Here is a 111,109-nt window from a genome sequence, read left to right as displayed (position 1 = left end):
GCCGAGATCGAGGAGACGCCGGGCGTTGTGGAAGAAGTACAGCCCGAAGTCGACCAGGGCACCGGGCACCCGGGTGCCGTCCGGGACGGAGAGGTGCCGCTCGTCCAGGTGCCAGCCGCGCGGGCGCATGACGACCGTCGCCAGCTCCTCGGCCGGGCGCAGGGCATAGGACTTGCCGGACGCCGCGTCGGTGAAGTCGATGGTCCGGGTGTAGGCGTTGATCAGGTTGAGCTGGCCGAGGATCACGTTCTCCCAGGTGGGCGCCGAGGCGTCCTCGAAGTCCGCGAGCCAGACCTTCGCCCCCGAGTTGAGGGCGTTGATGGTCATCTTGCGGTCGGTGGGGCCGGTGATCTCGACGCGTCGGTCGTTCAGGGCCTCGGGGGCCGGTGCCACCCTCCAGGAGTCGTCCGCGCGGACGGCGGCCGTCTCCGGGAGGAAGTCGAGCGTGGAGGTGCGGGCGATCTCGGCACGGCGCTCCGCGCGGCGGGCGAGGAGTTCGTCACGCCGGGGCGTGAACCGCCGGTGCAGTTCGGCCACGAAGGCGAGTGCCGCCTCGGTGAGGACCTCGTCCTGCCCGGGCAGGGGTTCGGCGTCGACGATGGCCAGCGGGGACGGCGCTGGTGCAGACATCAGCTGTCACTTCCTTCAGGCGGGCGCTCTGGGCAGTGGATAGTAGTTTCCTCATTGTGGAAGTTCAATGGTCTGTTGATGTCGAGGTACTTCGGGGCGAGGTACTTCGGGTCGGGTCACGGCGGCGCCGGGTGCCCCCTTCACTCGAGGCGGGTCAGGTCCTCCTCCGTGTCGATGTCGTAGGGCTCGGCCACGTCCCCGCACTCGACGAGCGTGATCCGGTCCGCGTGTTCCTTCAGGTAGGCGCGCGCCCCCCGGTCGCCGGTCGCGGTCGCGGCGACCCCGGACCAGTGCGCGGACCCGAACAGGACCGGGTGACCGCGTACACCGGCGTAGGTGGCCGAGGCGAGCGAATCCCGCGGTTCTCGCGCCGCGCGTGCGCCGAGTACCCGCGCGACCGCCCTCGGCCCGATCCCGGGCTGGTCGACCAGCAGGACCAGCGCGGCCCGGGCGTCCGTACCGGTCAGCGAGGTGAGCCCGGCCCGCAGGGACGAGCCCATGCCCTGCTCCCATACGGGGTTGTCGACGAGCACGCAGTCCGGCAGTGAGGCACGCGCACGTACCTCGTCCGCCCCCGCGCCGAGCACCACGTGGACGCGCTCGCAGCCGCCCTCGCGCAGGCACCGTACGGCGTGCTCCACGAGCGGTCGTCCCCGGTACGTCAGCAGCGCCTTGGGGCGGCCGCCCAGCCGTCGCCCGCCGCCCGCCGCGAGCAGCAGTCCCACGACCCGCTCCGGGGCCGCCTGTCCGGCGTCCGGGCTCCTCCGGCGTTTCGTCGGTGTCGTCACGGACTCTGCATACCGCACCCGCCGCCGGGTGTCCGTACGGCGCGATGTCACGCTGTGGAGCAAGCCGATGACGCAGCGGACTGGCGCGGAGGGGGTGGGGTGGCGTTTACTGGCGCGCACCGGTGACGGGGGCGGCGGGGCCGGTGGGGAGAGGCGCACCGTGGTGCGTGAGGGGGAGGACTGCGTTGCGGAGCGTAGAGCAAAGGCGTACGGGCGGCAGCCATCAGGACGATCCACGGGTGACGGAGCTGCGTTCCGCCGTGTCCCGGCTGCGGCGCCAACTCGCGGCCCATCCTGCGGAGTTCCCTGATCGGAGCATCGCGGAGGAGGAACTGGCCGCACTGGACGCCTTGGTGGCGGACGGCAGTGCCGAGGTCCCCCGGCTGCGCCGTTCCCTGCTGCTGATCGCCGGCGCGATCGGCTCGGTGAGTGCACTGGGGCCGGGGCTGCGGGAGGTGCGGGACGCGGTGGAACTGTTCGGACCGGCACCCCGAGATTGACGAACGGGCTTGCGGAACACCCCCTGAAAGGGGGGCGTGCGCGGGCGCTGAGGTCGAGGAGCGGCGGATCCGCGGGATGGCCGACCGGGCCGGTCGGTCAGGCCGTCGGGCCGCCGCCCGGAGTGGTGAGCACTTCGGAGAGTTCCCTGGCCACCTGCTGGAGCACCGGCACGATCCGCTCCGTGGCCGACTCCGTGACCCGTCCCGCGGGACCGGAGATCGAGATGGCCGCGGCGGTGGGGGAGTCGGGCACCGGGACGGCGAGGCAGCGCACGCCGATCTCCTGCTCGTTGTCGTCGATGGCGTAGCCCTGGCGGCGCACCTCGTCGAGCGCCGCCAGGAACCCCTCCGGTGTGGTGATGGTCCTGTCCGTCGCGGCGGGCATCCCAGTGCGGGCGAGCAGGGCCCGTACGTCCTCCGGCGGGAAACCGGCCAGCAGGGCCTTGCCCACCCCGGTGGAGTGCGGCAGGACGCGTCGGCCGACCTCGGTGAACATCCGCATGGAGTGCTTGGACGGCACCTGCGCGACGTACACGACCTCGTCCCCGTCGAGCAGCGCCATGTTCGCCGTCTCGCCCGTCTCCTCCACCAGGCGGGCGAGACAGGGGCGCGCCCAGGTGCCCAGCAGCCTGGAGGAGGATTCGCCGAGCCTGATCAGGCGCGGGCCGAGCGCGTAACGGCGGTTGGGCTGCTGGCGCACATAACCGCATGCGACGAGGGTGCGCATCAGGCGGTGGATGGTAGGCAGGGGCAGTCCGCTGCTCGCCGACAGTTCGCTGAGACCGACCTCGCCGCCCGCGTCCGCCATCCTTTCGAGCAGGTCGAAGGCGCGCTCGAGGGATTGGACCCCGCCGGAGGTGGGCCGGAGGGGGCCGTTGGCGCTGGACGTCGGCACGGCGCGTTTCCTTTCAGGGCTGCGGGAAGGGAGAAGCCTACCCGGCGGTCGGTGGGCCGCCTGGTGACACGTTACTGAATTCTGTCTTACGGAAGTCTAATTCCGCTTCATGGAAACATCCAGGGAGCGGTCGTCGGTCGCCGTCCGGGCGGTGTGCCCCTTGACGGCGCAGGAGGGGGAGTGAAGACTCCTTCAACAGAAAGTTGAACCCCCGGGAAGTATGCCGGTGGAGGGGAGGGGCATGGGTGTCCGACACCGAACTGGTACTGCGCTCGACGCGCGTCGTCACTCCCGGGGGGATGCGGGCCGCGTCGGTCGCGGTCGCCGACGGCACCATCACGGCCGTCCTGCCGTACGAGGCGCCCGGCCCCGGGACGGCCCGCCTGGCGGACCTCGGCGACGACGTTCTGCTGCCCGGCCTGGTCGACACCCACGTGCACATCAACGATCCGGGCCGTACCGAGTGGGAGGGCTTCTGGACCGCCACCCGCGCGGCGGCGGCCGGCGGCATCACCACGCTCGTCGACATGCCGCTCAACTCCCTCCCGCCGACGACGACGGCCGGTCATCTGCGCACCAAGCAGCGGGCAGCCGCAGGCCGGGCCCATGTCGACGTCGGCTTCTGGGGCGGCGCCCTGCCCGGCAACGTCCCGGACCTGCGCCCGCTGCACGAGGCCGGGGTCTTCGGCTTCAAGGCGTTCCTGTCGCCGTCCGGCGTCGACGAGTTCCCGCACCTCGGGCCGGAGCAACTGGCCCGCGCCCTGGCGGAGATCGCCGCCTTCGACGGGCTGCTGATCGTGCACGCCGAGGACCCGGACCACCTCGCCGCCGCCCCGCGGCACGGCGGCCCGAAGTACGCCGACTTCCTCGCCTCCCGTCCGCGCGACGCCGAGGACACCGCCGTCGCCCTGCTCCTCGCGGAGGCGAAGCGCCTCGACGCGCGCGTGCACATCCTGCATCTGTCCTCGAGCGACGCGCTGCCGCTGATCGCCGAGGCGAAGTCGGACGGGGTACGCGTCACCGTCGAGACCTGCCCCCACTACCTGACCCTCACCGCCGAGGAAGTCCCGGACGGCGCGAGCGAGTTCAAGTGCTGCCCGCCCATCCGCGAAGCCGCCAACCAGGACCCGCTCTGGCGGGCTCTGGCGGACGGCGTCATCGACTGCGTGGTCACCGACCACTCCCCGTCCACCGCCGACCTCAAGACCGCCGACTTCGCCACCGCCTGGGGTGGCATCTCCGGCCTCCAGCTCAGTCTGTCCGCCGTCTGGACCGAGGCCCGCGGACGGGGCCATGGCCTGGAGGACGTCGCGCGCTGGATGTCGACGCGCACGGCGGAACTGGTCGGCCTCGGCACCCGCAAGGGCGCCATCGCGCCCGGCCGCGACGCCGACTTCGCCGTCCTCGCCCCCGACGAGACCTTCACCGTCGACCCCGAAGGGCTCCAGCACCGCAACCGGGTGACGGCGTACGCGGGCAAGACCCTGTACGGCGTCGTGAAATCCACCTGGCTGCGCGGCCGGCGCGTCATGACCGACGGCGAGTTCACCGAACCGAAGGGCCACCTGCTCACCCGCATCCCCTGACGCCGGGGCGAGAACGGCAAGAACGGCGAGAACGGCGAGAACACGGAAACGACAGGCACCGGCCACCACTCGACCTCGACCTCCGGCTTCCCCCGAAAGGCAGGATCGGATCACCGTGACGGCGCAGTACCCCTCCTCGTTGCCCCACTTCAGCGGCCATGCGGCCCCCTACGGCGGCGGTGACCCGTACGCGGACTACCGCACCGCCGACTTTCCCTTCGCCGACCTCACCGATCTCGCCGACCGCCGGCTCGGCGCCGGTGTGGTCGCCGCCAACGACGAGTTCTTCGCCCAGCGCGAGAACCTGCTGCTGCCCGAGCGCCCCCTGTTCGATCCGGAGCACTTCGGGCACAAGGGCAAGATCATGGACGGCTGGGAGACCCGGCGCCGCCGCGGCCCCTCCGCCGAGCAGCCCTGGCCGGCGGCCGAGGACCACGACTGGGCGCTGATCCGCCTCGGCGCGCCCGGAGTCGTCCGCGGCATCGTCGTCGACACCGCCCACTTCCGCGGCAACCACCCCCAGGCCGTATCGGTCGAGGGCACCTCGGTGCCCGGTTCCCCGGCACCGGAGGAACTCCTCTCGGACGGGGTGAAGTGGACGACGCTGCTCCCGCGCACCCCGGTGGGCGGCCACGCCGCCAACGGCTTCGCCGTCTCGGCCGAACGGCGCTTCACCCACCTGCGCCTGTCCCAGCACCCCGACGGCGGCATCGCGCGCCTGCGCGTGTACGGCGACGTCGTCCCGGACCCCGGGTGGCTGGACGCCCTGGGCACCTTCGACGTCGTCGCCCTGGAGAACGGAGGCCGGGTCGAGGACGCCTCCGACCGCTTCTACTCACCGGCTGCGAACACCATCCGGCCCGGCCGCTCCCGCAAGATGGATGACGGCTGGGAGACCCGGCGCCGCCGGGACCGGGGTCACGACTGGATCCGCTACCGGCTCACCGGCCAGGCACGGATCCGTGCCCTCGAGATCGACACGGCGTACCTGAAGGGCAACAGCGCCGGCTGGGCCTCGGTGTCGGTACGGGACGCCGAGGGCGGCGCGGCCGAGGGAGCGGGCGGGACAGGCGAGGGCGACGGCTGGCGGGAGCTCCTGCCCCGTACCCGTCTCCAACCCGACACCAACCACCGCTTCGTCCTCCCCGTCCCGGTAATCGGTACGCACGCGCGCGTGGACGTCTTCCCCGACGGCGGCATCTCCCGGCTGCGCCTGTTCGGCTCGCTGACCGAACAGGGCTCGACCGCCCTGGCCGCCCGCCACCGGGAACTGGACGGCTGACCCACCGGGCCCCAACGAGCCCCGGCGGGTCGGCACATCACGCCTGCGGGGCGGTGACCGGCCGTGTTCTGCGCTGGGCCGATCGAGTGGTGACCCCAGAGTCCCGGGCGTACCGTCGTACGGTGGACTCCCGAAAGGGCGACCCGGCATGACCAGCGGTCCGCGGCCGGGTTCCGTACCGCAGACCACCGGCCAGGATTCCCGCAGCAGGGGCAGTGCGATGGCCCTGCTGGTCATCGCCTCGTGCCAGTTGATGGTGGTGCTGGACATCACCATCGTGAACATCGCCCTGCCGCACATCCAGCGTTCCCTGGACTTCTCCACCACCAGTCTGTCGTGGGTGGTCAGCGCCTACACCCTCACCTTCGGCGGGCTGCTGCTGCTCGGCGGCCGGGCCGGCGACATCCTCGGCAGACGGCGCGTCTTCGTCTTCGGCGTCCTGCTCTTCGCGCTCGCCTCCCTGCTCGGCGGGCTGGCCCAGAACCCCGGCCAGCTCCTCGCCGCCCGCGCCCTGCAGGGCATGGGAGGCGCCATCGCCTCCCCGACCTCCCTCGCCCTGATCAGCACGACCTTCCGTGAGGGGCCGGACCGCAACCGTGCCTTCGGGGTCTTCGCCGCGGTCTCGGCGGGCGGCGGTGCGATCGGGCTGCTCGCCGGCGGAATCCTCGTCGAATGGCTGAACTGGCGGTGGGTGCTGTTCGTCAACGTCCCGATCGGGCTCCTCATCGCTCTCGCCGCCCCGCGCTGGATCAAGGAGTCCGAACGCCACCCGGGCCACTTCGACATCACCGGCGCGCTCACCTCGACCGTGGGCATGGTGCTCCTGGTCTACGGGTTCATCCGGGCCGCGCAGGACGGCTGGCGGGACGCCCTCACCCTGGCCTCGTTCGGCGCGGCCGTCCTCGCCCTCGGGACGTTCGTGCTGGTCGAGAGAAGGTCCCGGCAGCCGATCACCCCGCTGCACATGTTCGCCGACCGCAATCGCGCGGGCACGTACGGCATCATGCTGTGCCTGGCCGCGGCGATGTTCGGCATGTTCTTCTTCCTGACCCTCTTCGTGCAGGAGGTGCTGGGCTTCAGCCCCCTCCGGGCCGGCCTGGCCTTCCTGCCGGTCAGCGCGGTCATCGCGATCGGCGCCGGGCTGGCCTCCCGGCTCCTGCCCGTGTACGGGCCCAAGCCCTTCATGGTGGGGGGCGGCCTCCTGGCGGCGGCGGGCCTGGCCTGGCTGACCCTGACCGACGTCCACTCCACCTACGCGGGCAGCATCCTCGGCCCGATGCTGGTGTTCAGCCTCGGCATGGGCATGGAGTTCGTCTCGCTGACCCTGATGGCACTCTCCGGCGTCCGTCCCGCGGAGAGCGGCGCGGCCTCCGGCCTCCTCAACGCCACCCAGCAGGTCGGCGGCTCACTCGGCCTGTCCATCCTGGTCACGGTGTTCGGTACGGCGAGCACCAGCGAAGCGGAGAAACAGATCCCGCGCTTCCTGGAGCAGGCGACCGTGGCCGAACGCCTGCGTTTCCAGCGCACCGGGGAGCTCCCACCGCCCTGGGCCGACGAGATCCTCGCCCACGGGATCTCGGCCGCGTTCACCACCGCGGCGGTCTTCGCCGCGCTCGCCGCGCTGGTCGCCGTCGTGGCCATCCAGGTCCGCCCCTCCGACCTGCGACGCCTCCAGGGAGGCATGGGGCCCGGCCCGGTGTGAGACGGCGTTCCTCCTGCCCGCCCGGGACGGCCGGGAGCCCCGACGCGCCGTGCCTCACTCGCCGGGCAGCGCGAGCAGCCGCTCGATCGTGCGCAGGACGCCGTCCTCGTTGTTGGACGGGGCGACATGGCGGGCGCGGTTCAGGACGTCGGGATGCGCGTTGGCCATGGCGAAGGACCACTCGGCGGCGTCGAGCATCTCCAGGTCGTTGAGGTAGTCGCCGAACACCAGCGTCTGGGCGGGGGTGACGTCCAGCTCCCGCTGGACGCGGCGCAGGGCGGTGCCCTTGTTCGCGGTCCGGTTCATCACGTCGACCCAGTGCTCGCTGGAGACGACGACCTGGTGGGTGGAGGTGAACTCGGTCAGGGCCGGTGCGATGGTGCGGGCCGCGGGGGCGAAACCGAATATCGCGATCTTGTTGATCTCGTCGTCGACGACGGTGGCGTCCGCGACGTTCCGGTGGGCGACGTAGTACTGCTCGACCTTGGCGAGGAAGGCCGCGTCGGTGCGCTCGGTGTAGGCGTGGCGCTTGCCGCAGACGACGACGCCGACGTCCGTGCCGTTGTCCGCGAGCCGGCGCACCGTCCTGACCAGCCGGGCGGCGACGGCGGGGTCCAGCGGGTCGGAGGCCAGTTCGACGCCGTCGCGGACCACCTGGGTGCCGTTCTCCGCGATGAAGACCATGCCGTCGTCGAAGCCCTCGAACAGGCGGGCGAGGGTGGCGTACTGGCGGCCGCTCGCCGGGCTGAACAGCACCCCGCGCTCGCGCAGGAGCGACACCGTCCGGCGCAGCCGCCGCGGCGGATCTCCGGCGTCGTCCAGGAGGGTGCCGTCCATGTCGGTGACGACGAGCCTGATGTCGACCGGCGCACCGGGCAGGTGGGGGAGGTCGGCGGACGCGGTGGGCGCGGTCATGGACGGGTCCTGTTCTGCATCTTCGGGGACGGTTTCGGCGAGGCCGTGCGCCCATTCTAGTAAGGACCCTTGCCCAACCCTTCGAGGCGGCTGACGCCCTGGTGCGCACGCGACGGGCCGGCTTTCCGGACCGCGGCGGCACACCGAGGAGGGGCGTCAGCACACCCGGGGGCTCCCGGACCTCATCCGAAGGGCGATGCCGCCCCGCCCGCGATCTCCATCAGCCGCACCGCTCTGCGCTCCCGCCGGGACACCTCGCACGCCTCCGCGACGCGCAGCGCCTGCAGGGCCTCGCGCCCGTCGCAGGGGTTGGCCCGCTCACCCCGCACCACCTCGACGAACGCGATCAGCTCCGCCTCGTACGCGGGCCCGAAACGCTCCACGAACCCGGTCCACGGCTTGTCCGCGGCCGGCGGCCCGGTCGGCTCGGTGGACGCGATCGGTGTGCGGTCGTCGAGGCCGACCACGATCTGGTCCCGCTCCCCGGCGAGCTCCATGCGCACGTCATAGCCCGCGCCGTTCATCCGCGTCGCGGTGAGGGCGGCGAGTGTGCCGTCGTCGAGGGTGAGGAGCGCCGCGCCGGTGTCCACGTCGCCCGCCTCGCGGAACATGGCCGGACCGGCGTCGGAGCCGGCGGCGTAGACGTCCACGACCTCCCGGCCGGTCACCCAGCGCACGAGGTCGAAGTCGTGGATCAGGGTGTCCCGGTACAGCCCGCCGGACTGCGGCAGGTACCCGGCGGGCGGCGGCTCCGGGTCGCTGCTCATCGCCCGTACGGTGTGCAGCCGGCCCAGCCGCCCCGAGCGCACCGCCTCACGCGCGCCCAGGTAGCCCGGGTCGAACCGGCGCTGGAAACCCATCTGGAGGACGGTCCCGGCCGCCTCGACCTCCGTGACCGCTTGTAACGTCCCGGCCAGATCCAGGGCGATGGGCTTCTCACAGAACACCGGCAGCCCCGAACGGGCCGCCCGGCCGATGAGTTCGGCGTGGGCGGACGTGGCCGTCGTGATCACCAAGGCGTCCACCCCCCAGGTGTAGATCTCGTCCACCCCGGGCGCCGCCGTCTCGCCGAGCCGCTGGGCGAGTGCCTGGGCCCGAGCCGGTTCCGCGTCCGTGAGGATCAAGGAACCGACGTCGCGGTGCCTGCTGAGTGTGTGGGCGTGAATGGTGCCGATACGGCCCGTACCGATGACCCCGATGCGCATGGGAACAAACTGCGGCCCGCGCCCCTCCCTGTCAATCCGCATGTCCGGACAACCGAACTACACGACTTCCCGTCAACCACGCGTGGGACTACGCTCGGCCCGTGCCGAAACCAGGAGTGGACCCGACCGTGCAGCTGGAGCTGAGCGTGGACCGCGGCTCCCCCGTCCCGCTGTACTTCCAGCTCGCCCAGCAGCTGGAGGCCGCCATCGAGCACGGCAGACTGACCCCCGGGAGCCTGCTGGGCAACGAGATCGAGCTCGCCGGCCGGCTCGGCCTGTCCCGGCCGACGGTCCGTCAGGCCATCCAGTCCCTCGTCGACAAGGGACTGCTCGTACGGCGGCGGGGGGTGGGCACCCAGGTCGTGCACAGCCAGGTCAAGCGCCCCCTGGAGCTCAGCAGCCTCTACGACGACCTGGAGTCGGCGGGCCAGCGCCCGGCCACGAAGGTCCTGGTCAACACGGTCGTCCCCGCGTCCGCCGAGATCGCCGCGGCCCTCGGCGTGGCCGAGGCGGGCGAGGTGCACCGGATCGAGCGGCTGCGGTTCGCGCACGGCGAACCGATCGCGTACCTGTGCAACTACCTGCCGCCCGGGCTGCTCGACCTGGACACCGGACAGCTGGAGGCCACCGGCCTGTACCGGCTGATGCGGGCCGCCGGCATCACCCTGCACAGCGCCCGCCAGACCATCGGCGCCCGCGCCGCCGGTGCCGTCGAGGCCGAGCGGCTCGGTGAGGAGACGGGCGCCCCGCTGCTCACCATGCAGCGCGTGACCTTCGACGACACCGGGCGCGCCGTGGAATTCGGCACCCACACCTACCGGCCCGGCCGCTACTCGTTCGAGTTCCAGCTGCTGGTACGGCCGTGAAGCCGGTGCGAGCCGGCATGGACATCTCGGTGAACGCCAGGTGACGTGAGCCGATCTTCATCACATTGTCCGGACAATGTGACCGGCTCCGGGGTCGGGGTGCGGAGGGGGCGTTGTTCCGGGTACGGGGCCGCCGGTGTGCGACAGGAGGCCGCCGCGAGCGCCCCGGGAGCGGCAGGCGTCACGCGGTGCCTTCGCTCCCGAGTACGCCACCCAGGGTCACCGTGAGGCAGAATCGGCGGCAATGAGCACCTACCGCGACCTCACACTGCCCAGGGCGCTGAGTTCCGCTCGGGCGGCAGCCCCTGTCGGCTCCCGCCGTGCACCCGTGCTCCGCACGGTCGGCACCAGGGAACGCCGCTCCCACCTGTCGGCACCGCGCGTACCGACCGTCGGCATCGACATCGGCGGTACGAAAGTGATGGCGGGCGTCGTCGACGCCGACGGCAACATTCTGGAGCGGCTCCGCACCGAGACCCCGGACAAGTCGAAGAGCCCGAAAGTCGTCGAGGACACCATCGTCGAACTGGTGCTGGACCTGTCCGACCGGCACGACGTGCACGCGGTCGGCATCGGCGCGGCCGGCTGGGTCGACGCCGACCGCAACCGCGTGCTGTTCGCCCCGCACCTGTCGTGGCGCAACGAGCCGCTGCGCGACCGGCTCGCCGGACGCCTCGCCGTCCCCGTCCTGGTCGACAACGACGCCAATTCCGCCGCCTGGGCCGAATGGCGCTTCGGCGCCGGCCGCGACGAGGACCACCTCGTCATGATCACGTTGGGTACCGGCATCGGCGGCGCGATCCTCGAGGACGGTCAGGTCAAGCGCGGCAAGTACGGCGTCGCCGGCGAGTTCGGCCATATGCAGGTCGTCCCCGGCGGCCACCGCTGCCCCTGCGGCAACCGCGGCTGCTGGGAGCAGTACAGCTCCGGCAACGCACTGGTCCGGGAGGCGCGCGAACTGGCCGCCGCCGACTCGCCGGTCGCCTACGGGATCATCGAGCACGTCAAAGGGAACATCGCCGAGATCAGCGGCCCGATGATCACCGAGCTGGCCCGCGAGGGCGACGCCATGTGCATCGAGCTCCTCCAGGACATCGGCCAGTGGCTCGGCGTCGGCATCGCCAACCTCGCCGCCGCCCTCGACCCCTCCTGCTTCGTCATCGGCGGCGGGGTCTCGGCCGCCGACGACCTGCTGATCGGCCCCGCGCGGGACGCCTTCAAGCGCCACCTCACCGGCCGCGGCTACCGCCCCGAGGCCCGTATCGTCCGCGCCCAGCTCGGTCCCGAGGCCGGCATGGTGGGCGCCGCCGACCTCGCCCGCCTGGTCGCCCGCCGCTTCCGCCGCGCCAAGCGCCGCCGGGTCGAGCGGTACGAGCGCTACGAGCGGTACGCGGAGGCCCGCCGGACCCCCCAGGAGACGCTGTGACGGGCGACCTTCCCCCGCAGGCCCGCTTCCCCGGCAGGCCCCGGCCGCCCGAGGACCGCCGGCACATGATCCGCCGCAGGGCGCTCACCCTGCTGATCATCGTGCTGCTCATCGGCGTCCCGGCCGGGTACCTGGTGATCTCCGCGAACCAGAGCCGCGCGAGCGGCAAGGACAAGGAGGCGAAGTACTCGGCCGACGGCCTGACCCAGGGCTGGCCGTCGAAGCTGCAGCGCCGCCTCTACCAGGTGCCGGTCCCGCACCCGGCCTGGTGGGTGGCCTCCTACGAGACCAACAACTGGAAGACCAGCCGCCTCTACGTCGAGTTCGAGACCACCGACGCCGGCCTGAGCGCGTTCCTCACCAGCATGGGGGTGCAGCAGGACGAACTGAAGCGGGACGAGATCACCATCAGCGACCGCGACCAGGAGATCACCGGCTGGAAGTTCGACCGCCCCGGCCTGTGGTCCGGACTCGTCAACGAGCAGAAGGATCCCGCGCCGACCCACGACGTCGTCGTCAACCACGGCAAGCCGGGCTTTCCCAAGGTGTACGTCGTCTCCCGGACGGTTCCCTGACCCCGCGCCGCTCCCTCGCTCGTACTCTCCCCGGCCGTCCGGCCAGGGCGCCGGGACCGATTGTCAGTGCCCGTCCGTAGAGTCGAGGACGGCTGGGGTGACTACGCGGGCGGAGCGGGCAGGAGCGGGCGGGAGGTGACAGGACGGATGAGCGAGGGGGCGACCGTGACGGCCGAGCGGTGCACGGCCGGGGCGGAAGGCACAGAGATCGGCGAGACCGCCGAGAGGACTGAGGGCACAGAGCCGACGGAGATCTCCGTCGGACTCGCCGCGGTGTTCCTGCCCGCACCCCTTCCGCGCGACGGACGGATCGCCTTCTACGACCCCGAGGGCGATCCCGTCGAGCCCATCGACCCCGCCGATCCCACAGATCTCACGGATCCCACGGATCCCACGGGTTTGACCGCCCCCGCACCGGGGCCCGCCCCGCGTACCCGGCTCACCGTCACCCGCCCGCACGGCGCCGGGGTGCGGCGGCGGACGGTCCGCGCCCACTGCCTGCCCCTCGACGAGGCCCTGCCCCTGCTGGTCCGCGCCCGGCACGATCCCGCCGCCCACCCCGCCACCGCCTGCTGGGGCGCCGCCGCCCTGCACGCGCTGCGGCTCACCGTCCGCGGCCGGCTGCTGCCCGGCCTGACGACCACCGGTCACGACGCCTGGCGGGCCGGCCCGCTCGACCCCGACGACGTGGCGCACCTGCGTGCGGTGGCCGCGGCCCTGCCGTTCGAGGGGCACGCGGTCCCGCTTCCCGGCTCCGGCCCGCTGCGGCTGCCGGAGCCGGAGGCACTCGTCCGCGCCTTCCTCGACGCGGTCGCGGACACCCTGCCCCGCACCCCCGCCGCACCGTACGCCTCGGGACTGCCGTTCGCCGCGCGGAAGGCCCAGCGGCTGCCCGGCGCCCACGACTGGGCCGCCGAGGTCGCCGCCGGAATGGACGCCGGGGTGCGCGTCTCGCTCCGCCTCGACCTCTCGGCGTACGAAGTGTTCGACCTGTTCGACGGCGCCGACGAGAGCGCGGCCGGCGACGGCGCGCGCGGGGCCGGTGCGGCGATCGTCCAGGTGCACAGCCTCGCCGACCCCACCCTCGTCGCCGACGCGGCGGCCCTGTGGGCGGGCACGGCGGACAGTGCGTTCGGCCCCCGCGCGCGGGTGGACACAGCCCTCGCCGTCCGTCGGGCGGCCCGTGTCTGGGCCCCGCTGGACCGGCTCTCCGACCAGGACGTACCCGACGTGCTGGCCCTGTCGGAGGACGAGGTGAACGACCTGCTCGGCGTGGCCGCGACCCGGCTTGCCGCGGCCGGTGTCGCCGTGCACTGGCCCAGGGACCTCGCCCAGGACCTGACCGCGACGGCGGTGGTCCGGCCGGCACCCGGTTCGGCGACCGACGGGAGCGGCTTCTTCGAGAGCGAGGACCTGCTGAGGTTCGGCTGGCAGCTCGCGCTCGGCGGCGATCCGCTCACCGAGGCCGAGATGGACGCCCTGGCCGAGGCCCACCGCCCGGTCGTCCGGCTGCGCGACCAGTGGGTGCTGGTCGACCCGGCCCTCGTCCGCAAGGCCCGCAAACGGGAGCTGGGTCTGCTCGACCCCGTCGACGCGCTGTCCATCGCCCTCACCGGCACCGCGGAGGCCGACGGCGAGACCGTCGAGGCGGTCCCGGTCGGCGCCCTGGCGGTGCTCCGCGACCGCCTGACCACCGGTGTGCAGCCCGCCGACCCGCCCCCCGGACTCGACGCCACCCTGCGCGACTACCAACTGCGCGGCCTGGCCTGGCTCGACCTCATGACCTCGCTCGGCCTCGGCGGCTGCCTCGCCGACGACATGGGCCTGGGCAAGACGATCACCCTCATCGCGCTGCATCTCAAGCGGGCCCGTACCGAGCCGACACTGGTCGTCTGCCCGGCCTCACTGCTCGGCAACTGGCAGCGGGAGATCACCCGGTTCGCGCCCGGCGTCCCCGTGCGCCGCTTCCACGGCCCGGACCGCACCCTGGACGACCTGGCCGGAGGCTTCGTCCTCACCACCTACGGCACCATGCGCTCGGCCGCCCCGACGCTGGCCGCACAGCAATGGGGCATGGTCGTCGCCGACGAGGCGCAGCACGTCAAGAACCCGCACTCGGCCACGGCCAAGGCGCTGCGCACCATCCCGTCCCCGGCGCGCGTGGCGCTCACCGGCACCCCCGTCGAGAACAACCTCTCCGAGCTGTGGGCCCTCCTCGACTGGACGACCCCCGGGCTCCTCGGCCCGCTCACGTCCTTCCGCGCCCGGCACGCCCGCGCGGTGGAGAACGGCGAGGACGACCAGGCCGTCGAGCGCCTCTCCCGCCTGGTGCGGCCCTTCCTCCTGCGACGCAGGAAGTCCGACCCGGGCATCGTCCCCGAACTGCCGCCCAAGACCGAGACGGACCACCCGGTCCCGCTCACCCGGGAACAGGCCGCGCTCTACGAAGCGGTGGTGCGCGAGTCGATGCTCGCGATCGAGACCGCCCAGGGCATGGGCCGCCGCGGCCTGGTGCTGAAGCTGCTGACCGCGCTCAAACAGATCTGCGACCACCCGGCGCTCTACCTCAAGGACGAGCACGCACGGGCCGGCGGCGACCGCCTGGCGGCCCGCTCGGGCAAACTGGCCCTGCTGGACGAACTGCTGGACACCCTGCTCTCCGAGGACGGATCGGTCCTGGTCTTCACGCAGTACGTCGGCATGGCCCGGCTGATCACCACGCATCTGACCGGGCGCGCGGTCCCGGTCGAGCTCCTCCACGGAAGTACGCCGGTACCGGAGCGGGAGCGCATGGTGGACCGCTTCCAGAGCGGTACGACCCCCGTCCTGGTCCTCTCCCTGAAGGCGGCCGGCACCGGCCTGAACCTCACCCGCGCGGGCCATGTCGTCCACTTCGACCGCTGGTGGAACCCGGCGGTCGAGGAGCAAGCCACCGACCGCGCCTACCGCATCGGCCAGACCCAGCCGGTCCAGGTCCACCGCCTCATCACCGAGGGCACGATCGAGGACCGCATCGCCGAGATGCTGGAGGCCAAACGGGCCCTCGCCGATGCGATCCTCGGCTCCGGCGAGTCGGCGCTCACAGAACTGTCCGACCGCGAACTGTCCGACCTGGTCTCCCTGCGGAGGACGCCATGACGCCCCGCCCGTCCGACCGGGCGCGGGAGGCCCTGCGGGCGGCCCGCCGGCGCGCGAGCGCCGAACCGGCCGACACCGGCACCCCGGACCGGCACTCCGCGCCCGTCCCCGACCCGGGCCCTGACACCGGTGGGCACGGGCGGCCCGCGGACCGGGAGCAGCGCCCGGGTGACGTGGCCCGCGACGCCCTGCGCAGGGCGGTACTCGCCCGACGTACGGCGGGAACGGGACGCCCCGAGGCGATGGGGCCCGCGGAGGCGGCGGAGGAGGGGGGCACGGAAGCGGAGGCGGGCGACGGGGGTGCGGACACCACCGCACCGCCGGCAGCCGAAGCTCCCCGGAACCGGTCGATCACGTCGGACCAGCCGGCCCCACCGGACCGGCCGCTCACACCGGACCCGTCGGACCAGTCCGGCCGACGCCCCGGTGACATCGCGCGGGAGGCCCTGCGTTCGGCCCGGGAGGAAGCGCTGCGCGCACGCACGGAGACTGCCGACCGGGAGACCACCGACCGGGAGACCACCGACCGGGAGACCACCGACCGGGAAACCGGCGTGCGGGAAACCGCCGTGCGGCGCGCCGGGCGCACACCGTCGGGCACCACTTCCCGGGTCCCGCGCACCACCCGGGGCGACCGCGCCGAGAGCGCCCGGACGAGTGAGCGAGCAGCGGGCGAAGGAGCACACCGGGTAAGGGAGTTGCTCACCGGCGCCTTCCCCTCACCCCCTGACGTGGGCGAACCGACCCCGAAGCCCGACGGAACCCGCCACGAACCCCCGGCGCCCCCGGCACCTCGGGCGTCTTCCACCCCGCCCGCTTCCCCGTCGTCGCACACCCCCCACTCCATGGCCGCCCCCGCCCGCGACGGCGAACTCCGCCGCACCTTCCCCGCGTTCCCGCCCGGTGCCTCGGACGGCCCGGGGTTCGCCGAGACCTGGTGGGGCAACGCGTGGGTCACGGCGCTGGAGGAGGGCGCGCTGGACGCCGCGCGGCTGGCCCGCGGACGCCGGTACGCGCAGCGGGGGCACGTCGACGCCGTCACCGTCACCCCCGGGCTCGTCCTCGCCTACGTCCAGGGGAGCCGCCCCCGCCCGTACCGGGTGCAGGTACGGCTGCGCACGTTCGGGGACGCCGACTGGGAGCGCTTCCTGGACACCGCCGCCGACCGGCCCGGCGACATCGCGGCCCTGCTGGAAAAAGAGCTGCCCCAGTCCCTCGCCGACTGCGGGGCCCCGCTGCTCCCCGGCCCCGGGGACCTCGAACCGCGGTGCAGCTGCCCCGACTTCGGACACCCCTGCAAGCACGCCGCCGCCCTCTGCTACCAGACCGCCCGGCTGCTCGACGCCGACCCGTTCGTGCTGCTCCTGCTGCGCGGCCGGGGCGAGCGCCAGGTGATCGACGCCCTGTCCCGGCGCAGCGCCGCCCGCGCGGCCCGTGCCACCCGGGGCGGGGAACAGGAGAGCCTCCCCGGAGTGCGGGCCAGTGAGGCCGTCGCCCCCCGCGCTCTCCCGCCGCTGCCGGCACCGTTGCCCCCGCCCCCGCACCCCGAGCAGCCGCCCGTGTATCCCGCGTCCCCCGGCGGCCCGGACCCGTTCGCGCTCGACCAGCTCGCCACCGACGCCGCCGCCCGCGCCCACACCCTGCTCACCAGCGGCCGCGACCCCGTCGGCCGGCTCACGCTGTGGCAGGACGCGGTACGGCTGGCCGCCGCCCGCCCGGGCTCCGGGCTCACCGCGGCCACCCGCGCGCTGTACTCCTCGCTCGCCCGAGCGGCCGGCCGCACCCCGGCCGAGCTGGCGCGCGCGGTCGCCGCGTGGCGCCAGGGCGGTCCGACGGGACTCGAGGTCCTGGAGGACCCCTGGGACCCGCCGGCCGGCCGCTTCGACCGCGCCCGCCCCCTGCTCCTCGCCGCCGACCTGCCCGCCTTCCGCCCCTGGCGCAACCACCTCACCCATCCCCGCGGACACGTTCAGCTCCGCCTCGGCCGGGACCACCTCTGGTACGCGTACGAGTCCGAACCGGGCCACGACGACTGGTGGCCCCGCGGCACCCCCGACCCGGACCCCGTCGGCGCCCTCACCGGCCTGGATGCCCTGGACGCCTTGGACGCCCTGGACAGTCCGGACATCCGATGACCGGCCCCGCCTCCGACGCCGTCACCGGGTGCGGCCGGGCCGTCACCCGAACGGTATGCGCCAAAGTCTCCGGGGGAGGCGACGAGACCACTCCGCGGGCCCGTCGCCTCGGCCGCTCCACCGGACCGCCCGTGTCGTGCGGCGATGCCACCGATCGGCAAGTGTCACGATATGCGCACAGCTCCTTCACGGCGGGTGCGCTTTCGGTCGGTGGCCGGACGGGAGGTCCCCGACGGGGGAGACGGTCGCCGGGGCGCGTGCTTAGCCTCCCGGCTCATGAGATCACCACTGAGACGCCTCGGGCCCGCCGCCGTTCTCGCCTTCGTCCTCGCCCTGTTCGGCATGGCCCCCCAGGCCGCCGCGGCCGAACCCGCGCCCGCCGAGCTGACGTTCACCACCGACACCGCCACCACCACGCCCGGCGGCACGGTCCAGCTGTCGATGACCCTCACCAACAACAGGACGTACGACATCTGGTTCGTGTACCAGACGATCGACCCCACGTGGCTCACCACCCAGCGCCCCGACCTGAAGTACGACTTCACCGGGTGCGCCCTGGTCACCGCGGCCGGCAGCACCCCCTGCACGGGGACCGGGCCCGCCGACCTCGGCGCCAACTACGGCACCACCGTCCCGCCCGGGCAGAGCCGGACCGTCACACTGACCCTGCAGATCGCGCCCGACTCCGGCTGCAACGGCAACATCGGCTTCTACTCGTACTACTACGCCGAGTTCAGCGACACCGGGAACGCCGGCGGCGGTCCGGTGTACACACCCGAGACGCGGGTGCTCTGCGCCTGACGGACCCGGCAGGCCCCTGACGGTCAGCCGGTTCCCGGCGTCGTCGACCGCATCCGGTCCGGCGCCGCACCGGTCGGGGGCCCGGACCTCCGGCAGGCCCACCGGCGGGCCGCTTCGGCCCGCCGGTGCTCCGTTCGCGTCTTCGACCTGCTCAGGTCTTCCGCGCGCCCGCTCCGGCCTCCCGCGTCCCGAGGAACCGCGCCTGTCGCTTCCGGCCCGCCGACCCCCTGATGGTCACCCGCGCTTTTTCGCCAGTTTCCGCAACCAGCCCACAAGAAGCACACAAAGTCATCACTATGTGACGCGACGGATGCGTCGACGACTGGCTTCTGAGGGGGATGCCGGCGTCGCGCACGGGGGTGCGTCGGCTCCGGCGGAGCGGTGTCCACCCCTGTCCGTGGGAGGGGACTGCACCGCATGAAGCGGATCACACGCACCGCCGTGCTCACGGTGGGCGCACTCATCGCTGCCTTGGGCGTGCCGAGCGCGACCGCGCACGCCGCCGACGGCTTACCCCGCGTCGACCTGCGCGTCCTGGTCGTCAGCGACGGAAGCCCGGCCGTGGACGCGATCGCGGCCGAACTGAAGACCGCCGGCACGCCGTACACCGAAGTGGACCTCACCCGGTCCGACCGCCCCGTCATCGACTCCGGCTTCCTCGCCGACACCGTGGACGGGCGACCACGCGCCAAGTACCAGGCGGTGGTCCTGCCCAACGACAACCCGTTCCCGGCGAACTCGCCCGAGATGACGGCGCTCGCCGCCTACGAGCGGACCCACGACATCCCGCAGGTCGACGCCTACACCTACGCGCGTCCGGAGGCGGGCCTGGAGTACCCGGTCGACGGCGGCTACGCCGGCAGCATCGACGGGGTGCGGGCCGAGGTGACCGACGCGGGCCGGGCGGGCCCCTTCGGCTACCTGGACGGCCAGGTCCCCTTCGAGGACAACTCGCCCACTGTCAGCGAGAGTTACGCCTATCTGTCGACCCCCGTGGCCGGCGCGGACTTCACTCCGTACGTCGAGGCCGCGATCCCGGGCGGGACCGGGCGGGGTTCGCTGGTGGGGGAGTACCGGCACGACGGGCGGCGGGAACTCGTCGTCACCTTCGTCTACAACCAGTACCAGCGGCAGTTCGGACTGCTGGCCCGCGGCATCGTGGACTGGATGACCGGCGGCGTGCACCTGGGCGCCTCCAGGAACTACTTCGCCGTGCACGTCGACGACGTCCTCGCCGCCGACGACCGCTGGGACACGGAGCTGAACTGCACCCCCGGCGACGTCGACTGCCCGGAGGGCGAGGGCACACCCGACCCGATCCGCATGCTCCCCGCCGACGTGGACCACGCCATCTCCTGGCAGCGCGAGCAGGACTTCACCCTGGACCTCGCCTACAACGGCGCCGGCAGCTTCGACCAGCGCCAGGGCAACGGCGGAGCCGATCCCCTGGCGGACAGACTGATCGCCGAGCGGAATCGATTCCGCTGGATCAACCACACCTACACGCACGCCTTCCTCGGCTGCGAGCAGGACACGACAGTGGTGCCGTGGCGGTGCGCCACCAACGCCGACGGCAGCACCAAGTGGGTCGGCCGCACGACCGTGTCCGACGAGATCGCCACCAACCGCGTCTGGGGAGAGACCGTCGGACTGCCCCTGCACAACGACGAGTTGGTGACCGGAGAACACTCCGGACTCAAGGTGCTGCCGCAGCAGCCCGACGACAACCCCAACCTGGCCCCCGCCCTCGCCGACAACGGCATCACCTGGCTCGCCTCGGACAACTCCCGCGATCCCGCGCAGCGCAGGGTCGGGCCGGCCACGACCGTCTCGCGCTACCCGATGAACGTCTTCTTCAACGCCGGGCGGACAGCCGAGCAGGTCGACGAGTACAACTGGATCTACACCAGCCGCGCCCAGGGCGGAAGCGGCATCTGCGAGGACAACCCGGCCACCACGACGTGCCTGCCGGCTCCGCTGGACACCGCGACGGGATACACCGGGTACATCGTTCCCCTGGAGACCCGGATCGCGCTCGGCCACGTCCTCGCCAACGATCCCAAGCCGCACTTCATCCACCAGTCCAACCTGGCCGAGGACCGCATCGCCTACCCGGTCCTGGACGGCGTACTCGACGGCTACGAGGCCCTGTTCGCCGACGACACCCCCGTGGTGAACCTGCGGATGAAGGACATCGGCGTCGAACTCCAGCGCCGTGCCGCCTGGGCCGACGCCCTGCGGGAAGGCCGGGTCACCGCCTACCGCACCGGTGGCACGGTGACCGTCGAGGCGCCGGACGGCACGGCTGTCACCGCCACCGCGCCCATCGGGACCACCCTCGCGGGAGACGCGTTCGGCGAGGCCTATGCGAGCCGGGTGTCCGGCTGGGCGCAGACGGCGGGCCGGACCGTCCTCTCCTTCACCCTGCCGGCGTCCGCCCCGGACGGCGCTGCCCCGGACGGCACCGCCGCCGACGGCGACGGACCGGCTCCGGACGCGAAGGCCCCCGCCACCGCACCGGCCCCGGACACCCGGGTCCCCGCCGGCGTGAGGGACCACGTCCCGTACACCGCGCGGAGCTGAACGGGGCACCGGCCCACCCGGGGCACCGGCCCCGGTCACCGACGCGTGACCGGGTGCCGGGCCCGGCCCGAGCTCCTCTCCCCGCACCCCATCCCACCCCGCACCCGGCCGTGGAGCCCACCGATGCACGTTCACCACGGCGCGCGACGCCCCAGCTCGACGCGCGTCACCCTGCTCACCGAAGGCACCTATCCGCACAGTCACGGCGGTGTGAGCGTCTGGTGCGACCAACTCGTCCGCGGCATGCCCGACATCGACTTCGACGTCCTCGCCGTCACCGGCACCGGCCGCGAACCCGTCGTGTGGGACCTGCCCGCACACGTCTCGAACGTCCTGACCGTCCCGATGTGGGGAGCCCCGCCCGCGGGCCGCCCGCCCGGGCGGCGTCCGCGCGAAGTCCTGACCGGTGCCTACGAGCAGTTCCTGACGGCGCTGCTCGACCCGTGCGCGGAGAGCGGATTCGCCCCGGCCCTGTACACCATGGCGCGGGCCGCCGCCGACGGAACACTCGGCCCGTTCCTGCGCGGAGACCGGGCGATCGCCGTGCTGACCGCCGTGTGGAACCGCCGGGGCATGGTCGTCCGTGAGGCCCGCCCCACGCTGCACGACGCGGTCACCGCCACCGGACTGCTCGAGCACGCCCTGCGCCCGCTGGCCGCGCCCCTGCCGAGGGAGGGGGTCGCCCACGCGGTCAGCGGGGGCGTCGCCGTCCTGCCCGGACTCGCCGCCCTGGAACGGCACGGTGTCCCCCTGCTCCTCACCGAGCACGGCGTCTACCTCCGTGAGCGGTACCTCGGCTACCGCACCGGCCCCTACCGCTGGCCGGTCAAGGCACTCGTGCTGGGCTTCTTCCGGCTGCTGGCCGAGGAGAGCTACCGCAGGGCCGCCCTGATCACACCGGGCAACCGCTACAACCGGCTGTGGGAGGAGGAGGGCGGGGCCGACCCGGCGTCGATCCGCACGGTCTACAACGGGGTGGACCCGGAAGCCTTCCCGCCGGCCGGACCCGAACCGGACGCGCCGACCCTCAGCTGGGCCGGCCGCGTCGACCCGATCAAGGACCTGGAGACCCTCATCCGGGCTTTCGCCCTGGTCAGGGCGGAACGTCCCGGTGTCCGGCTGCGGCTGTTCGGCGGGACACCCCGGGGCGGGGAGGCCTACCGGGAACGGTGCGAGGCCCTCGCCGCCGAACTCGGTCACGGGGACGCCGTCGTCTTCGAGGGTCGCGTCGACGACATCAGGGACGCGTACGCCGCCGGCAACGTCGTGATGCTCTCCAGCATCAGTGAGGGCTTCCCCTTCACGCTGATCGAGGCCATGTCCTGCGGGCGGGCGACGGTGTCCACCGATGTCGGCGGGGTCCGCGAGGCCGTGGGGGACACGGGTCTCGTCGTACCGCCACGGGACCCGGCCGCGATGGCCGCCGCCGCGCTGGAACTGCTCGGCGATCCCGCACGGCGCGCGGCCATGGGGGAGGCCGCCCGGCTCCGGGTGATCGAGCAGTTCACCCTGCGCCGGACCGTCGACACCTTCCGCGCCATCTACCTCGAACTGTCCGGCACCCGGCGGCATCCGGCCGAGGCGGGAACACAGGAGGACACGGGGACACAGGACGGCACGGGGACGTACCCGCAGTGGCCGGCCGACCGTGCCGCGCCGCCCCCGGACGAGCGCCCACAGGTCCCGTCACCCGTGGCGACAAGGAGCGTGGCCGTATGAGCGGCCCCATGGCACTGGAGCCGGGCGGAGCCGAACAGGACACCCTCGCCCTCCGGACGGCCGCCGCCCTGCGGCTGCCGCGGGCCCTCCCGGCCGACGACCCCACCCTCGTCGTGCGGTTACCGCGGCCCGTCCCGGACCGGGAGGAGGTGGACCGGCTGGCCGCCGCCCTGGCCGACCGCATCGGCCCCGCCGTTCACCCCTACGAGGTGGCCGCGCTGCTGGAGGCGGAAGGACTGCCCGCGGACGTCGTCCGGCAGCGGTACGGCCATCCGAACCTGTTCTCCCTGGCTTCCGCCCTGTATGAGCGCGTCCCCAGGACGTTCCCCGAGCCGGCCCCCGCCCCCGACCCCTGGCGTCCCGACACCGTGCGCTGCCTGCTGCGCGGCGTGCTGTTCGCCCTGCCCGGCCTCGCCTACCTGCTCGCCGCACCGCTGGGGCAGGCGGCACGGTACGCCCCCGCTCTCATCGCGGCCGGTGTCGTCTCCTGGGCCTGGAGCCAGGCCCTGGGGCACCGCGCCCACCTGCGCCTGGCGACGGGGCGCCACGAGGCGGGCCGCACCCTGCTGACCGGGGCCGCCCTCGGAGCGGCCCTGGCCACGGCGACCGCGGCCGTGGCGGCCGGCGGCGGACCGGTCGTCCTGGCCGCCGCCGCACAGTCGCTGTACCTGGCCGCCGCCTCGGTGCTGCTGGTCCTCGCCCGGGAACGGCTGCTGCTGGCAGCCCTGACACCGCTGCTCGCCGGCGCCGTGCCGCTGCCGTGGTGGGAGCCCGGCCCCGTGCTGAGGCTCGGTCTGCCCCTGCTGGCGCTGGTGGCCACGCTTGCCGCCGCCGGCCGGTCGCTGCGGAGCGTGCTCGGCACCCCGCCCGTCCCCGGCGCGCGCCGGCCACCGCTGCGGGCCTCCCTGCCCTACGGACTCTTCGGCCTCGCCGCGGCGTCACTGGTCCTGCTGGAGGGCCGACAGCATCCGTACGCCGTGATCGTGCTGACCGTGAGCATGGGACCGGCCGAGTGGCTGCTGTACCGCTACCGCGGCCGGTCGGTCGCGGCGCTGCGGGCGACCGCGACGCCCACCGGCTTCCTCCTGAGGTCGGCCGGCCTCCTCGCTCTCTTCCTGCTCGCCTACCTCCTGCCGCTGACGCCCGCGGCCCTCCTCACCGGAGCCGACCCCGCCGCCCTGCTGTTCCTCGCCGCGACGCTGTGGACCGCCCTGCTGCTCCAGGCGTTCGGCGTCGCCTGGCCCTCCGCCCTGATCTGCCTGACCGCCGCGGGCTGCGCCGCCCCGGTCACCCTGCTGCGCCTGCCACCGGGGCCGGCCGTCCTGCCGCTGTGCTACGCCGCCGCGGCCCTGTGCCTGTCGGTGTGCGTGCTGCGGCTGCTCGGCCGGCCGGCGGTGCACGCCTGACCGTCCGCGCGCACGACACCACCACCCGCGACCCGTACCGCACCGTCGCACCCCACCCGTTCAAGCAACCGGAAGGACACCTGCGTTGACCTCCGCACCGCTCGCCGCCGTCACCGGGGCCGAAGGCTTCATCGGCTCCCACCTCACCGAAGCGCTCGTCGCCGCCGGGCACCGCGTCCGGGCCATGGCCCAGTACAACTCCTTCTCCTCCTACGGATGGCTGGAGACCCTGTCCCCGGACGTCCTGGACCATGTGGAGATCGTCCTCGGCGACGTCCGGGACCCCGGATCGGTGCGCGGCCTGCTCGAAGGGGCCGACAGCGCCTACCACCTGGCCGCGCTCATCGCGATCCCGTACTCGTACCGGGCTCCGCACAGTTACGTGGACACCAACGTCACCGGCACCCTCAACGTGCTCGAAGCGGTACGCCAGTTGGGCACGCCGAGGCTGGTGCACACCTCCACGAGCGAGACCTACGGCACCGCGCGGACCGTGCCGATCACCGAGGACCACCCCATCAACACCCAGTCCCCGTACGCCGCTTCGAAGGCGGGCGGGGACCGGCTGGCCGACAGCTACCACGCGAGCTTCGACACGCCGGTGGTGACGCTGCGGCCGTTCAACACCTTCGGGCCGCGCCAGTCGATGCGCGCGGTGATCCCCACCGTCATCGGCCAGGTCGCGGCGGGGGAACGCACCATCACCCTCGGCGACCTGCGGCCCACGCGGGACTTCACCTACGTCGAGGACACGGCGCAGGCCTTCCTCGCCGTCGGCACCGCACCCGCCGAGCAGGTCGTGGGCCGGACCTTCAACGCCGGGACCGGCGGGGAGATCTCGGTCGGCGACCTCGTCGCGCTGATCGGCAAGGTCATGGACAGCGCCCTCGACGTACGGGAGGACGCGGCACGGCTGCGGCCCGCCAACTCCGAGGTGATGCGGCTGGTCGCCGACGCCACCCGGCTTGCCGCCGCCACCGGCTGGAAGCCCGCCCACACGCTGGAGCAGGGACTCGCCCGGACCGTGGAGTTCTTCCGCGACCCGGCCAACCTGGCCCGCTACAAGACCGGCATCTACAACATCTGACCCGCCCCCGGGGAACACGAAGGATCCGAAGGAGAAGCCCCATGCACGCAGTGATACTGGCAGGAGGCAAGGGCGTCCGGCTGCGGCCCTACACCACGGCCCTCCCCAAGCCGCTCGTCCCCATCGGCGACCAGCACGCCATCCTGGAGATCGTGCTGCGCCAGCTCGCCACGTCCGGCTTCACCCACTGCACCATCGCCATCGGCCACCTCGGCGAGATCATCCGCGCCTACGTCGGGGACGGCTCCCAGTGGGGCATGGACATCGACTACGCCACCGAGGAGAACCCGCTGGGCACCATGGGCCCCCTGCTCTCGCTGCGCGAGCGGCTGCCCGAGACCTTCCTGGTGATGAACGGCGACGTCCTGACCGACCTCGACTACGCCGACGTCCTGAACCGGCACCGGGCGTCCGGTGCCCCGCTGACCATCGCGACCTACGCCCGCAAGGTCCACATAGACTTCGGCGTGCTGACCACCCGGGCGAGCCGGGTCGTCGCCTTCACGGAGAAGCCCAGCATGGACTACCGCGTCTCCATGGGCGTCTACGGGCTGTCCCGCTCGACGCTCGAGGGCTACACGCCCGGCCTCCCACTGGGCTTCGACGAACTCGTCCTGGACCTCCTCGCCGCCCAGCGCCCGCCGCACGCCTACGAGTTCGACGGATACTGGCTGGACATCGGACGCCCGGACGACTACGACCGGGCCAACGCGGAGTTCACCACCCGCAAGTCCATGCTGCTCAAGGGGGCCTGAAGACCCGTGCGCGTTCTCGTCCTGGGCCGCACCGGCTACCTGGGCCGTCATGTCGTCGCCCAGCTGCGCGGCCTGCCGGACACCCAACTGCCCGAGGCCGGCCGCTCGACCGCGGGGACCGGCGCGGGTCTGCGCATCGACCTGGCCACCGACCCCCCCGACCGGCTCGCCAAGACCCTGGCGGAGGCGGCGCCCGACGCCGTGATCAACTGCGCGGGCGCGACCGCCGGGGACGCGGTCACCCTGGCCGAGGTCAACACCCGCGGCCCCGCCGTCCTGTGCGCCGCACTGCGGCAGGCCGCTCCCCGGGCACGCCTGGTGCACCTGGGGTCGGCCGCCGAGTACGGCCCGGGGGAACCAGGCACCAAGGTGACGGAGACGGCGGCGACCCGCCCGCTCGGACCGTACGGCGCGACCAAACTCGCGGGCACGGCGGTGGTGACGGCCTCCGGCCTGGACGCGGTGGTGCTGAGGGTGGGCAATCCGGTGGGACCGGGGGCGCCGCCCACCGGGCTGCCCGGCAGGGTCGCCGCCCTTCTGCGCGAGGCCGGCGCGTCGACAGGAGCGGGGCCAGAGGCAAGGGCAGGGGCGGTGCTGCGGCTCGGTGACCTGTCCGCGTACCGCGACTTCGTCGACGCACGCGACGTCGCGCGTGCGGCGGTGCTCGCCGTCATGGCGGCCGGGCCGCTCCCGCCCGTCCTCAACATCGGCGGCGGTGAGGCGGTCCGGGTGCGCGACCTGGTACACCTGCTGGCCCGCCGGGCCGGTTTCGGGGGACAGCTCGAGGAGGACACGAAGGACACGGGGGCCGCGGGAGGCTCGGCCCGCTCGGCGGCGGTGTCCTGGCAGTGCTCCGACATCACGGCGGCGGACGAGGCACTCGACTGGCGCCCCTCGTACACCCTCGAGGAGTCACTGGCCGCGCTGTGGGCGGACGGCGGCACGGGCGCCACCGGTGAGGACACCGCCGGCACGGAAGGCGACCGCGCGCCGTGAGCCTGCTGATCCCTCTGTACGTCCATCCGGCCGAGGACCCGGGTGCCTGGCACCGGCTGATCACGGCAGCCGACCGTACCCACGCCGTTGTGCTCAACCCCGCGAACGGCCCCGGGACCGGCCCGGACCAGGCGTTCACGGCGGTCGCGGACGCGCTGCGGACGGCCGGCGCCCGGCTGCTCGGCTACGTCGACACCGACTACGGCGCGCGGGACCCCTCCGCGGTCACCGCCGACGCGCGTCGGCACCGGGAGTGGTACGCGGTCGACGGCTGCTTCCTGGACCGGGTGACCGCGGGGCCGGAGGGCCTGCCGGGCTGCCGCAGGCTGGTCCGGTCCCTGCGCCGGGCCGGCGCGCGGACCGTCGTGCTCAACCCCGGAGTGGACCCGGCGCCCGGCTACGTCCGCCTCGCCGACCTGACCGTCACCTTCGAGGGGCACTGGTCCACCTATGTCGCTGCGTTCAGCCGCTCCGTCCGGGTGAAACCGCATCCACCGGAACGGATCTGCCACCTCGTCTACGGTGTGCCCGAGGCACTCGTGCCCCTGGCCGTACGCACCGCGCAGGACCGCGGCGCCGGGGTCTGCTGCCCCGTGACGGGTGGACTTCCCAATCCTTGGGCCGAGTTGACTCCTGCCCTGACCGTGACCGAAACCGAGGGACGAGCATGACCAGGAAGCCTCCGCCCCGCACGCCCGCGCCTAGGGTGCCGGCCGCGCCGACTGTGCCGGCCGTGCTGGTCGCGCTGGTGGTGCTGGCGATCACGGCCCTGACCGGGTGCTCCGCCCCGGACGGCGCCAGGGACACGGACGCCGCCCGGTCGTCCGCACCGTCCCGCACCTCACCGGAGGCCCCGACCAGAACCTCCCCCGCCCCCGGCGGGGGGCTCTGGCGCCCGCGCCCCGGGCTCGCCTGGCAGTGGCAGCTCGACGGCAGGGCCGACCCGTCGGCCGAGGTACCCGTCTACGACATCGACGGCTTCGAGAACACCGCGGCGGACGTGGCCCGCCTCCACCGTGACGGCCGCAAGGTGATCTGCTACATCAACGTCGGCGCCTGGGAGGACTTCCGGCCCGACCGGGACGCGTTCCCGCGCTCCGTCCTCGGCAGGACCAACGGCTGGCAGGGCGAGCGCTGGCTGGACATCCGCCGTATCCCCGTACTGAATCCGATCATGGAGCGACGGTTCGACATGTGCCGGGACAAGGGCTTCGACGCGGTGGAGCCGGACCTGATGGAGGGCTACGACCACGACACCGGGTTCCCGCTCACCGCCGCCGACCAGCTCCGCTACAACCGCATGATCGCGGACATCGCGCACGAACGCGGTCTGTCGGTGGGCCTCAAGAACGACCTGCCGCAGATCCCGCAGCTCGTGGACGACTTCGATTTCGCCGTCAACGAGGAGTGCGCGCAGTACGGCGAGTGCGCCGAGCTCACTCCGTTCATCGAGGCGGGCAAGGCGGTCTTCCACGTGGAGTACGCGGAGCCGACCGGTGAGTTCTGCCCCGAGTCCCGCGAGCTGAAGCTGTCGTCCATGCGCAAGAAGCCGGAACTGGGGGTGTGGCGGGACCCGTGCTGACCCGGAGGAACCGGCTGCCTGAGGTTGATCTCCGGGAGCGGACACCGGGTTTCACGCGACGAGTGACAACGTACGTGACGTGATCAGTTGCTGTTCGAACTCTGCTGGGGTGAGGCAGCCGAGCGCGGAGTGGCGGCGGCGCCGGTTGTCGTACGACAGCCGGGTGAACGGTGCCAGCCGCGTCTGTGCCTTCGAGGTCCAGCAGTATCCGTGGAGCAACTCGCGCTTGCAGCCCGGGAAGAACGACTCGGCGAGGGCGTTGTCACAGCTCGATCCGACGCGGCCTGTGCGGCGGCGGATCCCGTGGCGGTGGCAGACCTCGGAGAAAGCCCCCGCGCTGTATTGCGCGCCCCTGTCCGTATGAAAGACGACTCCGTGCACCTGGCCGCCGCGGGCGGCGACGGCCGTCTCGATCGCGTCGGTGACCAGCTGGGTGCGCATGTGGTCGGCGATGGACCAGCCGATCACCCGGCGCGAGCAGACGTCGATGACGGTGGCCGGGCAGAGCCACGTCGAGCCGACGGCTGTGCAGGGGAGGTCGCCGCACCACTTGGTGTCGAGCGTCTGCGCGGTGAAGTCGCGCATCACCGGGTCCGGCGCGGGCGGGGCCATCCTGTTCGCGATCGTCGTACGCTTCTTGCGCCGCAGGTGCCGGCCGATGATGTGGTTGACCCGCATCAGACGCGTGACACTCCCCCGCGAGCGGGGGCGCCCCCAGCGGTTGACCTTCCATCCCCGCGCCCGCATCCCGGCGTGGACCCGCGGGGTGCCGTAGGCACCGTGGTGTTCGGCGTGAATCTCTCGGATTTCAGCTGTCGTGCGTCTCTCCTCGGCCTGGCGCTCGGCACGGGCCTGAGCCGTGGCCAGGTGCCGGGAGTGGCCGGAGCGGGAGACCCCCAGGACCCGGCAGACCCGCTTGACGCCGAAGTCGGCGTGGTTGTCGGAGATGAAGTCCCAGCGGTGGGGGCTCACTTCGTTGAGTCGGCACGGGGCGCGGTTCCGGCGTTGCCACCGGCCCGTTTCCCCGTGCCGCTCGCCGAACCCGGCGTACCCGTCTCCGAGTACCGGGCTCTCCACGGATGCTGTCGTCAGCAGGCGTCCGGGACCCAGGGGTTGGGAATCTTGTTGCCGCGGTAGCGATACCGGGTGACCGGGATCGTCTGGATGTTCCGCAGCTCGACACCGTTTGCCGAGAACGGCAGCCACCGCCCGGTGGGGGTGGTGTGCCGTCGGCGGAGTTCCTTCCAGCTCCAGCGGTGCCGTTCGCGCAGCAGCCTGGCCACTCTCCACCAGGTGAAGGAGTCCAGCTTGCTGAACACGCGTTTCGAGATGGCGTGCTGGAAGTAGAAGGCCCATCCGCCCCTGGCCATGTTCAGCTGGGCCAGTGTGGCGTCCAGGTCCAGAGGCGACGTCTTGCGGGTCAGGGCACGGATCTTCGCCTTCACCTGCCGGATGGCCCGGTCAGAAATGAAGGTGTAGACGTGCCATGTGCTCGTGCCTCGTTTGCGGCGCCACTGGATGTGGAACCCCAGGAAGTCGAATCCCTCGCTCATGTGGACGACCCGGGTCTTGGCTTCGGAGAGCCGAAGTCCCATAGGCCGCAGCACCTGAGCGACCTCTTCGCGCACTTGATGGACGTGCTCCTCGGAGCCGTGGACCAGAACGACGAAGTCGTCCGCGTAGCGGACGACCCGCCAGGTCACCAGGCCCTTGACGCGCAGGCGTTTGCGCCGTGTCGGTGACGAGAACGCGCCTCCTGCCTCCCATGGCCCGTGCAGGTGCTCGTCGAGCACCGACAGGGCGATGTTCGCCATCAACGGGGAAATGATCCCGCCCTGCGGGGTCCCGGCAGGCGTGTCCTCGATCTGTCCAAGCTCCGTGAGGACCCCGGCCTTGAGGAACGCCTTCACCAGGGCCAGGACCTTCTTGTCCTTGATCCTCGCCCGGACCCGGTCCATCAGTGCGACGTGATCGATCTCGTCGAAACACGCCGCAATGTCCGCGTCCAGCACCCACCGGTAGCCGTGGGTGCCCATGTGCTGGATCTCGGCAATCGCGTCCTGGGCCCGCCGCCGGGGCCGGAAGCCATAGGAGACCGGCTTGAAGTCGGCCTCGAAAATCGGCTCCAGCACCAGCTTCAGCGCGGCCTGGACAACCCGGTCAGCGATCACTGGGATGCCCAGTCGCCTCACCTTTCCCGCGCCGCCCGGCTTGGGGATCTTCGTCTCCCGCACCGGGAGCGGGCGGAACGTGCCCGTCTTGAGCTGGGCCCGTAGGTCATCCAGGAACCCAGGAACACCGATCCGCGTCTCGACGTCGGCGGCCGTCAGGCCGTCCACGCCCGCAGTGCCGGCACCCCGGTTCCCCGCAACCCGGTCGAACGCCACGATCAGCGTCGCCGGGTCGTGCACGAAGTTGAACAAGTCGTCGAACCGGCGGCCCTTGTCGGCCGCCGCCCAACGATGAAGCTTGGCCTGCATCTCCGATACCCGCTGACGCGGCCCCACCGGGACCGCATCCAGCGACGCGCCACCGTTCGGCACCGCATCTTTCGGCATTGCAGCCTCCAACTCTCCTCGCATTTCCGCTGCCGTCCTTCCCCATGTGCCGGGCTCTCCCCGGCTCGGAGTACTACGACGGCTCCGTCCCACCCGGCCCGTTCAGCGGTCGATGCGCCTATCCCGCTCCACGAACTGGAGGCCCGCCTACGGGAATTGAAACCGGATGGTTCCCGTGTTCACTGTGGTCCGCTCGGTGGAGGAGGAGCCCGTCTGCATCCCTGCGGCATCGCCATGAGTACGCCGTGGGCCTTCCCCATGGCCTCCCGGACAGCAGAGACAAACCACCCAAGGAGTTCCCCGCCGCCTTCGGCGGCGGTTGCGCACCGCTCCCGGCCCAGATCCGCCAGGTTCGAGCCGGTCTCGCATTGAGGGACGTAATGACGACGGTTCCTCGCGTACTCCTTTCCACCTCGCTCGCCGGACCCGCACCATCTGGCAGTGCTGGCACGTCCCGGCTTTGTCAGGGCCGCTTGCCACCCTCCTCGGCATCACCCAGATCAGGCTGCCCTCAGCTTCACCACCCCGCCACGACAGGGCAGTTGACGCAGGTCTCTCACCTCCGTACGGACCATCAGCACCTCACGGCGCACGTCTCCCCGGCGAAATACTTGGCCGCCTTGCGCAGGGTCTCGCGTTCCTCCTCCAGCTCGCGGACCTTCTTGCGCAGGGCGGCGTTCTCCGCCTCCAGCGGCGTCTGCGGCACCGGCGCCGGCTCAGCCCGCGCCGGCCGGCGGCCCGCTCCGGCCGCCCGGACCCAGTTCCTGAGCGTCTCCGGGTTGACTCCTAGAGCAGCGGCGACCGACTCGATCGTCGCTCCCGGCCGCGACTCGTACAGCGCGCCCGCGTCCGCCTTGAACTCGGGCGGGTAGTGCTTCATGACCACGGGACATCCGTTCTCCTGGACCTTCAAGATCCAAGTCTCTCGGGTGCCCAAGACCCGGGGTCAAGGCTCGCCCCCTATACGACGGCGACGTGCTCTCCACGGACGCCCCTCCCAGCATGATCAACCCGAAGAGCATCCCACCCGGTCAGCCAACGTGACAGCGCCCCCGGGACTGCTCGGAAAGTGGAAGTACCGCCGCGAGCTCAAGAGGCTTCAGAAAGGCGACCGGCCAGGACGGTTTGCCCGGCTGCACCTCCGTCGAGGAGAGTAAGGCCGCCTCTCACGCTGCGCGTCACCAGCATGGATTACGAGCTGCGGGTCCGTTCAGCTGAAGAAAACGGCGTCCTTCGGGGCGGTGTGCCAGTTGGTGACGATCGGGTGATCGACAGTGATGGCACCGACCGGCAGGGAAACCGGGTTGGGGTCGTCGTCACCGATGGCGACGATGATGCTGTCCAGTTCCCCGTTCTCGCGTATAAAGCCACCAGGCCGTGGGCGCGGCGGCCGCCGTCGCGGAAGTAGACCTCGCCGAGGGCTTCCCCAGCGAGGTCACGCAGCTGCCGCTCGCCGGTGCCGACATCGTGGGCGTCGAAGAGGAGACCCCCGCCGGCTGGAGGGGTCACTCGGTTCTGTGACGGCCCGTCGGCCGCACCCCGTGGTGCGGCCGACGGGCCGTCACTGGTCCTCTTCTGGACAGGGCCGGGTCAGGCGGCGGCGAGGCCGGCCTTGAGACCGGAAGCGATCTTGACGACGCGCTCGGCCTGGACGCGGGCGGCGGTGCGGGTGGTGTCGTCGACCGGGTTGTTGCCCTGGGCGTCGACGTGGGAGGTGCCGTAGGGGTTGCCGTCGGCGAACTTGGCGGGGTCGGTGTAGCCGGGGGCCACGASGATGCCGCCGAAGTGGTGGACGGAGTKGTACAGCGCGAGCAGGGTGGACTCCTGGCCGCCGTGGGCGGTGGAGGTGGCGGTGAAGCCGCTGTAGACCTTGTCGGCGAGCTTGCCCTGGGCCCACAGGCCGCCGAGGGTGTCGATGAACTGCTTGAGCTGCGAGGCGATGTTGCCGAAGCGGGTGGGCGAGCCGAAGATCACGGCGTCGGCCCACTCGATGTCGGCCGGGGTGGCGACSGGGATGTCGGCGGTGGCGGTGGCGTTGGCGRCCCAGGCCGGGTTGGAGTCGATGGCGGCCTGCGGGGCCAGCTCGGCGGCCTTGAGCAGGCGGACCTCGGCGCCGGCCTTCTCCGCSGCCTCGGCGATCTCCTTGCCGATCTCGGCGACGATGCCGGTGGAGGAGTAGTAGACGACGGCGAGCTTGGTCTGGGTGCKCACGGCTGCGGTCTCCGTTCGGTTGGTCTCGGGTGTGCGGTTACGGCTGAAGATGCCCATGACAGCTTTCGTTCTGGTGCTGAACACCCACTGMCGGGTGTTGGTTGAACCGATAAACCATCGCGGAGGCGTCCGCACTTGCGGGTGGAGGGGCGGCCGGGCTCGCAAGTTGATATAACGTTCAACTAAATCGCGGTCCGATGACCYGCCTCCRCYCACGACAAGGACACCGCCATGGCCTCCGCCCTCGACGTCCGCCGCGCCGGCGAGCGCTTCCACACCCGCGCCGGCTGGCTCGACTCCCRGCACTCCTTCTCCTTCTCCCGCCACTGGGATCCCAAGAACACCCACTTCGGACTGCTGCTGGTCTCCAACGACGACATCGTCGCGCCGGGCACCGGCTTCGACACCCACCCCCACCACGACATGGAGATCATCACCTGGGTRCTGGACGGCGGTCTGGTCCACCAGGACTCCGAGGGCCACAACGGRGTGATCTACCCGGGCCTCGCCCAGCGGATGAGCGCCGGCACCGGCATCCTCCACAGCGAGAAGAACGACTCCTGGACCCTCACCGGCGAGCCCGCCCACCRGGACCCCGTCCACTTCATCCAGATGTGGGTCATCCCCGACGAGGCCGGCATCAAGCCCGGCTACGAGCAGCTCGACATCAACGACGAACTCGCCCGCGGCGGCTGGACCACCCTCGCCTCCGGCATGCCCCGGCACGCCCACCAGCGCGCGATCGGCATCCGRCAGAAGCACGCCGCCCTGCACGTCGCCCGCATCCGCCCCGACGAGAYCCTCCCGCTCGTCACCGCCCCCTTCACCCAYCTCTTCCTCGCCCGCGGCAGCGCCGAACTGGAGGGYGCGGGCCCGCTGGCCACCGGCGACGCGGTCCGCATCACCGGCGCGGAGGGCCAGCGCRTCACCGCCGGCCCCGACGGCGCCGAGGTCCTGATGTGGGAAATGCACGCCGCCGTCACCACGGCGTGACACGCGCACCGATCCGTGCAGCCGGCCTGTGGGGTACGACCTGACGAAAGCTTCCGCAATGCGGCCGGTTCAACGGATCCCCGTCCCGGGGCCGAAGACCGGCCGACGGAAACGCGCAGCGCAGGTGAAGCTGGAGTTCGACGTCTCCGCGATCCGCGCCGCCTGACCACCGCCCCCGCGCGGGAGGCGGCCGGCCCGGCCGCCTCGAGACTCACGCACAGGCGACACGAGCACGAGCCACTTCGATCACGGTGGCATCGTGCCTCGATCATGCCTGCCCCTCCGCCTCCCGGGACGCCGCGGACCTGAAGGGGATCGCAGCACGGAAGGCACGGGTCGGGTCACCGGAGTGGTGCACGCAAGGGATCATGGCTCTGTGTGCATTCGGAGGCCGGGGTGGTACTGGGCCCCGGCAGTGGGACCACGGCGTGGGCCCGGCATCGACGCGGTCCGTGTGGTCATCAACGCAAGACGTGGTCTGCCCGGCCGTCACGGTGATCCTCCCGGAGGTGGTCTCCATGCACGGCAGTACTCACGAAGCGGGAAGTACAACCGCGGTGCTGTCGGCCATGCTCTGTCTCCTGGGATTTCGGGCGCCGAAGAAGGACGGCGCGTGAGACGACGCATTGAATGAGGTGTTCGCCCGGGCCGTGGCAGCGGTGGCTGCGGAACCTCCGCGCGGGGCGCGGGGGTGGTATGCGGCGTCATGACCGCTGCTGTCCCTTAAGCGGTCATGACACCGCATACCACCCTCACTGCCCTGTGACGCCCGCCCACATGTGGTGCAGGGGCGGCTCAGGCCACGTCACTTGCCCACCGGCGTACGGCAGCCCAAGCAGTGGCGGCTTCGGTGCCCCGGTCCCCCCAGCCATGTGAACGGTCGTGTGGCGCTCCAGGCTGTCCCGGTAGGCGTGTCCGTACTCCTCGGCACCAGCGGCGGTCGACCGTTACGTGCACGCGCTGACGCTCGGCTGTGGTCGAGCAGTGAACGTGACTCGCTGCACGGCCTCGGCGCCCCCGGGCGCGGTGTCCGCGCTGGGGGCGCCGAGGCCGTGCGGTTTCACGGCTTCAGCAGGTGAAGCGAGGAGGCTAGTTCTTGCTGCCCTTGCCGACGGAGAAGGCGTACAGCTTGTTGTTCGTGCCCTTGTCCGGCCACATCGCGGAGGTGTAGCCGGAGCCCCAGTAGACCGAGCCGTTGACCACCGCGGCACCGCCGACGACCGAACCACCGCTGGCGAAGTCCCACTTCACCTTGCCGGTCTTGGCGTCGAGGGCGTACATGTTGTTGCCCTTGGGAGCCATGGAGCCGCCGTAGACGACGCCGTTGGCGCTGGTCACGAAGCCGTGGGCCTTGTGGCCCTGCGGGTCGGCGGTCTGCCACAGGAGCTTGCCGGTGGCGGCGTCGAGGGCGGCCCAGAAGCCTCCCGTGGTGGTCGACTTCTCACCCGTCGCCGAGGTGATGGTGGTGGGGACGTTGTCGTAGTTGGTGACCGCGACGTAGACGCGCTTGCCGTCGGTCGCRGAGCCCCACTGGATGCCGCCGCCGAGGCCGCCGGGGCCGGCCTGCGTCTGCCAGACGACCTTGCCCGTGGCCGGGTCGAGCGCCCAGTAGACGCCGCTCTTCTGGCCCACCCCGAGCAGGTCGGTGCGCTTGCCGTCCACCGTGGTCGTGTAGAGGTTCGGGCCCGACCCGAAGTCGTAGTCCGGGCCGTTCGGCTTCTCGATCGTCCACTGGTCGGCCTCGAGGGTGTGGCGGGCCCAGGCGACCTTGCCGTCCTTCAGGTCGAACGCGACGATCGAGTCCTGGTGGTTGTCGGGGGAGGCGGGGGTGCACCCGGTCGCGTCCGGGGTCTCGCAGACGCCTTCCGGCACCGAGTAGTTGTTGCCGGTGGCCACGTACACCAGGCCGCGCTCGAGGTCCACCGCGGGGTGGCTGCCCCACACCGCGCCACCCGTGTACCCCTCCGGCACCGTGTGGGTCTTCCACAGGATCTCGCCGGTGTCGACGCTCACCGCGACGASACTGCCGCGGAASGTCGGCTCGCCGGGCATCCCCTCGGACTTGGACGACACGCCCACGTACGCCACGCCGTCGGCGATCACCGGYGAGCCGGTGACCAGAGCCGCCKCATGGTCGTCGATCTGCGTCTTCCACAGSGGGGCGCCGGTCTTGGCGTCGGCGCTCAAAAGGTAGGCGCCCTCGGTGGTCTTCATGGMCGGAACGCCCTCGCCGAAGACCAGCTTGCCGTCCGCGTAGGCGGGGCTGGTCCGGGAGACGTCACCCTCGATCCCGCTGTACGTGCTCACCGGCTTGGACCAGASGGCCTTGCCCGTCTTGGTGTCCACGGCGTGGAGCTTGCCGCTCCAGTCCGGCACGTASGCGATGCCGTCCACCACGGTCGGCGTGGCGGAGATGTCACCGCCGGCCGTGAAGGTCCAACGCGCCTTCAGGTTCTTGACGTTGTTCGCGTTCAGGATTTTCTCGGACGCGGCGTTGCGGGTGTTGTGGGAGTCATGACCCGCGGAMGTCCAGTTCGCGGCCGGCTTCGGGGCGGCCGCRRAGGCGGTCCCGGTGGTCCCTGCGAACGCCGCGGCGACGACGGCCGCAGCCAGCGGCACGCTCACGACGGCGGACCTCAGCGTCCGCGACTTCGGGCTCCGTGTTGACATGCGAAAACTCCTTCGAAAAGTGCGGGCGGTTGCGGAGCCATGCCGGCTGGGCCTGTTCGGCCGCGGTCTTCGGATGGCTCCATGGCGCGTCACAGGAGTGGTCTTCTCGGCCACGCCGTCCGCCGTTGGTTGAACACTAAACCATCTTTGCGAGGGGGTGATCCACCAGGGGGCTCGCAGCGAGCCGGAACACACCACCCTTCCGGCCCCAACCCCGAGGCTGCTTCGGTTGGTTGACCTCTCACACGCCTCGCCGAGAAATTACCGATGCCGGCCCGGCGGGGCCGTCGGCGCGTGTGGGCATCAGCTGTGCGGCCGTCCGCCGCCGCGAGGCGGGGGTGGATCCGCCCGGCACGGCCCGGATCCCGTGCACGGCCGGCCGATCCCGGTCGACGCCCTGCCCCTGCCGGTCCCCGGCCGCCCGCGCCGATCCTGCCCGACGGGAGGCGGCCTCCCCGACTCCCCTCACCGCCCCGGCGGGGACGTGCGCGACGTCGGCGAGGGCCGGGAAGCGCCCCCCGGGGCCGGGGTCGTCCCCGCATGCGCGGGAAGCGGCCGACGACGGCCCGGGCCGGGTCCGGGTGGCCGCCGGTGCGCGCCGGCCGCCCCTGCCGCCGGGGCCGGCCGCCGTTCCGTCTCGACCGGCGGCGGTTTCCCCCTGTCCGTCGGCGCGGTTGATCTCGGCCGCGCGAAGGCCGCGGAGGGCCGGATTACTTCCCTCCGGGCGAGGCGACAGCGGTGAAATAGCCCACATCACAGAAAGTTCATCTTTCGACAATGTCCGGGTAGCTTCGGCGATGGGCCCACCACCTCGGGGCACCGTCCGAACCGTCCGGAGTCCCACGGGACGAAACGTCGGCATGGCATTCGAGACCGTCGAGGTCGTCGACCCGGCCACCCGCCGGGTGCGGCTGGGCGCCGACGCCACCTGGGGCGAGGTCGCCCAGAACCTCGCCCCGCGCGGGTGGGCGATCAGCTCGGGCGATCACGGCGGCGCGGGCGGCCTGGCGACCACGGGCGGGATCGGCCTGCTCGGCCGCGCCTACGGGCTGACCATCGACCACGTCGTCGCCGCGCAGGTCGTCACTGCCGACGGCCGGATCCTGCACGCCTCACCAAAGGAGAACCCCGACCTGTTCTGGGGCCTGCGCGGCGCCGGAGGCAACCTCGGCGTCGTCACCTGGACCGAGATCGAGGCGATGGAACCCGGCAACGTCGTCTTCTCCCAGATGGCCCTCGACGCCCGCGACACTGCCGGGCTCCTCCAACGCTGGGACACCGCCATGGAGAAGGCCCCCCGCAAGCTGACCAGCTTCCTCACCCTGTCCCCGGCCCGCCGCGGCCGCGACGCGGTCGCCCAGCTCCTCTCCGTCTACGCCGGGGACGACACGACCGCCGCGGTCAAGCAGCTGGAGCGGCTGGCCGAGGCCGGGCCGCTCCTGGACCACCAGGGATACGTGCTGCCCTACTCCTGCGTGGTCCAGCCAGGCGACAAGCACTACACCGGTGGCGGGGACCCCACCGTGCGCTCCGGCCTGGTCACCCACCTCGACGACAAGGTGACCCACGCGTTCGAGACGATCGCGCACTCCGGACTGTCCTACTTCATGCAGATCCGCGCCACCGGCGGCGCCGCCCACGACCTGGGCCCCGGCGCCACCGCCTACCCCCCACCGCCACCAGAACTTCCTGCTCACCGCCATGGGCGCCACCCAGGCCGCGCTCGACGCCATATGGGACGCCGAAGTCGCCCCGCACACCGACGGCCTCTCCCTGTCCTTCGACACCGACACCCGGCCCGAATGCCTCCATGACGCGTTCGGCACCAACCTCGCCCGGCTCCGGCAGGTCAAACGCGCCTACGACCCCGACAACACCTTCCGCACCAACTTCCCCATCCAGCCCGCCGACCTCTGACCCAGGCCCTGCCGCGCCCGCCACGAGCACGTTCGAGCGGCAGGCCCAGGGCGCGTCCTTAGACATCGAGGAACTCGAGGTCACCGCGGGCGAGGACGTCGCCTTCGGCTACGCCCTGCTGCGCTGCAGCACTGCGCAGGAGCGTGCCGCCCGGCCCGGCTTCCGGCTGCGGCTCACCCGGGGGCTGCGGAAGGAGGAGGGCCGCTGGGTCGTCGCGCACGAGCACCGCTCCCTCCCCGACCTCAGCGGCGGTGATCCTGAGGCAGAGCGTCAGGTGCGCGCTGTGCACGAGCACTGGTTCGACCGCACCGCCGCCAAGGACCTGGATGGCCGGACGGCCCACATCGCGGACGACGTCGTCTCCTACGAGTACGACGCGCCCCTGCAGCACACAGGGCGGGACCAGGCACAAGAGGTCGCTCGGCAAGGTCACCGAGCCGGGCGGCGCGGACCTCGCCATCTCCCGCCTCCGCGACACCGACCGCGGCGGCGAGCAGCGCCGGGACGGGGCCGGAAGCGGGCCGGGAGGCGTGCGGGCGCTGTTCGCCCCGGCGGTCCGCCCGGCCTGGTCCTTGCCGCCCTTCAGCAGTTCTCCGGGAGCAACACGATCCTCTACTACGCGCCGACGATCATGGGCGAGGCCGGCCTGTCCGCCTCCAAGGCGATCCACTACTCGGTCTTCATCGGCGCCGTCAACGTCATCATCACCGTGGTCTCCGTCAACCTCGTCGACCGGCTCGGCCGCCGCCCCCTGCTGCTCGGCTCCCTCGCGGGGATGGGGATCTCCATCGCGCTGCTGGGCATGGCGCTCGCCGCGGGGCTGAGCCCGCTGCTCATGCTCGCCTTCATGCCGCTGTACATCGTGGCGTTCGGGATCGGCCCGGGCCCGGTCTTCTGGGCCCTGCTCGGCGAGATCTTCCCCCCGGCCCAGCGCGCCGAGGGATCCAGCGCCGGTGCGACCGTGAACCGGCTTTCGAACTTCGTGGTGAGCCTGCTGTTCCTGCCCGTCATCGAGGCCATCGGGCAGGCGCCGACGTTCTGGCTCTTCGCCGTGATCGGCGCTCCCGGCGTGGCGTTCGCCGCCGAGTGGGTCCCCGAGACGCGCGGCCGGCACGCCGCCGAGGCGGGTGCGGACCTCCGCCGCCGGTGGCACGTGCGCACGCAGTGCCCTCCGCGGGCGGCGCACGTGCCCGGGGTAGGGCTACTCCTTCCGGGTGACGGCGAGGAGCGCGGCGTCGTCCTGCAGATTTCCCCCGGTGTGCCGGAGGACCGCGGTGAGGAGGGCGTCGAGCACCGCGTCCGGATCGGGCGGGAGGCACCGGGACAGCACCGGAACGGGGTCGAAGAAGACGCCGTCCGCGTCGCGGGCCTCGTCGATGCCGTCGGTGAACAGCACCAGGGTGGCCCCGACGGGCAGGTCGAACCGGTCGACCGGGACGTCGTCGCCGCCCAGAGCGCCCAGGCCCAGCGGCAGCGACGGCGTGGCCGGCTCCAGCGGGATCGCCTTGCCCTCGTGGACCAGCAGCGGCGCGGAGTGGCCCCGGTTGGCGACGCGCAGCACGGAGCAGTCGGGGGAAAGCTCCGCGATGACGGCCGTGGCGAACGACTCGGCTTCCGCTCCGGTCGCCTGCCCGAGGCCCGCCTGCATCCGGTCCTCCAGCTGCCGGACGACGCCCGGCAGATCCGGGCGGTGATCGCCGGCCTCGCGGAAGGAGCCGAGCAGGACGTTGACCGTACGGACCGCCTCGACCCCCTTGCCGCGCACATCGGCCAGGAGCATCCGGATGCCGTGGGGCGTCTGGTGGACCGCGAAGAGGTCCCCTCCGATGGCGGCCTCCTCATGGGCGACCTCGTACCGGGAGGCCACGGCCAGCCGTCCCACCCGAGAAGGCGGATCCGGGAGCACCGCGCGCTGCACCGCCGCCGCCACCTCGCGGCTCGTCCGCAGCTGCCGCCGGTCGCGGGCCAGCAGCACGTTGAAGACCGCCGCGATGACGGTGAGCAGGACCAGGCTGATGAACGGGACCAGGTCGGCGCGGGTCGGCTCTCCTTCCAGGTACACCAGGGCGAGCCCCGCGAGGTTCGCCGCCACCCCGGTGGCGATCGTCCCGCGCAGGGAAAGAACCGGCGCGGCCGCTCCGGGGGCGGCCGCGAGCAGGGGGAACGTGTTGACGCCCCCCAGGGTGGAGAGGTCGAGGAGGAACGCGCCGACGATCACCGCGGCAGGCAGCCAGCGCAGCCACCGCCTCCCCTGCGTCGCTTCCGGGCGGCTATAGCGCATCCTGTGTTCCTGAGATGGTCATCCGGCGGAATCCGAGAACGGCAGTCCGAGCACCACGGCGAGGAGTGACACCTACGGCGCGGCGGCGGACCGCCCCGGGTCGCGCAGTGCGTCCACGGCGCGGGCGGTGGCCTCCTCGAGGCTGCCGGACACGTCCACCGTAACCCCCGCCTCGTCCGGCTCCAGCGGCTGGAGCGCGGCGAGCCGAAAGTCGCCCAGCACCGTGCGCCTGACGTGCCCCGCCGGCGCGCCGGCCGCTCCTCGAGGAGGACACGGCCGCCCGCGGGATCTACGAACACGATGCCGAAAGCCGCGGCCCGCACCCGGTCGCGGTGAGCCCTCCGCAGCGCCGAGCCGCCGCTCACCCCGCCGAGCCCCGCCCGCCCGCGCGCCCAGGCGCCGATCGCGTCCAGCCAGCGCCGGCGGTCCTCGTCGGCGGGGAGGAGGCATCCCACCGCGGCGCCGGAGTCGTGGGATCCTCGGGGCTGCGGCTTTCCTGACCGTCTGCTCTTGCAGAGCACGCGCACGGGCCAACTCCCCGCGCGCTCGATGCCGCGCCCGACGACGCCGGTGGCATAACTGCGCGCGCCGTCGTGTACCCGCCTGCCGAGGGCGGCGGCCGGCCGTGTCCGTCTCGGCGACCGGTTCGTCGGCATGGCATACATCCTGCTCGACATCGCCGAGTTCCTGCGCCAAGCCGGCCTGCACGACGCAGAACCGGAGGAAGTGCACTACGGATGCTGTACCACCGCGGGCAGCGGCAAGCCGAGGAGTCGCAGCGGCCGATAAGGGCCCGCAGACGCTGTTCACGGTCGCATGTCTGCACGGCCTGCGCACAGGCTCTGCAACGACTTCAGCTCATCGGACCGCCGGCTTCCGCCGCAGGTGGCTGCGATGGCGCGGAAGGCGGCCGACGCTCTCGAAGTATCGCAGCCGGCCACCGCGTGACGGCGGGGTCGCAGCGCCGTTGGGCGGTGAGACCCTCGAGCCGGGCCCGGGGATGTCATGGCCGATCAACCCCATAAGGGTTCTCAACGCTTCAAGGCATCTCAGATAGATCGAGGTACTGCAGCTCAAGCCCCCAACACTCCGTGGCCAAAAATGGGCATGCCCTCAAACGCCTAGGTCACCAGCCGACACCAAAAGGCAAAGATCGATCTCACACATCGGCAGAGATCCGAGTTGACCAAGTAGCAACCGGTCTCCTCCACCTGAGACAAGGCGAGAACTCACATCTCGAACCCCGCGACTCCTTCAGCGCCATCCTGAGGACCGAGCAGAAGGAGGTTCGGCGAAGGCGACACTGACCAATACGGATTCATGTCACCACAGAGTTCGGGTAGGTGACACCATGATCGACTAGCTAAACAGCCGATGGTCAGCGCATACGCGCCTCCCCGTCAGTGACACGCGAATCCGAACATCTCGGTGACGGCTTTCCCGATCTTCACACGTGTCGTCTGGGCTCATCAGCCTTCCGCAGTCGGCGCACCTATTGGCGCGCTGCTGGCTGGTCATCCGGTACTCGTCCACGGGTAGGGCTTCGCCCGTGATGCCGCCATCGTCGGGCTGCTGGTCCTGGTTCATGGCAGCAGGATGGCAGACGGATCAGCGTGTGCGAGTGCCCGGCCGGAAGTCTGGACGCGGTGATCAACCGGGCGTAACGTCGCGCCTGGCACGGATCGGTCGCGGGCGTGGCGGATCTGGGAGGGGATGTAGCCATGGAGTGGGGGGACGCGCCCGGGTGGGCGGCGCTGGTGTTCTCGGCTGGCGCGCTGTGGGTGAGCCTGAGGGCCCAGAAGGACGGGAAGCGCGCGGCCGACGTCGCCGAGGCCACACTTGCCCGGCAGATCGCGGTGGAAGAGGAAGCGGCCCGACCGAGGGTCGACCTGGTCCTAGAACACGAGGCGAAGGACGCCTACCGGTTGCGCAACGACGGGGCAGCGCCAGCACGCAACATCGTCTTCAAGGACGAGGAGTTGCCGTACGTCTTCGGGCTGAAGGGCAGCGAAGAGGTCTCGTTGGAGCAGGAGGAGGCGGTGGCCTTCCTGATGGCGGGGTCGATCCCTCCGCAGTTGTTCGCCCGCTGGGATGGTCAAGATGAGTGGGTGCCGGTGCGGGTTCCGCCGAAGCGGTAAACACGACGACGCCCCGTCACTGGCCGTCGTGCGGCGGGGTGACGGGGCGTCTGGCCTGCGTCAGTGCGAGTTGTTGGGGTAGGTCAGCCAGGCATACGCCTCGGCGAGGTTCTTCAGACCCTCAGGCGCGGAGCCGGGGTGCTGCTCCAGCTCGACGGCCGACTTGGCGATGGCCTTGTAGATCGCCGCCTTCGCTTCGGCTGCGGCCGACTTCTGCTCGGTGGGTTCTTCGGGCATGTGGTGCTCCGTTCTGGCTGTGCGTGATGGTGCTGTGGTGGACGTGTGGGGCTGCCGTGTGGTTCCAGTCAGCCGAGGAAGCCGGGCGGCTCCGTGCGGTAGTTCTCCTCGACCTCCACGCCGACACACTTCAGCGCGGCCGTCCTGCCGGGCCTGCGGTGTCGGCGCCTCGTGGAGTCGCCAACGGTCTTGAGGAGGTGTTCCTGCGCGGCCTCGACGAAGTCGACGGTGTCGTCGTCCTCGTCGAACCAGTCGAGCGAGGGCATATCGCCGTACTCGCCGAGCCCTCGCAGGCGCCAGTCGCCGGGGCCTCCGAGGTCGTAGCGGTACAGGAGTACTGCGTTCGTTGCGCGTCCCCTCAGATGCCTTCCTTGGTGTCGTGGCCGCGTGGGGGTGCGGCCCAGTCGGGGGTGCAGCGCGCAGCGGCTGCTGCGCGTCGGCGGTCGCGTTCGCGCCACGCTTGCCAGTTGCGGGCGCTTCGGCGTGGGCGCAGGATCCACAGGCCGACGAACGCGGTGACGATGATCGGCGCGGGGGCTTCCTGCGTGCGCCCCGTTCTGCGCCCTTGCCGCACTGTCGTCCGCGGCCGACTGTGGTTGCGTCGGATGCCGGTGCAGTCGAGGGGGTCTTCGTGCGGCGAAGGTTGAACGACGCGATGGGCTGGGTGCTGTTACGGCTGGCGGTGGTGCTACACCGGACGGTGGCGGGCCGGACGGCGGCGGAGCGGCTGCAGGGCCGCCGGAACGCCGCTCTACGCGCAGCCCACCATCGCGGGGTGTCGGTGCCGGAGCTGGCGGCCGGGCTCGGACTGACCGAGGGATGGGTGCGGCAAGTTCTGAACGGGCGGAAGCCGCCGGAGACGGCCGCGGTCGAGGACGCCGCATAGGCGAACGCGACGAGGCCCCCGCCGCCGGTTGAGGTGGCGGGGCCTCTGGGTCGAACTGATGTGATCAGGATTCGTGCAGGGGCGTCCATGCGGAGGGGTGGGGGTCACGCTGTAGTAGGAAGAATTCGACAGGTGTGTCCTCTGACTGGACATCGCTAGTGACGCAGGCCACAGTGTCAGTCTCTTGGGAGACACTACTGTCATCGAGAAGCTACTGGGGGGTAGGGGCGATTCGGATGACCATTCAAGAACAGCGCACTGCGGACCATGACGACGACGTCATCACCGAACTGTCCGAGGAAGAGTTCCGTGAGGCCGCCTACGCGGCTCTGGACCGTCTCGGACTGACCTACACGCAACTGCGCGACATGGCCCGACGACGCAACTTCAGTTCGGCGCAGGCCCAATCGCTTTGGGTATCCATCGGCGGTGCACTTGATCTCTGACAAGCTTCGGGACCGCACGAACAGGTTCGCGAAGGAGATCCAAGCGCTCTTGAACGGCACCATTGCAGAACACGTCCAGATAAAGGCGGTCGCGCTCTCCAAGGGCGACGACCGCCTTTTCACGCTCGGCCACCTGCTCAACAAGGGCACCATGACCGCCCAACGGTTCCGCCTCAAACCACGGGCGCCCAAGGCCGAACTGTGGATGGACGTCAGCTACCAGCTGCGCCTGGACGCCGAACGCGAGCACCTGATGGTGCAGCAGTCATTCTTCGGCGTGTTCGGTTCCCAGGACGCCAAGCAGGGCCTGTTCCACTACGACTACGAGCGGGAGAAGGCCGACGGCTACCCGGACGCCCACCTGCAGGTGTACGGGAATTCGGATCTGTTCCTAGCCCTGAACGACCCGCGGGCAGATTCGGGCCGGTCGCTCGCCCAACTGCACTTCCCGGTCGGCGGCAAGAGGTTCCGCCCTTGCCTGGAGGACGTCATCGAGTTCCTGATCGTGGAACGTCTAGTGGAGGCGCGGGACAACCACGAGAAGGTTCTCGAGGTCGGCCGGGAGGGCTTCCGCAGAAACCAGTTACTGGCGGCAATGCGCCGGGACCCTGGCGCTGTGGAGGTCTTCGTCGAACGGTACGGCATGCGAGGCACGGCGCCGAACTGAGCCACGGCATCACCTAGAGCAGCGGCAGGAGTCGCACCGACTGGTGGACTCCTGCCGCCGCCACGTCACGGCTGCTCCTCGCCAACGCTCCGGAGGGCGGTTTTCGGTATGCCCAGCTCGATCAGCGGAACAGGCGGCAAGCCTGGGCGACTTGCTCGCCGACGGCGTGGGCCTGCTCGGGGGTGAGGCGGGTGATGTGCATGGGTCAGGCCTCCTGCTGCTCGCTGCTGGCGGGCAGGGTGAACGTGTGCCAGTTCGCGCCGGTCAGGTCGTCGGGCAGGGCGATACCGACGGCGGCCGCGACGTCGGTGCCGACGGCGGCGGCGCTCCGGGCCGAGGTGAACGTCAGGGTGACGCTGACGTGCCGGGTCTGCTCAACGTGGGCGGCTTCGTCTGTTGCGGTCATGGGGTCATCTCCGATACGGGGAAGGCCCGGCCGCCGGTCGGGGCGGCCGAGCGCTGGGGTGAGTGTGCGAAGGGGGCGCGGACTGCTCAGGCGGTGAGGCCCGGGTGTCGTCAGTGGGGGGTTTGGGGTGGGCGTTGCTCGGCGGATCGGGCGCGGCGGTCGTTGAGTCGGCTCGGCGTCTGCGTCGGCAGTGCTCGTCGCCGGTCGTAAGCACGCCACGCCCGCCAGTTCCGCAGTGTTCGGCGGGGTCGGAACAGCCACAGGCAGCAGGCTGCGACGGCGACGACCGGCAGCGCGGTCCAGTAGCGGAGCGAGCGGCGTGGGGCGGTGGTGATGTGCCAGTCGGCCCAGGCGACGAGTTCGTGGATCGGTCGGCCCCGGCCGGCCGAGTAGCCGCCGAGCCACATGCACACGAGTGCGAAGCACACGAGGAGGAAGTCTCGGTTGGTCACGGCTGCTCCTTCACGGCGGGCTGGTAGGGGACGTGGTCGCTGTGGCCGTCGCCTCCGGGCCGGATGCACAGCACGTCGCCGTGCGCGCCGAGGCACAGCGGGCCGCCGTGCGCCGGTCCGGGGTCGAGCGGTGTGCTGTCGGTCGGGGCACGGCCGGGTTCGTCGACGCGTAGGCGGGTGCAGCCCGCGGAGTGCACGACGCCCGTCGTCTCGTGCAGGGCGCAGCACGGTATGAGCGGGCCGGGTATCTCGCCGAGTCCGGCGTGGATGTGCCACTCGCGCTCTGCGGCGGCGCGGCGGTCGGCGGCGCGTTCACGCGCCGAGCCCCATGCGAGGACGGTGGCGACATACAGGCAGCCGACGACCGGCAGCAGGTATCCGCAGTCGTCCAGGCGGAGCGAGGCGGGGGCCCAGGCGACGAAGGCGATCCCGGCGGCGGCGCACAGGGTGGAGCCGGTCGCGAGCGCGCGGGCGTAGCGGCGGTAGGTGTTGCTCACTGGGTGCTCTCGATTCCGTGTGGTGGGACGCCGTCGTGCTCACGCTTGGGCGCGGGCGTGCTGCTCGGCGTCGGCGGCCCGGTCGTGCTGGACACCGGCCCAGTGCGGTCCGTGCTCGACGACCGGCTCGAGGGGTTCGTCGCAGTCCGCGCACTTGCGGTACTTGCGGTACCGGAAGTCGCCGGCCGGAACCTCTCTGGTGACCTCCCATGCGACGTGAGCGCAGGCGGGCAGATGCTCGCCGTCGTGCGGGCGTGGGCCGGCCGGGGGCGGGGTGGCGTCGAGGGCGGCGACGGCGGCGGCCTGCCCGTCGGCGCACATCTCGGCGAGCCGCATGTCCGGGCGGCAGACGGCACAGTCGTCAATGTGGGGCACGGCGGCGTCGTAGGTGAGGGTGACGGCGTCGAGCAGCGGCAGCGGGAGGCGGGCCGGGGCCGGCTGCTCGTCGCCGCGGATCCAGGCGGCGAGCGCGTCGGCGTACGTCTGCTGCGCGGCCTGGCGCTGGGCGGTGAGCGCGTCGACGCGGTGCCGCAACTGCCGCAGGTGTGGTGCGTGCTGGATCAGCGCGGCGTGCATCGGCTCGGGCAGCACCTCGATGAGCTTCGCCGGGGTCCGTTTCTCGCGGCCGGGGCCGGGGTCGAGGCACAGCTTCAGGAAGTCGCGGAGCTGCTCGGGGGTCTCGTACTGCATGACGTGTCTCCTGCCGTGGGTGGGGTTAGAGGGCGCCGTTCCAGCGCGCGAGTTCTTCGGCGGCTTCGCCGTTGGCTCGGATCAGGTCGTCGCGGTCGTTGAGGAGTTCGGCGATCGCGGACCGGCTGTCGGCGAGGAGTCCGGGCAGCTCGGGGTCGTCCGGTCGGCGCGGAATGACGAGCCGGGCGAGGAGATCGCGGATCTCGTCGACGCGCGCCGCCTCCATCGCCCTGCGTGCGGCGGGTGGTTGGGTGGCCATCACGTCTCGTCCTCCTTCGGTTCTCCGGCACGTTCGCCGGGGGTCTGGGGTGGGTTGGGTCAGGCGGCCCGGGTTCGGCCCGTACATGGCCGCCTGGCGGGTTTCTTGCCTGGTCAGCGAGCTGCGAGGCGCTGGGCCTCCTCGTACTCGGCGGCCAGGCAGTCGGGGCACAGTCCGGCCGGGGCGGGCGCAGGGGCGGCGGGGAACGAGACGGGGCACAGCGTGTTTTCGCAGTCCCGGGCCACTAGGCGGCCTCGAGGAGCCGGGGTCGGGACTGCGGGACCGGAGGGCACCGGCGCCAGGAACGCGCCCTGCACGGGCTCCTGGACGGCCGGACGGCGGTCCTCCCGCTCCCGCTCGCAGCTCCGGCACTCTTCGCTCGTGTCGAGGTCCATGCCGTCGTCACACCGCGGGCTCGTGCAGTTCCCAGGGCCGACCAGCCGCACCAGCGCCCCCACCGGGGTGTGAACGCCCTCGCCCTCGCCGGACTCGATGTCCCGCTCGATCCCCCACTCCAGGTACCGGCGACGCACCCGGGAGACGACCTGCCGCGCGGTCAAGCCTCGAGCAAGCTCCTGGCGGATGGCGTCCTCGATGGAAGCCGGGATCGGCCGGTCCTGCTCGAACATCTCGCTCAGCCGCCGGGGCAGTCCCCGGATCACCTCACCGACAGCCGCGGCGAGAACTCGATCGGGCTGCTCGTCTCGTTGCGCGGCGGAGCCGCCACCACGCGCGCCCCCACTACCGGTAGTGGCCTGACGGCCGTCACCACGAGAGTTCTTGGGGTAGTTACTTGGGAACCCTTGGGATGTAGGGGGTGCATCCCCCTTTCCTTCGGGGGTGCATCCCCCTTTCTCGGAAAGGGGTGCATCCCCCTTTCCGTCGGGGAGAGGGGAAGGGGGTGCATCCCCCTTTCCTGGCTCGTCCCAGACCCTCGGCGCCCGCCGCTTCGGCTCCGGCCTCGACGCCTTCAGCACCTCGACCGCAGCAGCCCAGTCCGGCGTGTCAGTGACGACCGCCGCGTAAACGGGAGTCGTCCCGCGCTTACGCTCACCCGACACGGACACGACCCCGGCCGCTATCGCGGCGCTGATGTACCGGCGCGCGTCCTTCACGTCGACGCACGCAGCGCGGGCGATCTCCTTGAGCGTGATGATCCGGCCGTCCCAGAACACCATCCGGCCCGCCTCGTTCGCCCCGGCCCCAAAGGCGTGCAGCACCTTCACGAAGCCCTCGCGCAGCGGCCGGGGCAACTCGTCCGACCACCGCCAGAACAGACGGTTACGGAACGCGTGGATCCCGTGCGGCTGCTTCGCTGCCTGGTCCTCCGTGCTCACGTCGTGGCGCTCCTCGTGGGGGTCGTACGGGTGGGGGTCGGTCCTACGGGCCGTGATCTTGCGTAGCTCCATGCAACCGCGATTTTTAAACTTTGGCAACTTTGATCAATTTGGCTAACATGGCCATGTCTTACACTCTTTGCATGACCGCGAAGCCCAAGACCGAGTCGAAGATCCACACCGCCCCCGACGGCGTCCAAGAGGTCGCACTCTCCGACTCCCGGCCGCTGCTGTCCCGCCTGATCAGGGATGCGCTCGGGGGCAAGGTGAGCGCCCTGACGGAACGTGGGGAACGCCGGATCATGCTCGTCACGCCCGAGTGGTACGACGAGGCCGTCAAGGCGATGAGTGAGCGGTCTGCCTGACCGAGGAGCGCCCCTGTGCCCCGAGACCTCGACGACCGTCCGACAGCCCTGTACCGGCTCCGCGACGACGCCAGCCGCCTGCTCTACGTCGGCATCACGACCGATCCGGAGGAGCGCTTTCGCCAGCACGCGAGCCTGTCCCCGTGGTGGAGCCTGGTGACGGACCGGTCCATCGAATGGCACACGACACGCCCGTCCGCTGAGGAGGCCGAAGGGATCGCCATCCGCGACGAGGCGCCGCTCTACAACCGGGCAGGCTCCGGCGGGCCGGACGCCGTCGCAGCGGACTTCCCCGTCGGCGAGGAGGTGTCGATCTCCCAGCTCCGCGCCCGCCTGGCGGACGTCGTGCACGCGAGCGCCGTGGGTGGGCAGATCACATTCATCACGAAGAACGGCCGGCCGTTCGTCGCCTTCGTACCGGTCGACGTGGCCGAGGCACACGAGGCCAAACAGACCGCCTGACACGGCGCCAGACCGTCCCACCCCGCGAGGAGACAGAGCCCCATGACGACGAACCCTGACGAGGCGCAGCCGCCCGCCCGGCTGACCGAGTGGACCCCCGAGGCATCCGACCGGATGGCGCGTCAGCACATGGCCGGCGGCTGGACGCGGGCGCTGTCGGCGGCCGGGGTGCTGATCCTCGGCGCGGTCGCGAGCCGGGGCCGCGCGGTGACCCGGGCCGAGCTCGGCGGGGTGCTGCCCGTGGAGCCGGTCGACGGGGACCGATGGGCGGCGCCGTGCTGGTTCGACCTCGACGAGGACGCCGCTCGCGTCGCCACGCTGGACCGGTACGCCGCGGCGTACAAGCTGGGCCCGGTGCGCACGTGTGCGGACCTCCTCGACCTCTTCGCGGCGGCCGGGGTGCTGTGGGTCGACGGCGACAAGATCGGCCCTGTGGCGCCCGTGCCGGGCGTCGACGAGGTGTTCACGGTCGACGACGCCGAGCGTGCCGAGATCGCCCGTCTGCGGGTCACGTCGGTACGCCGGTAGGTCGCAGGCGGGGAAGTACGGAGGGCGGTCGCGTGCCGCCCTCCTTTCGTATGTCCGGGCCCGGGTCACACGTCCCCCCGGAGCCACGTCAGCAGGTCCTCGTCCGTCCCGTGGTCGACGGCCTGGTCCCAGTCGATGAACCCGCCGCGCTCCTCGGCGAGGGTGGCGTCCGAGTAGCACGACGTGCACAGGTTCCGTACGAGCCCGTCGCGCTTCGACTTGTGCGGGGACAGGTGCCGGCGCATACGGCACAGCTGGCAGCGGCCCAGCGGCGGCAGCGGGGCGGTCACCGGCTTGCCTCCACGGCTGCCGTCCTGGACCGGCCGTCGCCGTCGCGCAGCACGGCCCCGCCGAGGACGATCAGGTCACGCGTGTACCGGTAGCCGTAGCCGACCTCGGCGGCGACGGCCCGGATGCTCAGGTCCCGCCGGTATAGGCGCGCGCAGTCGTCGGCGAGCGCGAGCGTCGTCTCGCTCCTGGCCGGCTCGCGGAAGGTGACCCGGGCCTCGATCAGCAACGTCCGTATGCCCGTGTAGGAGTAGCCCGTCCGGGCTTGTATGGCGCGGATGCTGAGCTGCTCGTCCTCGTAGAGACGAGCGAAGTCGGCGGCGAGCGAGGCGCGTTCCTCGCCCTTGGGGAGCCTGCGCACAGACACCTCTCGGAAAGTGCTGGCCGCCGGGGCCGCAGTACAGCAGCGGCCCCGGCGGAAAAGAGGGGGGAAGGTCGGGGCGGGGCAGCGGCCTTACAGGTCGCCGGCGTATTCGCCGAACCAGACCAGGACGGCGACGATGATCGCGACGATCCACCACCAGGCGGCGACGGGCGGGATCGCGGCCGTGACGGCACCGGCGACGATGGCGCAGGCCAGGCCGAGCATGAACCGGCGGAACACAGTCACCACGCCTCCCGCTGCTCGTCGCAGTCGATGTCGTCGGCGTACCGCTTGACCGGCTTGCGGCTGCGGCTGCCCTTGTCGAACCGTGGCCTCGGCTTCGTGCCTGGACCCGGCTTGTCGAGCCGGGGCTTCGACTTCCCGCCGCCGCCCTTGCCGGCGGGCGCGGCAACGAACTCGACGGCGAGCGGCTGATCCTCGCAGTCGTCGTTGCCGGTGCCGCAACCGGTGACTATCAGCGCGCCGGCGACGACGAGGGCCGCCGCGACCGCGTTGGTTCTCTTCACGTGTCCGCTCCTGTTCCAACTTGGTATGCGCGTGCCGTCTGCGCGCGCTGCTGCGCGTCCTCGGCTTCGGCGCACGTCTTGTCCGCCGGTCGTCCTTCGTCGTCGCGGAGATGCGTCGGCTGGCCGCAGTACCGGCACGGCCGCGTCTTCTCCGACCAGTGCGACCGGTTCGTCCAGTCGAGGAGCAGCACCAGTACGTCCTCAGGTAGCTCCGGCTGTTGCCGGATCTCAGGTGGCATCGGGGTTCGTCTTCCGTTTTTTGGCGCGCCGGAGCCTGCGCCGCTGCATGCTGCGGCGCAGGCTCCGGCGTTCGTCTTCGTCCAGGCCGCCCCACACGCCGGTCCACTCCGGCACGGCGAGCGCGTGTGCCAGGCACTCCGCGACGACCGGGCAGCGCTGGCAGAACTCCTTTGCCTGCGCGGCGATCAGCGGCGCCTCGCGGCGGAAGTCCTTCGGGAAGAACACCGCCGGATCCGCGCCCTCGGCGGCGCACGCTGCCGACTCGGACCACTCCGCGGGCCGCTCGAGGGTGTCGGGTGCGTGACGGCTTGGACGGGACATCAGCTGTCCATCTCTTCTGTGCGCGACCGCGGGTCGATGTCGGCGCGCGGCAGCACGGCGAGCGCGAGCGTCTCCGGGTCGTCAGCGACCGGCGCGGCCGGGGGCGGGGCGGGGGCCGGCTCGTCACCGGCCCCCGCCCCGTCCGTCTCGTCGACGGGCTGGTCCTCGCCGAGGATCCGCGACCACGGCGACGCCGGACGCGGGCGACGCCGGCGGCCCGTCCCCGGGCCCGTCATGCGGAGCCAGACGCCCACGATGACCCCGGCCAGGACGAGCGGCCCCCACCACCAGAACAGCGACCACACCAGCCGGAGGACGGCGCCGAGCAGTGCCGCGAGTACCTGAAGGGCCTCGATCACGCGTCGTCCCCTCCCTGCTCGGGGACCCCGTCACCGTTCTCACGCCACCGGGTGACCGTCTTCTCGGTGACACCGAGCACCCGGCCGACACCTCGCGCCGACCCACCGAAGTGCCGGGCGACGTACACCTTCTCCTCACGCGAAAGCTCCGCATGCGGAAGCGTCCCCTCAACCACCCGTCGGAGCTTGACGAGGTCGAACCGGCCGTCAGTCGTCGCGTAGGGCTGCACAGTCACCGGGCACCCTCCGGGGCCCTGCGCCGGGCACGGATGACACGGTCCTCGAGGTGCCAGCCGGCGACGCAGTACTCGGCCTTGCACTTCACCGAGTGCGACACCTTGCCCTCCGGCTCGCGGCCGTAGTGCATCCGGAACACCGCCCGGTACGCCGTCTGTGCCCGGCCCCGCCACGACAGCACGGGCGTACCGTTCGGGTGCCGGTTGCCGGTCCACACGGCGTGACCGCCGGACACCGGCTTCACCCGCCGTCTGACGGCCTCTTCCCACGACTTCTCGGGCACGCGGCGGCCCCGCTGGTACGTCTCCAGCCCGAGCTGCTGCCGCACCTCGTTGACGCGCCCCCACGGCACGCCGAGCGCCTGCGCAACGGACAGGTTCGACACCTCCGAAGAGGTCAGATGCCTGACTATCTGCTCGTTCGTGACCTCGGTACTCGTCGCCGTCCTCATCGCTTCACCTCCGGCCAAGAGACCTTCTTCAGTGCATCGCGCTGCGCCTTCGGCAGCGAGACGGGAGGGTGACCGAGCCGGTCGAGCCCGGCGCACCAGAGCCAGAACGCGTCACACTGGTTGTCGTCGGGGAACTCGCGTCCGGCGCGCTTGAGCGCGGCGATCGCCATCGGCACTTTGTCGCCGCTGCCCTTGCCGGTCGCGTACGTCTTGAGCGTCGCCGGGGTGACGAGCGCGTACGGGACACCGGCTTTCATCAGCAGCCGTCGGACGATCGCGTGAACCATGGCGATCGGCTTCGCCGCAAAACTGTTCTTGGGGATGTCCTCGAGGACGGCGAGCGTCGGCACCGGACCGAGGCCCAAGTGCTCGCCGCCGATCGCGATCTCGGCGGCTTCCTCAATCGTCAGCAGCCGCCGGTCGCCGTCCTTGTCGCGGGTCTTGATCGTCGCTGTCGAGCCGTCCCGGTAGCAGATGCCGGGCGCCTTGAGCGACAGGTCGAAGGCGACGACGGACAGGCCGGAGACGGCCGGCGCGCTCGGCGCCGGCGTCTCCTCGAAGAGTGTCGGTTCACTCACCGGAACCTGCCTCGACGGTTGCCGGGGCGGTGGACATCCAGTCGGCGGGCAGCGGCGGCGCGAGCTGGATCCGCGTCAGGACAATGTCGTCGGCGTCCGCAGCGTGGCAGTTGGCCTTTGCTTCGAGGAACCGGCTCGGCAGCTCCTCGGGCGTCAGGCCGGTCGTGTTCGTGAGCTGGTCCAGGAGCACGGTCACCGACTGCTCGATGTGCCAGCCGACGACGACCACCCGCGCGGTACGCATCTTCGTATCGACCGCCTCGACCTCAACCGGCGTCGTGAAACGCTTCTCGGTCCGCGCCGCGATGTAGCGGCGGCCGAAGCCGGTGATCTGGTAGGCGGGTTCGGCACCGGACACGTAGCCACGGGCGCGCAGCGTCCGCAGGAAGCCGCCCGGGTCGGTGAACGACTCGCTCACCGACAGCGCGCGGAGGATCTCCTCAGCCTCGACGGGCATCGGCGCCTCGGTCGCGTGCTTGGTGATCCGGAGCATCTCGACGCGCCAGGCGTGCGTGCCGCGGGTCTTCGCCGACGAGCACGGGCAGCCGGCGACGGCCACGGTGAACTCCGGCCTCGTGTGCGCCATGCACTCGCCGATGTCGTGCTGTCCGCGCTCGCACAGCGCGGCGGTGCAGCACACGCAGTTCGGGCACGGCTGCCGCACCGGCGGAAGCGCCTCGGCGATCGTTGCCTCAATGGACTGGGGGGGTTCGAGGGTCTGTGTCATCGCGTCCGTCCATGGGTTTCGTGGCCGCAGTCCCAGCAGCGGCGCGAGCCGTCCTCACGCATGGCGTGCGCGGTCGGCCGCTGCTGGCGCGGGCAGAAGGCGAAGTCGGCAAGCTCGGCGTCTGCCAGGGCGGCGAGTGCCGCCGACTCGGGGGCCGGTGCGCGACCGGCGAGGCAGAGCAGGTTCCGCACGGCGGCGAGCAGCAGTCGGGTGATCACTGCTCGACCGCCGTACGCGAGGCGGGAATCAGGGGCCAGTGCACGCGCACCCCAGGCGCGAGGTGCTCCTTACCGGGCGTCGTCGCGAAGTGCTCGCGCAGGCCCTCGAGCTGGGTGAGCGCCCACCGGATTTGCGCGGCGTGCAAGTCGGGCAGCCTCCGCCTTGCCAGCCACCGGAACCGGTTCGCCATCTTCCAGACGACGGCACACGCCGCTTTCGCGTCCTGCTCGGGCGTGTGCGCCGCGTCCAGGTCGACGACGTAGTGACGGCACAGGTCCTCGAGCGTCCGGCCGCCCCGCCGCCACTTGTCGACCTTCAGGTCGAGGACGCGCGGGTCGATGATGTACGGGTCACAGCGCGCGAAGAGCGACTCGAGGCCGTAGCGCGCCGCTTCACGGTCCAGGACCGACAAGTCGAAGGGCGCGTTCATGATGACGAGCGGCCAGCCGCTCGCCACCCCTTCGGCGAGCGCGGTGAGGATCTCCTCGACGACGTCCCCGGCCGGGCGGCCCGCGCTGCGGGCCGCCTCACTCGTCCAGCCGTGCACGGCCGTCGCTGCCAGCGGGATCTCTGCCCCGCCGAGGTCCGACACCCACGTATGGGTGTCGGTGTCACGGCCGCCGCCGTAGCGGACTACGGCGGCAGACACGATCCGGGCCGTCTCGACGTCCGTGCCGGTCGTCTCCAGGTCGACGCCGACGAGCGGGCGCCGATGCCAGGACAACTGACTCACGACCGGCCCACCTTCCGTCGGTCACGGTTACGGCGCCGCGGCTTGGCACGGCCGCGACCGGCGCTCGCCTTGCGGGGCAGGGGCCGCGCCGTGGTGTCCTGCGACGCCTCGGCCGCCGCCGCGGCATGCCGGGCCTCAGCCTCCAGCCCGGCCGTCTCAGGGTCGACGGCGGCGAGGATCTGCGGCCGGCCGTCCTCGGCCGCCTGCTCGACAACATCGAGGGCTCGGAGCTCGGCCGACGTCGGCACCAGCTTGAACAACTTCCGGATCGCCGTCTTCAGCCACATCGCAGCAAAGTGCGTGTGCCAGAACGAATCCTGCGCGCCGCTCTCCTCGGCCCGCTGGTAGGCGCGGCTGTGCTCGTCCCGCGTCTCCTCAGCGTCGGCAAGCGTGACGATCGCGACCGCCGAACGAACGCCGCCCTCGAGCCACGCGAACGCGTACGCGAACAGCGGCTTCCCCCGCTCGCTCTCCGAGGCAAGAACCTTCGGCCGGTGCGTGAAATCGAGGGGCGCCGGGGCGGTCGGCTCGTAGTTCCACTCGTCGTTCTCGTAGACCATCTCGACGACGACCGACCGCACCAGCCCCGACCGGTACATCAGGTCGATGTAGCCGTGATAGGTCGCGATGAAAGTCGCGATCCTGTCGTCAGCGGTGATGACCGCCTGCCGACCGTCGGGGATCAGACCGAACCGGGCGCAGGTGATGACGGCCTGCAGAACGCTCGCCGGGGTGCAGCCGCGCAGCTTCGGCAGCACCGGGCGCAGCGCGGCGAAGAACAGCGGGGCACTGATGTGCTTCGGCAGAGCCGCGGCGACGTCGCCCTCGTAGCGGCGCAGCCACTCGGCGACAACGTCCACCGCGGCGTCCTCGACGACGGCCGCAGGCTCGTCGACGGCGTCGGCCTGGCCGTGCCCGGGGCTCGCCGTCGTCGACGACGCGGCAGCCTTCACACGGTCTTTCAGGGTGGCAAGGGCCATCGGTCACAGCTCCTTCGAGGGGACGCGGAGAATTCGCGCGCGGAACTTCGTGTAGAGGTCGGGGCGTTCGGCCTTGAGCCGGTCGACGTCGAGGACCTCGACGGTCTTCACGAACTGGGCGGCGACGTCGGGGTGCTTCTCGCGGAACCGCTTCTCGGCGAAGGTGCCGTTCTGCTTGTTCGACCACGCCACCTTGTTGCCGACCTGCACGACCTCGGCGGCCTCGTTGATCAGCCGCATCTCGTTCTCGACGGTGGTCCGCTCGTCCTCGAGGGCCTTGATCTGCTCGACCAGGGACGCCCGCCGCTTACGCAGCTTGCGCGCCTTGTCGAGGGGCACGTCGACGACTTCCCCCGCCTTGACCTCCCACAGCCGACCGAGGAGCTGCTTAGTCGCCTCCAGCCCGTCCGCCGACGGCGGGAACCCCTCGACGATGTGCCGCTGATACCAGCGGCCGCACACGTCGATGAGCGTCTCGATCAGCTCGTCGTCACGCTCGATCCGGTGGAACTTGAGCGTGTTGCCGCCGACGAGCGCGACGGCCCAGCCGTACGGCCAGCCGCCCACGGCCATGTTCCAGTGGACTTGCAGCGCGGGAGCGTCGGGAACACCGTCCTCCCAGTCGTCGAGCTGGTAGGCGCTGCGGTTCTTCAGCTCGACCGGTGCGACGACGGCGCCGGTCTCCGGGTCGAGCGCGTACCGGTCGACGTTGGACCGCATCCACGGACGCTCGATGTTGGCGAGCATGCCCGGCGTCTGCACCGCCGGAATGCCGGTGCGCTTCGTGAACAGGTACGCGATGAAGTCCTCGATGTCGTGACCGATCTCGGCGTACTCACTCAGCGCGGCACTGCTCTCGATGGGCCGGCCGTGCTTGACCTCGAAGATGTGCCTCGGGCCCCTGTACTTGTCGAGTCCGAGGATCGCGGCGACGTCGGACCCGCCGACACCGTCGCGGCGCACGGTCTCCCACTGGCGCCGGTAGTCGGGATCGTCGAGGTCGCCGGCGGGGAGTATCAGGCGCGCGGCGGGCGCACCGTGCGCGTGGTCCGGCGCCGTGACTGCGGCGGGGGTCCACGGTTGTTCGGTAGCCTGGATGGACAACGTTCCTCTTCTCAGATGGTTCGTTCGGGGGGACTCGGGGCCGCCGGGCTCAGCACAGCTCGGTGGCCCCGGCGCCGTTACGAGACGGCGCGGCTCCGTTTCCTGGCGGGTGTGATCGATGCGAGCGGCGTGAGCGCCGCAGGGCGGGCTCGGGCCCGTCGAGCAGCTCGGGCACGACGCTGCAAAGCGCCTAGATCAGCGCGAGTTCGCAGTCACAGACCCGTCGCTCCTCCGGGTCCGGCTGCTCGGTCGACGGCTTCAGCGCGACGACGCCGGGCCGCTTCGCCTCGAGCACGACCTTCGGGCAGTTCAGCGCTCCGGCGATCCTGCGCAGCTTCTCCGGCGTCGCATTGCGGCGGCCGGCCTCTATGTCACACATGAGCTGCTCGGAGAACCCGCACTTCTCGGCGAGAGCCCGCTTCGTGAGCCCCGCCTGTTCGCGGGCGTAGGTCACGGCCTTGGGGTCGTGGTTCATGGGGGCGCCTCTGCGGCGCCGCACAGGAAGTTCGCTCATGATTCAAAACTAGCGCGTAGTAGCGCGTAGGGCAACTACTGCGCGCGCAGTAGAACCTTGTGCGCACTTACGCGCCTAAGAACATGCGTTACGCCACACTGCGCACCCCAGTAGCGCAGTAACGCGTAGTTGTGCGAACCTTGCTTCCATGACTGCGAGTGATTTTTCAGAGCCGCCTGCAGAGGCCGTGCTCATCAAGGAGGCCCTCCGACGAGCACGGCTATCCGGTCGCGAAGCCGCGCGGAGGGCCGGGATAAGCGACGCCCGTTGGCGTCAGATCGTCGCCGGCCATCAAGTCGTGAGTGGCGTCCGCGCCCCCGTCAGGGCCCCGGACGACACCCTCGCGCGCATGGCCCACGCCGTCGGCGTCACACCGGACGAACTGCGCCGGACCGGCCGCACAGAGGCAGCGGACATGCTCGCCGCACTCGAGGCCCCGCCGGCCTCCCCGAGCGTGTCGAGCGACTTCACCAGCGACCCCCACATCGACGCGATCGCCTCACTCCTGGCGACCCTCCCGCCCGAGGCGCAGGAAGAGGTGCTGCGCCGCGTCCGCCTCACAGAGGCGGCCAAGCCGCGAGAGGAGCACACCGACAACCAGTTCCGACGCCGCGCCGTATGAAGATCACAAGATCATTACGCCCATGCATGGCCCACACAAGAGTTAACAAGCTGTCACATAATGCTCACACCACATTATTAGGGGGCATACAGTGACAGACGTTCTCCTTGCTGGTGTCCTCGGCGCGGCAGTCTTCGCGCTCATCCAGATGCGTAAAACGCTCAGGAAGAACCGCAAAGAGCTGACCCAGCTCCGCGCCGAGGTCACAGCCCAGAAAATCGCCGCGCTTCAGCAGCGGCCCCACCCGCTTCCCGAACCGGTCGAAGAGCCCCCCGAGCCCGCCCGCCGTAAACGGCACCTCGCGCTCTACATAGGCGGCGGCGTCGCCGCAGTCCTCACCTCGCTCGGCGAGCGCCTGCGCTCCACATCCAAACGCCGCCGCACCATCGTTGCTGTCGGCACCGTCGGAGTCGTCGCCGCGGCCACCACCGCCGCCGCCTTCTACCTCGCGCCCAGCACCGGCACCCCACAGGCCGGCGCCCCGCCGGCAGGCACCCCGCCGGCAGGCACCGCACCCGACACCTCCAGCTCCAGCTCCGGCTCCGGCATCGAGCGCGACAGCATCACCAGCCAGGACTCCGCCGTCTCGGCACATAACCCCAGCAGTAACGTTTTTGCGGGCGAACAGTCGAACGATGCCCAGGACGGACACGAGGGCGCGCGCCACAAGGACGAGCAGCCCAGCGACGGCCGCAGCGGCAGCGAAACCCCAGAGTCCAGCGCTGCGCCGAAGCCCGGCAAGACCAAGCCGACCGACGACCAGGACGGCGAGACCAAGCCGACCGACAACCAGGACGACGCACCGAACACTCAACCATCCGCCACGCCCAAGCAGCCGTCCCAGCCTCAGCCGTCAACACCGGCTCCCGACAAGTCGCCCGCACCGAAGCCGACGCCGTCCGCGCCGGCGCCGCCCCCGAGCACGCCGAAGCCAGCACCGAGCACACCGGCCCCGACCCCGACTCCGCCCGCACCGACACAGCCGGCCCCGCCGACGTCCGGCGGCTGCACCATCCATATCGGCCTGCCGCCGCTGCTCGACCTGTGCATCTGATCCAGCCATAAATACGTGAGCGGGCTCCGCCGATTGGCGGAGCCCGCTCACGTTTTGCGCCGTCTCACGCTCGTGCACTTCGGGCGAGCATGGGGCGAGCAGATGATCTCTCGCGTGTCTTCACGTCGATCACTCGACGGAGATGGCAGAGTTTGCGCAGGTCAGACTCTCTCCGCGTAACCCTGCTTGGTGGGGCGGGTGGGACTCGAACCCACGGCCGACGGATTATGAGTCCGTTGCTCTAACCGGCTGAGCTACCGCCCCATAGCGGCGTGTCGCGCACAGGTGTGCGTGCCGTCTGCCGCAGCATAGCCGCTCATACGATCTCCTGCCTCAATGATCGACTGGGCACGGCCTTCGTGACCATGAGGACTGCTTCCAGTCCCGCACGGTTCCCCCCGGGCAGCGAACAGGCATGAAGCAAGCATGAAACAACCATGAAAAAGGACCCCTGAGGGGTCCTCGTTCAACGTGCTCCCCCGACTGGACTCGAACCAGTAACCTGCCGGTTAACAGCCGGCTGCTCTGCCAATTGAGCTACGGAGGACCGAGCTCCCCCGACTGGACTCGAACCAGTAACCTGCCGGTTAACAGCCGGCTGCTCTGCCAATTGAGCTACGGAGGAATGCCTCGTGCATCGAACGTACCTCCCCGGGTATCCGCCAGGGGGCGCGCGCTCGCTGCGACACATACATTAGCGCAAGCAGGGGGGTGCTTTGCCAATCGGTACTCCCCGGCGTCGTCGCCGCGCCGAAGACCTGTGCTGTCCGGCACACAGTCCTACACGAGGGAAGGGTGGCCGCCATGCGTTACCGGCTCACGTTCGTCGCCGGAGTCGTCCTGGGTTACGTGCTGGGCACGAGGGCCGGGCGCGAACGCTACGAGCAGTTGAAGAAGTCCGCGCGGCAGTTCGCGCAGAACCCCGCCGTGCGCAACACCGCGGAGACCGCGGCGCAGCAGGGCCGCGACATCGCGGGCAAGGCGTACCACGTGGTGAGCGACAAGGTCGGGGACCGGATGCCCGACTCGGTGGCGCAGCGGGTACGCGCCCTGCGCGAGCGCACCGCGCAGGGCGCCGGCGAGGACGACTGGGGCACCAGCAACACCTAGGGCCCGCGGTGCGACACGGGTCCTGAGTCGTGATGTCGCCGGGTACGGCAGAATTTCGGCCATGGGGATAGTCGCCGGGTTGGACAGTGCGCCCGATTTCACTCGTATCGTCGTCTGTGACGCGGACACCGGAACCGTGCTCAAACAGGGGTACGCGCCACATCCGGTGGAGAACCCCCAGGGCACGGGCCGTCCGTCCGACGTCGACCCGCAGGCCTGGCTGTACTCGCTGGGCGAGGCGGCGGGCGGCGGGCTGCTGGAGGGCGTGCAGGCCATCGGGGTCTCCGCACAGGCGAACGCGCTGGTGCCGCTGGACGCCCAGGGCAACACCGTGCGGCCCGCCATGGTCGGCGCCGACAAGCGGACCCAGGTCGCCGCGGCCGATCTGATCGACGCGCTCGGCGGCCGGGAGGCGTGGGCGCAGGCGGTGGGGTGTGTGCCGCAGGCCGCGCACCCGGTGACCAAGCTGCGCTGGCTGGCCCGTACCGAGCCCGAGAACGCGGCGCGCACCGCCGTGCTGCTGCAGGCGCACGACTGGCTGGTGTGGCAGCTCCTCGGCCGTCCGGTGCGCCGGACCACCGACCGGGGCGGGGCCTCCGGCACCGGCTACTGGGCGGCGGCGACCGGCGGTTACCGGCCCGACCTCGTGGAGCTGGCGCTCGGGCACCAGACCATGCTGCCGGAGGTGATCGGCCCGGCCGACGCCGCCGGCGCGACACCGGAGGGGCTGCTGATCTCGGCCGGCACCGGGGAGACGATGGCGGCGGCGTTCGGGCTCGGGATCGGGCTGGGCGACGCGGTCGTCTCGCTGGGCGCCTCCGGGTCCGTCATGGCCGTCCACCCCGAGGCCCTCTACGACCCCAACGGCATGATCACCGCGCTGGCGGACGCCACCGGGATGCATCTGCCGGTCGTCACCACGCTGAACGCCGTACGGACCCTGCGCGGGACGGCGGAGCTGCTCGGGCTGCCCGATCTGGAGAGCCTGTCCGACCTGGCGATGAAGTCGACACCGGGTTCGCACGGGCTGGTGCTGCTGCCCTACCTGGAGGGTGAGCGGACGCCGAACCTGCCGCACACCGCCGGGACCCTGGTGGGGCTGCGGCGGGAGTCGATGAAGCCGGAGCACCTGGCGCGGGCCGCGTTCGAGGGCATGCTGTGCGGGCTCGCGGACGCGCTGGACGTCCTGCGCGGCCGGGGCGTGGAGGTCCGGCGGGTGTTCCTGCTGGGGCAGGCCGCGGAACTGCCCGCGGTACAGGCGGCGGCGCCCGCGCTGTTCGGGGCGCAGGTGGTGGTGCCGCAGCCCGCGGACTACGCGGCGATCGGCTCCGCCCGGCAGGCGGCCTGGGCGCTCGGGGTGTCCCAGGGAACCCTCGACCCGCGTACGCCGCCGCTCTGGCAGGGTGCGGCGGCGCAGGTGCTGGAGCCCGGCGAGGACCTGGCGGTGGGCCAGGCGGTGCGCCAGCAGTTCGTGTCGGTGCGCGAGCAGACCCACCCGGGGGCGTTCCGGACCTGAACACGAGCCGTAGGTCCGCGTCATGAGCGTCATGAGGTTCGCGTCATGAGCGCTCGTGGCGGATTAAATTCACTTGAGGTAACGCCGGTGGGGTGTCCGACGATAGGGGCCAGGGGCAACCGATCGCTCCCGCCGACCAGCCGAGAGATTCAGCGTGCTCATACGACTTCTACGGACCTACCTCAGGCCGTACAAGAGACCCATCGTCCTCCTGGTGCTGCTGCAGTTCCTGCAGACCTGCGCCACGCTCTACCTGCCCACCCTCAACGCCGACATCATCGACGACGGTGTCGTCAAGGGGGACACCGGTTACATCCTGTCCGCCGGCGCCCTGATGATCGGCATCTCGCTGACGCAGGTCGTCTGCAACATCGGTGCCGTGTACTACGGCGCCCGGACCGCCGCGGCCCTGGGACGGGACGTGCGGGGGGCCGTGTTCGACCGGGTGCAGTCGTTCTCCGCGCGTGAGCTCGGTCACTTCGGCGCGCCCTCGCTGATCACCCGCACGACGAACGACGTCCAGCAGGTGCAGATGCTGGTGCTGATGTCGTTCACCCTGATGGTGTCGGCACCGATCATGTGTGTGGGCGGCATCGTGATGGCGCTCGGTCTGGACGTGCCGCTGTCCGGGGTGCTGGTGGCGGTGGTGCCGGTGCTGGGGATCTGCGTGACGCTGATCGTCCGGCGGCTGCGTCCGCTGTTCCGGGCCATGCAGGAGCGGCTCGACACGGTGAACCGGGTGCTGCGCGAGCAGATCACCGGCAACCGGGTGATCCGGGCGTTCGTCCGGGACGCGTACGAGCAGCGGCGGTTCGAGAAGGCCAACGCCGAGCTGACCGAGGTGTCGCTGGGCGCCGGCAATCTGCTGGCGCTGATGTTCCCCGTGGTGATGACGGTGGTGAACCTGTCGTCGATCGCGGTGGTGTGGTTCGGTGCGCACCGGATCGACAGCGGCGGGATGCAGATCGGTGATCTGACCGCGTTCCTCGCCTATCTGATGCAGATCGTCATGTCGGTGATGATGGCCACCTTCATGTTCATGATGGTGCCGCGGGCCGAGGTGTGCGCGGAGCGCATCCAGGAGGTGCTGGACACCTCCTCGAGTGTGGTGCCACCCACCGAGCCCGTCACCGAGCTGCGCCGGCACGGTCATCTGGAGATCCGGGGCGGCGGCTTCTCCTATCCGGGGGCCGAGGAGCCGGTGCTGAAGTCGGTCGACCTGGTGGCCCGTCCCGGTGAGGTCACCGCCGTCATCGGTTCGACCGGCAGCGGCAAGTCCACCCTGCTCGGGCTGGTCCCCCGGCTGTTCGACGCGACCGAGGGCGAGGTGCTGGTGAACGGCGTGCCCGTCACGGACCTCGACCCGGCGCTGCTGGCGAGGACGGTGGGGATGGTGCCGCAGAAGCCGTACCTGTTCGCGGGGACGGTGGCGACCAACCTGCGGTACGGCGATCCGGACGCCACCGACGCGGAGCTGTGGCACGCGCTGGAGGTGGCACAGGCCAAGGAGTTCGTCGAGCGGCTGGAGGGCGGGCTCGACGCGCCGATCGCGCAGGGCGGGACCAATGTGTCCGGTGGTCAGCGCCAGCGCCTGGCGATCGCGCGGACGCTGGTGCGGCGCCCGGAGATCTACCTCTTCGACGACTCCTTCTCCGCGCTCGACTACGCCACCGACGCGGCCCTGCGCGCGGCGCTGGCCGAGGAGACCGCCGAGGCGACGGTGGTGATCGTCGCCCAGCGGGTGGCGACCATCCGGGACGCCGACCGGATCGTGGTCCTGGACGAGGGCCGGATCGTCGGCACCGGCCGGCATCACGAACTGATGGCGGACAACGAGACCTACCGGGAGATCGTGCTCTCCCAGCTGACGGAAGCGGAGGCCGCCTGATGGCGGGAGCAGCGCGGATGATGGCCGGGGGCGGCCCCGACCAGCAGTCGCTGAACTTCAAGGAGTCGGGCAGACGGCTCGTCGCCCGGTTCAAGCCGGAACGCCTGACCCTCTGTGTGCTGCTGGCCTGCACGGTGCTGAGCGTGGGCCTCAGCGTGGTCGGGCCGAAGATCCTCGGCCGGGCCACCGACCTGGTCTTCGAGGGCGTCGTCGGACGGGACATGCCGTCCGGGGCCACCAAGGAGCAGGTGCTCGACGCGATGCGGGCGCGCGGTGAGGGCGATGTCGCCGACATGCTCCGCGGCACCGACTTCACCCCGGGCCACGGCATCGACTTCACCGCCGTGGGCGGTGTCCTCGGGCTCGCGCTGGCGGTGTTCGGGGTCGCCGGTCTCCTGATGGCGGTGGCGACGCGGCTGGTGAACGGGGCCGTGAACCGCACCATGTACCGGATGCGCGAGGACGTGCAGGCGAAGCTGTCGCGGCTGCCGCTGTCGTACTTCGACAAGCGGCAGCGCGGTGAGGTGCTGAGCCGGGCGACCAACGACATCGACAACCTCGGGCAGACGCTCCAGCAGACGATGGGCCAGCTGATCAACTCGCTGCTGACCATCGTCGGTGTGCTGGCGATGATGTTCTACGTCTCCTGGATCCTCGCGCTGGTCGCGCTGGTCACCGTGCCGCTGTCGTTCGTGGTCGCCACCCGCGTGGGCAAGCGGTCGCAGCCGCACTTCGTGCAGCAGTGGCGTACGACCGGAACGCTCAACGCGCACATCGAGGAGATGTACACCGGGCACACCCTGGTGAAGGTGTTCGGGCGGCAGGAGGAGTCGGCGAAGCAGTTCGCCGAGGAGAACGACGCGCTGTACGAGGCCGGTTTCAAGGCGCAGTTCAACAGCGGCATCATGCAGCCGCTGATGCTCTTCGTGTCGAACCTCAACTACGTGCTGGTGGCGGTCGTCGGCGGGCTGCGGGTCGCGTCGGGTTCGCTGTCCATCGGTGACGTGCAGGCGTTCATCCAGTACTCGCGGCAGTTCTCGATGCCGCTGACGCAGGTCGCCTCGATGGCAAACCTGGTGCAGTCGGGTGTCGCGTCGGCCGAGCGGGTCTTCGAACTCCTGGACGCCGAGGAGCAGTCGGCCGACGTCTCGCCGTCCGAGAGGCCGGCCGAGCCGCGCGGGCGGGTGGCGCTGGAGCACGTGGCGTTCCGCTACGACCCCGAGAAACCGCTGATCGAGGACCTGTCGCTGACGGTCGAGCCGGGGCACACGGTGGCCATCGTCGGCCCGACCGGCGCCGGCAAGACGACGCTGGTCAACCTGCTGATGCGGTTCTACGAGGTGTCCGGCGGGCGCATCACGCTCGACGGCGTCGACATAGCGCGCATGTCCCGGGACGAGCTGCGCGCCGGGATCGGCATGGTGCTCCAGGACACCTGGCTGTTCGGCGGCACCATCGCGGAGAACATCGCCTACGGGGCCACGCGCGAGGTCACCCGCGGCGAGATCGAGGAGGCGGCGCGGGCGGCCCACGCCGACCGGTTCGTCCGTACCCTGCCCGACGGGTACGACACGGTAGTCGCCGACGAAGGTGCCGAGGGCGCCGAGGGCAGTGGGATCAGCGCGGGGGAGAAGCAGCTCATCACCATCGCGCGGGCGTTCCTGTCCGATCCGGTGATCCTGGTGCTGGACGAGGCGACGAGTTCCGTGGACACCCGTACCGAGGTGCTGATCCAGAAGGCGATGGCCAAACTGGCGCACGGGCGTACGTCGTTCGTCATCGCGCACCGGCTCTCCACGATCCGGGACGCGGACACGATCCTCGTCATGGAGAACGGCGCGATCGTGGAGCAGGGCTCGCATCAGGAGTTGCTGGCCGCGGACGGGGCGTACGCTCGGCTGTACAAGGCCCAGTTCGCGCAGGCGGTCGCGGAGGTGGACTGACTTTCCTCGCCCCCGCCGCCCCGGACCCCGCTCCTCAAACGCCGGAGGGGCTGATTTCAGCCCGTCCGGCGTTTGAGGACGAGGCCCGCAGGGCCGAAGGGGGGTCTGGGGGCGCAGCCCCCAGGGACGGGACGGGAAGGGGCGGCGGGGGCGAAAGAAGCTCAGTCCAGGTAGCCGCGCAGCTGGTCGGCGAAGGCGTGGTCGCGGAGCTTGTTCAACGTCTTGGACTCGATCTGGCGTATGCGTTCCCGCGTCACACCGAAGATGCGGCCTATCTCCTCCAGCGTGCGCGGGCGCCCGTCGACCAGCCCGTACCGCAGCTGGACGACCTTGCGCTCCCGCTCCCCCAGCGTCGACAGCACCGCCTCCAGATGCTCCCGGAGCAGCAGGAACGCGGCCGACTCGACGGGGCTCGTGGCGTCGCCGTCCTCGATGAGGTCGCCGAGGGCCACGTCGTCCTCCTCGCCCACCGGGGCGTGCAGGGAGACCGGCTCCTGGGCGAGCCGCAGCACCTCGCCGACCCGCTCGGGGGCCAGGTCGAGATGGTCGGCGACCTCGTTCGCGGTCGGTTCGTAGCCGCGTTCCTGCAGCATGCGCCGCTGGACGCGGACGACGCGGTTGATGAGCTCGACGACGTGCACGGGGACGCGGATGGTGCGGGCCTGGTCGGCCAGCGCGCGGGACATGGCCTGGCGGATCCACCAGGTGGCGTAGGTGGAGAACTTGTAGCCGCGCGCGTAGTCGAACTTCTCCACGGCCCGGATCAGACCGAGGTTGCCCTCCTGCACCAGGTCCAGCATGGTCAGCCCGCGGCCCACGTACCGTTTGGCGACGGAGACGACGAGCCGCAGATTGGCCTCGATCAGCCGCCGCTTGGCCATCCGGCCCATGACGACGAGCCGGTCCAGGTCGAGGGCGAGGCTGCTGTCCAGGTCGGGGGTGCGGCGCAGCTTCTCCTCGGCGAACAGCCCGGCCTCGACGCGGCGGGCGAGTTCGACCTCCTCGGCCGCGGTGAGCAGGGGGATGCGGCCGATCTCCCGCAGGTACTGGCGGAACAGGTCCGAGGAGGGGCTGCCGGACTCGGCGCGCGCCGGCGGCGGGGCCGGCTCGATGTGCTCGGCCGGCCCGAGCGCCGCGGACGGCGGTTCGGGCTCCGTCTCGGGGTGGTGCGCGGCCCGGCTCTGCGCGGGCACGGCCACCAGGACGTCCGCCTCCGGCCGCGCGCCGACCGTGCTCGTGTCGGTCTGGGTGAGGCTCTGGATCTGGGTCTGCACGGGGGCGACCTCCAGGATGATCGCTGCCGGGGAGGGCGGCAGCGGTACTTCGGGAGCGGAGTCGGCGGCCTCGCCGCTGTCCGTCCCGTACGCGATGAGCGGGGCCGCGGGGGTCCCGGACCCGTCGAGGACGGGTCGGCCGCGCTCCGAGGACTCAGGCACCGCACCCCAGTGTGGGGTATGACACATCGTCCCCACGAGGGGCGTGCGATGACTTTTTGCGTCCGCGCGGTGACCCGGCGGCCACATCCCGTCTACAGGGCCGCCGCGCCGTGCTCGCGCAGGGACTGGTCGTACTGCTGGAGGACCCACAGTTCGTTCTGCACGGAGGCCAGTTCGGCGGGGTCGCCCTGGGAGGCGAGACGGGTCAGCCGGCCGGCGATCTCGCGGACGCGGCGCTCGACGGCACGGCGGCGGACGGTGACCAGCTGGGCGCCCGCGTAGTTCTCGTCGACCTCCTTGACGCCCCGGTGCAGCATGATCGCCTCGACGGCGAGTTCGGTGACCATGGCGCGGACGGTGTCGTCGGGGGCGGCGTCGCGGACCCGGATCAGGTACTCCTGCGGGTCCCGGGCGCCGTACTCCGCGCCGCCCGCTTCCAGGACGGCCTGGCGCACGGCCGCGTAGACCGGGGCGGTGAACTCGTCGACGCCGTAGGCGTCGAAGGCCGGGGAGACCAGCGCGGGGTGCTGGAGGGCGAGCTTGAGCAGTTCCCGTTCGGTGGCGAAGACGGGGTTGCGGAGGTTGAGGGCGGGGCCCCGCGGGAGTGCGGGTTCCGGGCCGGAGGCGTACTGCTGCGGGCCCCCGCCGCCGCGCTGCTGCCGGTCGGGGGCGGGGCCCTTGCCGCCGCGGTCGCGGGCCCAGCGGGCGAGCTGCGCCACCCGCTTGACCACGAACTGGGTGTCGAGGATGCCGAGCATGCCGGCGAGCTGGACGGCGACCTCGTGCTGGGCGCCGCTGTTCTTGATGCGGGCGACGACCGGGGCGGCCTCGTCGAGGGCGGCGGCGCGGCCGGCCGGGGTGTCCAGGTCGTAGCGGTTCACGATGTGGCGGAGCGCGAACTCGAAGAGCGGGGTGCGGGGTTCGGCGAGGTCGGCGACCGCGTCGTCGCCCTTGGCGAGGCGCAGGTCGCAGGGGTCCATGCCGTCGGGCGCGATGGCGATGTAGGTCTCGGCGGCGAACTTCTGGTCGTCCTCGAAGGCGCGCAGGGCCGCCTTCTGGCCGGCCGCGTCACCGTCGAAGGTGAAGATCACCCGGGCCGAGCCGTTGTCCATCAGCAGCCGGCGCAGGATCTTGATGTGGTCGTTGCCGAAGGCGGTGCCGCAGGTCGCGATGGCGGTGGTGACGCCGGCGAGGTGGCAGGCCATGACGTCGGTGTAGCCCTCGACGACGACCGCGCGGGACGACTTGGCGATGTCCTTCTTCGCCAGGTCGATGCCGTACAGCACCTGGGACTTCTTGTAGATCGCCGTCTCGGGGGTGTTGAGGTACTTGGGCCCGTTGTCCGCCTCGTAGAGCTTGCGGGCGCCGAAGCCGACGACCTCGCCGCCGATGTCGCGGATGGGCCACATCAGCCGGCCGCGGAAGCGGTCGATGGGGCCGCGGCGGCCCTCCTGGGACAGGCCGGAGAGCAGCAGCTCCTTGTCGGTGAAGCCCTTGCCGCGCAGGAAGCGGGTGAGGTGGTCCCAGCCCTGGGGGCTGTAGCCGACGGAGAAGTGCCGGGCGGCCTCCTGGTCGAAGCCCCGCTCGGCGAGGAAGGCGCGGCCGGTGTCCGCCTCGGGGGAGGTAGCGAGCTGCTCCACGTACCAGTCGGCGGCGATCCGGTGGGCCTCGATCAGGCGGATGCGCTCGCCGCGCTGGTGGGCCGGGTTGTACCCGCCCTCCTCGTAGCGCAGGGTGATGCCGGCCTGGGCGGCGAGGCGTTCGACCGCCTCGGAGAAGGAGAGGTGGTCGACCTTCATCACGAACGTGATGGTGTCGCCGCCCTCCTGGCAGCCGAAGCAGTGGAAGAGGCCCTTGCTCGGGCTCACCTGGAAGGACGGCGACTTCTCGTCGTGGAACGGGCACAGGCCCTTGAGGTTGCCGCCGCCGGCGCCGCGCAGCTGGAGGTACTCGGACACCACGGCGTCGATCGGGACCGCGTCCCGTACCGCCTTCACGTCCTCGTCGTTGATCCGTCCAGCCACGCTGGAAGTCTACGGTGGTCCGCCGGGAGCCGGATCCGAGGCGTCCGCCCCGGTCAGGAGGCGAGGTTTTCCAGCGGGACGTGCGGGTCGGCCAGGGCCTCCGTGTCCACCGGGGTCCGGGAGCGGATCAGCCGCTGGATCGGGTCCGTGACGTCCCACACGTTGACGTTCATCCCGGCCAGCACCCTGCCCTCCCTCACCCAGAACGCGATGAACTCCCGCTTGCCCGAGTCGCCCCGGATCACGACCTGGTCGTAGGAGCCCGGGGGTGCCCAGCCGGAGTACTCCATCCCCAGGTCGTACTGGTCGGTGAAGAAGTACGGCACCCTGTCGTACGCGACCTCCCGGCCGAGCATGGCGCGGGCCGCGGCCGGGCCGCCGTTGAGGGCGTTGGCCCAGTGCTCGACGCGCATCCGGGTGCCGAACAGGGCGTGCGGGAAGGAGGCGACGTCACCGGCCGCGTGGATGTCCGGGTCGGAGGTGCGCAGCCGCTCGTCGACCAGGACGCCGCCGCCGTCCGCGCGGTCGGCGATCTCCAGGCCCGCCGCCCGGGCGAGGCCGGTGCGCGGGGCGGCGCCGATCGCCGCGAGGACGGCGTGCGCCGGGTGCTCCTCGCCGTCGTCGGTGCGGGCGGCGAGGACCATGCCGTCCTGCCCGGTGATCTCGGTGAGGGTGGCGCCGAAGTGGAAGCGGACGCCGTGGTCGCGGTGCAGGTCGGCGAAGAGCTGGCCGAGCTCGGGGCCGAGGACCGAGTGCAGCGGGGTCTGCCCCCGGTGCACGACGGTGACCTCCGCGCCGTACTCGCGGGCCGCCGCCGCGACCTCCAGGCCGATCCAGCCGCCGCCGGCGATCACCAGGTGGCCGTTGTCACGGCCGAGGGAGGTCAGGACGCCCTTGAGGCGTTCGGCGTGCGCGAGGCGGCGCAGGTGGTGGACGCCGGCCAGGCCGGTGCCCGGGATGTCCAGGCGGCGGGGCTCGGCACCGTTGGCCAGCAGCAGTTTGTCGTAGCGGACGGTGGTGCCGTCCTCGCCGAAGCGGACGGTCTTCGCGGCGCGGTCGACGGCGTCGACGGTCTGGCCGAGGTGCAGCTCGACGTCGTGGCGCGCGTACCAGGCGGGTTCGTGCACGAAGACGCTGTCGCGTTCCTCCTTGCCGAGGAGGTAGCCCTTGGACAGGGGCGGCCGCTCGTACGGGTGGTCGCGTTCGTCGCAGATCAGCAGGACACGGCCGGTGAAGCCCTCCGTTCGCAGCGTTTCGGCCGCTTTCGCGCCGGCCAGTCCGCCTCCGACGATGACGAATGTCTGATCCGCGTCGACCACGTGATGCCTCCTCTTCAGGGTGCCGCCACCTGTGAGCGTCCCGCACACCGGGTGGTGCGGGAAGGGGGAGTGACCCGATCAGGCCACGGACGGTCACCTTCGGGCTCCTCCTCAACCCTGCCCCGTCAGACGGGTGTGAAGCGAGCGGGCCGAGGCGTCGGTGAGGGACGCGATCTGGTCGACGATCACCCGTTTGCGGGCGCGGTCGTCCGGGGCCCGCGCGAACAGCGTGCGGAACTGCGGGTCCAGGCCGTCGGGGGCGCGGGCGGTGAGCGCCTCGGCCAGTTCGGCGACGACGACCCGCTGGTCGGCGCGGAGCAGTTCCTGCTCGGCGCGCTGCATGACGTACCGGTCGGCCACCGCCTTGAGGACGGCGCACTCCAGCCGGGTCCCCCGGGGGACGACGAGTTCGGCTCCGTAGCGGGTGAGGCGGCCGCTGCCGAATCTCTGCCGGGTGGCGCCCTCGGCGGCGAGGCAGAAACGGCCGATGAGCTGGCTGGTGGCGTCCTTGAGGCGGGCCTGGGCGACCGCGGTGCCGTCGTAGCCGTGCGGCCACCACTCCTGGGCGAGGAGCCGGTCGAGCGCCTCGGCGAGTTCCGCCGGGTCGGTGCCGGGGTCGGTGTAGCGGCCGACGGCGACGGCGAAGACCGCCTGCCGCTCGGGCTCGGCGTGCAGGAGGTTGGGGTCGATGTGGCCGGCGTGCAGGCCGTCCTCCACGTCGTGCACCGAGTAGGCCACGTCGTCGGCCCAGTCCATGACCTGGGCCTCGAAGCAGACGCGGTCCTCGGGGGCGTCCTCGCGGATCCAGTCGAAGACGGGGCGGTCGTCCTCGTAGACGCCGAACTTCGGGGAGGCCGGGTCGGTGGGGTGGCCCCCTCGGGGCCAGGGGTACTTGGTGGCGGCGTCGAGGGCGGCGCGGGTGAGGTTGAGGCCGACGGAGCCTTCGGGGGTGAACCGTTTGGGTTCGATGCGGGTGAGGAGGCGGAGCGACTGGGCGTTGCCCTCGAAGCCGCCGCAGTCCTCGGCGAACTCGTTCAGCGCCTGTTCGCCGTTGTGGCCGAAGGGCGGATGGCCCAGGTCGTGGGAGAGGCAGGCGGCCTCCACGAGGTCCGGGTCGCAGCCGAGGGCTGCACCGAGCTCCCGGCCCACCTGGGCGCACTCGAGGGAGTGGGTGAGGCGGGTGCGGGGGCTGGCGTCCCAGGCCGTGCCGGCCGCTCCGGGGGTGACGACCTGGGTCTTGCCGGCCAGGCGGCGCAGGGCCGCCGAATGCAGCACGCGTGCGCGGTCGCGCTGGAAGGCGGTACGCCCGGGGCGCTTGTCGGGTTCGGCGGCCCAGCGGGCGAGCGAGGCCGGCGTGTAGCCGGGGGGCGGGGCGTGGTTCCGCCGCGCCTGTTCCTGCGCCTGCGCTGCGGGGCCGGTGGGGACGGGGGTGCCGGTGCCTGCCATGTTTCGACACTACGGCCACCCGGTGACAGCGGGCGCGGCAGCCCGGGTCCACCCGTACGGCGTCGGGCGGCCGGGGGCGGGCTCGGCGGCGCGGGGGCGGGGCCGTCCGGGCCTGGTCGTGGCGGTGGAGGAGAAGGGCCAGGGCAGGCCCGCGCACGGCGTGAGCGCGTTCGAGCCGCTGCTCCCCTCCCCTCCCCCGCCCACCGTGAAGCCGATCACAGGGCGCGGCTGAACCGGAGGGCGTGCCGATGCGTCTCCGAGGTCGAGGACCGACCGGGGAGGGTGCCCGTCCGATGCTTGACCTGTTGCGCCGCGTGAGGATCCGCGGGTTCCGCCGACCGCGCCTGCCGCACCTGCCGCACCTGCCGCGCACCCGTACCGGTCGGCGGCGGCTGGTGCAGGCGGGGATGGCGGCGTGCGTCCTGGCGCTGTTGCCGGCGACGTGGATGCACCTGGCGGCGGACGGCCGCCTGCGCACCACCGCCGACGTGTCCCGCACGGACGTCGCCGTGGTCTTCGGCGCGGGCCTGTGGGAGGGGGAGCCGTCGCCGTATCTCGCACGCCGGCTGAACGCGGCGGCCGAGCTGTACCGGACGGGCCGGATCGAGGTGGTCCTGGTCACCGGCGACAACAGCCGTGAGGAGTACGACGAGCCGGACGCGATGCGCGCCTATCTGACCCGGCACGGCGTGCCCGACGCACGGATCGTCAGCGACTACGCGGGCTTCGACACCTGGGACTCCTGCGTCCGCGCGAAGAAGATCTTCGGCGTGGACCGGGCCGTGCTGATCAGCCAGGGCTTCCACATCCGCCGCGCGGTCACACTGTGCCGGGCGGCCGGTGTCTCCTCGTACGGCGTCGGCGTCGACGACCGGCACGACGTCACCTGGTACTACGGGGGCGTCCGGGAGATCTTCGCGGCGGGCAAGGCGGCGGCGGACGCGGCGTTCCGTCCGGACCCGCACTTCCTCGGGCCGAGGGAGCCGGGGGTGGAGCGGGCACTCGACGGCATCGACGCCCCGTCGCCCGTACGGTGACCGCGTCGTGTCGAGACCGCGTCACGTCGATGGCGCAGTATGTTCGCGCCATGGCGGACACGACACGGATCACGGTCGCTCTCCCGACCGAGCAGGTCGCCGAAGCGGTGGCCCGTCAACTGCGACACCGGTTGTTCGGCACTGATCTGGTGCGCCATCAGGAAGAGCACGGGGCCTTCACCGAGAAAGAGTCGGCCGAGGCTCACTGCCGAATCTTCGGGACGACGGGCACCGCCCGTCGGCATCTGAACGGATGACACCCGCACCGCGTACCCGGTGTGCAACCGGGGGCGGTGCGGGGCGTACCACGTGGGGTGCAGGCTGGGCGGTACGGAGAGTTCCGGGACGCCCGCACACTGCCCGTACTGCGCCCTGCGGTGCGGAACGAACCTGACGTCGGCCCCGGACGGGACGACCGTCGAGGTGCGGAAACGGGCGGACTTTCCGGTGGACCGGGGGGCTCTGTGCGGGAAGGGGGCGTACGGCCCCCGCCGTGCTGTCGTCGAGCGTGCGGCCGGCCTCGCCGCTGGTGCGGTCCGGGGCGGGTGTGCCGGTGCCGGCCTCCTGGGAGGAGGCGCTGGAGCGGGTCGCCGAGGGGCTGGGGCGGACGCGTGCGGAGTACGGGGCGGACGCGGTCGGGGTGTTCGGCGGAGCCGGGCGGTGGCGCCGGCGCGGCTCACCACCGCGATCCGTCCCGACACCGTGTTCATGCCGTTCCACCGGGCCGGCGGAGACCGCGTCGGCGCCCTCACCCACCCCGCCCTGGACCCGGCCTCACGGATGCCGGGGTTCAAGGTGTGCGCGGTACGGGTGGAGGCGGTGACGCCGTGAGCGGGTCACCCGTTCACAGGCGCGCGGTGCGCCCTTCGGGTTCTTTCCCCGGACGGGGCCGCCGCACGTCGGTGACCTGCCGGAACAGGAGGCGGGCAGGCCCCGGCCGGGCGGGCCCGACACCCGTTCACCCCATTCCTGACTCCCTTTCAGGGAGCGCGCCGCGCCCGATGGCACTTACCTCGGACAGGCAGGGACGCGACTGACGGCGGCACATGGGGGTGCTGCGGGCGTGACCCCTGCGTGAGCTCGAGGGAGCATCGATGCGAGGTACCGCCCGGTCGCTGACCGGCCTGCCCGGTGGGGCCGGCCTGCCCGGTGGGGCCGGCCTGCCCGGTGGGGCCGGTCTGGCCGGCCCCGCGCTGGCCCTGGCCGCCGTGGGGCTGCTCGTCGCCCCCGCCGGACACGCCGGGGAGGCGGACGCCGCCCCGGCGGGGCACTCCCGCGGCACGGCGCCCGGGAACCTGGAGGTGTACCCCTCCTCGGTCGTGGCCGGCGCGCAGGTGACGGTGAACACCGCGGCGTGCGGGGACCGCGACACGGTCGCGGGGGACGCCACCGCCGTGGGCGCCGGCCGTTTCACCCTGGCGCCGAGCGCGCACGAGCGGGACTCGATCGGCCGGTTCCGGGTGCCACCGGACGCGCAGCCGGGGACGTACGAGATCGTCGCGAAATGCTCCGCCGACGGGCAGCGGGTGACCGGCGACCTGGTGGTCAGACTGACGTCCGCGGCCCAGCAGGTGTACCCGCACGGAAGTGTGAAGACGGGGGTCGGCAGTGCCCTGGGCCCCGACCCCGTACAGACCGCGGCCGGCGTGGCGACGCTCGCCGTCGCCGCCGCGGGCGGTACCTGGATCCTGCATCGCCGGGCGAGAGGCGACGGGATCTGACGGGCACCCTCCGCTGCCCGTCCACCGGTACCGCATGTCCCCTCCCCCTCCGGGTCCGCCCCCCTCGCGGCCCGGAGGGGGCGCGGGGCCGACTCCGAAGAGGTCAGTCCACGATGCACAGCAGGTTCGGCCGGGCCGAGGGCCCGAGCGACACGGCCATAGCCTCCGTGAGCGTGTTCGCCCTGTGCTGCGGGCTGTGGCTGCTGCGCGACGCGGCCGAGACGCACGCCCCGCCCCAGCCGTCCGCCGTCCAGGCCCACTCCGGGCGCGTCGATCTCGTCGCCGACCGCCCCGCCGCGCTGCCGCCCTCCCCGCCGGACCGGGTCCGCATCCCCGCGATCGACGTGGACGCGCCGCTGACGGGCCTCGGGCTGACCGGCACCGGCAGCCTCGACGTGCCGCCGCCCGAGCGGAAGAACCTGGCCGGCTGGTACGAGGCCGGCACCACGCCCGGCGAGCGGGGCACCGCGATCGTCGCGGGCCATGTCGACAACGCCGACGGCCCTGCCGTCTTCTACTCCCTGGGCGCCCTGCGCAAGGGCAGCACCGTCGAGGTGGACCGGCTGGACGGCCGCACCGCCGTGTTCACGGTGCACGCCGTGGAGACGTACGACGCGAGGGACTTCCCCGACGAACAGGTCTACGGCGCGGCGGAACGGCCCGAACTGCGGATCATCACCTGCGGCGGCGGCCGGTCACGCGGCACCGGCTACCGGGGCAACGTCGTCGTCTACGCCCACCTGACGGGCAGCCGCAGCCACTGACGCACGCCGGGGCGCGACGCGTGTGGTCCCCCGCTGAAGTTCCGCGGCCCGCGGCATCAGGCCAGCCACTGTTCGTACGCCATGTTCGCCACCAGGGCGAAGACGACCGTCAGCAGGACGACGCGGACGAAGCCACTGCCCTTCTTCAGGGCCGTGTGGGCGCCGAGCATGCCGCCCGCGAGGTTGAACACGGCCATCAGGGCCGCCAGCTGCCACAGCACCGCGCCCTGCCAGGCGAACATCGCCAGCGCGCCCGCGTTGGTGCAGCAGTTGACGATCTTCGCGGTGGCGGAGGCGGTGACGAGGTCGAGGTGGAGCAGCGCGGTGAGCGCCAGGACGAGGAACGTACCGGTGCCGGGGCCGATGAGACCGTCGTAGAAACCGATGCCCAGGCCGCCGAGGCCGATCGCGGCGAGGACGCGGCGGCGCGTGACCGGGCCGGGTGCGGGCGCGGTGCCGAAGGACGGACGGAGGATGACGAAGGCGGCCACGGCGAGCAGCACCACCATGATCACCGGTTTGAGGACCTCGGTGCTCATCCCGGCGGCGAGGAAGGCGCCGCCCAACGACCCGGCGAGGGCGGCGAGACCGATGCGTACGGCGGTACGGACGTCCACCGGGGCCTTGCGTGCGTAGGTGATCGCCGCGCCCGTGGTGCCGACGATGGCGACCGCCTTGTTGGTGCCCAGCGCGTGCGCGGCCGGGGTGCCGGCGGGCAGGCCCAGCAGCAGGGCCGGCAGGAGCAGCAGCCCGCCGCCACCGACCACGGCGTCGATCCAGCCGGCGGCGAGCGCCGCGAGGCAGAGGAGAATGACGGTGGTCAGCGAGATGTCGGGCATGGCCGTGACCCTATGGACCGGATAGTTGTGCCGTCCATCGAGATGAGCGTTTCCTGAGGTTGAGCCTCCTCACACCCGTCCCCGCCCTCGCTGAGGGCAGCGTTCCGCACGGGAAACAGAGGTGGTGCCACGCCTGGACGACGCGGCGGTGCGGGTGACGGCGTACCCGGTGAAGGCGGTCTGACCTGCCGGGACGGGACCGGCGGCGGTCCGGCCCGGTCCGTCCCGCCGGGACCGCACCGCTGTCGTCGGAACGCTGCGGGGTCGGTCGTCGGCCCGTGACCGGGCGTCGAGGACCGACCCCGCGCGAGGTTCCACGGTCAGCTGTCGGCCCGCTCCTCGGCGAGGACCTGCTGCCGCAGCTCCACCAGCGCCCGCAGGGCGTGGCTGTACATGTGGAGGCTCTTGTCGCTGTGTCCGTTCGCCGCGGTCGCCTGGCTGCTGACCGGCATCGCGCTGATGACGGCGATGGCGGCCGCCACGGCGGCGCTGTGCCGCACCGTGGAATCGGTTCTGGTCGCCACGCTCCCCGCGATCTTCGTCCTGCCGTTGATATCCGGGGTCTACATCCCCCGAGAGGTGCTGCCGGACGCACTGGGCGAGGCGCTGCTCTTCGCGCCGCTGTCGTCCACGATCGACCTCATGAGGTCGGGTTGGACCGGGGAGCTGTCGGCGGGCGGGGTTCTGACCCGAAGCGCGCTCGCCATCGCCTGGACCGGCTTCTTCGCCCGGATCGCGGCCGCCGCTTCCGGTGGGAGCCGCGCACCTGAGGAACGCCCCGCCGCCCCTCGCAGGCGGCCTCGCGCCCCGCTGAACGCGGTGTTCCTCGGAGAAGGAGCGGGGATCCAGTCGGGCAGCGTGCGCGGCGCGGGCTGTGGGGCAGCCTGCCGTTCCCCCGTACGACCACATTAATGGCATGTTCATTCCACGCGCTTAGGTTCCCCTCGGCACGGCCCCGCCACCGACCGGTGGCGGGACGGTTCACGGCACCCCAGGAGCGGCAGTGGAACGTCGTACCTTCCTTCGTGCGAGCGCCATGGGCGGCACCGGCGCGGTCCTCGGTGGCGCACTCTGGCACAGCGCCGCGTACGCGGCGCCCGCCCAGCCCGGCACGGGCCCGTACGGTGCGCTCGGCGCGGCGGACGCCAACGGGATCCGGCTGCCCGCCGGGTTCACCAGCAGGGTGATCGCCCGTTCCGGCCGGCAGGTCCCGGGCACCTCGTACACCTGGCACAACGCCCCCGACGGCGGCGCCTGTTACGCGGACGGCAGCGGCTGGATCTACGTCTCCAACTCGGAGATCGACCCGTCCGGCGGCGCGGGCGCGGTGCGCTTCTCGGCCACCGGAGCCATCACGGGCGCGTACCGCATCCTGTCCGGCACCCGACAGAACTGCGCGGGCGGCAGCACTCCGTGGAACACCTGGCTGTCCTGCGAGGAGGTGGACCGCGGTTACGTCTACGAGACCGACCCGTGGGGGGTGAAGGCGGCGGTCCGCCGGGACGCGATGGGCCGCTTCAAGCACGAGGCGGCGGCCGCCGACCCGGTCCGCAGGGTCATCTACCTGACCGAGGACGTCTCGGACAGCTGCTTCTACCGCTTCCGGCCGACGACGTGGGGCGACCTGTCCTCCGGCACGCTGGAGGTACTGGTGGGGGGCGGCGGCACCAGCGGTCCGGTGAGCTGGGCGCGGGTCCCGGACCCGTCCGGCGCCACCGCCACCCGCAACCAGGTCTCCGGCGCCAAGCGCTTCAACGGCGGCGAGGGCTGCCACTACGCGAACGACACCTGCTGGTTCACCACCAAGGGCGACAACCGCGTCTGGCAGTACGACGCCTCCGCCCAGACCATCGAACTCGCCTACGACGACTCCCTGGTGCCGGGCGGCGCCGCTCCCCTGACCGGCGTCGACAACGTCACCGGTTCCTCCTCCGGCGACCTGTTCGTGGCCGAGGACGGCGGCAACATGGAGATCTGCGTCATCACCCCCGACGACGTCGTGGCCCCCTTCCTCCTCGTGAGCGGCCAGTCCGGCTCCGAGATCACCGGCCCGGCCTTCTCCCCGGACGGCACCCGCCTGTACTTCTCCAGCCAGCGCGGCACGAGCGGCAGTTCGTCCGGCGGCATCACCTACGAGGTGAAGGGACCGTTCCGCACCTGACCACTCCCCCGTTCGTGCGGGCGCGGCGCGCAGCACGCACCCGCATGAACGGAGAGCTACCGTCCGGTCACGTCACGTTCGCATCACGGGTCCACAAAACCTCCACGCCCTCCCTCGGCCACTCCCCTACCGTCGGCAGCTCACACCCGGCAGACCGCCCCGGACGGGGGCATGCTGCCGGATATCCGCACATGGCTGGGAGTTTCCCCGTGAACCTGTCCTGCAAGTCCGCCGCCGTGACCGTCGCCGCGCTCGCCCTGGCCGCCCTGCCCGCCACCTCCGCCGTGGCCCACGAGGGCGCCTTCAAGAACTGCACCGAGGCGTACGAGGCCGGGTACTCCGACATCAAGGCGGGCAGCGAGCACTACGGCAAGCACCTGGACCGCGACAACGACGGCATCGGCTGCGACGACGCGCCGGCGGACTTCGTCCCCGTCGGCGACAGGGACAGCGGCTCGGACGACGGCGCCACCGGTTCCGACGCCGACGCCAAGGGCACCGCCGAGAAGGGCGGCGGCACCGACCTCGCCGAGACCGGCGGCAACAGCGCCACCCCGTACATCGCGGCCGGCGGCGCGGCCGTCGTCCTCGCGGGCGGCGCCGTCCTGCTCGCCTCCCGCAGGCGCCGCGGCACGAACTGATCCACGCCGGGCCGAGGACACAGTAAACGGCGGCACCCCCGCACGGGTGCCGCCGTTTCCTTTCGCGATCCGGAGCCGTTGCCGATCGGTGAGGGTGGTCGGGTGACAGGCAACGGCTCCGGGGTTCGTGCGCCCCGGGAACCGGGACTCAGCGGTGGTCGCTGCCGTTCGAGGTGACCGCGGCGCGGCCGGCCTCCAGGCGGGCGACGGGGATGCGGAACGGGGAGCAGGAGACGTAGTCCAGGCCGGCCTCGTGGAAGAAGTGGACCGACTCCGGGTCACCGCCGTGCTCGCCGCAGACGCCGAGCTTGAGGCCGGGGCGGGTGGCGCGGCCGGCCTCGGCGGCGAGCTTCACCAGGGAGCCGACGCCGTCCCGGTCGATCGTCTCGAACGGGGAGACGCCGAAGATGCCCTTCTCCAGGTAGGCCGTGAAGAAGCTGGCCTCCACGTCGTCCCGGCTGAAGCCCCACACCGTCTGGGTGAGGTCGTTGGTGCCGAAGGAGAAGAACTCGGCGGCCTCGGCGATCTGGCCGGCGGTCAGGGCGGCGCGCGGCAGCTCGATCATCGTGCCGATGGCGAGCTTCAGCCGCGTGCCGGTGGCCTTCTCGACCTCCGCGATGACCTGGTCGGCCTCCTCGCGGACGATCTCCAGCTCCTGGACCGTGCCGACCAGCGGAATCATGATCTCGGCGCGCGGGTCGCCCTTGGCCGCCCGGCGCTCGGCCGCCGCCTCGGCGATGGCCCGCACCTGCATGGTGAACAGGCCGGGGATGACCAGGCCGAGGCGGACCCCGCGCAGGCCCAGCATCGGGTTCTGCTCGTGCAGCCGGTGCACGGCCTGGAGGAGGCGCAGTTCGTTCTCGTGCGGCTCCTGCCGGGACTCGGCGAGGGCCACGCGGACCGACAGCTCGGTGATGTCGGGCAGGAACTCGTGCAGCGGCGGGTCGAGGAGCCGGATGGTGACCGGGAGGCCGTCCATCCCCTCGAACAGCTCGACGAAGTCCTGCCGCTGCAGCGGGAGCAGCGCCTTCAGGGAGTCGTCGCGCTCGGCCTCGGTGTCGGCCAGGATCAGCCGCTCCACCAGCTCGCGCCGGTCGCCGAGGAACATGTGCTCGGTGCGGCACAGGCCGATGCCCTGGGCGCCGAAGCGGCGGGCGCGCAGCGCGTCCTCGGCGTTGTCGGCGTTGGCGCGCACCCGCAGCCGACGCTTGCGGTCGGCGAAGGCCATCATCCGGTGGACCGCCTCGACCAGCTCGTCGGCGTCGTCGGCACCCGGGTGCATCCGGCCCTCGAAGTACTCCACGACCGGGGACGGGACGACGGGTACCTCACCGAGGTAGACCTTGCCGGTGGAGCCGTCGATGGAGATCAGGTCGCCTTCCTCGACGACGTGCCCGCCGGGGACGGTCATCCGGCGGCGCTTGGTGTCGACCTCCAGCTCCTCCGCGCCGCACACACAGGTCTTGCCCATACCGCGTGCGACGACGGCGGCGTGCGAGGTCTTGCCGCCGCGGGAGGTGAGGATGCCCTCGGCGGCGATCATGCCGTCCAGGTCGTCGGGGTTGGTCTCGCGGCGGACCAGGATGACCTTCTCACCGGAGCGGGACCACTTGACGGCCGTGTACGAGTCGAAGACCGCCTTGCCGACCGCCGCGCCCGGCGAGGCCGCGATGCCGCGCCCGATCTTCTCGACCTTCGCCTCCTCGTCGAAGCGGGGGAACATCAGCTGGGCGAGCTGGGCGCCGGTGACGCGGGTGAGCGCCTCGGCCTCGTCGATCAGGCCCTGGTCGACCAGCTGGGTGGCGATCCGGAAGGCAGCGCCCGCGGTGCGCTTGCCGACGCGGGTCTGGAGCATCCACAGCTGACCGCGCTCGATGGTGAACTCGATGTCGCAGAGATCCTTGTAGTGGTTCTCCAGCGTCTCCATGATCTGCATCAGCTGGTCGTACGACTTCTTGTCGATCTGCTCCAGATCGGCGAGCGGCACGGTGTTGCGGATGCCCGCGACCACGTCCTCGCCCTGCGCGTTCTGCAGGTAGTCGCCGTAGACGCCCTGCTGGCCGGAGGCGGGGTCGCGGGTGAAGGCCACACCGGTGCCGGAGTCCGGGCCGAGGTTGCCGAAGACCATGGAGCAGACGTTGACGGCCGTGCCCAGGTCGTGCGGGATGCGCTCCTGGCGGCGGTAGAGCTTGGCCCGGTCGGTGTTCCAGGAGTCGAAGACCGCGTGGATGGCGAGGTCCATCTGCTCGCGCGGGTCCTGCGGGAAGTCCCGGCCGGCCTCGGTCTTGACGATCTTCTTGAACTTGGTGACCAGCTTCTTGAGGTCGGCGGCCTCCAGCTCGGTGTCGACCGCGACCTTCTTGGCCGTCTTCGCCGCCTCCAGCGCGTCCTCGAAGAGGTCGCCGTCGACGCCGAGGACGGTCTTGCCGAACATCTGGATGAGGCGCCGGTAGGAGTCCCAGGCGAAACGGTCGTCGCCGGCCTGCTTGGCCAGGCCCTGTACGGACTTGTCGGAGAGGCCGATGTTCAGGACGGTGTCCATCATGCCGGGCATGGAGAACTTCGCCCCGGAGCGGACCGACACCAGGAGGGGGTTGTCGGGCTGGCCGAGCTTCTTGCCCATCGCCGCTTCGAGGGCGTCGAGGTGCGCACTCACCTCGTCACGCAGTGCCGCCGGCTCCTCACCGCTGTCCAGGTAGACCTTGCAGGCCTCCGTGGTGATGGTGAAGCCGGGAGGGACGGGAAGACCCAGATTGGTCATCTCGGCGAGGTTCGCACCTTTGCCGCCGAGCAGGTCCTTGAGGTCCTTGTTGCCCTCGGTGAAGTCGTAGACGAACTTCACGCCCTCAACACTCCCGCCCTGCTGGGCTCCATGGAGATCTTTGTTTTCCGACACGGGTCTCGACTCCTCGAGGACGCGGTGGCTGCCCTGACGAGCAGGAACATACCCAGATCAAAGGCATATGGGTACGTCCACACGTCCACCATGCGACTGGGAGCACTCCGCCGCCACTGGATCAAAAGTCAAAGACAAGTCAAGGTTTGGCAAGGAATTACAGCCTCGCGTGTTCACTTCTTGAACGCGACGATTCCGGATTGAGCCGCTCTACGCGCTCACCTGAGCAGCGATCGGCACGCTTGATTTCGCTCGATGAACGATCAAAGAGTGGCACCCAGTGCCATCCTTTGAGAAGTGCAGCCGCCCATGATCCGCTCATTTGAGCGCAGCCCTTATCAAGGGTGGCGAGAATCACGCTGCCGCAGTCGCCGGGATTTCACCATGCGGACGCCTCCCGTACCCCCGGTCCCCGCGGCGGGACGGACCGTTGAACGAACCGGCCGGCACACCCGTACGGAACTGCGGCGGATCCGGACCCCCACGCCGGGTCCGCCTCCTCACCGGGTTTTGCACGGAAGGACCTCCGGGTGCCTGTCTTCACACGCCTGCGCCGGCCGACACGGACCACCGAAGAGAAACGAGGGGACGAGAAGCAGGGGGCAGAGACCCGCCCCACCCCTCCAGCCATCCGCACCTTCCGCGCCCTCAGCACCCGCTACGCCGCTCTGCGCGAACGGCACCCCCGCGCCGTGCGCGCCGCCCGCCGGACCCTGCACGTCCTCGCCGCCGTGCTGGTCTTCGGCGCCCTTCTGCTGCCCGACACCGCCGGCGCCCTGCGCCCCGACCGGTTCACCCGGATACCGGCCGAGGCGATCATCGGGGCGGCGCTGCTCCCCGCCCTGCCGCGCCGGCCCCGGATCGTCGCGGCCGCGCTGTACGGGGTCGGCCTCGCCGTGCTGACCGTGCTGAACCTGCTGGACATCGGGTTCAACGAATACCTGGGCCGGGGCTTCAACCTGGTCCTCGACTGGGGGCTGCTCGACGACGCCCAGGCCTATGTCGGGGACTCGATGGGCCCCGCGACCGCCACGGCCGCCACCGTCGGCGCGATCGCCCTCGCCCTGCTCCTGGTGGTCGTGATGGCGCTGGCCGCCGTCCGGCTGAGCGAGCTGCTGGCCCGGCACCGCGCGCGGGCCGCCCGGGGCGCCCTCGTCGCGGGCACCGTGTGGATCACCTGCAGCGCCCTCGGCCTGCAGGTCCTCGGTACGCCGGTCGCCTCGGACCGGGCCACCGCGGCGGCGAAGGCGCAGGCCCGGCGCGTGGTGGACACGCTGCGCGACGAGGCGGAGTTCGAGAAGGTGGCGCGTTCCGACGTCTTCGCGGCCACGCCCCCCGGCGGGCTCCTGCCCGACCTGCGCGGCAAGGACGTGCTCATCACGTTCATCGAGAGCTACGGCCGCACCGCCCTGGAGGACCCGGTGATCGCCCCCGGCGTCACCCGCACCCTCGACACCGGCACCGAGACCCTCGCGAAGGCGGGGTACCGGGCCCGTAGCGGCTGGCTGACGTCGGCGACGTTCGGCGGCAGCAGCTGGCTCGGCCACTCGACGGCGTTGTCCGGCCTGTGGATCGACAACCAGCAGCGCTACCGCACCGCCACCGCGAACGACCGCCTCACCCTCACCAAGGCGTTCGGGAAGTCCGGGGCGTGGGACACCGTCGGCATCATGCCGGGCGTCCAGAAGAACTGGCCCGAGGCGAAGTGGTTCGGCCTCGACAAGGTCTACAACGCCTTCCAACTGGGCTACGAGGGGCCGAAGTTCAGCTGGTCGACGATGCCGGACCAGTACACCCTCGAGGCCTTCCAGCGCCTGGAGCACAGCAAGGAGCGCGACCGGGGCAAGAACCTGATGGCGGAGATCATCCTGACCTCCAGCCACCAGCCCTGGGCACCCCTCCCCGAGATGGTCGGCTGGGACGAACTCGGCGACGGCTCCGTCTTCGGCCCCATCCAGAAGGCGGGGAAGGAGCCCGGCACCCTGATGACGGACGCCACCAAGTCCCGGCAGGAGTACGGCAGGTCGGTCACGTACTCGGTGACCGCCCTCACCCGGTGGCTGGAGCGTTACGGCACCGACGACACCGTCCTCGTCTTCCTCGGCGACCACCAGCCCCTCGCCCGGGTCAGCGGCCTGCGGGCGAGCCGGGACGTGCCGGTGACGATCGTCGCCAAGGACCCGGAGGTGCTGGAGAAGATCGCCGACTGGAACTGGACGGAGGGCCTGAGGCCCGCCGGGGACGCGCCCGTGTGGAAGATGGACGCGTTCCGCGACCGCTTCCTGAAGGCCTACGGCTCCGTCCCGCACCCCTAGGACCCTGGTCGGCAGGGCAACGGCACCACCGGTCCGGTCAGCCGCGCAACCCGCACGTGGCCTCGGACGACACCGCGTGCCGGGCCCGGCGGCGAGGAGTGTGACCGTTATCCGGAGACCTCTGTTCACCAGGCGTTCCTGTTGCTAGCGTGCCGCGCTACGCAAAAAAATGACCAAGGAACCGTGATCATGTCCAGTCCTTCCCGTGAGCAGTGGGGAAGCCGCGCAGGTTTCCTGTTCGCCGCGATCGGATCGGCGATCGGCCTCGGCAACATCTGGCGCTTCCCCGCCGTTGCCTACGAGAACGGCGGCGGGGCCTTCCTCCTGCCGTATCTCGTCGCACTGCTGACCGCCGGCATCCCGTTGCTCGTCCTCGAGTACTCGATCGGCCACAAATACCGGAAGTCACCCCCGGCGGCCTTCCGCAAGCTGTCCAGACCCGCGGAGGTGATCGGCTGGTGGCAGGTCGCGATCTGTTTCGTGGTCGCCGCCTACTACGCCGTCATCATCGCCTGGGCGGTGCGCTACATCGGTTACTCCTTCGGCGAGCAGTGGGGCAGCGACGCCAACGCCTTCTTCTTCGGCGACTTCCTCCAGGCCGCCGAGACGCCCGGCGTCATGTCCTCCTACGTGGACGGTGTGCTCTGGCCGCTCATCGCGGTCTGGGCGGTCGTGCTCGTCATCTTGGCGCTCGGCATCCGCAACGGGATCGAGAAGGCCAACAAGTTCTTCATCCCGCTGCTGGTGCTCTTCTTCGTGGTCCTGGTCGGCCGCGCGCTCACGCTCGACGGTGCCGGCGAGGGGCTGGACAGCCTGTTCCGGCCGGACTGGTCGGCGCTCGGCGACGGCAGTGTGTGGGTCGCCGCGTACGGGCAGATCTTCTTCTCACTGTCCATCGGCTTCGGCATCATGATCACGTACGCCTCCTACCTGCGGAGGCGCTCGGACCTCACCGGCTCCGCGATGGTCGCCGGCTTCGCCAACAGCGCCTTCGAGATCCTCGCGGGCATCGGTGTGTTCGCCACCCTCGGCTTCATGGCCGCGGCCCAGGGCGTCGGGGTGGACGAGGTCGCGAGCTCCGGCATCGGCCTGGCGTTCGTGGCGTTCCCGACGGTCATCTCCCAGATGCCGATGGGCGCGCTGTTCGGCGTGCTGTTCTTCGCCTCGCTGGTGCTCGCCGGCCTCACCTCGCTGATCAGCATCGTGGAGGTCGTCATCGCCGCCGTGCAGGACCGCACCGGTATGCGCCGGGTCCCGGCGGTCCTGGGCGTCGGCGGGGCCGTCGCCCTGGTGTCGATCCTCGTCTTCCCGACCGACAGCGGCATCTACCTGCTGGACGCGGCCGACCACTTCATCAACCAGTACGGCATCGCACTCGCCGCGCTGGTCGTGCTCGTCGTCGTGGGCTGGCTGCTGCGCCGGCTGCCCGCCTTCCAGAAGCACGCCAACGACGTCTCCTCGATGCGGGTCGGCCGCTGGTGGCTGATCTGCCTCGGCATCGTCACTCCGCTGGTGCTCGGCTGGATGATGGTCGACAGCCTGCGGGCGGAGTTCGCCGAGAACTACGAGGGCTACCCGACGGAGTTCCTGCTCTGGGCGGGCTGGGGCGTCGCCGCTGCGGCGCTGCTCGTCGGCGTGGTCCTCAGCCTGGTGCCCTGGCGCTCCGCCGACTCCGAAGCCGCCGAGAAGGCGGGCTCCGAGGCGAGCACGGAGGTCGGCGCGAAGACGGGTCCGGACTCTGCCGTGGAAGCGGGCGCGGGCACCGGCTCCGGCTCCGATGCACCGGAAGGGGGGAAGAACTGATGTCGACGAGTGCGATCATCATGCTGGTCGTGGCCATCGTGATCGTCTGGGGCGGTCTGGTGGGCGCCATCGTCCACCTGCGCCGCCACCCCGAGCGTCCCGAGGAGGACGCGGCCCCGGCGCAGCCGACGGCCTGAGCGGTCCGGACACACCTGTACGGCGCTGTTGTACGGCTCTGTTCCGCGGGGAGCAGAGCCGTACCGCTCCCGAACCCGCCGTCGAGCGGCGCCGATCAGCCGCCGGACGTGTCGAGTTCGGCGTCCTCGCCGACGCCCGCGCACTCGTACGGGTCCTTCAGCCAGCCGTCCGGCAGCGCCACCCGGTTGTTGCCGGACGTACGGCCGCGGGGACCGTCCGCGCCGGTCGGCCAGGGCTGGTCCAGGTCCAGCTCGTCCAGCCCGGAACGCAGCTCCCGGAGCGAGGAGGTGATCGCGAGCCGCTTGCGCATCTCCGAGCCGACCGCGAAGCCCTTCAGATACCAGGCGACGTGCTTGCGGAAGTCGATCGCTCCGCGCGACTCGTCCCCGATCCACTCCCCGAGCAGGGTCGCGTGCCGGACCATGACGTCGGCGACCACGCGCAGCGTGGGCCTGCGGAAGTCGTCCCGGCCCTCGAAGGCCGCGACCAGGTCGGCGAACAGCCACGGCCGGCCCAGGCAGCCGCGCCCCACCACGACCCCGTCGCAGCCCGTCTCGCGCACCATCCGCAGCGCGTCGTCGGCGGACCAGATGTCGCCGTTGCCGAGCACGGGGATCTCCGGCACGTGCTCCTTCAGCCGGGCGATGGCGTCCCAGTCGGCGGTGCCGCCGTAGTGCTGGGCGGCGGTGCGGCCGTGCAGGGCGACGGCGCTCACGCCCTCCTCGACGGCGATGCGGCCGGCGTCCAGGTAGGTCAGGTGGTCGTCGTCGATGCCCTTGCGCATCTTCATCGTGACCGGCAGGTCCCCGGCGCCGCTCACCGCCTCGCGCAGGATGGACCGCAGCAGGTTCCGCTTGTAGGGCAGGGCCGAGCCGCCGCCCTTGCGGGTCACCTTCGGCACCGGGCAGCCGAAGTTGAGGTCGATGTGGTCGGCGAGGTCCTCCTCCGCGATCATGCGGACGGCCTTGCCGACGGTCGCCGGGTCGACACCGTACAACTGGATCGAACGCGGCGTCTCACTCGCGTCGAACCTGATCAGCTGCATGGTCTTCTCGTTGCGTTCGACCAGCGCCCGGGTGGTGATCATCTCGCTGACGAACAGCCCCTTGCCCCCGCTGAACTCCCGGCACAGGGTGCGGAAGGGTGCGTTGGTGATCCCGGCCATGGGAGCCAGCACGACGGGCGGCCGGACCGCGTACGGGCCGATCGTCAGGTCCGACCGGTCCGAGTGGTCCGGACGGTCCGAGTGGTCCGGACGGTCCGAATGGTCCGGGCGGTTCGACGGGGGCTGGGTCGGAGTGGGCGTGGGCGTGGGCATTCCCCCATTGTCCCGCATCCCGAGGGCTGCCCGGCACGACACATGTGCACCTGTCATTAGTTAGCCGCACTATTGAACCGCGCGTACGATGGAACCCATGCCCGAGCTCAGCCCGCGCCGACGCCTCCTCGTGCTCGCGATCTGCTGCATGAGCCTGCTCATCGTGAGCCTGGACAACACGGTGCTGAACGTCGCCCTGCCGTCCCTCCAGAGGGACCTGCACGCGAGCACCGCGGGTCTCCAGTGGACCATCGACGCCTACACCCTCGTCCTCGCCTCGCTGCTGATGCTGGCGGGCTCCACGGCCGACCGGATCGGCCGCAAACGGGTCTTCATGACGGGGCTGGTCGTTTTCACTCTCGGCTCGGTGCTGTGCTCGCTCGCCCCGAACCTGGACGCGCTGGTCGCCTTCCGCATGGTGCAGGCGGTGGGCGGTTCGATGCTCAACCCGGTCGCCATGTCGATCATCACCAACACCTTCACCGACCCGCGCGAACGCGCCCGCGCGATCGGCGCGTGGGGCGCGGTCGTCGGCATCTCGATGGCGGCGGGTCCCCTGGTCGGGGGCCTGCTGGTGGACTCCGTCGGCTGGCGCTCCATCTTCTGGATCAACCTGCCGGTCGGCCTCGCCGCCCTCGCCCTCACCCTGCGCTTCGTCCCGGAGTCCCGCGCCCCCGAGCCCCGCCGCGCCGACCCGGTCGGTCAGCTGCTGGTCATCGTCCTGTTCGGCTCCCTGACGTACGCGATCATCGAGGCGCCGCACGCGGCGCCCTCCACCACCGTCCCCTTCGCCCTCCTCGCGCTGGCGGCCCTGATCGCCCTGCTGCTCTACGAGTCCCGCCGCCACGAACCCCTGATCGACCTGCGCTTCTTCCGCTCGGCACCGTTCAGCGGGGCCACCGTGATCGCGGTGAGCGCGTTCGCCGCGCTCGGCGGGTTCCTGTTCCTCTCCACGCTCTACCTGCAGAACGTACGAGGCCTCAGCGCCCTGGACGCCGGCCTGTGGATGCTCCCCATGGCCGTCCCGACCTTCCTGTGCGCCCCGCTCTCCGGCCGTCTGGTCGGCAGCCGGGGCCCCCGCCTGCCGCTGCTGATCGCGGGCGGCGCGATGACGGTGAGCGGGCTGCTCTTCGCCCTCTTCGAGGCCGAGACCTCCAATGCCACGCTGTTCGTCGGGTACGTCCTGTTCGGCGTCGGCTTCGGCTTCGTCAACGCCCCCATCACCAACACCGCCGTCTCCGGCATGCCCCGCGCCCAGGCCGGGGTGGCCTCGGCGGTGGCCTCCACCAGCCGGCAGCTCGGCCAGGCGCTCGGGGTCGCGGTGGTGGGCGCGGTGCTGGCGGCGGGAGTGGGCTCGTCGTCGTACGCGGCCGGCTTCGTGTCGGCGGCGCGGCCCGGCTGGTGGATCCTCACCGCGTGCGGGCTCGCGGTGCTGGTGGTGGGCGCGGTGACCTCCGGCCGCTGGGCCCGCGCGACCGCGCGGCACACGGCCGACCGGCTGGAGTCGGCGGAGATCCGCGAGGCGGCGGGCGTGGACGCGTAGCCGCACCCGGACCGGTCCTCCACCGAATTCACCTGCGCGCAACCCCCGTTGGTGTCGCTCTTGCCGCACACTCTGCGGCATGCCGCAGAGCGACACGAGCAAGGTCCGCCGCTGGGACCAGCACGGCCGGGAACACGTCGTACGGATCCGGCGCACCTGGGGGCGGCGCACGATCAGCTGCGAGACGTGCGACTGGCGCAGACGCGCCCGGTTCCTGCCCCGGCTGAAGGCGGAGGAACATCTGGCCCGGGCCCACCAGGCGACGGTGGACCCCACGGGAACGTGAACCGCCCCGGGCGGCGCGGGAGGCGCTGCCCGGGGCGGGTTCGACGGAGTCGCGGTGCTACGACGTCAGCAGCCGATCAGGCGGCTCGCCAGGTAGCCCTCGATCTGGTCGAGGGAGACCCGCTCCTGCTTCATGGTGTCGCGCTCGCGCACCGTCACCGCGTTGTCGTCCAGGGTGTCGAAGTCGACCGTGACGCAGAACGGCGTACCGATCTCGTCCTGGCGGCGGTAGCGGCGGCCGATGGCACCGGCGTCGTCGAACTCGATGTTCCAGTGCTGCCGCAGCGTCTGGGCGAGGCCCTTGGCCTTCGGCGACAGCTCCGGGTTGCGGGAGAGCGGGAGCACCGCGACCTTGACCGGGGCCAGGCGCGGGTCGAGGCGCAGCACCGTGCGCTTCTCCAGCTTGCCCTTGGCGTTGGGCGCCTCGTCCTCGACGTAGGCGTCGAGCAGGAAGGCGAGCATCGCCCGGCCGAGACCGGCCGCCGGCTCGATGACGTACGGCGTCCAGCGCTCGCCGGCCTCCTGGTCGAAGTAGGAGAGGTCCTGGCCGGAGGCCTTGGAGTGGGCGCCGAGGTCGTAGTCGGTGCGGTTGGCGACGCCCTCCAGCTCGCCCCACTCGCTGCCGCCGAACTGGAAGCGGTACTCGATGTCAGCGGTGCGCTTGGAGTAGTGGGAGAGCTTCTCCTTCGGGTGCTCGTACCACCGCATGTTCTCCTCGCGCATGCCGAGGCCGGTGTACCAGTTCCAGCGCTGCTCCATCCAGTATTCCTGCCACTGCTCGTCCTCGCCCGGCTTGACGAAGAACTCCATCTCCATCTGCTCGAACTCGCGGGTGCGGAAGATGAAGTTGCCGGGCGTGATCTCGTTGCGGAAGGACTTGCCGATCTGGGCGATGCCGAACGGCGGCTTGCGGCGCGAAGTGGTCTGCACCTGGGCGAAGTTGGTGAAGATACCCTGGGCGGTCTCGGGGCGCAGGTAGGCGACGGAGCCGGAGTCCTGGGTCGGGCCGAGGTGGGTGGAGAGCAGACCCGAGAACTGCTTGGGCTCGGTGAACTGGCCCTTGTTGCCGCAGTTCGGGCAGTTGACGTCGGCGAGGCCGTTCTCGGGGGCGCGGCCCTTCTTCTCCTCGTACGCCTCTTCCAGGTGGTCCGCGCGGAACCGCTTGTGGCAGGCGGTGCACTCGGTGAGCGGGTCCGTGAAGGTGGCGACGTGACCGGAGGCGACCCACACCTCGGGGGCCAGGATCACCGACGAGTCGATGCCGACCACGTCCTCACGCGAAGTCACCATGTAGCGCCACCACTGGCGCTTGAGGTTCTCCTTGAGCTCGACACCCAGCGGCCCGTAGTCCCAGGCGGCACGCTGGCCGCCGTAGATCTCACTGCAGGGGAATACGAAGCCTCGGCGCTTGCTCAGGCTGACGATGGTGTCGATCTTGTCGGCGGCCACGGTGCTCTCTTCATTACGACGACGGGCGACGAAGCGAGATTGCTTCCAGCGAAGTTCTCAGGCTACCGGCGGGCCCTGCTCCTGGACCAATTAGGGCCTGCCGCAGGCCTCTCACCCAGCTTGTTGACAACGGTTTCCATGTTTGTTGAAAATGGGTGTCATGAACGTACGACGACGCCTCATACCCGCGGCTGCGGCGACCGCGGTCACCGCAGCCGCCCTCGGCGCCCTGTCCGCCTGCTCCTCCGGCAGCAGCGCGGCCGTGGGCAACACCGACAAGTTCGACGTCGTCGCCTCCTTCTACCCCATGGCCTTCCTCGCCGAGCAGATCGGCGGCGACCATGTGAACGTCACCAGTCTGACCCAGCCCGGCCAGGAACCGCACGACCTGGAGATCAGCGCCAAGCAGACCGCGCAGCTCGAGGAGACCGACGCGGCGCTCTACCTCAAGGGCCTGCAGCCCACCGTCGACGAGGCCATCGGCCAGTCCGGTGTGCGCACGAAGATCGACGCGGCCACGCTGACCTCCCTCGACCACGCTCCCGGGACCGGCGGCCACGAGGACGACCACGGCCACGACGACGAGCACGGGCATGGCGACGAGCACGGGCACAGCCACAGCCACGACGGCCGGGACCCCCACGTCTGGCTCGACCCGGCCAAGTACGCCGAGATCGCCGAGGGCGTCGGCAAGGCCTTCCAGAAGGCCGACCCCGACCACGCCACCGACTACAAGAAGAACACCGAGGCCCTGGTCGGCAAGCTGAACGACCTCGACGCCGAGTTCAAGACCGGCCTCGAGCACCGGAAGACCGACGTCTTCGTCACCACCCACGCCGCCTTCGGCCACCTCGCCGCGCGCTACGGCCTGACCGAGGAGGCCATCAACGGCCTCGCCCCCGAGGCCGAGCCCAGCGCGGCGCGCGTGAAGCAGCTCACCGAGACCGCCAAGGCCGACGGGGTGACCACCGTCTTCTACGAGACGCTGATCAGCGACAGGACGGCGAAGACCATCGCCCGCGACGCCGGACTCAGGACGGACGTCCTCGACCCGCTCGAGGGCATCACCGACAAGTCCCGCGGCGACGACTACTTCCAGGTCATGGAGTCCAACCTGCGGGCCCTGCAGACGGCGCTGGGCGCCGAGTGACCCACTCGAACCACCGGAAGGACACCGGCATGAGGACGGCAGCATGAGCACCGAGCCCGTCATATCCCTGCGCAGCGCCCACGCCGAGCTCGGCTCGCGCCCCGTCCTGCGCGGCATCGACCTCACCGTGCACCGCGGCGAGGTGGTCGCCCTGCTCGGCGCCAACGGCTCCGGCAAGTCGACGGCCGTGCGCAGCGTCATCGGCCAGGTGCCGGTCGGTGCCGGCGAGGTCGAGCTGTTCGGCACCCCGCAGCGCCGGTTCCGCCACTGGGCGCGCGTGGGGTACGTACCGCAGCGCACCACGGCCGCGAGCGGCGTGCCCGCCACGCTGACCGAGGTGGTCTCCTCCGGCCGGCTCTCCCGCACCCGCTTCGGCGTGTTCCGCAAGGCCGACCGCGAGGCCGTGCACCGCGCCCTGGACCTGGTCGGCATGGCCGACCGGGCGAAGGACTCGGTGGACGCCCTCTCCGGCGGCCAGCACCAGCGGGTCCTGATCGCCCGCGCGCTCGCCGCCGAACCCGAGCTGCTGATCCTGGACGAACCGATGGCGGGCATCGACCTGGCCAGCCAGGAAGTGCTCGCCGAGACGCTGCGCGAGCAGGTCGCGAAGGGCACCACCGTGCTGCTCGTCCTGCACGAGCTGGGTCCGCTGGAGCCCCTGATCGACCGGGCGGTCGTGCTGCGCGACGGCTGCGTCGTACACGACGGCCCGCCCCCGCAGGCGGCGGCCAGCACTCCCCCAAGCTCTCAACTGCGTTCGAGCAGGGGGGACCCCCAGCCCGGCCACGACCACGTCCACCCGCACGCACCCGCGGGCGCCGAACCGATCCGCACCGGACTGCTGAGCTGATCCATGGAAATCCTGAACTACGCCTTCATGCAGCGGGCGCTGCTGGCGGCCGTCCTGGTCGGCATCACCGCCCCCGCGATCGGCATCTACCTCGTACAGCGCCGCCAGGCCCTCATGGGCGACGGCATCGGACACGTCGCGATGACCGGCGTCGGCCTCGGCTTCCTGCTCTCCTGGTCGCCGGTGTGGATGGCGGCCCTGGTCTCCGTCCTCGGCGCCGTCCTCATGGAACTGATCCGCTGGTACGGCAGGACCCGCGGCGACATCGCCCTCGCCATGCTCTTCTACGGAGGCATGGCGGGCGGTGTCATGTTCATCAACCTCGCCCCGACCGGGTCCAACGCGAACCTCACCTCCTACCTCTTCGGCTCCCTGTCGACGGTCTCCGAGTCCGACGTCACGGCCATCTGCCTGCTGGCCGCCTTCGTCGTGCTGGTCACCCTCGGTCTGCGCCGCCAGCTGTTCGCGGTCAGCCAGGACGAGGAGTTCGCACGGGTCACGGGCCTGCCGGTGCGGTTCCTGAACCTGCTCACCGCCGTCACGGCGGCGGTCACCGTCACCGTCGCGATGCGCGTGGTCGGCCTGCTGCTGGTGAGCGCGCTGATGGTGGTGCCCGTCGCCGCCGCCCAGGCGCTCAGCCGCAGCTTCGCCGCCACCTTCGCCGTCGCCGTCGCCATCGGCGTGACCGTGACCATCGGCGGCACGGTCACCTCGTACTACCAGGACGTGCCGCCCGGCGCGACGATCGTGCTGCTGACGATCGCCGCGTTCATCGTGCTGACCGCGCTGGCCACCCCGCTGGCCCGCCGCCGCGCCCGTGCCCTGGCCGCCGCGCAGCCCGTCCCGGACCCCGCGGAATGCGCGGTCCCGGCCGGCCGGGACGCCACCGGCGAGGCCGACGCCTGACTGCTCCCGGCCCGGATCTTCCCCGGACTGGCACAATGGCCGCGGCAGAGTCGGACGTGAGGAGGAAACCGGTGACCACCGCTGGACCGCCCGTGAAGGGCCGCGCCACCAGGCAGCGGGCCGCTGTGGCGGCTGCGCTCCAGGATGTCGACGAGTTCCGCAGTGCGCAGGAACTGCACGACATGCTCAAGCACAAGGGCGACTCGGTGGGGCTCACCACGGTGTACCGCACCCTGCAGTCCCTCGCCGAGGCCGGCGAGGTGGACGTGCTGCGGACCGCCGACGGTGAGTCCGTCTACCGCCGTTGCTCCACCGGCGAGCACCACCACCACCTGGTCTGCCGCACCTGCGGCAAGGCGGCCGAGGTCGAGGGCCCGGTCGTGGAGACCTGGGCGGAGGCCGTCGCCGCCGAACACGGCTACGTCAACGTGGCCCACACGGTGGAGATCTTCGGCACCTGCGCGGAGTGCGCGGCGGCCGGCCGCGACGACTGAGGTCGCGGACGCGGGACACGGCGAAGGGCGCGGAGACGATCTCCGCGCCCTTCGTGGTCCCGCCCGTCCCCGTTACCGCCCGCTCTCCTGCGGCTGCTCGCCCTCCATGGCCAGCAGCTCCTCGTTCGGGATCGCACCGCCGAAACGCCGGTCGCGGGAGGCGAACTCCAGGCACGCCCGCCACAGGTCCCGGCGGTCGAAGTCCGGCCACAGGACGTCCTGGAAGACCATCTCCGCGTAGGCGCTCTGCCACAGCAGGTAGTTGGACGTGCGCTGCTCACCGCTCGGCCGCAGGAACAGGTCCACGTCCGGCATGTCCGGGTAGTACAGGTAGTTCTGCAGGGTCTTCTCGGTGATCCTGCCCGGGTCGAGGCGCCCCGCCTTCACGTCCTCGGCCATGGCCTGCGCCGCGTCGGCGATCTCGGCGCGGCCGCCGTAGTTCATGCAGAAGTAGAGCGTGAGCCGGTCGTTGTCCTTGGTCTGCTCCTGGGCAACCTGGAGCTCCTTGGCCACCGACTTCCACAGCTTGGGCATCCGGCCCACCCAGCGCACCCGGATCCCGAGTTCGTCGAGCTCGTCACGGGACTTGCGGATGAAGTCCCGGTTGAAGTTCATCAGGAAGCGCACCTCTTCCGGCGAGCGCTTCCAGTTCTCGGTGGAGAAGGCGTACAGCGAGATGGCGCCGACACCCATCTCTATCCCGCCCTGGAGCACGTCCAGCACCCGCTCGGCGCCGACCTTGTGCCCCTCGGTGCGCGGCAGTCCCCGTTCCTTGGCCCAGCGGCCGTTGCCGTCCATGACGATCGCCACGTGCTTGGGGACCAGCTCACCGGGGAACTTCGGGGGCCGCGCGCCGGAGGGGTGCGGTTCCGGCGTCTTGTACTCCCGGCGCTGACGCCCCAGGAACCCGCGTACGGCCATGTGCTTCCTCGTCTCCCTCTAGCTGGGTTCTGGTTACTTCTCGACGTACCGGAGTGAGCGCAGCCCGCGCTCGAGATGCCAGTGCAGGTAGGCGGACACCAGCCCGCTCCCCTCCCGGACGTGCCGCTCCTCGCACGCGTCCGCGGTCTCCCAGTCCCCCGTCAGCAGCGCGCCGAGCAGTTCCAGGGCCTCCGGCGAGGGTACGACGCTGCCGGGCACCCGGCAGTCGGCGCAGACGGAACCGCCGGACCCGACCGAGAAGAACCGGTTCGGCCCGGGCATCCCGCACCTCGCGCAGTCCCCGAAGCTCGGGGCGTAGCCGTTGACGGCGAGGGAGCGCAGCAGGAACGCGTCGAGGACGAGATGCGGCGCGTGCTCACCGCGGGCGAGGGTCCTGAGGGCGCCCACGAGCAGCAGGTACTGCTGCACGGCCGGCTCGCCCTCGTTGTCGGTGAACCGCTCGGCGGTCTCGAGCATGGCCGTTCCGGCGGTGTAGCGGGCGTAGTCGGTGACGATCCCGCCGCCGTACGGCGCGATGGTCTCGCTCTGGGTGCACAGCGGGAGGCCGCGCCCGATCAGCTCGCTGCCCTTGGCGAAGAACTGCACGTCCACGTGCGAGAACGGTTCGAGGCGGGCACCGAACTTGGACTTCGTCCGGCGCACGCCCCTCGCCACGGCGCGTACGCGTCCGTGACCGCGCGTGAGCAGCGTGATGATCCGGTCCGCTTCACCCAGCTTCTGGGTGCGCAGCACGATGCCGTCGTCGCGGAACAGACTCATGCCCCCATTCTCGCGTACGCCCGGGGCTCCCCCGTCACGCGGTCGGGGCCCGTCCGGCGGACCGTGCCGGACGGGCCCGCCGGACGATCAGGCACAGCTCAGGGCCCCTGGCTCAGGGAAGCTCCCCCCGGCTGCGCGCGTTGGCGTACGCGGTCGCCGCGCGCAACCGCTCGGCGGGGGTCGCCCGGCGCAGGGCGTCCGGTTCGGCGTCCCACTCCCGGCCGCCGCCGTACGGTCTCAGCTGGACGTAGGGCCCCTCGTGGCCCATCACGATGCCGATCCGCCCGGTCCGGGTGTCCACGACGTACACGCCGACCGGCGGTCTCATCGCGCCGCCGCGGCCATCGCGGCCGCGATCCGCCGTGCGGTGTCCACGGAGCACCGCCCCAGGTCGACGAGCGGACAGGGCGCCTCCCGCGCAAGACTCACCGGGTCCAGCCCCAGTGACGGCAGGGTAATTCCGGTCTTCGCGAGTAACGCCCGCAACTCTTTCACCACTTCCTCCGCTTCTTCGACGCAGAGCGCCGAGTGCTGTGCCTTCACCCTCATCCCCTTCTTTTCGGCATTCACGCTTCCGGTCCTTAAGGTGCCCGCCGGAACCTACACTCGGAAGGGGGTTGCGGCCTACAAATAACGGGCTATGAAAAAAGCTTGAGAAAGGGTTCAGCAATGGCCAACGGTTCACGCCAAGCGGCATGGGAGTTCTTCGGCGCGGAACTGAAGCGCCGCCGGGAGGAGGCAGGGTTCACGCAGGTGGAACTGGGCTCGCGGGTGTTCGTCTCCGGCGGTTACATCGGCCAATTCGAACAAGCCATCCGAAAACCCCAACTGGACGTGGCCCAGCGAATCGACGACACACTGCAAACCGACGGCTTTTTCGAACGGCTGTGGCGCACAGCTCATCAAGGAACAGCGGTACGCCGAGTACTTTGCACATGCAGCAGAACTGGAGCGGCTGGCAACGAGCATCTGTGACTGGGCGCCCGCAGTGGTCCCCGGCCTCCTCCAGACACCCGCGTATGCCCGGGCCATCTATACGGCAAGCAATCCGCTCGCCACGGACGGATACATCGATGAGATGGTCGGCCTCCGCATGAACCGTGTTCAGCTCCTCAAGGACGCTACCCGGCCGGTGTATTGGGTCGTCCTGCATGAGGCGGTACTGCGTGTACCGGTCGGCGGATCCGCGGTGATGGCCGAGCAACTCGACCACATCTCAGAGACGGCCCGCGCCCGCAAGGCTCTGGTGTAGGTGGTTCCGTTCTCCGTCGGGGCACATCCGCAGATGGGCAAGATGATGACGCTCAAGGAGTTCGAGGACGCGCCGCCGACCGCCTATACAGAGGGGGTGCTGTCAGGCAGTCTGCTGGACGATCCGGCAGTAGTGAGGAAAATCCGAGCGGATTACGATCTCCTCAGGGCCGCAGCTCTGTCACGAGAGGCGTCTCTGGCCATGATCGAAGCAGCGGCGGAGGGCTACAGACGATGTGCGAGTACGACCTGACCAACGCATGCTGGCGCAAAAGCACCTACAGCGGCGGCAGCGGCGGCGAGGAATGTGTCATGGTCGCCGACGGCGTCCCCGGTGTCATCCCCGTCCGGGACAGCAAAGTGGCCGGCGGGCCCGTGCTGGTGGTCGGGGCGGCAGCCTGGACGGAGTTCATAGGCGCCGTCGGCGAACGCCCCGCCGGGGACCGGTGACGCCGCTAGGCCGCGGTGACTGCCGTCCTGGGGGCGTCGGCGAGCCGCAGGCCTAACTCCACGAGGGTCCAGCCGAGGCGGGCCCGGAGGGCCCGGGGGTGTCCGACGGAGGCGGCGAGACGGTACGCCTCGGCCTGCGCACGGAGTTCGGTGTCGCGGATGTGGTGCAACGCGAGGTGGGTATCGGAGTGCATCGGGCGGCCTCTCAGTCCGTGCGGGTGGGGATGACGTGCGTGTGGATGCGCACCTGCTCGACGTCCGGGGTGCCCTCGTCGAGGGCCAGGCTCCGGTAGCTCTCTATGAGCTCGTACATCTTCTCGCCGAGTTCACGGGCGAGTTCGGGGGTGAGGCTCAGCGTCCAGTCGCTCATGTCCGAGGAGCGTCTCCACTGCTCGGACCAGTCGTGGCGGGTACCGAGCCAGGTGGCGACTTCCCGGGTGTGGGTGTTCGCAGCCTCGTGCAGGTACAGGTCGGCGGCGCCGCGCACCTCGGGGTCACGGTCCTCGAGCAGCGTTCCGTCGAACAGCACGCCCCGGTGGACCGCCCGCCACCACCGCTCCCGTCCCTTGCCGCGCTCCGGCGCGTCTTCGACGAAGCCGTGCGCGGCGAGCTGGCGCAGGTGGTAGCTGGTCGCGCCGCTGGACTCCCCCAGTTTCGCGGCCAGTTGCGACGCGGTGGCCGGCCCCCCGTGTCGTAGTGCGTTCAGCAACCGCATCCGCAGGGGATGCGCGAGCCCGCGCAGCGAGCGGGCGTCGAGACTGTGGAGCTGCGGGTCCTGGGAGCCGTCCATGACACCAACGGTATCGCTCCAAAGAACCCGTTGCAACGCTTCCTTTGCAACGAGTTCTTTGGAGGATGCCCCACCGAGGCCGTGCGGCCACGAGTGGATCAATAGTTCCCGGTGGCGAGCGGTTCGCCGTCCTTGCCGTACACGGTGACCAGTCCGTTCTCGGATTCGTAGCACGACGTGAACGCCGAGGCGATCAGCGTGCCTTCACCCGCGTGCGGACCGGTCAGGCCGCCGGAGAAGTCCGTGAAAACCTCGGCCGAGTCGAGGATGTCGTTGCGCTTGTCGGCGCCGGTCACCTTGGTGACGTGCTTCACGGCCTCCTTCTCCGTGGGCGTGCCGGACTCGGCGACACAGGCCCGGAACTCCTCGGCCTGACTCTTCGCCCCCTCCCCCGGCCCGCCCTTGGCGGGCTCCTCCTTCGCTTCTTCGGCAGCAACGGCCCTGTCTTTCTTGCCGGTGTCCGTGGAGTCGGAACCCCCGTCCATCACAGTGGCGGCGACGCTGACGACGAGGATCAGGCCGAGGATGCCGGCACAGCCGAGGCCGATGACCTTGCTGACCCCGCGCCTCTTCGGCGGCTGGGGCGCCGGAGCACCTGCCGGATGATGAGAGCCGTCCCATCCGGGCTGCTGCTGAGAGTGGTGCTGGTTCATGGGTTCCCCTTGAGGTCGTTCACGTTGTTCGCGTGTACGACCTGCGAGGATGTGGAGCAGTTGTGCGCGAACGGTTCAATTCACGCGTTTGCGGGTAGAGCCGTCGAAGCGTACGAATGCGGTTGTCGAAGCGGGCACACAGAGCGTCACCCCCATCTCCCTTCTCTCACCGGGCTGTTGGTCCGACGGGAGGATGAACTGGCTATGGCGCTGTTGGCGTGACATTTCGGCGGGGGTGCCACCGAGGCGGGCTCCGAGACGGTCTCCTGTGAGGTAGACCGACATCCTTTGGAGATCCACGTGACCGCCTCCGCTTACGAGTTCGGCACCAACCACCGTGCCTTCGTCGACCCTTACGCCCTCGACGGGAGCAGCTTCGGTGACTACCACCTGACGCCGCCGCACCCGGGTGAACGGCTGGACGTCGCCATCGACCCGCAGGACCGGCGCCGTCTGGAGCTGCACGCGGCCCTGACCGCGGCCGGCATCCCGCCCCGGCCCGAGGACCGCGAGGCCATCGACCGACTCAGCGCCCTGCCCGGCAACATCAACAGCACGATCCAGCGCTGGCTGGCTCACGCCCTCTGAGCGACGGCGTCGCCGGTCACGGTGTGCCCGGTGCCACCAGGCCCGACTCGTAGGCCACGATGACCAGTTGGGCCCGGTCGCGGGCCGCCAGCTTGCCCATGATCCGGCTGACATGGGTCTTCGCCGTGAGCGGGCTCAGCCCCAACGCCTCCGCCACCTCGGTGTTGTTGAGCCCGCGTGCGACCAGCGTGAGCACCTGCCGCTCGCGGTCGGACAGGCATTCGGGGCCCGCCGTCACCGGCATCGCCGGACTGCGCAGGAACCGCTCGATCAGCCGCGCGGTGGGCCCCGGCGACAGCAGCGCCTCCCCGGCGGCCACCGTGCGGATGGCGTCGAGGAGTTCGGCGGGCCTGGTGTCCTTGACCAGGAAGCCGGAGGCGCCGGCGCGCAGCGCCTCCACGATGTTCTCGTCGGTGTCGTAGGTGGTGAGGACGAGCACCTTCACCCCGGCGAGGTCCTCCTCGGCGGCGATCAGCCGGGTGGCCTCGATGCCGTCGAGGTCGGGCATCCGGATGTCCATGACGACGAGGTCGGCGCGCCGGGTGCGGGCCAGTTCGGCCGCTTCGCGGCCGGTGGCGGCCTGGCCGACGACCTCCATGTCGGACGCCGACTCGACGAGCAGGGCGAACGCCTCCCGTACGAGGGTCTGGTCGTCGGCGAGCAGTACGCGGATGGTCATGCGGTCCGGGTTCCTTCCGCGATGGTGGCGGCCGTGGGGGCGGGTGTGGTCAGCGGCAGGGTCGCGGTCACCTGGAAGCCGCCTCCCGCGCGGGCTCCGGCGTCGAGTGTGCCGCCCACGCTGCGGGCCCGTTCCCGCATCCCGACCAGCCCGAATCCGGGGGCGCCGTCCGGGTCCGGGCCGGCGCCGTCGTCGGTGACGGACAGGTACAGGGCGCCGTTCTCCGTGCGCAGGTCGACGCGGACGAACGGCTCGGGGCCCGCGTGCCGGACCGCGTTGGTCAGCGCCTCCTGCACGATGCGGTACGCGGCGGCGCCGACGGCGGGCGGCACGGCGCCGAACCGGCCGGAGTGCTCGACGCGGGCGCCCGCCAGGCGGGCGGCCTCCACCAGGTCGGGCACGCCGTCGAGGCCGGGCAGCGGGCCCCGGGCGTCGCCCGCGCCGTGCTCGCGCAACACCTCCAGGGTGGTGCGGAGTTCACCGCGGGCCGTCCGGCAGGTGTCGGCGATGTCGTCGAGGGCCTTGGCGACGGTCCGCCGGTCCAGCCGTTCGGGGTCGGCGGCCAGGACGTGCGCGGCGACGGAGGTCTGCACGCCGATGAGGGTGATGCTGTGGGCCAGCAGGTCGTGCAGGTCGCGGGCGATGCGCAGGCGTTCCTCGGCGACCCGGCGGCGGGCCTCTTCCTCGCGGGTCCGTTCGGCCCGTTCGGCCCGTTCGACGATGGCGGCGACGTACTGCCGGTAGTAACGGACGTCGACACCGGAGACCAGCACGGCGACGACCCAGCCGGTGATGCGGAGCAGTTCCACGAAGCCGTCGGGGTTGGTGAGCGCGTTCAGCAGGAGCGTGCCGCAGATGACGAGCGAGCCGAGGCAGAGGGTGCGGCGCGGCGGGCCGGTCGCGGCGATGGTGTAGAGCGGCACCATGGTCGCGGCGACGGGCGCGACGTGGTTGTTGTCGAGCGCGTGGTACGGCGCGACCAGCGCCAGGACGCACAGCAGCACCAGCAGCGGCCGGCGACGGCGCCACACCAGGGGCACGTGGGCGGCGAGCAGCAGGGTCCAGCCGAGCGCGTCGGGTCGGCGCCCCTGGTCGCCGACCAGCGCGAGGACGGTCGCGAGCACGGCGAGGAGGACGGCCAGCACGGCGTCGTTGCGGACGGCGTGCGGTGCGGTGAGCGGGTCGCGGTGGATCGCCGCCACGATCCGCTCGCCGAGGCGCGGCCGCTCGGCCGCCGTGGCCTTCGTCGGGGGCGGCGGTGCGGGGGCCGTGGTCGTGGTTGCCTGCACGGGTTCATCCTCCGGGAGGAGGGTGCCCCTCCGTGAGGGAGGGGCACCCTTTCGTCTGTGCGCCGGTGCGGTGCCGGCCGTCTGCCTACCGCGCGGGCTCCGGCTCCCGTTCCGCGTTGCCCTCACGGTCCCCCCGGTCCTCCCGTACCGGCTTCGGGGCGGGCCGGGAGAGCCTGCCGGGCCACCACATCCAGCGGCGCAGCAGCACACTCGCGGTGGTCACCAGGTAGGTGCGGACGAGGAACGTGTCGAGCAGGACGCCGACCGCGATGACGAAGCCGAGTTCGACCAGGCCCACCAGCGGGAGTGTGGTCAGTACGGCGAAGGTCGCGGCGAGGACGACGCCCGCGGAGGCGATCACCCCGCCGGTGGTGCGCAGCGCGGTGAGCGCGGCGGCCTCGGGTTCGGCGCCCGCCAGGGACTCCTCGCGCATCCGGTGCATGAGGAAGATGCCGTAGTCGACGCCGAGGGCGACGAGGAAGACGAAGGAGAGCAGACCGAGTCCGGGGTCGGTGCCCGCGAAGCCGAACAGCGGCTCGAAGACGAGTCCGCCGATGCCGAGGGTCGCGCCCCACACGGCGACCACGGCGGCGAGCAGCAGCAGCGGTGCGATCAGGCTGCGCAGCAGCAGCACGAGGACGACGAACACCGCGGCGAGCACCAGCGGCACGATCACCGAGCGGTCCCGGGACTCGGCGTCGGCGAGGTCGAGTTGCTGGGCGCTGGGGCCGCCGACGTAGGTGCCGTGGTCGTCGAGTCCGGCGCGCAGGGCTTCGATGGTGCGGGTCTCGCCGGGCGACTCGGGTGCGGCGGTGGGGAACACGGAGATCTCGGTCCAGCCCCCGCCGCTGCGTCCGGCGGCCGCGTCCGCCACACCGTCGGTGGTGCGGGCCGTCTCCAGTGCGGCGGCGGCCCGGTCGGTGGGGGCGATCAGGGTGACGGGGCGGCTGCTGCGGTCGGGGTACTTCTCGGCCAGGGTCCGCATCGCGGTGATGGACTCCGGCCGGTCGGTGAAGGAGTCCTCCTGTTTGAGGTCGCCGCCGAGGTTGAGGGTGCCGAGCGCGAGGGCGCCGAGGAGGACGGCCCCGCCGGCGAGGACGGCGGCGGGCCGGCGGGCGGCGGAGGTGCCCATGGCGGCGAACAGCGAGCGACGGGCCCTGGGTTCGCTGCCGTAGGCGGGGATCAGCGGCCAGAACACGCGCCGCCCGAGCAGGACCAGCACGGCGGGCAGCAGGGTGGTCATCGCGACCAGCGCGGCGAGCACGCCGATCATGCCGACGGGTCCCATGCCGCTGCTGCTGTTGAGGTCGGCGGCGAGCAGGCACAGCAGTCCGGCGGCGACGGTGCCGGAGGAGGCGAGGATCGCCGGTCCGCAGCCGCGCAGGGCGGTGCGCATGGCGTCGTGGGGGCGTTCGTGGCGGCGCAGTTCCTCGCGGTACCGGGAGACGAGCAGCAGCGCGTAGTCGGTGCCGGCGCCGAGGACGAGCACGGTCATGATGCCGCCGCTCTGGCCGGTGATCGTGACGTCGAACAGTTCGTGGAGCCCGTATCCGGCGGCCATCGCGAGGGCCGCCGCCGCGCCCGCCACGGTGAGCGGGACCAGCCACAGGAACGGGCTGCGGTAGATCAGGACGAGCAGGACGGTGACGACGCCGAGGGTGGCGAACAACAGGGTGCCGTCGATCGTCTCGAACACCTTGCCCATGTCCGTCTGGAGCGCGCCGGGCCCGCCGACCTCGACGCTCAGCCCGCCGCTGCCGGCACTGTCGGCGATCTCGCGCACCTCGTCGACGAAGGCGTTGCGTGCCTCTTCGTCCTGGCCGGGCCCGGTGCTGGAGACCGGGTACATGAGGGTGCTGCCGTCCTCGGAGGGAACGCCCCGCGGCTCGCCCGACAGCTCGTGGGTGTCCGCCACTTCGGCGACCTGCTCGGCGGCGGTCCGCCGGTTGGCCGCAGTCAGCCCGCCGTCCCGGTGATAGACGATCACCAGGTCGGTCGACTCCCCGCCGGGCAACTCGTCCTGGATGCGGGCGACCTGGGTGGAGTCGGCGCTGCCGGGCAAGTAGTCGACGGCCCGGTTCTGCTGCACATCGCTGAACTTCCCGGCCAGCGGCCCGACCAGCACGAGCGCGGCCAGCCACAGCCCGACCACCACCCAGGGCACGACGCGTCGTCGCCCAGTACGTATCGTTGCGGCCCCCATGAGACGGGCTCCCCTCCGGTCCGGTGTCTGGATCGGTATCCAGACTCCCGGCGGAAGGCGCCCACTTCGTCAGGCGTGAGGCCGAGTCGAGCGCTACTGCGTGAGGCGGTCGAGAAGCGGGACTACTCCCCGGGGAGTAACCCGGCCATGCTCCGCTCGTGTCACGGAGAAGAGCGCTGTCACGCGGAGCCCCCCGACGAGGAGGCCGGTCGGTGGTCAAGCTCTGTGGCGGTCGCCCACAGGGTGTTGAACGTCCTCACTTGTCCGTCGACTCGGCGTCCCTCCGCATCGAGTCGGGTCTGGACATTTCCCTCCTGCCGGTCCGGCTCGAACTCCAAATACAGTTCGCTGTCGAAGATCACGACGTCCCGCGCCACCACCGACCTCAGTCTCGCCCCCTCCGGAAGCGGCAGGGTGAGGAACCGCACGCTGATGCCCGTGTCACGCTGAGCCCGGCAGAGTCTCGTGAACCGTCGCATGAAGTCCGGGTCGGCTTCCTCTTCTTCCTTGATCATGAAAAGCCTTTGGATCGTCACACCTCGAGCACTCATCGCCTCCGTTTGGGCATCCAAGTACGGGCCCGCCGAGTCCGTGTTCCAGAAAGGCTGGTCGACGGAGCTGCTGGTGGCGTGGATGGTGCGCCGGGCGCATTCGGTGAGCCTGATGAGCCACTCGTTGTTGTCCCGCGGCCAGTGTGCGGTCATGCTCGTCAGGTCGGTGACGACAGAGGCAAGGCTCTCCACCTCGGACCGGGCGAAGGCCTTGACGATCTCCGGTCCCTGCTGCCCCACCCGGTTCAGACTCTTGATGAGTCGCCTGGCATCGCTGGTGCTCATACCTGACTGATCCAGCTCGCTCAGCAGCCCGGCTGCCTCACTGAGTTTGTTGAACTGTGCTTCGAGCTCCCGGCTCCGCTCTCTGTGACCGGCCTCGACCGCCCCCAGCCGCTGCTCAAAGTCAACCATGTACTGCACGATGAGTGCGGAACCGCCGATCACGACGGAAACCGCGATCTTCCACAGTTCGTCGCCGGACTGGTTCAGCAGGTTCGTGAGCACGTAGGCACCCGTGCTCACCACGATGGTGACAAGGATCTTGAGCACAATGGGCGCGATGCGCAACCCGCCCGCAGCCGGGCCGGGTGTGGGCGGTGCTCCGTGCATGTCCGTCTCCCCCCGTCAGGTGTCCACAGCATGATTCCCGGTCAGTGCCGAGTCGGCACCTCCACGAGCAACTGAAGCGTATGCATTGCCAGTTGATCGCGCATGCGCTGCACCAGGGTCCGCCACTGCTGGGTGAAGCCGGGGTGGTCCTCCAGGGTGTCCCAGAGCGGGACGAGCGTGCGCGACACACGGGCCCGCGGCATCCACAGATGCAGCAGGTGATCGACGGCGGGCCGGAGTGCCGTGACGACGCCGCGATGGTCCTGGCCCGCTTCGGGCGCCGGCCGGGAGCGGGGCTGCCCGCCGCCCGGCCGGATACCGTCGAGGATGCGGACGACTGTGGTGAGCAGCCAGTCGTGCAGGGCGAGATCCTCGCACAGCACGGCGATGTCGGCGCCGGGGGTGCCGACGGGGACGCGTAGCCGCACCGTACGCAGTTCGTCCTCGGCGAGGGTGAACCGCTCGATGCACGGCGCCTCGTCGCGCTCGGTGGACACAGCCACCCAGCGCAGCCTGGTGGGACGGGACCTCAGAGGCGGGCGCTGGTCGAGCAGGGGGTGGCGCAGCACGCGTGTGAGCAGTCCGTCGGCGACCGGTCCGACGTCGAGTTCGCGAGGCCGGCCCCCGTTCAGCAACCCCTCGGCGACGGACTCGTGCGGTAGTTTTCCGAACGGCTCGACCAGTCCGGGGCGTACGAGGTGGTGGCCCCAGGGTTGTCGGTGATCGGGCCCAGCGGCAGGCATTCGGAAGTGGGCGGAGCTCTGCAGGACGCGCCCCTCTGTGAGGGAGGCCCGCGCGGCAACGGTGCCGACGGCCCGGACCTTGGCGCCGTTGCCGCTGGGCAGGGCGCAGTCGATGCCGGTGAGGATTTCGGCGGAACGGCCGTAGAGGTTGGGGCGTTCGGAGAGCAGGACCCGTTCGTCGCCCCGCAGTGTGAGGAACTGGGCGGTGGCACGGCTGTCGAGAGGTTGGAGGGCGGGCAGCAGACAGGTGCGGACCTCCCCACAGGTGAGCACGACGGGCGGTGGCCTCTCCCCCGGCGTCATGTCACTGCCCCGCGTGGAAGACGTAGGAGACGCGGTCGGCCACCGAGGCGGGGACGGCCGCGTCCTCCTGGGTGGAGCGGTCGGCGGCCTGGGCCAGTGCTCCGGGGTCGACCTCGATCTGGTCGAGAATCACGCGGACGGCGTGTTCGACGGCCAGGAAGTGGTTGGGCAGCACCGAGCAGGTCCGGTAGGCGGCAAACGGGTTCGCCCGGGGGTTGAGCCGGACCAGCTCGGGCAATTCGTCCCATTCCTCGGGGAAGTCGGTATGGGTGTGCGGCTGGGGCACGAGCACGGCCCTGCCCTCGTTGCGCAGCAGTCCGAGGCGGGCGAGCTGCCACACCGCGGCGAGGAAGGGGCAGGACCAAGTGCGATGTCCGTCGGGGCCCTCGTCCCACAGTTCGACGTCCGCGAAGACGGAGTGGCGGCGGGCGGCGGTTTCCTTGGGCGGGGACCAGGCGGCGACCTTCTTCATGGCCTGCGGGACGCGCATGACGGGCCCGCGTTCACCGTTGGCGAGCCAGCCGGTCTGCGCGGTCGGCGGGCGCAGGCCGTAGCTGCCCGGTGGTGGCTCCTCGACGATCCGCCGGGCCACGGCTTCGGCGACCGGCACCTGCCCCGCGACGGCGCAGCCGGACTCGCGGGCCAGGTAGTCGACGTCAAGCCCGGCCCGTCCGGCCTCCTCCAGCAACATGGGGACGACCTCGGCGGGCCCGGCGAAACGTGCGAAGTAGTCGTCGACGAGGAAGCACGTGCTGATCCGGGGGCGTTTGCCACCGGTCTCGGCCGCCGCGGCGGCGCGTGCCGCCTCCGCCCAGGGGCGTACGCGTTCGAAGCGCTGCCGCAGGTGTCTTGGACCGGCCTCGAAGTCCTCCATGTAGAGGTGGCCGAGTTCCAGTGAGAGGTGGGACAGCGGGACCGCCTGGGTCCGTGGCTCGGCGGCCGCCTCGCGGAACACCGCCTCCGTCACGGCCACCCCCAGTAATCGTCGTCGGTCAAGCGCCGTGCGATCTCCTCCAGCGCCTCCAGCGTCTCCTTGTTGGCGATCTGGGTGGAAAGCACGTCCTCGTCGGTGATCAACTGTTCGCGCCACTGCAGGATGGGTTCCAGGGGTACGACACCGAGCACCACGCTGTCACCGATGCGATGTTCAGCGGCGAGTCGGCGCAGCGCCTCGTCAGAGGACTGCATCCAGGCTGCCTGGGCGGGCGAGCCGTGAGACCACAGCGGCGAATCCGGATGGGGTACGGCTGCCCGCACGAAGCGGACAGCACCCCGAAGTCCTTCCTCGTCGTGCCCTCGTTCGACACCACCCTTGATGATCCCGTGGTCCCCGTGGACGAGACCTGCGGCGGCGATCACGTGCTGCCGGGTCCAGCGGTGGAAGACCAGCCAGCGGAATGGGACATACCGCATCCGGGGGTGTGCCGTCGCGGTGAGGACCATGTCGACCGCGTAGCTCCGGCCGGCGCTCAGGTCGACGACGATGAGGTCGAACTCGCCGTTCAGCCGTAACAGCAGATCGACGCACCGCTCGAGGGCTTCCTCGCCGGTGGCGAACTCGCCGCCGCCGACGTCGCCGGGAAACAGCACCAGGCGGCCGGACCGGTTCGGCCGGGCCCGCAGCAGGGGATGCTCGGTCTGCCGCCAGACGTCGATCCTGGCCGGTTCCGTGACCTCGCCCTCCAGGTAGGAGTGCAGGCCCCGCTCCTCGGTGCCGCGCATCGCGCCCGGTACGTCGAAAACGGCGGCGGCCGTGGGCGAGCCCAAGTCAAGGTCCACGTAGGCCACGTGGTCACCGGTGAGGGCGCGCTGATAGGCCAGGTTGGCGCTGGTGACCGAGCGACCGGTGCCTCCTTTGTCGGAGGCGGCGAAGACGAGCACGGCTCACATCTCCTCTGCGGCAGCACCGCGAGCCTGGGCCAGGGTGTCGAGTTCCTGGAGCACGGGCAGGGCCAGCGCGAACGCGGTCGCGGGCCGGTCGTCGACCAGGCTCCGGGCACGGTCCAGCCGGCTCTCGATGCTCCGCATGGCCCGGCTCCGGCTTCCGTCGGCGGTGGAGGCCTCCAGCTGTTCCTTGCCGAACAGGTGGGTGGCCTCGCTGAGCAGCTCACGGGCCAGCTGAGCGAGTTCGGGACTGCGGATGGGCTGCTGCTCGTACAGGTTGCGGGCGGCTACCAGACACTCGGTGACACGCTTGGTGATGCTCCAGGAGAGGCGCCGACCGACGGCCGCGTCCGGGAAGACGGCTGCCGCGTTGTCCCAGAGGCCGGCCCCTTCACCCTCCTCGATCCGCCGGTTCCACAGGTGCTCGAATGCCTCTTCAGCCAGGCGCAGCAGACGGTCCTGTGCGTCGACGTTCCGGGAGAGCTCCGCGAGCTGGATGATCCGTTTGAGGAGTTGTGCCGAGAAATCGGTCATCCGCCACTGGAGCGGCCCGCCGGACCGTTCCGATCCGGCGAGCGGCATGGTGACCCCTGGGTTGTGCAGCCCGACCGCGGGGTCGTTCCTGCTCATACGGCTGGTGACCCGGCCTCTGTCGGCAAGGCGTTCCATGATGGCGACGGTGCGGGTGAGGTCGTCGTCGGTCGCCTTCCGGCGGACCAGGTCGTGGACGAGGATGGCCGCCGCGGTGAGGGAAAAATACTCCGACTCCAGTTGCAGACCGGTGGTCTGCCAGGGGAGGTCCTCCAAGGGCCAGCGCCCGGTACCGAATCGGGCGATGGCCGACCAGTACTGCTGGCTGAGTTCCCAGCGCAGGCGTAACGCCTCGGCGAGTTTCTGCTGGTCGGCGTCGAGCAGCCCCAGGGTGAGGGTGCGCTCGGAGAACAGGTCCTGGATGCCGTCCAGGGCGACGACGGTGAAGTACACGTAGGGCAGCGGGTCGGCGATGCCGTCGGGCTGACCCTTGACCGGGACGTCCAGGTCGACGACGGTCGGCGCGTCCTTCACCACGCCCCAGGCCCAGCCGCACTCGAAGAGCCGGCTCTCGTCCCGGATGCTCTCGTCGACCTCGATGCCGCGGCTGAGGCCTTCGATGATCGTGGCGCGCAGCGGGCGGAACCTGCCGGAGAACTGCTGGAGGACGGCCCGGTCGGACTGCTTGTTCTGCCCGATGACCTGGATCAGCCGCCGACCCTGCTCGGACTCGGCGTCAAAGACGTTGACGGTGAAGGAGCGCAGCAGGCTGACCATCGCGGCGGTGAGCCGGGTGTTGGTGGCCTCTCTCAGCTCACCGACCGCCCTGCGCATCTCGGGACGGGTGGTGCTGTTCTCGTAGACCTTGAGGAATCCCAGGGTGGCCAGGCAGAGCGTGACGGACATGGAGTAGGAGTCGACGATGCCCAACTGGCTCTGCTCGTGGGTGAGTTTCCGCTGGGGGTCATCCGTCCTGAAGTAGTGTCCACCGGCGAAGACGGGGCTGTCGTCCGGCCCTGTGTGGGTGCGCATGAACTGGGCCAGCGCGGTGATCAAGTGGGGAGGGATCTCCAGTCGGCTGCCGAGCCGCTCCAATGCCCCCAGGACGTCCCTCTCCGTGGTGTCGGGCTGGTCGAGGCGGAACGCGGGAACCTCGGTGGCGGGGTACAGCAGGCAGAGCAGGCGTTCCGCGTCCGCGACGGAGCTCAGCCCGTCGGTCTCCCCCCGGACGAGCTTTCCGTCCTCGAACGAATGGCGGGCCGCTGCCCGCCAGATGTCCAGCAGATGCTGCCGCGGCTTGATCTGCACCCCGTCCCCCCTCACCCGCCCCGCACTTCCACGGAACGGCCATCCAAGAGCTACCCACTCACCGGAATCCGCAAGCCAGGATGATGGACGTGTAGCCCGGACGCACCTCCCCCGGTTTGCCGATCCTGTAGGTCTGCACGGAGTCGGTGAAGCGTCTGATGCTGGCGCCGATGTCCGCCTGGCTGACGTCGCATGCCGGGAACCAGGTTCCTCCCAGTCGATATCCTTCACTATGCTCCATGAAAGCTGCGGCGAAGGGCGCCCCTGGAGCAAGCTTTTCCAGGAATTGCTCAACTGCACAATGAAATTCCCTGGTGGAGGCGGAAACGGATTCCGCGACGAAGAACATGGTCCCCACCTGCCACCTCAACCTGGATCCACCGTGTAACCCCGGGCCGGGGCTGGTGCTGGAACGAGGAAGTGCCTTGTGACCTGCGATGATGGGAGTTCTCTACGCTTCCAGCACGCACGATCAGCAAGGCACTTCGTAAGTGAAATCCTCCCATACCCCAGCGGCGACCTTCGCGGCAGCCGATGATGCGTCCGTTCTCGGGTACGGCGGGCTCGCCGCCGCTGTCCGGCTCGCCGAGCGGTGCGATCTGCCGGGCCAGGTCACAGCGAAGGTCCGGCTGACCGGGGCCGGCAACGGTGCCGGAACGGCTGTGGACGCGAAGGCGAKGKCGCTSGTGGC

The 111,109-nt window shown here is 71.3% G+C and carries 115 protein-coding genes, 3 tRNA genes and 6 pseudogenes (1 of these 124 cut by a window edge); 60 read left to right on the top strand and 64 right to left on the bottom strand.

Translation table 11 applies throughout. The features are described 5' to 3' along the window. Positions 1-630: the 5' end (the start) of a malate synthase A gene (gene aceB / locus DIZ27_RS14800; RefSeq protein ID WP_109378866.1), read on the bottom strand. Its footprint begins 996 nt before the window's first position; the window shows 630 of its 1,626 coding nt (coding positions 1-630); its start codon is at positions 628-630; its stop codon lies beyond the left edge, outside the window. A gap of 140 nt (positions 631-770) precedes the next feature. After that, the gene (locus DIZ27_RS14795) at positions 771-1,418 is read right to left on the bottom strand and encodes an NTP transferase domain-containing protein (protein ID WP_109378865.1); all 648 of its coding nucleotides are present in this window, start codon (positions 1,416-1,418) and stop codon (positions 771-773) included. Between the two features lie 239 nt (positions 1,419-1,657). Here DIZ27_RS14795 and DIZ27_RS14790 point away from each other — a divergent pair, with 239 nt between their 5' ends. Further along, positions 1,658-1,918 carry a DUF5955 family protein gene (locus tag DIZ27_RS14790; RefSeq protein ID WP_258308371.1) on the top strand — a complete coding sequence of 87 codons (261 nt, stop codon included), beginning with the start codon at positions 1,658-1,660 and terminating at the stop codon, positions 1,916-1,918. Positions 1,919-2,015: 97 nt separating this feature from the next. Here DIZ27_RS14790 and DIZ27_RS14785 read toward each other — a convergent pair whose 3' ends face one another. Then, positions 2,016-2,813, bottom strand: a complete 798-nt coding sequence (locus DIZ27_RS14785; RefSeq protein WP_109378863.1) for an IclR family transcriptional regulator — start codon at positions 2,811-2,813, stop codon at positions 2,016-2,018. A gap of 245 nt (positions 2,814-3,058) precedes the next feature. Between DIZ27_RS14785 and allB the strand changes: the two genes are divergently transcribed. From allB to DIZ27_RS14770, 3 genes are all read left to right on the top strand, one after another. Continuing rightward, positions 3,059-4,399: an allantoinase AllB gene (gene allB, locus DIZ27_RS14780; RefSeq protein ID WP_109378862.1), complete on the top strand. Its 1,341-nt coding sequence runs from the start codon at positions 3,059-3,061 to the stop codon at positions 4,397-4,399. Positions 4,400-4,514: 115 nt separating this feature from the next. Further along, a complete protein-coding gene (gene alc / locus DIZ27_RS14775; protein ID WP_109378861.1) occupies positions 4,515-5,681 on the top strand; it encodes an allantoicase in 1,167 nt (388 codons plus the stop codon). A 148-nt stretch (positions 5,682-5,829) separates the two neighbouring features. Further along, positions 5,830-7,383 (top strand): MFS transporter, encoded by a 1,554-nt coding sequence (locus DIZ27_RS14770; protein WP_181383530.1) that lies wholly within the window; start codon positions 5,830-5,832, stop codon positions 7,381-7,383. 54 nt (positions 7,384-7,437) lie between these two features. Here the strand turns inward: DIZ27_RS14770 and DIZ27_RS14765 are convergent, their stop codons facing one another. Together DIZ27_RS14765 and DIZ27_RS14760 are read right to left on the bottom strand one after the other, a co-directional pair. After that, complete coding sequence (locus DIZ27_RS14765; RefSeq protein ID WP_109378859.1) at positions 7,438-8,298, bottom strand: Cof-type HAD-IIB family hydrolase; 861 nt, start codon at positions 8,296-8,298, stop codon at positions 7,438-7,440. A 182-nt stretch (positions 8,299-8,480) separates the two neighbouring features. Next, a complete protein-coding gene (locus tag DIZ27_RS14760) occupies positions 8,481-9,503 on the bottom strand; it encodes a Gfo/Idh/MocA family oxidoreductase (protein WP_109378858.1) in 1,023 nt (340 codons plus the stop codon). 128 nt (positions 9,504-9,631) lie between these two features. Between DIZ27_RS14760 and DIZ27_RS14755 the strand changes: the two genes are divergently transcribed. From DIZ27_RS14755 to DIZ27_RS14690, 14 genes are all read left to right on the top strand, one after another. After that, on the top strand, positions 9,632-10,369 hold the full coding sequence (locus DIZ27_RS14755) for a GntR family transcriptional regulator (RefSeq protein WP_109378857.1): 738 nt from the start codon (positions 9,632-9,634) through the stop codon (positions 10,367-10,369). Between the two features lie 244 nt (positions 10,370-10,613). Further along, the gene (locus DIZ27_RS14750) at positions 10,614-11,795 is read left to right on the top strand and encodes an ROK family glucokinase (RefSeq protein WP_109378856.1); all 1,182 of its coding nucleotides are present in this window, start codon (positions 10,614-10,616) and stop codon (positions 11,793-11,795) included. Next, the gene (locus tag DIZ27_RS14745) at positions 11,792-12,370 is read left to right on the top strand and encodes a sugar kinase (RefSeq protein WP_109378855.1); all 579 of its coding nucleotides are present in this window, start codon (positions 11,792-11,794) and stop codon (positions 12,368-12,370) included. The genes DIZ27_RS14750 and DIZ27_RS14745 overlap by 4 nt, the downstream gene beginning before the upstream one ends. 147 nt (positions 12,371-12,517) lie before the next feature. Next, positions 12,518-15,508: a DEAD/DEAH box helicase gene (locus DIZ27_RS14740; RefSeq protein ID WP_109378854.1), complete on the top strand. Its 2,991-nt coding sequence runs from the start codon at positions 12,518-12,520 to the stop codon at positions 15,506-15,508. Further along, a complete protein-coding gene (locus tag DIZ27_RS14735; RefSeq protein WP_109378853.1) occupies positions 15,505-17,643 on the top strand; it encodes an SWIM zinc finger family protein in 2,139 nt (712 codons plus the stop codon). The genes DIZ27_RS14740 and DIZ27_RS14735 overlap by 4 nt, the downstream gene beginning before the upstream one ends. Before the next feature lie 276 nt (positions 17,644-17,919). Beyond that, positions 17,920-18,444 carry a hypothetical protein gene (locus tag DIZ27_RS14730; RefSeq protein WP_109378852.1) on the top strand — a complete coding sequence of 175 codons (525 nt, stop codon included), beginning with the start codon at positions 17,920-17,922 and terminating at the stop codon, positions 18,442-18,444. 417 nt (positions 18,445-18,861) lie between these two features. Continuing rightward, positions 18,862-21,027: a hypothetical protein gene (locus DIZ27_RS14725; protein ID WP_109378851.1), complete on the top strand. Its 2,166-nt coding sequence runs from the start codon at positions 18,862-18,864 to the stop codon at positions 21,025-21,027. Positions 21,028-21,150: 123 nt separating this feature from the next. Beyond that, entirely contained in the window at positions 21,151-22,746 is a 1,596-nt protein-coding gene (pelF, locus tag DIZ27_RS14720) for a GT4 family glycosyltransferase PelF (protein ID WP_109378850.1), read from the top strand. Continuing rightward, the gene (locus DIZ27_RS14715; protein WP_109378849.1) at positions 22,743-24,152 is read left to right on the top strand and encodes a hypothetical protein; all 1,410 of its coding nucleotides are present in this window, start codon (positions 22,743-22,745) and stop codon (positions 24,150-24,152) included. The genes pelF and DIZ27_RS14715 overlap by 4 nt, the downstream gene beginning before the upstream one ends. 85 nt (positions 24,153-24,237) lie before the next feature. Then, the gene (locus DIZ27_RS14710; RefSeq protein WP_109378848.1) at positions 24,238-25,239 is read left to right on the top strand and encodes a GDP-mannose 4,6-dehydratase; all 1,002 of its coding nucleotides are present in this window, start codon (positions 24,238-24,240) and stop codon (positions 25,237-25,239) included. A 41-nt stretch (positions 25,240-25,280) separates the two neighbouring features. Next, positions 25,281-25,994 (top strand): sugar phosphate nucleotidyltransferase, encoded by a 714-nt coding sequence (locus DIZ27_RS14705; protein WP_109378847.1) that lies wholly within the window; start codon positions 25,281-25,283, stop codon positions 25,992-25,994. Between the two features lie 6 nt (positions 25,995-26,000). Then, complete coding sequence (locus DIZ27_RS14700) at positions 26,001-26,990, top strand: NAD(P)-dependent oxidoreductase (RefSeq protein WP_109378846.1); 990 nt, start codon at positions 26,001-26,003, stop codon at positions 26,988-26,990. Further along, positions 26,987-27,661 carry a spherulation-specific family 4 protein gene (locus DIZ27_RS14695; protein WP_109378845.1) on the top strand — a complete coding sequence of 225 codons (675 nt, stop codon included), beginning with the start codon at positions 26,987-26,989 and terminating at the stop codon, positions 27,659-27,661. The genes DIZ27_RS14700 and DIZ27_RS14695 overlap by 4 nt, the downstream gene beginning before the upstream one ends. Further along, positions 27,658-28,572 (top strand): endo alpha-1,4 polygalactosaminidase, encoded by a 915-nt coding sequence (locus DIZ27_RS14690; RefSeq protein ID WP_258308370.1) that lies wholly within the window; start codon positions 27,658-27,660, stop codon positions 28,570-28,572. The genes DIZ27_RS14695 and DIZ27_RS14690 overlap by 4 nt, the downstream gene beginning before the upstream one ends. Positions 28,573-28,623: 51 nt before the next feature. Here DIZ27_RS14690 and DIZ27_RS14685 read toward each other — a convergent pair. From DIZ27_RS14685 to DIZ27_RS14675, 3 genes and pseudogenes are all read right to left on the bottom strand, one after another. Next, positions 28,624-29,547: pseudogene (locus DIZ27_RS14685) on the bottom strand (IS3 family transposase); the annotation flags it as partial. 113 nt (positions 29,548-29,660) lie between these two features. Then, positions 29,661-31,052: a group II intron reverse transcriptase/maturase gene (gene ltrA / locus DIZ27_RS14680; RefSeq protein WP_258308369.1), complete on the bottom strand. Its 1,392-nt coding sequence runs from the start codon at positions 31,050-31,052 to the stop codon at positions 29,661-29,663. Positions 31,053-31,704: 652 nt separating this feature from the next. Continuing rightward, a complete protein-coding gene (locus DIZ27_RS14675) occupies positions 31,705-32,010 on the bottom strand; it encodes a transposase (RefSeq protein ID WP_219933619.1) in 306 nt (101 codons plus the stop codon). Between the two features lie 497 nt (positions 32,011-32,507). Between DIZ27_RS14675 and DIZ27_RS45730 the strand changes: the two genes are divergently transcribed. Continuing rightward, positions 32,508-32,651, top strand: a complete 144-nt coding sequence (locus DIZ27_RS45730; RefSeq protein WP_181383528.1) for a hypothetical protein — start codon at positions 32,508-32,510, stop codon at positions 32,649-32,651. Positions 32,652-32,720: 69 nt separating this feature from the next. On the opposite strand, the gene wrbA is transcribed toward DIZ27_RS45730, so the two are convergent. Further along, the gene (gene wrbA / locus DIZ27_RS14665) at positions 32,721-33,341 is read right to left on the bottom strand and encodes an NAD(P)H:quinone oxidoreductase (protein ID WP_109379002.1); all 621 of its coding nucleotides are present in this window, start codon (positions 33,339-33,341) and stop codon (positions 32,721-32,723) included. 231 nt (positions 33,342-33,572) lie between these two features. On the opposite strand from wrbA, the gene DIZ27_RS14660 reads away from it, so the two are divergent. Next, a complete protein-coding gene (locus DIZ27_RS14660; protein WP_109378841.1) occupies positions 33,573-34,334 on the top strand; it encodes a pirin-like bicupin family protein in 762 nt (253 codons plus the stop codon). Positions 34,335-35,423: 1,089 nt separating this feature from the next. Here DIZ27_RS14660 and DIZ27_RS14655 read toward each other — a convergent pair. Beyond that, positions 35,424-37,004, bottom strand: a complete 1,581-nt coding sequence (locus tag DIZ27_RS14655) for a PQQ-binding-like beta-propeller repeat protein (RefSeq protein ID WP_109378840.1) — start codon at positions 37,002-37,004, stop codon at positions 35,424-35,426. 860 nt (positions 37,005-37,864) lie between these two features. On the opposite strand from DIZ27_RS14655, the gene DIZ27_RS14650 reads away from it, so the two are divergent. The 3 genes and pseudogenes from DIZ27_RS14650 to DIZ27_RS47060 form a co-directional block, all read left to right on the top strand. Then, a complete protein-coding gene (locus tag DIZ27_RS14650) occupies positions 37,865-38,818 on the top strand; it encodes an FAD-binding oxidoreductase (protein ID WP_219933618.1) in 954 nt (317 codons plus the stop codon). Next, complete coding sequence (locus DIZ27_RS48745; protein WP_375231973.1) at positions 38,736-38,921, top strand: BBE domain-containing protein; 186 nt, start codon at positions 38,736-38,738, stop codon at positions 38,919-38,921. The genes DIZ27_RS14650 and DIZ27_RS48745 overlap by 83 nt, the downstream gene beginning before the upstream one ends. A gap of 64 nt (positions 38,922-38,985) precedes the next feature. Continuing rightward, positions 38,986-39,996: pseudogene (locus DIZ27_RS47060) on the top strand (MFS transporter); the annotation flags it as partial. A gap of 126 nt (positions 39,997-40,122) precedes the next feature. Here DIZ27_RS47060 and DIZ27_RS14635 read toward each other — a convergent pair. Both DIZ27_RS14635 and DIZ27_RS47055 read right to left on the bottom strand, forming a co-directional pair. Beyond that, positions 40,123-41,202 (bottom strand): PP2C family protein-serine/threonine phosphatase, encoded by a 1,080-nt coding sequence (locus DIZ27_RS14635; protein WP_109378839.1) that lies wholly within the window; start codon positions 41,200-41,202, stop codon positions 40,123-40,125. A gap of 72 nt (positions 41,203-41,274) precedes the next feature. Beyond that, positions 41,275-41,753 (bottom strand): annotated as a pseudogene (locus DIZ27_RS47055) (hypothetical protein). Between the two features lie 103 nt (positions 41,754-41,856). Between DIZ27_RS47055 and DIZ27_RS48435 the strand changes: the two are divergent. Together DIZ27_RS48435 and DIZ27_RS14625 are read left to right on the top strand one after the other, a co-directional pair. Beyond that, the gene (locus DIZ27_RS48435) at positions 41,857-41,991 is read left to right on the top strand and encodes a hypothetical protein (protein ID WP_309074865.1); all 135 of its coding nucleotides are present in this window, start codon (positions 41,857-41,859) and stop codon (positions 41,989-41,991) included. A 932-nt stretch (positions 41,992-42,923) separates the two neighbouring features. Further along, positions 42,924-43,340 (top strand): hypothetical protein, encoded by a 417-nt coding sequence (locus DIZ27_RS14625; protein ID WP_109378838.1) that lies wholly within the window; start codon positions 42,924-42,926, stop codon positions 43,338-43,340. 60 nt (positions 43,341-43,400) lie between these two features. Here DIZ27_RS14625 and DIZ27_RS45720 read toward each other — a convergent pair whose 3' ends face one another. Next, a complete protein-coding gene (locus DIZ27_RS45720; protein WP_181383526.1) occupies positions 43,401-43,577 on the bottom strand; it encodes a hypothetical protein in 177 nt (58 codons plus the stop codon). A 68-nt stretch (positions 43,578-43,645) separates the two neighbouring features. Next, a complete protein-coding gene (locus DIZ27_RS14620) occupies positions 43,646-43,843 on the bottom strand; it encodes a hypothetical protein (protein WP_109378837.1) in 198 nt (65 codons plus the stop codon). Between the two features lie 365 nt (positions 43,844-44,208). Between DIZ27_RS14620 and DIZ27_RS14615 the strand changes: the two genes are divergently transcribed. The 3 genes from DIZ27_RS14615 to DIZ27_RS14605 all read left to right on the top strand — a co-directional run bounded on the left by DIZ27_RS14615 (position 44,209) and on the right by DIZ27_RS14605 (position 45,576). Beyond that, on the top strand, positions 44,209-44,463 hold the full coding sequence (locus DIZ27_RS14615; protein WP_258308368.1) for a helix-turn-helix domain-containing protein: 255 nt from the start codon (positions 44,209-44,211) through the stop codon (positions 44,461-44,463). Between the two features lie 236 nt (positions 44,464-44,699). Next, positions 44,700-44,909 carry a hypothetical protein gene (locus DIZ27_RS14610; RefSeq protein WP_109378835.1) on the top strand — a complete coding sequence of 70 codons (210 nt, stop codon included), beginning with the start codon at positions 44,700-44,702 and terminating at the stop codon, positions 44,907-44,909. Positions 44,910-44,958: 49 nt separating this feature from the next. Further along, positions 44,959-45,576: a hypothetical protein gene (locus DIZ27_RS14605; protein ID WP_258308367.1), complete on the top strand. Its 618-nt coding sequence runs from the start codon at positions 44,959-44,961 to the stop codon at positions 45,574-45,576. A gap of 205 nt (positions 45,577-45,781) precedes the next feature. Here the strand turns inward: DIZ27_RS14605 and DIZ27_RS45715 are convergent, their stop codons facing one another. The 6 genes from DIZ27_RS45715 to DIZ27_RS14580 all read right to left on the bottom strand — a co-directional run bounded on the left by DIZ27_RS45715 (position 45,782) and on the right by DIZ27_RS14580 (position 49,289). Further along, complete coding sequence (locus DIZ27_RS45715) at positions 45,782-45,982, bottom strand: hypothetical protein (RefSeq protein WP_181383525.1); 201 nt, start codon at positions 45,980-45,982, stop codon at positions 45,782-45,784. 110 nt (positions 45,983-46,092) lie between these two features. After that, entirely contained in the window at positions 46,093-46,434 is a 342-nt protein-coding gene (locus DIZ27_RS45710) for a hypothetical protein (RefSeq protein ID WP_181383524.1), read from the bottom strand. Next, positions 46,431-46,931: a hypothetical protein gene (locus DIZ27_RS14595; protein WP_109378833.1), complete on the bottom strand. Its 501-nt coding sequence runs from the start codon at positions 46,929-46,931 to the stop codon at positions 46,431-46,433. The genes DIZ27_RS45710 and DIZ27_RS14595 overlap by 4 nt, the downstream gene beginning before the upstream one ends. A 39-nt stretch (positions 46,932-46,970) precedes the next feature. After that, entirely contained in the window at positions 46,971-47,621 is a 651-nt protein-coding gene (locus DIZ27_RS14590; protein WP_109378832.1) for a hypothetical protein, read from the bottom strand. Positions 47,622-47,646: 25 nt separating this feature from the next. Continuing rightward, positions 47,647-47,880, bottom strand: a complete 234-nt coding sequence (locus DIZ27_RS14585) for a hypothetical protein (RefSeq protein WP_109378831.1) — start codon at positions 47,878-47,880, stop codon at positions 47,647-47,649. A 113-nt stretch (positions 47,881-47,993) separates the two neighbouring features. After that, positions 47,994-49,289 (bottom strand): hypothetical protein, encoded by a 1,296-nt coding sequence (locus DIZ27_RS14580; RefSeq protein WP_109378830.1) that lies wholly within the window; start codon positions 49,287-49,289, stop codon positions 47,994-47,996. Positions 49,290-49,360: 71 nt separating this feature from the next. On the opposite strand from DIZ27_RS14580, the gene DIZ27_RS14575 reads away from it, so the two are divergent. The 3 genes from DIZ27_RS14575 to DIZ27_RS14565 are packed head-to-tail and all read left to right on the top strand — an operon-like array spanning position 49,361 to position 50,572. After that, the gene (locus tag DIZ27_RS14575) at positions 49,361-49,582 is read left to right on the top strand and encodes a hypothetical protein (protein WP_109378829.1); all 222 of its coding nucleotides are present in this window, start codon (positions 49,361-49,363) and stop codon (positions 49,580-49,582) included. A 15-nt stretch (positions 49,583-49,597) separates the two neighbouring features. Further along, positions 49,598-50,044, top strand: a complete 447-nt coding sequence (locus DIZ27_RS14570; RefSeq protein WP_109378828.1) for a type II toxin-antitoxin system prevent-host-death family antitoxin — start codon at positions 49,598-49,600, stop codon at positions 50,042-50,044. A 42-nt stretch (positions 50,045-50,086) separates the two neighbouring features. Continuing rightward, the gene (locus DIZ27_RS14565) at positions 50,087-50,572 is read left to right on the top strand and encodes a DUF6042 family protein (protein WP_109378827.1); all 486 of its coding nucleotides are present in this window, start codon (positions 50,087-50,089) and stop codon (positions 50,570-50,572) included. Between the two features lie 65 nt (positions 50,573-50,637). On the opposite strand, the gene DIZ27_RS14560 is transcribed toward DIZ27_RS14565, so the two are convergent. The 16 genes from DIZ27_RS14560 to DIZ27_RS14490 form a co-directional block, all read right to left on the bottom strand. Continuing rightward, complete coding sequence (locus tag DIZ27_RS14560; protein WP_109378826.1) at positions 50,638-50,862, bottom strand: hypothetical protein; 225 nt, start codon at positions 50,860-50,862, stop codon at positions 50,638-50,640. Next, positions 50,859-51,227, bottom strand: coding sequence for a helix-turn-helix domain-containing protein (locus DIZ27_RS14555; protein ID WP_146228946.1), 369 nt, complete (start codon positions 51,225-51,227; stop codon positions 50,859-50,861). Before DIZ27_RS14555 ends, DIZ27_RS14560 begins: the two co-directional genes overlap by 4 nt. Before the next feature lie 87 nt (positions 51,228-51,314). After that, a complete protein-coding gene (locus DIZ27_RS45705) occupies positions 51,315-51,470 on the bottom strand; it encodes a hypothetical protein (protein ID WP_181383523.1) in 156 nt (51 codons plus the stop codon). Then, entirely contained in the window at positions 51,467-51,751 is a 285-nt protein-coding gene (locus tag DIZ27_RS14550; protein WP_109378824.1) for a hypothetical protein, read from the bottom strand. Before DIZ27_RS14550 ends, DIZ27_RS45705 begins: the two co-directional genes overlap by 4 nt. After that, the gene (locus DIZ27_RS14545; protein WP_109378823.1) at positions 51,748-51,990 is read right to left on the bottom strand and encodes a hypothetical protein; all 243 of its coding nucleotides are present in this window, start codon (positions 51,988-51,990) and stop codon (positions 51,748-51,750) included. The genes DIZ27_RS14550 and DIZ27_RS14545 overlap by 4 nt, the downstream gene beginning before the upstream one ends. Beyond that, a complete protein-coding gene (locus DIZ27_RS14540) occupies positions 51,980-52,312 on the bottom strand; it encodes a WhiB family transcriptional regulator (RefSeq protein ID WP_109378822.1) in 333 nt (110 codons plus the stop codon). The genes DIZ27_RS14545 and DIZ27_RS14540 overlap by 11 nt, the downstream gene beginning before the upstream one ends. Further along, on the bottom strand, positions 52,312-52,671 hold the full coding sequence (locus tag DIZ27_RS14535; RefSeq protein WP_109378821.1) for a hypothetical protein: 360 nt from the start codon (positions 52,669-52,671) through the stop codon (positions 52,312-52,314). Before DIZ27_RS14535 ends, DIZ27_RS14540 begins: the two co-directional genes overlap by 1 nt. Beyond that, entirely contained in the window at positions 52,668-52,907 is a 240-nt protein-coding gene (locus DIZ27_RS14530) for a hypothetical protein (protein ID WP_146228945.1), read from the bottom strand. Before DIZ27_RS14530 ends, DIZ27_RS14535 begins: the two co-directional genes overlap by 4 nt. Beyond that, a complete protein-coding gene (locus DIZ27_RS14525; protein ID WP_109378819.1) occupies positions 52,904-53,359 on the bottom strand; it encodes a hypothetical protein in 456 nt (151 codons plus the stop codon). Before DIZ27_RS14525 ends, DIZ27_RS14530 begins: the two co-directional genes overlap by 4 nt. Then, entirely contained in the window at positions 53,356-53,937 is a 582-nt protein-coding gene (locus DIZ27_RS14520; RefSeq protein WP_109378818.1) for a Holliday junction endonuclease, read from the bottom strand. Before DIZ27_RS14520 ends, DIZ27_RS14525 begins: the two co-directional genes overlap by 4 nt. Next, positions 53,930-54,664: a hypothetical protein gene (locus tag DIZ27_RS14515; protein ID WP_109378817.1), complete on the bottom strand. Its 735-nt coding sequence runs from the start codon at positions 54,662-54,664 to the stop codon at positions 53,930-53,932. Before DIZ27_RS14515 ends, DIZ27_RS14520 begins: the two co-directional genes overlap by 8 nt. Further along, a complete protein-coding gene (locus DIZ27_RS14510) occupies positions 54,661-54,882 on the bottom strand; it encodes a hypothetical protein (protein WP_109378816.1) in 222 nt (73 codons plus the stop codon). Before DIZ27_RS14510 ends, DIZ27_RS14515 begins: the two co-directional genes overlap by 4 nt. Next, on the bottom strand, positions 54,879-55,616 hold the full coding sequence (locus DIZ27_RS14505) for an exonuclease domain-containing protein (protein WP_309074864.1): 738 nt from the start codon (positions 55,614-55,616) through the stop codon (positions 54,879-54,881). The genes DIZ27_RS14510 and DIZ27_RS14505 overlap by 4 nt, the downstream gene beginning before the upstream one ends. Then, on the bottom strand, positions 55,613-56,596 hold the full coding sequence (locus tag DIZ27_RS14500; RefSeq protein WP_109378815.1) for a recombinase RecT: 984 nt from the start codon (positions 56,594-56,596) through the stop codon (positions 55,613-55,615). The genes DIZ27_RS14505 and DIZ27_RS14500 overlap by 4 nt, the downstream gene beginning before the upstream one ends. A 3-nt stretch (positions 56,597-56,599) precedes the next feature. Further along, on the bottom strand, positions 56,600-57,700 hold the full coding sequence (locus DIZ27_RS14495) for a YqaJ viral recombinase family protein (protein WP_109378814.1): 1,101 nt from the start codon (positions 57,698-57,700) through the stop codon (positions 56,600-56,602). A gap of 190 nt (positions 57,701-57,890) precedes the next feature. Next, a complete protein-coding gene (locus tag DIZ27_RS14490; protein ID WP_258308366.1) occupies positions 57,891-58,214 on the bottom strand; it encodes a helix-turn-helix domain-containing protein in 324 nt (107 codons plus the stop codon). A 349-nt stretch (positions 58,215-58,563) separates the two neighbouring features. On the opposite strand from DIZ27_RS14490, the gene DIZ27_RS48740 reads away from it, so the two are divergent. Both DIZ27_RS48740 and DIZ27_RS14480 read left to right on the top strand, forming a co-directional pair. Next, positions 58,564-58,836 carry a hypothetical protein gene (locus DIZ27_RS48740; RefSeq protein WP_375231971.1) on the top strand — a complete coding sequence of 91 codons (273 nt, stop codon included), beginning with the start codon at positions 58,564-58,566 and terminating at the stop codon, positions 58,834-58,836. Between the two features lie 91 nt (positions 58,837-58,927). Next, positions 58,928-59,890, top strand: a complete 963-nt coding sequence (locus tag DIZ27_RS14480) for a hypothetical protein (RefSeq protein WP_146228944.1) — start codon at positions 58,928-58,930, stop codon at positions 59,888-59,890. 187 nt (positions 59,891-60,077) lie between these two features. On the opposite strand, the gene DIZ27_RS14475 is transcribed toward DIZ27_RS14480, so the two are convergent. From DIZ27_RS14475 to DIZ27_RS14465, 3 genes are all read right to left on the bottom strand, one after another. After that, positions 60,078-60,154: transfer RNA gene (locus DIZ27_RS14475), tRNA-Ile, on the bottom strand. 210 nt (positions 60,155-60,364) lie between these two features. Beyond that, positions 60,365-60,437, bottom strand: a tRNA-Asn gene (locus DIZ27_RS14470). A 5-nt stretch (positions 60,438-60,442) separates the two neighbouring features. Further along, positions 60,443-60,515 (bottom strand) — tRNA-Asn (locus DIZ27_RS14465). Positions 60,516-60,694: 179 nt separating this feature from the next. Here DIZ27_RS14465 and DIZ27_RS14460 point away from each other — a divergent pair. From DIZ27_RS14460 to DIZ27_RS14445, 4 genes are all read left to right on the top strand, one after another. Beyond that, positions 60,695-61,000 carry a hypothetical protein gene (locus tag DIZ27_RS14460; protein ID WP_109378999.1) on the top strand — a complete coding sequence of 102 codons (306 nt, stop codon included), beginning with the start codon at positions 60,695-60,697 and terminating at the stop codon, positions 60,998-61,000. A gap of 61 nt (positions 61,001-61,061) precedes the next feature. Then, the gene (locus DIZ27_RS14455) at positions 61,062-62,516 is read left to right on the top strand and encodes an FGGY-family carbohydrate kinase (RefSeq protein ID WP_109378810.1); all 1,455 of its coding nucleotides are present in this window, start codon (positions 61,062-61,064) and stop codon (positions 62,514-62,516) included. 154 nt (positions 62,517-62,670) lie between these two features. Further along, positions 62,671-64,404, top strand: coding sequence for an ABC transporter ATP-binding protein (locus DIZ27_RS14450; protein WP_109378809.1), 1,734 nt, complete (start codon positions 62,671-62,673; stop codon positions 64,402-64,404). After that, positions 64,404-66,347, top strand: a complete 1,944-nt coding sequence (locus DIZ27_RS14445) for an ABC transporter ATP-binding protein (protein ID WP_109378808.1) — start codon at positions 64,404-64,406, stop codon at positions 66,345-66,347. Before DIZ27_RS14450 ends, DIZ27_RS14445 begins: the two co-directional genes overlap by 1 nt. A gap of 161 nt (positions 66,348-66,508) precedes the next feature. Here the strand turns inward: DIZ27_RS14445 and DIZ27_RS14440 are convergent, their stop codons facing one another. From DIZ27_RS14440 to DIZ27_RS14425, 4 genes are all read right to left on the bottom strand, one after another. Further along, complete coding sequence (locus DIZ27_RS14440) at positions 66,509-67,783, bottom strand: RNA polymerase sigma factor (RefSeq protein WP_109378807.1); 1,275 nt, start codon at positions 67,781-67,783, stop codon at positions 66,509-66,511. Positions 67,784-67,875: 92 nt separating this feature from the next. Next, entirely contained in the window at positions 67,876-69,807 is a 1,932-nt protein-coding gene (gene dnaG / locus DIZ27_RS14435) for a DNA primase (RefSeq protein WP_109378806.1), read from the bottom strand. A gap of 53 nt (positions 69,808-69,860) precedes the next feature. Further along, a complete protein-coding gene (locus tag DIZ27_RS14430) occupies positions 69,861-71,126 on the bottom strand; it encodes an NAD(P)/FAD-dependent oxidoreductase (protein ID WP_109378805.1) in 1,266 nt (421 codons plus the stop codon). A 111-nt stretch (positions 71,127-71,237) separates the two neighbouring features. Next, a complete protein-coding gene (locus DIZ27_RS14425; protein WP_109378804.1) occupies positions 71,238-72,572 on the bottom strand; it encodes a deoxyguanosinetriphosphate triphosphohydrolase in 1,335 nt (444 codons plus the stop codon). Here DIZ27_RS14425 and DIZ27_RS14420 point away from each other — a divergent pair. The 7 genes and pseudogenes from DIZ27_RS14420 (at position 72,571) to DIZ27_RS14395 (ending at position 76,094) form a co-directional block, all read left to right on the top strand. Further along, positions 72,571-72,804 carry a hypothetical protein gene (locus DIZ27_RS14420; RefSeq protein WP_146228943.1) on the top strand — a complete coding sequence of 78 codons (234 nt, stop codon included), beginning with the start codon at positions 72,571-72,573 and terminating at the stop codon, positions 72,802-72,804. The two genes, DIZ27_RS14425 and DIZ27_RS14420, sit on opposite strands and share 2 nt — an antisense overlap. A 61-nt stretch (positions 72,805-72,865) precedes the next feature. After that, a complete protein-coding gene (locus tag DIZ27_RS14415; RefSeq protein ID WP_109378802.1) occupies positions 72,866-73,609 on the top strand; it encodes a vancomycin high temperature exclusion protein in 744 nt (247 codons plus the stop codon). Between the two features lie 50 nt (positions 73,610-73,659). Further along, positions 73,660-73,866, top strand: a complete 207-nt coding sequence (locus DIZ27_RS14410) for a hypothetical protein (RefSeq protein WP_109378801.1) — start codon at positions 73,660-73,662, stop codon at positions 73,864-73,866. A 64-nt stretch (positions 73,867-73,930) separates the two neighbouring features. Continuing rightward, positions 73,931-74,267: pseudogene (locus tag DIZ27_RS14405) on the top strand (molybdopterin-dependent oxidoreductase); the annotation flags it as partial. Positions 74,268-74,269: 2 nt separating this feature from the next. Continuing rightward, positions 74,270-74,440, top strand: a complete 171-nt coding sequence (locus DIZ27_RS47050; protein WP_258308365.1) for a molybdopterin dinucleotide binding domain-containing protein — start codon at positions 74,270-74,272, stop codon at positions 74,438-74,440. A 263-nt stretch (positions 74,441-74,703) separates the two neighbouring features. Continuing rightward, positions 74,704-75,330, top strand: coding sequence for a hypothetical protein (locus DIZ27_RS14400; RefSeq protein ID WP_258308364.1), 627 nt, complete (start codon positions 74,704-74,706; stop codon positions 75,328-75,330). A gap of 113 nt (positions 75,331-75,443) precedes the next feature. After that, positions 75,444-76,094 (top strand): class F sortase, encoded by a 651-nt coding sequence (locus DIZ27_RS14395; RefSeq protein WP_109378800.1) that lies wholly within the window; start codon positions 75,444-75,446, stop codon positions 76,092-76,094. A gap of 56 nt (positions 76,095-76,150) precedes the next feature. Here the strand turns inward: DIZ27_RS14395 and DIZ27_RS14390 are convergent, their stop codons facing one another. Both DIZ27_RS14390 and DIZ27_RS45700 read right to left on the bottom strand, forming a co-directional pair. Then, on the bottom strand, positions 76,151-76,933 hold the full coding sequence (locus DIZ27_RS14390; RefSeq protein ID WP_109378799.1) for a sulfite exporter TauE/SafE family protein: 783 nt from the start codon (positions 76,931-76,933) through the stop codon (positions 76,151-76,153). Positions 76,934-77,253: 320 nt separating this feature from the next. Beyond that, a complete protein-coding gene (locus DIZ27_RS45700; RefSeq protein WP_181383522.1) occupies positions 77,254-77,415 on the bottom strand; it encodes a hypothetical protein in 162 nt (53 codons plus the stop codon). Here DIZ27_RS45700 and DIZ27_RS14385 point away from each other — a divergent pair. From DIZ27_RS14385 to DIZ27_RS14375, 3 genes are all read left to right on the top strand, one after another. Further along, positions 77,402-77,845 (top strand): hypothetical protein, encoded by a 444-nt coding sequence (locus DIZ27_RS14385; RefSeq protein WP_109378798.1) that lies wholly within the window; start codon positions 77,402-77,404, stop codon positions 77,843-77,845. The two genes, DIZ27_RS45700 and DIZ27_RS14385, sit on opposite strands and share 14 nt — an antisense overlap. 91 nt (positions 77,846-77,936) lie before the next feature. Further along, complete coding sequence (locus tag DIZ27_RS14380) at positions 77,937-79,094, top strand: alkaline phosphatase PhoX (protein WP_109378797.1); 1,158 nt, start codon at positions 77,937-77,939, stop codon at positions 79,092-79,094. A gap of 209 nt (positions 79,095-79,303) precedes the next feature. Further along, positions 79,304-79,735 (top strand): excalibur calcium-binding domain-containing protein, encoded by a 432-nt coding sequence (locus DIZ27_RS14375; RefSeq protein WP_109378796.1) that lies wholly within the window; start codon positions 79,304-79,306, stop codon positions 79,733-79,735. A 148-nt stretch (positions 79,736-79,883) separates the two neighbouring features. On the opposite strand, the gene ppdK is transcribed toward DIZ27_RS14375, so the two are convergent. After that, a complete protein-coding gene (ppdK, locus tag DIZ27_RS14370) occupies positions 79,884-82,631 on the bottom strand; it encodes a pyruvate, phosphate dikinase (protein WP_375231970.1) in 2,748 nt (915 codons plus the stop codon). A gap of 530 nt (positions 82,632-83,161) precedes the next feature. Here ppdK and DIZ27_RS14360 point away from each other — a divergent pair. From DIZ27_RS14360 to DIZ27_RS14350, 3 genes are all read left to right on the top strand, one after another. Then, positions 83,162-84,946: a CDP-alcohol phosphatidyltransferase gene (locus tag DIZ27_RS14360; protein ID WP_375231969.1), complete on the top strand. Its 1,785-nt coding sequence runs from the start codon at positions 83,162-83,164 to the stop codon at positions 84,944-84,946. A 189-nt stretch (positions 84,947-85,135) separates the two neighbouring features. Next, positions 85,136-86,749, top strand: coding sequence for a sodium-dependent transporter (locus tag DIZ27_RS14355; protein ID WP_109378793.1), 1,614 nt, complete (start codon positions 85,136-85,138; stop codon positions 86,747-86,749). Next, entirely contained in the window at positions 86,749-86,886 is a 138-nt protein-coding gene (locus DIZ27_RS14350) for a methionine/alanine import family NSS transporter small subunit (protein WP_109378792.1), read from the top strand. The genes DIZ27_RS14355 and DIZ27_RS14350 overlap by 1 nt, the downstream gene beginning before the upstream one ends. Before the next feature lie 95 nt (positions 86,887-86,981). Here DIZ27_RS14350 and dusB read toward each other — a convergent pair whose 3' ends face one another. Further along, complete coding sequence (dusB, locus tag DIZ27_RS14345; RefSeq protein ID WP_258308383.1) at positions 86,982-88,052, bottom strand: tRNA dihydrouridine synthase DusB; 1,071 nt, start codon at positions 88,050-88,052, stop codon at positions 86,982-86,984. A gap of 250 nt (positions 88,053-88,302) precedes the next feature. Between dusB and DIZ27_RS14340 the strand changes: the two genes are divergently transcribed. Continuing rightward, positions 88,303-89,748: an MFS transporter gene (locus tag DIZ27_RS14340; protein WP_109378995.1), complete on the top strand. Its 1,446-nt coding sequence runs from the start codon at positions 88,303-88,305 to the stop codon at positions 89,746-89,748. 79 nt (positions 89,749-89,827) lie between these two features. Next, positions 89,828-90,034 (top strand): hypothetical protein, encoded by a 207-nt coding sequence (locus DIZ27_RS14335; protein WP_109378791.1) that lies wholly within the window; start codon positions 89,828-89,830, stop codon positions 90,032-90,034. 65 nt (positions 90,035-90,099) lie between these two features. Here DIZ27_RS14335 and DIZ27_RS14330 read toward each other — a convergent pair whose 3' ends face one another. Continuing rightward, a complete protein-coding gene (locus DIZ27_RS14330; protein WP_109378790.1) occupies positions 90,100-91,482 on the bottom strand; it encodes a glycine--tRNA ligase in 1,383 nt (460 codons plus the stop codon). A 160-nt stretch (positions 91,483-91,642) separates the two neighbouring features. On the opposite strand from DIZ27_RS14330, the gene DIZ27_RS14325 reads away from it, so the two are divergent. From DIZ27_RS14325 to DIZ27_RS14310, 4 genes are all read left to right on the top strand, one after another. Further along, positions 91,643-92,632, top strand: a complete 990-nt coding sequence (locus tag DIZ27_RS14325; protein ID WP_109378994.1) for a metal ABC transporter substrate-binding protein — start codon at positions 91,643-91,645, stop codon at positions 92,630-92,632. Between the two features lie 43 nt (positions 92,633-92,675). After that, positions 92,676-93,482, top strand: a complete 807-nt coding sequence (locus DIZ27_RS14320) for a metal ABC transporter ATP-binding protein (RefSeq protein ID WP_109378789.1) — start codon at positions 92,676-92,678, stop codon at positions 93,480-93,482. Between the two features lie 3 nt (positions 93,483-93,485). Beyond that, a complete protein-coding gene (locus DIZ27_RS14315; protein ID WP_109378788.1) occupies positions 93,486-94,388 on the top strand; it encodes a metal ABC transporter permease in 903 nt (300 codons plus the stop codon). A gap of 71 nt (positions 94,389-94,459) precedes the next feature. Further along, positions 94,460-94,882, top strand: coding sequence for a Fur family transcriptional regulator (locus DIZ27_RS14310; RefSeq protein ID WP_109378787.1), 423 nt, complete (start codon positions 94,460-94,462; stop codon positions 94,880-94,882). A 72-nt stretch (positions 94,883-94,954) separates the two neighbouring features. Here DIZ27_RS14310 and DIZ27_RS14305 read toward each other — a convergent pair whose 3' ends face one another. The 4 genes from DIZ27_RS14305 to DIZ27_RS14290 form a co-directional block, all read right to left on the bottom strand. After that, complete coding sequence (locus DIZ27_RS14305; protein ID WP_109378786.1) at positions 94,955-95,803, bottom strand: isoprenyl transferase; 849 nt, start codon at positions 95,801-95,803, stop codon at positions 94,955-94,957. 33 nt (positions 95,804-95,836) lie between these two features. After that, positions 95,837-96,583 (bottom strand): DNA repair protein RecO, encoded by a 747-nt coding sequence (gene recO, locus DIZ27_RS14300; RefSeq protein WP_109378785.1) that lies wholly within the window; start codon positions 96,581-96,583, stop codon positions 95,837-95,839. A gap of 112 nt (positions 96,584-96,695) precedes the next feature. After that, positions 96,696-96,911: a hypothetical protein gene (locus DIZ27_RS14295; RefSeq protein ID WP_109378784.1), complete on the bottom strand. Its 216-nt coding sequence runs from the start codon at positions 96,909-96,911 to the stop codon at positions 96,696-96,698. Further along, positions 96,908-97,126, bottom strand: coding sequence for a hypothetical protein (locus tag DIZ27_RS14290; protein WP_109378993.1), 219 nt, complete (start codon positions 97,124-97,126; stop codon positions 96,908-96,910). The genes DIZ27_RS14295 and DIZ27_RS14290 overlap by 4 nt, the downstream gene beginning before the upstream one ends. Before the next feature lie 126 nt (positions 97,127-97,252). On the opposite strand from DIZ27_RS14290, the pseudogene DIZ27_RS14285 reads away from it, so the two are divergent. Both DIZ27_RS14285 and DIZ27_RS14280 read left to right on the top strand, forming a co-directional pair. Further along, positions 97,253-98,087, top strand: a pseudogene (locus tag DIZ27_RS14285) (helix-turn-helix transcriptional regulator). Then, a complete protein-coding gene (locus tag DIZ27_RS14280; RefSeq protein WP_109378783.1) occupies positions 98,069-98,284 on the top strand; it encodes a DUF397 domain-containing protein in 216 nt (71 codons plus the stop codon). The pseudogene DIZ27_RS14285 and the gene DIZ27_RS14280 overlap by 19 nt, the downstream one beginning before the upstream one ends. Positions 98,285-98,289: 5 nt before the next feature. Here DIZ27_RS14280 and DIZ27_RS14275 read toward each other — a convergent pair whose 3' ends face one another. The 3 genes from DIZ27_RS14275 to DIZ27_RS14265 form a co-directional block, all read right to left on the bottom strand. Continuing rightward, the gene (locus DIZ27_RS14275; protein ID WP_109378782.1) at positions 98,290-98,478 is read right to left on the bottom strand and encodes a hypothetical protein; all 189 of its coding nucleotides are present in this window, start codon (positions 98,476-98,478) and stop codon (positions 98,290-98,292) included. A gap of 11 nt (positions 98,479-98,489) precedes the next feature. Beyond that, positions 98,490-99,074: a transcriptional regulator gene (locus DIZ27_RS14270; RefSeq protein ID WP_109378781.1), complete on the bottom strand. Its 585-nt coding sequence runs from the start codon at positions 99,072-99,074 to the stop codon at positions 98,490-98,492. Between the two features lie 98 nt (positions 99,075-99,172). Continuing rightward, positions 99,173-99,727, bottom strand: a complete 555-nt coding sequence (locus tag DIZ27_RS14265) for a hypothetical protein (protein WP_109378780.1) — start codon at positions 99,725-99,727, stop codon at positions 99,173-99,175. A gap of 300 nt (positions 99,728-100,027) precedes the next feature. Here DIZ27_RS14265 and DIZ27_RS14260 point away from each other — a divergent pair, with 300 nt between their 5' ends. Then, complete coding sequence (locus DIZ27_RS14260; RefSeq protein ID WP_309074862.1) at positions 100,028-100,315, top strand: hypothetical protein; 288 nt, start codon at positions 100,028-100,030, stop codon at positions 100,313-100,315. Between the two features lie 16 nt (positions 100,316-100,331). On the opposite strand, the gene DIZ27_RS14255 is transcribed toward DIZ27_RS14260, so the two are convergent. The 9 genes from DIZ27_RS14255 to DIZ27_RS14215 form a co-directional block, all read right to left on the bottom strand. Further along, positions 100,332-100,994, bottom strand: coding sequence for a response regulator transcription factor (locus DIZ27_RS14255; protein WP_109378779.1), 663 nt, complete (start codon positions 100,992-100,994; stop codon positions 100,332-100,334). After that, the gene (locus tag DIZ27_RS14250) at positions 100,991-102,283 is read right to left on the bottom strand and encodes a sensor histidine kinase (protein ID WP_109378778.1); all 1,293 of its coding nucleotides are present in this window, start codon (positions 102,281-102,283) and stop codon (positions 100,991-100,993) included. The genes DIZ27_RS14255 and DIZ27_RS14250 overlap by 4 nt, the downstream gene beginning before the upstream one ends. Positions 102,284-102,368: 85 nt before the next feature. Then, positions 102,369-104,486 carry an MMPL family transporter gene (locus DIZ27_RS14245; RefSeq protein WP_109378777.1) on the bottom strand — a complete coding sequence of 706 codons (2,118 nt, stop codon included), beginning with the start codon at positions 104,484-104,486 and terminating at the stop codon, positions 102,369-102,371. 179 nt (positions 104,487-104,665) lie between these two features. Further along, positions 104,666-105,649 (bottom strand): DUF6879 family protein, encoded by a 984-nt coding sequence (locus DIZ27_RS14240; RefSeq protein WP_146228942.1) that lies wholly within the window; start codon positions 105,647-105,649, stop codon positions 104,666-104,668. Between the two features lie 41 nt (positions 105,650-105,690). Continuing rightward, positions 105,691-106,695, bottom strand: a complete 1,005-nt coding sequence (locus DIZ27_RS14235; RefSeq protein WP_109378775.1) for an SCO2521 family protein — start codon at positions 106,693-106,695, stop codon at positions 105,691-105,693. A 1-nt stretch (position 106,696) separates the two neighbouring features. Then, positions 106,697-107,662: an SCO2522 family protein gene (locus DIZ27_RS14230; protein ID WP_181383537.1), complete on the bottom strand. Its 966-nt coding sequence runs from the start codon at positions 107,660-107,662 to the stop codon at positions 106,697-106,699. Continuing rightward, a complete protein-coding gene (locus DIZ27_RS14225) occupies positions 107,659-108,576 on the bottom strand; it encodes an SCO2523 family variant P-loop protein (RefSeq protein WP_109378774.1) in 918 nt (305 codons plus the stop codon). Before DIZ27_RS14225 ends, DIZ27_RS14230 begins: the two co-directional genes overlap by 4 nt. A gap of 3 nt (positions 108,577-108,579) precedes the next feature. Further along, on the bottom strand, positions 108,580-110,418 hold the full coding sequence (locus DIZ27_RS14220) for an SCO2524 family protein (protein WP_109378773.1): 1,839 nt from the start codon (positions 110,416-110,418) through the stop codon (positions 108,580-108,582). A gap of 58 nt (positions 110,419-110,476) precedes the next feature. Beyond that, on the bottom strand, positions 110,477-110,767 hold the full coding sequence (locus DIZ27_RS14215) for a hypothetical protein (RefSeq protein ID WP_146228941.1): 291 nt from the start codon (positions 110,765-110,767) through the stop codon (positions 110,477-110,479). Positions 110,768-110,909: 142 nt separating this feature from the next. On the opposite strand from DIZ27_RS14215, the pseudogene DIZ27_RS46495 reads away from it, so the two are divergent. After that, positions 110,910-111,109, top strand: a pseudogene (locus tag DIZ27_RS46495) (IS1380 family transposase); the annotation flags it as partial.

The sequence above is a fragment of the Streptomyces sp. NWU339 genome, from assembly GCF_003143855.1.
Classification (GTDB): domain Bacteria; phylum Actinomycetota; class Actinomycetes; order Streptomycetales; family Streptomycetaceae; genus Streptomyces.
This window is presented reverse-complemented; position numbering and strand designations above follow the sequence as displayed.

Coding starts and splice junctions, on each gene's coding strand:
- DIZ27_RS14770 (WP_181383530.1), top strand. CDS start 5,830: ATGACCAGCGGTCCGCGGCCGGGTTCCGTACCGCAGACCACCGGCCAG.
- DIZ27_RS14765 (WP_109378859.1), bottom strand. CDS start 8,298: ATGACCGCGCCCACCGCGTCCGCCGACCTCCCCCACCTGCCCGGTGCG.
- DIZ27_RS14760 (WP_109378858.1), bottom strand. CDS start 9,503: ATGCGCATCGGGGTCATCGGTACGGGCCGTATCGGCACCATTCACGCC.
- DIZ27_RS14750 (WP_109378856.1), top strand. CDS start 10,614: ATGAGCACCTACCGCGACCTCACACTGCCCAGGGCGCTGAGTTCCGCT.
- DIZ27_RS14740 (WP_109378854.1), top strand. CDS start 12,518: ATGAGCGAGGGGGCGACCGTGACGGCCGAGCGGTGCACGGCCGGGGCG.
- DIZ27_RS14735 (WP_109378853.1), top strand. CDS start 15,505: ATGACGCCCCGCCCGTCCGACCGGGCGCGGGAGGCCCTGCGGGCGGCC.
- DIZ27_RS14730 (WP_109378852.1), top strand. CDS start 17,920: ATGAGATCACCACTGAGACGCCTCGGGCCCGCCGCCGTTCTCGCCTTC.
- DIZ27_RS14725 (WP_109378851.1), top strand. CDS start 18,862: ATGAAGCGGATCACACGCACCGCCGTGCTCACGGTGGGCGCACTCATC.
- pelF (WP_109378850.1), top strand. CDS start 21,151: ATGCACGTTCACCACGGCGCGCGACGCCCCAGCTCGACGCGCGTCACC.
- DIZ27_RS14715 (WP_109378849.1), top strand. CDS start 22,743: ATGAGCGGCCCCATGGCACTGGAGCCGGGCGGAGCCGAACAGGACACC.
- DIZ27_RS14705 (WP_109378847.1), top strand. CDS start 25,281: ATGCACGCAGTGATACTGGCAGGAGGCAAGGGCGTCCGGCTGCGGCCC.
- DIZ27_RS14690 (WP_258308370.1), top strand. CDS start 27,658: ATGACCAGGAAGCCTCCGCCCCGCACGCCCGCGCCTAGGGTGCCGGCC.
- ltrA (WP_258308369.1), bottom strand. CDS start 31,052: ATGCAGGCCAAGCTTCATCGTTGGGCGGCGGCCGACAAGGGCCGCCGG.
- DIZ27_RS14675 (WP_219933619.1), bottom strand. CDS start 32,010: ATGAAGCACTACCCGCCCGAGTTCAAGGCGGACGCGGGCGCGCTGTAC.
- DIZ27_RS14650 (WP_219933618.1), top strand. CDS start 37,865: ATGGCATTCGAGACCGTCGAGGTCGTCGACCCGGCCACCCGCCGGGTG.
- DIZ27_RS14635 (WP_109378839.1), bottom strand. CDS start 41,202: ATGCGCTATAGCCGCCCGGAAGCGACGCAGGGGAGGCGGTGGCTGCGC.
- DIZ27_RS48435 (WP_309074865.1), top strand. CDS start 41,857: ATGGCATACATCCTGCTCGACATCGCCGAGTTCCTGCGCCAAGCCGGC.
- DIZ27_RS14625 (WP_109378838.1), top strand. CDS start 42,924: ATGGAGTGGGGGGACGCGCCCGGGTGGGCGGCGCTGGTGTTCTCGGCT.
- DIZ27_RS45720 (WP_181383526.1), bottom strand. CDS start 43,577: ATGCCCGAAGAACCCACCGAGCAGAAGTCGGCCGCAGCCGAAGCGAAG.
- DIZ27_RS14620 (WP_109378837.1), bottom strand. CDS start 43,843: ATGCCCTCGCTCGACTGGTTCGACGAGGACGACGACACCGTCGACTTC.
- DIZ27_RS14610 (WP_109378835.1), top strand. CDS start 44,700: ATGACCATTCAAGAACAGCGCACTGCGGACCATGACGACGACGTCATC.
- DIZ27_RS45715 (WP_181383525.1), bottom strand. CDS start 45,982: ATGACCGCAACAGACGAAGCCGCCCACGTTGAGCAGACCCGGCACGTC.
- DIZ27_RS14590 (WP_109378832.1), bottom strand. CDS start 47,621: ATGCAGTACGAGACCCCCGAGCAGCTCCGCGACTTCCTGAAGCTGTGC.
- DIZ27_RS14585 (WP_109378831.1), bottom strand. CDS start 47,880: ATGGCCACCCAACCACCCGCCGCACGCAGGGCGATGGAGGCGGCGCGC.
- DIZ27_RS14580 (WP_109378830.1), bottom strand. CDS start 49,289: ATGGAGCTACGCAAGATCACGGCCCGTAGGACCGACCCCCACCCGTAC.
- DIZ27_RS14575 (WP_109378829.1), top strand. CDS start 49,361: ATGACCGCGAAGCCCAAGACCGAGTCGAAGATCCACACCGCCCCCGAC.
- DIZ27_RS14565 (WP_109378827.1), top strand. CDS start 50,087: ATGACGACGAACCCTGACGAGGCGCAGCCGCCCGCCCGGCTGACCGAG.
- DIZ27_RS14545 (WP_109378823.1), bottom strand. CDS start 51,990: ATGCCACCTGAGATCCGGCAACAGCCGGAGCTACCTGAGGACGTACTG.
- DIZ27_RS14540 (WP_109378822.1), bottom strand. CDS start 52,312: ATGTCCCGTCCAAGCCGTCACGCACCCGACACCCTCGAGCGGCCCGCG.
- DIZ27_RS14525 (WP_109378819.1), bottom strand. CDS start 53,359: ATGAGGACGGCGACGAGTACCGAGGTCACGAACGAGCAGATAGTCAGG.
- DIZ27_RS14515 (WP_109378817.1), bottom strand. CDS start 54,664: ATGACACAGACCCTCGAACCCCCCCAGTCCATTGAGGCAACGATCGCC.
- DIZ27_RS14500 (WP_109378815.1), bottom strand. CDS start 56,596: ATGGCCCTTGCCACCCTGAAAGACCGTGTGAAGGCTGCCGCGTCGTCG.
- DIZ27_RS14490 (WP_258308366.1), bottom strand. CDS start 58,214: ATGAGCGAACTTCCTGTGCGGCGCCGCAGAGGCGCCCCCATGAACCAC.
- DIZ27_RS48740 (WP_375231971.1), top strand. CDS start 58,564: ATGGCCCACGCCGTCGGCGTCACACCGGACGAACTGCGCCGGACCGGC.
- DIZ27_RS14460 (WP_109378999.1), top strand. CDS start 60,695: ATGCGTTACCGGCTCACGTTCGTCGCCGGAGTCGTCCTGGGTTACGTG.
- DIZ27_RS14455 (WP_109378810.1), top strand. CDS start 61,062: ATGGGGATAGTCGCCGGGTTGGACAGTGCGCCCGATTTCACTCGTATC.
- DIZ27_RS14445 (WP_109378808.1), top strand. CDS start 64,404: ATGGCGGGAGCAGCGCGGATGATGGCCGGGGGCGGCCCCGACCAGCAG.
- DIZ27_RS14420 (WP_146228943.1), top strand. CDS start 72,571: ATGTTTCGACACTACGGCCACCCGGTGACAGCGGGCGCGGCAGCCCGG.
- DIZ27_RS14425 (WP_109378804.1), bottom strand. CDS start 72,572: ATGGCAGGCACCGGCACCCCCGTCCCCACCGGCCCCGCAGCGCAGGCG.
- DIZ27_RS14415 (WP_109378802.1), top strand. CDS start 72,866: ATGCTTGACCTGTTGCGCCGCGTGAGGATCCGCGGGTTCCGCCGACCG.
- DIZ27_RS14410 (WP_109378801.1), top strand. CDS start 73,660: ATGGCGGACACGACACGGATCACGGTCGCTCTCCCGACCGAGCAGGTC.
- DIZ27_RS14400 (WP_258308364.1), top strand. CDS start 74,704: ATGCGAGGTACCGCCCGGTCGCTGACCGGCCTGCCCGGTGGGGCCGGC.
- DIZ27_RS14395 (WP_109378800.1), top strand. CDS start 75,444: ATGCACAGCAGGTTCGGCCGGGCCGAGGGCCCGAGCGACACGGCCATA.
- DIZ27_RS14390 (WP_109378799.1), bottom strand. CDS start 76,933: ATGCCCGACATCTCGCTGACCACCGTCATTCTCCTCTGCCTCGCGGCG.
- DIZ27_RS14385 (WP_109378798.1), top strand. CDS start 77,402: ATGGCGGCCGCCACGGCGGCGCTGTGCCGCACCGTGGAATCGGTTCTG.
- DIZ27_RS14355 (WP_109378793.1), top strand. CDS start 85,136: ATGTCCAGTCCTTCCCGTGAGCAGTGGGGAAGCCGCGCAGGTTTCCTG.
- DIZ27_RS14350 (WP_109378792.1), top strand. CDS start 86,749: ATGTCGACGAGTGCGATCATCATGCTGGTCGTGGCCATCGTGATCGTC.
- dusB (WP_258308383.1), bottom strand. CDS start 88,052: ATGGCCGGGATCACCAACGCACCCTTCCGCACCCTGTGCCGGGAGTTC.
- DIZ27_RS14340 (WP_109378995.1), top strand. CDS start 88,303: ATGCCCGAGCTCAGCCCGCGCCGACGCCTCCTCGTGCTCGCGATCTGC.
- DIZ27_RS14335 (WP_109378791.1), top strand. CDS start 89,828: ATGCCGCAGAGCGACACGAGCAAGGTCCGCCGCTGGGACCAGCACGGC.
- DIZ27_RS14325 (WP_109378994.1), top strand. CDS start 91,643: ATGAACGTACGACGACGCCTCATACCCGCGGCTGCGGCGACCGCGGTC.
- DIZ27_RS14320 (WP_109378789.1), top strand. CDS start 92,676: ATGAGCACCGAGCCCGTCATATCCCTGCGCAGCGCCCACGCCGAGCTC.
- DIZ27_RS14315 (WP_109378788.1), top strand. CDS start 93,486: ATGGAAATCCTGAACTACGCCTTCATGCAGCGGGCGCTGCTGGCGGCC.
- DIZ27_RS14305 (WP_109378786.1), bottom strand. CDS start 95,803: ATGGCCGTACGCGGGTTCCTGGGGCGTCAGCGCCGGGAGTACAAGACG.
- recO (WP_109378785.1), bottom strand. CDS start 96,583: ATGAGTCTGTTCCGCGACGACGGCATCGTGCTGCGCACCCAGAAGCTG.
- DIZ27_RS14295 (WP_109378784.1), bottom strand. CDS start 96,911: ATGAGACCGCCGGTCGGCGTGTACGTCGTGGACACCCGGACCGGGCGG.
- DIZ27_RS14280 (WP_109378783.1), top strand. CDS start 98,069: ATGTGCGAGTACGACCTGACCAACGCATGCTGGCGCAAAAGCACCTAC.
- DIZ27_RS14275 (WP_109378782.1), bottom strand. CDS start 98,478: ATGCACTCCGATACCCACCTCGCGTTGCACCACATCCGCGACACCGAA.
- DIZ27_RS14270 (WP_109378781.1), bottom strand. CDS start 99,074: ATGGACGGCTCCCAGGACCCGCAGCTCCACAGTCTCGACGCCCGCTCG.
- DIZ27_RS14265 (WP_109378780.1), bottom strand. CDS start 99,727: ATGAACCAGCACCACTCTCAGCAGCAGCCCGGATGGGACGGCTCTCAT.
- DIZ27_RS14255 (WP_109378779.1), bottom strand. CDS start 100,994: ATGACCATCCGCGTACTGCTCGCCGACGACCAGACCCTCGTACGGGAG.
- DIZ27_RS14245 (WP_109378777.1), bottom strand. CDS start 104,486: ATGGGGGCCGCAACGATACGTACTGGGCGACGACGCGTCGTGCCCTGG.
- DIZ27_RS14240 (WP_146228942.1), bottom strand. CDS start 105,649: ATGCACGGAGCACCGCCCACACCCGGCCCGGCTGCGGGCGGGTTGCGC.
- DIZ27_RS14235 (WP_109378775.1), bottom strand. CDS start 106,695: ATGACGCCGGGGGAGAGGCCACCGCCCGTCGTGCTCACCTGTGGGGAG.
- DIZ27_RS14215 (WP_146228941.1), bottom strand. CDS start 110,767: ATGTTCTTCGTCGCGGAATCCGTTTCCGCCTCCACCAGGGAATTTCAT.